This is a genomic window from Paraburkholderia kururiensis JCM 10599 = LMG 19447, assembly GCF_003986935.1.
Lineage (GTDB): Bacteria > Pseudomonadota > Gammaproteobacteria > Burkholderiales > Burkholderiaceae > Paraburkholderia > Paraburkholderia kururiensis.
The window spans coordinates 56,802-137,769 of sequence record NZ_RJZE01000022.1 but is presented as its reverse complement, the minus strand read 5'-3'; the positions used below and the strand labels follow the sequence as shown (position 1 = coordinate 137,769).

General features: G+C 65.8%; 66 protein-coding genes and 1 pseudogene (1 of these 67 running past the window's edge). 41 read left to right on the top strand and 26 right to left on the bottom strand.

Features of this window, described 5'->3' with window-relative positions:
• On the top strand, positions 1-412 hold a 412-nt coding region (locus PKKP23_RS24855; RefSeq protein WP_138721041.1), incomplete at its 5' end, for an integrase core domain-containing protein.
• Positions 413-496: 84 nt separating this feature from the next.
• On the opposite strand, the gene PKKP23_RS24850 is transcribed toward PKKP23_RS24855, so the two are convergent.
• Together PKKP23_RS24850 and PKKP23_RS24845 are read right to left on the bottom strand one after the other, a co-directional pair.
• Positions 497-1,978, bottom strand: a complete 1,482-nt coding sequence (locus PKKP23_RS24850; RefSeq protein ID WP_126878829.1) for a sensor domain-containing diguanylate cyclase — start codon at positions 1,976-1,978, stop codon at positions 497-499.
• A 142-nt stretch (positions 1,979-2,120) separates the two neighbouring features.
• A complete protein-coding gene (locus tag PKKP23_RS24845) occupies positions 2,121-3,047 on the bottom strand; it encodes a LysR family transcriptional regulator (RefSeq protein ID WP_126878828.1) in 927 nt (308 codons plus the stop codon).
• Between the two features lie 145 nt (positions 3,048-3,192).
• Here PKKP23_RS24845 and PKKP23_RS24840 point away from each other — a divergent pair, with 145 nt between their 5' ends.
• The 4 genes and pseudogenes from PKKP23_RS24840 to PKKP23_RS24820 all read left to right on the top strand — a co-directional run.
• The gene (locus PKKP23_RS24840) at positions 3,193-4,398 is read left to right on the top strand and encodes a M20 aminoacylase family protein (protein ID WP_126878827.1); all 1,206 of its coding nucleotides are present in this window, start codon (positions 3,193-3,195) and stop codon (positions 4,396-4,398) included.
• A 495-nt stretch (positions 4,399-4,893) separates the two neighbouring features.
• Entirely contained in the window at positions 4,894-7,083 is a 2,190-nt protein-coding gene (vgrG, locus tag PKKP23_RS34625) for a type VI secretion system tip protein VgrG (RefSeq protein ID WP_240659130.1), read from the top strand.
• The gene (locus PKKP23_RS24825; protein WP_126878826.1) at positions 7,055-7,687 is read left to right on the top strand and encodes a hypothetical protein; all 633 of its coding nucleotides are present in this window, start codon (positions 7,055-7,057) and stop codon (positions 7,685-7,687) included. The genes vgrG and PKKP23_RS24825 overlap by 29 nt, the downstream gene beginning before the upstream one ends.
• A gap of 322 nt (positions 7,688-8,009) precedes the next feature.
• Positions 8,010-8,126, top strand: a pseudogene (locus tag PKKP23_RS24820) (MFS transporter); the annotation flags it as partial.
• Between the two features lie 22 nt (positions 8,127-8,148).
• On the opposite strand, the gene PKKP23_RS24815 reads toward PKKP23_RS24820, so the two are convergent.
• The gene (locus PKKP23_RS24815) at positions 8,149-8,973 is read right to left on the bottom strand and encodes an IclR family transcriptional regulator (protein ID WP_017775384.1); all 825 of its coding nucleotides are present in this window, start codon (positions 8,971-8,973) and stop codon (positions 8,149-8,151) included.
• Positions 8,974-9,335: 362 nt separating this feature from the next.
• Here PKKP23_RS24815 and pcaF point away from each other — a divergent pair, with 362 nt between their 5' ends.
• Complete coding sequence (pcaF, locus tag PKKP23_RS24810) at positions 9,336-10,538, top strand: 3-oxoadipyl-CoA thiolase (RefSeq protein ID WP_126878825.1); 1,203 nt, start codon at positions 9,336-9,338, stop codon at positions 10,536-10,538.
• Positions 10,539-10,581: 43 nt separating this feature from the next.
• Here the strand turns inward: pcaF and PKKP23_RS24805 are convergent, their stop codons facing one another.
• Positions 10,582-11,946, bottom strand: a complete 1,365-nt coding sequence (locus tag PKKP23_RS24805) for an APC family permease (RefSeq protein WP_240659129.1) — start codon at positions 11,944-11,946, stop codon at positions 10,582-10,584.
• A 117-nt stretch (positions 11,947-12,063) separates the two neighbouring features.
• Here PKKP23_RS24805 and PKKP23_RS24800 point away from each other — a divergent pair, with 117 nt between their 5' ends.
• Positions 12,064-13,035 (top strand): helix-turn-helix transcriptional regulator, encoded by a 972-nt coding sequence (locus PKKP23_RS24800; RefSeq protein WP_126878824.1) that lies wholly within the window; start codon positions 12,064-12,066, stop codon positions 13,033-13,035.
• 82 nt (positions 13,036-13,117) lie between these two features.
• Here the strand turns inward: PKKP23_RS24800 and gabD are convergent, their stop codons facing one another.
• Together gabD and gabT are read right to left on the bottom strand one after the other, a co-directional pair.
• Complete coding sequence (gabD, locus tag PKKP23_RS24795) at positions 13,118-14,566, bottom strand: NADP-dependent succinate-semialdehyde dehydrogenase (RefSeq protein ID WP_017775389.1); 1,449 nt, start codon at positions 14,564-14,566, stop codon at positions 13,118-13,120.
• Positions 14,567-14,622: 56 nt separating this feature from the next.
• Positions 14,623-15,846, bottom strand: coding sequence for a 4-aminobutyrate--2-oxoglutarate transaminase (gabT, locus tag PKKP23_RS24790; protein WP_240659132.1), 1,224 nt, complete (start codon positions 15,844-15,846; stop codon positions 14,623-14,625).
• Positions 15,847-16,076: 230 nt separating this feature from the next.
• Here gabT and pdxR point away from each other — a divergent pair, with 230 nt between their 5' ends.
• On the top strand, positions 16,077-17,729 hold the full coding sequence (gene pdxR, locus PKKP23_RS24785) for a MocR-like pyridoxine biosynthesis transcription factor PdxR (protein WP_126878823.1): 1,653 nt from the start codon (positions 16,077-16,079) through the stop codon (positions 17,727-17,729).
• Positions 17,730-17,919: 190 nt separating this feature from the next.
• Here pdxR and PKKP23_RS24780 read toward each other — a convergent pair whose 3' ends face one another.
• The 4 genes from PKKP23_RS24780 to phnC form a co-directional block, all read right to left on the bottom strand.
• Positions 17,920-18,765: a DMT family transporter gene (locus PKKP23_RS24780; RefSeq protein ID WP_126878822.1), complete on the bottom strand. Its 846-nt coding sequence runs from the start codon at positions 18,763-18,765 to the stop codon at positions 17,920-17,922.
• Between the two features lie 151 nt (positions 18,766-18,916).
• Complete coding sequence (phnE, locus tag PKKP23_RS24775; protein WP_240659128.1) at positions 18,917-19,822, bottom strand: phosphonate ABC transporter, permease protein PhnE; 906 nt, start codon at positions 19,820-19,822, stop codon at positions 18,917-18,919.
• Positions 19,819-20,805 carry a phosphonate ABC transporter substrate-binding protein gene (phnD, locus tag PKKP23_RS24770; RefSeq protein WP_126878821.1) on the bottom strand — a complete coding sequence of 329 codons (987 nt, stop codon included), beginning with the start codon at positions 20,803-20,805 and terminating at the stop codon, positions 19,819-19,821. Before phnD ends, phnE begins: the two co-directional genes overlap by 4 nt.
• Before the next feature lie 139 nt (positions 20,806-20,944).
• Positions 20,945-21,847: a phosphonate ABC transporter ATP-binding protein gene (gene phnC / locus PKKP23_RS24765; protein WP_126878820.1), complete on the bottom strand. Its 903-nt coding sequence runs from the start codon at positions 21,845-21,847 to the stop codon at positions 20,945-20,947.
• 323 nt (positions 21,848-22,170) lie between these two features.
• Between phnC and PKKP23_RS24760 the strand changes: the two genes are divergently transcribed.
• The 6 genes from PKKP23_RS24760 to PKKP23_RS24735 all read left to right on the top strand — a co-directional run bounded on the left by PKKP23_RS24760 (position 22,171) and on the right by PKKP23_RS24735 (position 28,217).
• Positions 22,171-23,205, top strand: coding sequence for a M14 family zinc carboxypeptidase (locus PKKP23_RS24760; protein ID WP_017775395.1), 1,035 nt, complete (start codon positions 22,171-22,173; stop codon positions 23,203-23,205).
• Entirely contained in the window at positions 23,202-23,978 is a 777-nt protein-coding gene (locus PKKP23_RS24755) for an alpha/beta fold hydrolase (RefSeq protein ID WP_126878819.1), read from the top strand. The genes PKKP23_RS24760 and PKKP23_RS24755 overlap by 4 nt, the downstream gene beginning before the upstream one ends.
• 689 nt (positions 23,979-24,667) lie before the next feature.
• Complete coding sequence (locus tag PKKP23_RS24750; protein ID WP_126878818.1) at positions 24,668-25,912, top strand: hypothetical protein; 1,245 nt, start codon at positions 24,668-24,670, stop codon at positions 25,910-25,912.
• 216 nt (positions 25,913-26,128) lie between these two features.
• The gene (locus PKKP23_RS24745) at positions 26,129-26,698 is read left to right on the top strand and encodes a hypothetical protein (RefSeq protein ID WP_126878817.1); all 570 of its coding nucleotides are present in this window, start codon (positions 26,129-26,131) and stop codon (positions 26,696-26,698) included.
• Between the two features lie 23 nt (positions 26,699-26,721).
• The gene (locus PKKP23_RS24740; RefSeq protein ID WP_017775399.1) at positions 26,722-27,426 is read left to right on the top strand and encodes a C39 family peptidase; all 705 of its coding nucleotides are present in this window, start codon (positions 26,722-26,724) and stop codon (positions 27,424-27,426) included.
• An 8-nt stretch (positions 27,427-27,434) separates the two neighbouring features.
• Positions 27,435-28,217, top strand: a complete 783-nt coding sequence (locus PKKP23_RS24735) for a hypothetical protein (protein WP_205703015.1) — start codon at positions 27,435-27,437, stop codon at positions 28,215-28,217.
• A gap of 70 nt (positions 28,218-28,287) precedes the next feature.
• On the opposite strand, the gene PKKP23_RS24730 is transcribed toward PKKP23_RS24735, so the two are convergent.
• Positions 28,288-29,742 carry an acetate kinase gene (locus PKKP23_RS24730; protein WP_126878816.1) on the bottom strand — a complete coding sequence of 485 codons (1,455 nt, stop codon included), beginning with the start codon at positions 29,740-29,742 and terminating at the stop codon, positions 28,288-28,290.
• A 523-nt stretch (positions 29,743-30,265) separates the two neighbouring features.
• On the opposite strand from PKKP23_RS24730, the gene PKKP23_RS24725 reads away from it, so the two are divergent.
• From PKKP23_RS24725 to PKKP23_RS24700, 6 genes are all read left to right on the top strand, one after another.
• Positions 30,266-35,140 (top strand): NAD-glutamate dehydrogenase, encoded by a 4,875-nt coding sequence (locus tag PKKP23_RS24725; RefSeq protein ID WP_126878815.1) that lies wholly within the window; start codon positions 30,266-30,268, stop codon positions 35,138-35,140.
• A gap of 145 nt (positions 35,141-35,285) precedes the next feature.
• Positions 35,286-36,377, top strand: a complete 1,092-nt coding sequence (gene selD / locus PKKP23_RS24720; protein ID WP_126878814.1) for a selenide, water dikinase SelD — start codon at positions 35,286-35,288, stop codon at positions 36,375-36,377.
• Positions 36,378-36,918: 541 nt separating this feature from the next.
• The gene (locus tag PKKP23_RS24715) at positions 36,919-38,658 is read left to right on the top strand and encodes a pyrroloquinoline quinone-dependent dehydrogenase (protein WP_126878813.1); all 1,740 of its coding nucleotides are present in this window, start codon (positions 36,919-36,921) and stop codon (positions 38,656-38,658) included.
• Between the two features lie 177 nt (positions 38,659-38,835).
• Positions 38,836-39,396 (top strand): c-type cytochrome, encoded by a 561-nt coding sequence (locus PKKP23_RS24710; protein ID WP_126878840.1) that lies wholly within the window; start codon positions 38,836-38,838, stop codon positions 39,394-39,396.
• Between the two features lie 67 nt (positions 39,397-39,463).
• A complete protein-coding gene (locus tag PKKP23_RS24705; RefSeq protein ID WP_233411697.1) occupies positions 39,464-40,129 on the top strand; it encodes an ankyrin repeat domain-containing protein in 666 nt (221 codons plus the stop codon).
• 270 nt (positions 40,130-40,399) lie between these two features.
• Positions 40,400-41,473 carry a purine-nucleoside phosphorylase gene (locus tag PKKP23_RS24700; RefSeq protein WP_026121579.1) on the top strand — a complete coding sequence of 358 codons (1,074 nt, stop codon included), beginning with the start codon at positions 40,400-40,402 and terminating at the stop codon, positions 41,471-41,473.
• A 62-nt stretch (positions 41,474-41,535) separates the two neighbouring features.
• Here the strand turns inward: PKKP23_RS24700 and PKKP23_RS24695 are convergent, their stop codons facing one another.
• A complete protein-coding gene (locus PKKP23_RS24695) occupies positions 41,536-42,540 on the bottom strand; it encodes a LysR family transcriptional regulator (protein ID WP_017775408.1) in 1,005 nt (334 codons plus the stop codon).
• Positions 42,541-42,713: 173 nt separating this feature from the next.
• On the opposite strand from PKKP23_RS24695, the gene PKKP23_RS24690 reads away from it, so the two are divergent.
• The 4 genes from PKKP23_RS24690 to PKKP23_RS24675 all read left to right on the top strand — a co-directional run bounded on the left by PKKP23_RS24690 (position 42,714) and on the right by PKKP23_RS24675 (position 49,852).
• Positions 42,714-43,610, top strand: a complete 897-nt coding sequence (locus tag PKKP23_RS24690; protein WP_017775409.1) for an alpha/beta hydrolase — start codon at positions 42,714-42,716, stop codon at positions 43,608-43,610.
• A 99-nt stretch (positions 43,611-43,709) separates the two neighbouring features.
• Positions 43,710-45,002, top strand: a complete 1,293-nt coding sequence (locus PKKP23_RS24685; RefSeq protein ID WP_126878812.1) for an efflux RND transporter periplasmic adaptor subunit — start codon at positions 43,710-43,712, stop codon at positions 45,000-45,002.
• A 91-nt stretch (positions 45,003-45,093) separates the two neighbouring features.
• A complete protein-coding gene (locus PKKP23_RS24680) occupies positions 45,094-48,279 on the top strand; it encodes an efflux RND transporter permease subunit (RefSeq protein WP_126878811.1) in 3,186 nt (1,061 codons plus the stop codon).
• A 49-nt stretch (positions 48,280-48,328) separates the two neighbouring features.
• Positions 48,329-49,852, top strand: a complete 1,524-nt coding sequence (locus PKKP23_RS24675; protein WP_126878838.1) for an efflux transporter outer membrane subunit — start codon at positions 48,329-48,331, stop codon at positions 49,850-49,852.
• Between the two features lie 116 nt (positions 49,853-49,968).
• Here the strand turns inward: PKKP23_RS24675 and PKKP23_RS24670 are convergent, their stop codons facing one another.
• From PKKP23_RS24670 to PKKP23_RS24650, 5 genes are all read right to left on the bottom strand, one after another.
• Entirely contained in the window at positions 49,969-50,649 is a 681-nt protein-coding gene (locus PKKP23_RS24670) for a response regulator transcription factor (RefSeq protein WP_126878810.1), read from the bottom strand.
• A gap of 326 nt (positions 50,650-50,975) precedes the next feature.
• Positions 50,976-51,641, bottom strand: a complete 666-nt coding sequence (gene flhC, locus PKKP23_RS24665) for a flagellar transcriptional regulator FlhC (protein WP_017775414.1) — start codon at positions 51,639-51,641, stop codon at positions 50,976-50,978.
• A gap of 11 nt (positions 51,642-51,652) precedes the next feature.
• Positions 51,653-51,973, bottom strand: a complete 321-nt coding sequence (gene flhD, locus PKKP23_RS24660) for a flagellar transcriptional regulator FlhD (RefSeq protein WP_017775415.1) — start codon at positions 51,971-51,973, stop codon at positions 51,653-51,655.
• 539 nt (positions 51,974-52,512) lie between these two features.
• Positions 52,513-53,331, bottom strand: coding sequence for a 2OG-Fe(II) oxygenase (locus PKKP23_RS24655; protein WP_176049066.1), 819 nt, complete (start codon positions 53,329-53,331; stop codon positions 52,513-52,515).
• Positions 53,332-53,473: 142 nt separating this feature from the next.
• The gene (locus PKKP23_RS24650) at positions 53,474-53,662 is read right to left on the bottom strand and encodes a hypothetical protein (RefSeq protein ID WP_126878809.1); all 189 of its coding nucleotides are present in this window, start codon (positions 53,660-53,662) and stop codon (positions 53,474-53,476) included.
• Between the two features lie 191 nt (positions 53,663-53,853).
• Between PKKP23_RS24650 and PKKP23_RS24645 the strand changes: the two genes are divergently transcribed.
• Positions 53,854-54,600: an SDR family NAD(P)-dependent oxidoreductase gene (locus PKKP23_RS24645; protein WP_126878808.1), complete on the top strand. Its 747-nt coding sequence runs from the start codon at positions 53,854-53,856 to the stop codon at positions 54,598-54,600.
• A gap of 182 nt (positions 54,601-54,782) precedes the next feature.
• Here PKKP23_RS24645 and PKKP23_RS24640 read toward each other — a convergent pair whose 3' ends face one another.
• On the bottom strand, positions 54,783-55,946 hold the full coding sequence (locus tag PKKP23_RS24640) for a porin (protein ID WP_176049070.1): 1,164 nt from the start codon (positions 55,944-55,946) through the stop codon (positions 54,783-54,785).
• 220 nt (positions 55,947-56,166) lie between these two features.
• Here PKKP23_RS24640 and deoC point away from each other — a divergent pair, with 220 nt between their 5' ends.
• From deoC to PKKP23_RS24600, 8 genes are all read left to right on the top strand, one after another.
• Positions 56,167-57,177, top strand: a complete 1,011-nt coding sequence (gene deoC, locus PKKP23_RS24635) for a deoxyribose-phosphate aldolase (protein WP_126878807.1) — start codon at positions 56,167-56,169, stop codon at positions 57,175-57,177.
• Between the two features lie 44 nt (positions 57,178-57,221).
• Positions 57,222-59,651, top strand: coding sequence for an aldehyde dehydrogenase family protein (locus PKKP23_RS24630; protein ID WP_126878806.1), 2,430 nt, complete (start codon positions 57,222-57,224; stop codon positions 59,649-59,651).
• 114 nt (positions 59,652-59,765) lie between these two features.
• Positions 59,766-60,251 (top strand): RbsD/FucU family protein, encoded by a 486-nt coding sequence (locus tag PKKP23_RS24625; RefSeq protein ID WP_126878805.1) that lies wholly within the window; start codon positions 59,766-59,768, stop codon positions 60,249-60,251.
• Complete coding sequence (gene rbsK / locus PKKP23_RS24620) at positions 60,248-61,246, top strand: ribokinase (protein WP_126878804.1); 999 nt, start codon at positions 60,248-60,250, stop codon at positions 61,244-61,246. The genes PKKP23_RS24625 and rbsK overlap by 4 nt, the downstream gene beginning before the upstream one ends.
• A gap of 51 nt (positions 61,247-61,297) precedes the next feature.
• The gene (locus tag PKKP23_RS24615) at positions 61,298-62,356 is read left to right on the top strand and encodes an ABC transporter permease (protein WP_126878803.1); all 1,059 of its coding nucleotides are present in this window, start codon (positions 61,298-61,300) and stop codon (positions 62,354-62,356) included.
• Between the two features lie 58 nt (positions 62,357-62,414).
• Positions 62,415-63,416, top strand: coding sequence for an autoinducer 2 ABC transporter substrate-binding protein (locus tag PKKP23_RS24610; protein ID WP_017775425.1), 1,002 nt, complete (start codon positions 62,415-62,417; stop codon positions 63,414-63,416).
• 1 nt (position 63,417) lies between these two features.
• Entirely contained in the window at positions 63,418-64,959 is a 1,542-nt protein-coding gene (locus tag PKKP23_RS24605) for a sugar ABC transporter ATP-binding protein (RefSeq protein WP_126878802.1), read from the top strand.
• A 25-nt stretch (positions 64,960-64,984) separates the two neighbouring features.
• On the top strand, positions 64,985-66,016 hold the full coding sequence (locus PKKP23_RS24600) for an ABC transporter permease (protein ID WP_017775427.1): 1,032 nt from the start codon (positions 64,985-64,987) through the stop codon (positions 66,014-66,016).
• A gap of 107 nt (positions 66,017-66,123) precedes the next feature.
• Here PKKP23_RS24600 and PKKP23_RS24595 read toward each other — a convergent pair whose 3' ends face one another.
• Positions 66,124-66,846, bottom strand: a complete 723-nt coding sequence (locus PKKP23_RS24595; protein WP_017775428.1) for a DeoR/GlpR family DNA-binding transcription regulator — start codon at positions 66,844-66,846, stop codon at positions 66,124-66,126.
• A gap of 306 nt (positions 66,847-67,152) precedes the next feature.
• Between PKKP23_RS24595 and PKKP23_RS24590 the strand changes: the two genes are divergently transcribed.
• Complete coding sequence (locus tag PKKP23_RS24590) at positions 67,153-67,584, top strand: DoxX family protein (protein ID WP_017775429.1); 432 nt, start codon at positions 67,153-67,155, stop codon at positions 67,582-67,584.
• A 28-nt stretch (positions 67,585-67,612) separates the two neighbouring features.
• Complete coding sequence (locus PKKP23_RS24585) at positions 67,613-67,882, top strand: hypothetical protein (protein ID WP_017775430.1); 270 nt, start codon at positions 67,613-67,615, stop codon at positions 67,880-67,882.
• 30 nt (positions 67,883-67,912) lie between these two features.
• On the opposite strand, the gene PKKP23_RS24580 is transcribed toward PKKP23_RS24585, so the two are convergent.
• From PKKP23_RS24580 to PKKP23_RS24570, 3 genes are all read right to left on the bottom strand, one after another.
• Positions 67,913-69,427, bottom strand: coding sequence for an MFS transporter (locus tag PKKP23_RS24580; protein WP_126878801.1), 1,515 nt, complete (start codon positions 69,425-69,427; stop codon positions 67,913-67,915).
• Between the two features lie 115 nt (positions 69,428-69,542).
• Entirely contained in the window at positions 69,543-70,844 is a 1,302-nt protein-coding gene (locus PKKP23_RS24575) for an MFS transporter (protein ID WP_126878800.1), read from the bottom strand.
• A 351-nt stretch (positions 70,845-71,195) separates the two neighbouring features.
• On the bottom strand, positions 71,196-72,101 hold the full coding sequence (locus PKKP23_RS24570; protein ID WP_126878799.1) for a dihydrodipicolinate synthase family protein: 906 nt from the start codon (positions 72,099-72,101) through the stop codon (positions 71,196-71,198).
• A 211-nt stretch (positions 72,102-72,312) separates the two neighbouring features.
• Between PKKP23_RS24570 and PKKP23_RS24565 the strand changes: the two genes are divergently transcribed.
• From PKKP23_RS24565 to PKKP23_RS24540, 6 genes are all read left to right on the top strand, one after another.
• Positions 72,313-73,281: a 4-hydroxyproline epimerase gene (locus PKKP23_RS24565; protein WP_126878798.1), complete on the top strand. Its 969-nt coding sequence runs from the start codon at positions 72,313-72,315 to the stop codon at positions 73,279-73,281.
• A complete protein-coding gene (locus tag PKKP23_RS24560; RefSeq protein ID WP_126878797.1) occupies positions 73,278-74,417 on the top strand; it encodes an NAD(P)/FAD-dependent oxidoreductase in 1,140 nt (379 codons plus the stop codon). The genes PKKP23_RS24565 and PKKP23_RS24560 overlap by 4 nt, the downstream gene beginning before the upstream one ends.
• On the top strand, positions 74,410-74,727 hold the full coding sequence (locus tag PKKP23_RS24555) for a 2Fe-2S iron-sulfur cluster-binding protein (RefSeq protein ID WP_126878796.1): 318 nt from the start codon (positions 74,410-74,412) through the stop codon (positions 74,725-74,727). The genes PKKP23_RS24560 and PKKP23_RS24555 overlap by 8 nt, the downstream gene beginning before the upstream one ends.
• Entirely contained in the window at positions 74,724-76,019 is a 1,296-nt protein-coding gene (locus PKKP23_RS24550; protein WP_126878795.1) for an FAD-dependent oxidoreductase, read from the top strand. Before PKKP23_RS24555 ends, PKKP23_RS24550 begins: the two co-directional genes overlap by 4 nt.
• 141 nt (positions 76,020-76,160) lie before the next feature.
• Complete coding sequence (locus PKKP23_RS24545; RefSeq protein ID WP_240659131.1) at positions 76,161-76,973, top strand: AraC family transcriptional regulator; 813 nt, start codon at positions 76,161-76,163, stop codon at positions 76,971-76,973.
• 71 nt (positions 76,974-77,044) lie between these two features.
• A complete protein-coding gene (locus PKKP23_RS24540; RefSeq protein WP_126878794.1) occupies positions 77,045-77,404 on the top strand; it encodes a hypothetical protein in 360 nt (119 codons plus the stop codon).
• 27 nt (positions 77,405-77,431) lie between these two features.
• On the opposite strand, the gene PKKP23_RS24535 is transcribed toward PKKP23_RS24540, so the two are convergent.
• The 4 genes from PKKP23_RS24535 to PKKP23_RS24520 all read right to left on the bottom strand — a co-directional run.
• Complete coding sequence (locus PKKP23_RS24535) at positions 77,432-77,710, bottom strand: hypothetical protein (protein WP_017775440.1); 279 nt, start codon at positions 77,708-77,710, stop codon at positions 77,432-77,434.
• A 144-nt stretch (positions 77,711-77,854) separates the two neighbouring features.
• Positions 77,855-78,187 (bottom strand): hypothetical protein, encoded by a 333-nt coding sequence (locus tag PKKP23_RS24530; protein WP_017775441.1) that lies wholly within the window; start codon positions 78,185-78,187, stop codon positions 77,855-77,857.
• Between the two features lie 165 nt (positions 78,188-78,352).
• Complete coding sequence (locus PKKP23_RS24525) at positions 78,353-79,549, bottom strand: porin (protein ID WP_168724597.1); 1,197 nt, start codon at positions 79,547-79,549, stop codon at positions 78,353-78,355.
• Positions 79,550-79,745: 196 nt separating this feature from the next.
• A protein-coding gene (locus tag PKKP23_RS24520) for a bifunctional sugar phosphate isomerase/epimerase/4-hydroxyphenylpyruvate dioxygenase family protein (RefSeq protein WP_126878793.1) crosses the window boundary here: on the bottom strand, positions 79,746-80,968 show its 3' portion. 712 nt of this gene lie beyond the right edge of the window; only the last 1,223 of its 1,935 coding nucleotides appear in the window; its start codon lies beyond the right edge, outside the window; its stop codon occupies positions 79,746-79,748.

Here is an 80,968-nt window from a genome sequence, read left to right as displayed (position 1 = left end):
CAGCCGTAAGGTATTGGCACATCGGGTGGCGATCACGCTGGAAGCGATCCATGCGGTCGAGGCGCTGGAAGAGGCCTTCGCGAAATACGGCCAGCCGGAGATCGTCAACACCGATCAGGGCAGCCAGTTCACTGCGACCGCTTTTGCCGACGCGGTTCTGGATCGCGGCATCAAACTGTCCATGGACGGCAAGGGAGCCTGGCGCGACAACGTGTTCGTCGAACGGGTGTGGCGAAGCGTCAAGTATGAGGAGGTGTACCTGAAGGCATACGAGTCGGTCAGCCACGCCCGGCGCTCAATCGGCAATTACATCAATCTGTACAACCAGAAACGACCTCATTCTAGTCTGGAAGACCGCACGCCGGACGAGGCATACTTCGCGACGCTGCCTGCGATTAAATCGGCAGCATGAACGCCCCGGTGGTTCCACTTAAAAATCTCGGGACCCTGTCCGAACAAGCGACGCCACCTCTACCCACCACGCCGTCATGTGCCGTTATCGCCCCAGGTTGTTCACCGCTTCGTAGTGGTTGCGTTTGTTCTCGTACATCGCCTTGTCGGCGGCACGCAGCATGTCTTCGAGTCGCGTGCCCTTCTCGCAGGTCGCACTGCCCATCGAGAAGCTGAGCCGCGGTCCCGTATAGAACTGGTTGTTGAGTTCGACGAGCTTGACGATGCTCTCCATCGCCATTTCGGCGTCGCGCGCGTCGGCGCCGGGCATCAGCACCGCGAACTCGTCGCCGCCGATACGCGCCGTCTGGAACGGCTTCTGCACCGCCTTGCCGAGCACTTCGCCGGCGCGGCGCAGCAGGGCGTCGCCCGCTGCGTGCCCGAGCTGATCGTTCACGGCCTTCAGGTTGTTGAGGTCCACGATGATCGCGCTCACCGGGAACGGCCCCTTGCGTTCCAGCCGGTTCAACTCGTCCACGTAGAACGAGCGGTTCTTGAGCTTGGTCAGCACGTCGTGCTTGCCGAGATATTCGAGGTACATCTCCGCCTTCTTGCGTGCCGTGATGTCCGTGAGCGCGAGCAGCACGAGGTCCCAATGTTCCTCGTGCCCCGGAAACACCGAGAACTGCAGGTGCACGTTGACCTCGTTGCCGTCCAGCGCGTAGTTGACCACTTCGCGCTGCTGGAAGAGCCGCCCCTCCCACAGGTCGATCAGCTGCTCGCGAAAGTGCGGACGCATGTCGTCGCGGAACACGTCAGGCAGGCGCGAGAGCAGCGTCGCCTTGTCCGGCGACTTGAACATGCCGAGCGTGTGCTGGTTGACGTCGAGCACCTGGATTTCGGCCATGCAGCGCTCCACGAACTCGGGGTGTACGTCGGTGAACGTGCGAAAGTCCGTGATGCCTTGCATGCGCACTTCTTCGAGCAGCATCTTGATGGTCGAGAAGTTCTCGATCCAGAGCGAAACCGGCGAGTACTCGAACACGCCGCGCGCGTACTGCTCGCTTGCCGTGGCGCGGCGGCGCGCGTCTTCGAGTTCGGTGATGTCGTCGATGGCCACGAGCACGCGGTCCCATTGCGCCTCGTGCCCCGGCAGGATCACGCCCTTGAGCAGAATGTCGAGGCGCCGGCCGTCGAGCGTGTAGTTGACGCTCTTGCTTTCGAATGCCGTTTTGCCCGACCACATCTGCACGAGTTCGTCGACGTGCGCTTCCAGCATGTCGTCGCGCAGCACGTGATCGAGCCGCGACACCAACTCTTCGAAAGACTGCGCGCGGTAGAGCGCGAGCGTATGCCGGTTCACCTTCAGCACGCGGATGCACGCCGAGCACGCGGCCACCCGCTTCGTGTCTTCTTCCAGAAAGCGGCGCAGGTCCGTTACGCCCTCGGCGCGCCAGGCGTCGAAGAGCGCGCGCAGCTGACTGTAATCTTCGAGCCACAGCGAGGTGGGCGTGAGGTCGAAGAAATCGAACAGGGCGACGCCCATCGTTTCGAAGCTGGCCGGAGGGGTGGGGGAGCCTGGTTGCATGGCGGTCGGTAGGGACGGGTAGGTTCGGATGCTGATGCTACCGGTTCGAAGGGCATCGCGCTCGCATCGTTATCGTTTGGTTAACGGCAGCACGGCGCGCAAGTTGAGTTGCCGCGCGTAGAGGGTTTTACCCAGCGGGGTTTTACCCATCGGCGCCTCGTTCGCCGGGTGTGGCGAAGCATTCGCGCGCGGCGCGCTGCAGGCACGAGACGAATTGCGCGGCGGCGGGCGTGGGCCGCAGATCGCGGCGCGAGATGACGCTCAGATCGTAACTGGGCAGCGTTTCTTCGATGCCGGCCGCGCGGATGCCGAGCGGCGCGACCATCGCGGCGAGCGGCCGGGTGAAGCAGCCGATCACGTCGGTCTGCGAGACGAGCCCGAGCGTCACGGCAAACGACGACGGCGCGCGCAGCAGCCGTTTCGGCACGGGCAGCCCGTGGGCGCTGAACATCGCCATCATCACACTGTGCGGGAAGTGGTCGGCGCCCACGGTCACGATCCATTCGGCGTCCACGAGGTCGGCGAGGCGCCGCGCCTTCGCGAGCGGATGCCCGGCGCGCATGGCGACGACGAACTGCGTCGAGTAGAGCGGTTCCTGCACGAGGTCGCTATCGAGCGCCTGTACGTGGTGGATCGCCGCGATATCGAGGCTGCCGTTGCGCAGCCGCGCGACGGCGTCCGGCACCGTGACTTCCTCCAGATGCAGTTGCACGAGCGGCATGGCCGCGCGAAAGGCGGAGACGGCGTGCGGCAGCGCTGTAAGCGCGATGGAAGGCATGGTGCCCACGCTCACCTTGCCCGCCAGCTCGCCTTTCACCTGTTCCACGGCTTCGACGGTGCGCTGCATGTCGCCCAGCAGTTGCTCGGCGCGCGGCAGCAGCGCGAGCCCGCACGCCGTGAGTTCGATGCCGCGCACGCTTCTCACCATCAACTCGGCATTGAGCGCGTTTTCGAGCTCGCGGATGGTGTGCGTCACGGCCGGCTGCGTAATGCCCAGTTCGCGCGCGGCGGCGCGCAGGCTCTTGTGGTGGGCGGCCGCGACAAAGGCCTGGAGCTGCTGGAGCTTCATGGGTGACGGGGTGAGGGTTAACCCTGTGATAAGCAGGCTTAATCGGGGTGAAAAAAACAGCATCTTATTCGAAGGAAATTGCGCCGATATAGTGCTCGCCCATCAACCAGGGTTCCCTGAAGGAGCCGCCGATGAGGAGTAACCGATGACCCAGGCCACACGTCTCACCGAAGTCGCCGACCTGCAGCCCGCGGCCGAAGCGCTGCGCGAAATCCGTCACCAGATTCACCGCCATCCCGAACTGGCCTACGAGGAAGTCGAAACAGCCGATCTCGTCGCGCAACGGCTCGAAGCGTGGGGCTGGCAGGTGACGCGCGGGGTCGGCAAGACCGGTGTGGTGGGCACGCTCAAGGTAGGCGACGGGGTAGGCAACAGCGCGCGCAGCATCGGCATTCGAGCGGACATGGACGCGCTGCCCATCGTCGAAGAGACCGGCTTGCCGTATGCGAGCGCCACGCACGGCAAGATGCACGCGTGCGGTCACGACGGCCACACCACCATGCTGCTGGGCGCCGCGCAGCATCTGGCGGCCACGCGCCGGTTCTCGGGCACGGTGCATCTGTATTTCCAGCCCGCCGAGGAAAGCGGCGTGGATAGCGGCGCGAAAAAAATGATCGAAGACGGTCTCTTCGAGCGTTTTCCGTGCGACGCCGTGTTCGGCGTGCACAACCATCCGGGCGCGGAGCCGGGCGTGTTCCTGTTTCGCAAGGGCCCGTTCATGTCGGCGGGCGACAAGGCCGTGATCGTGATCGAGGGCGTGGGCGGCCACGCCGCACGCCCGCATCTGACGGTGGACCCCGTGGTGGTGGCGTCGAGCATCGTGATGGCGCTGCAAACCATCGTCGCGCGCAACGTGGACCCGGCGCAGCCCGCGGTGGTCACGGTGGGCTCGATGCATGCGGGCACCGCGAACAACGTGATCGCGAGCACGGCGCGGCTCGAATTGAGCGTGCGCTCGTTCAGCCCCGACGTGCGCGCGCTGCTGAAAAAGCGCATCGCCGAACTCGCGCACGCGCAGGCCGAGAGCTACGGCGCGAAGGCGACGGTGGAGTACATCGAAGGCTATCCAGTGGTGATCAATTCCGAGGCCGAGACCGATTTCGCCGTCGAAGTGGCGCGCGAACTCGTGGGCCACGACAAGGTGGTGGCCCAGGCCGACCTGCTGATGGGCAGCGAAGACTTCGCCTTCATGCTTCAGAAGCGGCCCGGCACGTTCCTGCGCATCGGCAACGGCGTGGGCGAAGACGGCTGCATGGTGCACAACCCGCACTACGACTTCAACGACACCAACCTGCCGGTGGGCGCGGCGTTCTGGGCGCGGCTCGTCGAACGTTACCTGGGGCAGCGATGAGCGTCGCCGCGCAAACCGTTGCTCACGCCATGCGCGCGGGCCGCGGCGCCATTGCGCCCACTTACGCGCAGATCGGCGTCGCGTCGCCGGTCGTCGTCAGTGTTCCGAGTTCAATCGCGCCAAGCGCCCCGCATCGCGCGCGCCGCGCTTCATCCACCTACCGTTCCGACCAACATACCGACGCGCCCTTATTCAGTAGCTGATTCCCCCGTGTTCGGGCGAGTAACGGTCGCGCACGAACGAGTGGTGAGGGGCGAGGCATAAGACGAAAGAAATACGTTGTGCGGACTCAAAATGACGAACCCGTTAATCGGGATTCGTGATTTAAGCCAACATTAGCCCGGCTTTAAAACTTGTCAAATCGAGGCTAAATATCTTTTGTGCAACGTCGCGTGATTTTTCTTGACAATTCCCCGGTTGCGATATTGGGAGAAATGGTGAAGCATCCATAGCCTGGCGACGGATATCCCGCTGCCGTCTCGCAGGAGTGCTCACTTGAATTCACGCGATCCGCTGGCACGTCCCGGCATAAACGTGCACCAGTATTACTCGCTCGACATACCGTCGTCGGGCGGTGCCGCGCTCGCCAATGTCTATGCGTTCGACGGCACGCGGGGCATGGGCGAGCCGACGAAGTACACAATCCAGTTCACGCATCCGCAACGCGACCTGTCGCGCACCGATTTCATCTTGAAACCGGCGTCATTCGTCATCCAGCCGCCGCCCGCGACCCGCTGGCATACGCCGGAAGACGCGCGCCGCGTTCAGGGGGTGATTACCGGATTTTCTCTCGTCGCCAGTAATCACGAACAGACGATGTACGAGGTGACGCTCGAATCACGCCTCGCACTGCTTCGCAATTCGCCGCGTACCCGTTTTTTCTTGAACGAGAGCGAGCCCGAAGTTATCGAAAGGGTGCTCAGGGAGAACGGCTTTGACAAGGTGCTGGCCGACTACGTATTCAGCCTTTACCGCAGCTATCGCAAGCGGCTCATCATCACGCAGTGGCAGGAAGACGACCTCGCGTTCATTACGCGTCTTTGCAGGCGCATCGGCATCTGGTTCGTCTGCGAGACCGGCAAGCACTGTGAAACGGTCCGCTTCGGGGACGACTTCACGCATTACGTCCACGACCGCGAACGCCTCACCGTGCCGTATCAGGAGCCCAATGGCCTGCATACGGTTGGCCGGGAGTCCGTGCAGTCGCTCACGATGAAAACGAAGACGGTCCCCACGAAATTCACGGTGCGCAGCTACAGTCCCGAGCAGCCGAACAACCTGCGCATGGACGGCACGAAGGCGATCCGCGACGACCGGACCACGTATGGTGAAGCGTACACATGGGGCCGCGACCTGGACGACGAGCATGATGCGGCGCGCGAAGCCCTGCTGCGGCAGGAAGCGGCACTGGCCGAACAGATCGTCTACACCGGAGAGTGCGATCTCCTGGACATGGCGCCCTCATGCGTGTTGATGCTGTCGAACCGTGCCCTGCCGGAAGTGAAGCACGGCCTGCTGGTGGTGAGCATGAAGTGCAGTGCCTCGCTCAAGCAGGGCTACAAGGTCGCGTTCACCGCCATCCCGAGCGACCGCATTTACCGCATGCCCCTGAAGGAAGAGACGTGGCCGCGCATTCAGGGTGTTGTGACCGGCAAGGTTGCATCGACCCAAGGCTACGTTGGTCCCTATCTCGATATCGCTGATGAGTTGCCGCTGATTGTTCCGCTCTACTATCCTGGCGTGGGCACACCGCTCGATGCCAGCGATCCAGGCTGGTGGGAAAAGGTCCGCGATAGCGAAATGTTGGGGGGCGGAGCCGGGGCGGGCAGCGATGTGCGCCTGGATAAGGCTGAGAAGGAGTTTTCGGAAAACCTGAAATACAACCACAAAGTCAGCCGCATCGACATCGCTGTATTCGGCTTCTCACGTGGCGCAACCCTGGCGCGCGCATTCGTGAACCGTCTGCTGAAGAAATGCACGATGAAGGACGGCGTACCGCACTGGCCCTGTCCGACAGCAGTGGACGGCGAATCCGCGCCGCTGCATTTCCGCTTCCTTGGCGTGTTCGATACGGTCGAATCGGTTGGCCTGCCCGCCCATAATCTTTCCGACCTGCGCTTGCAGGTGCCCGAGCAGGTCGAGCGGTGCCTGCATTTCGTGTCGGGCCACGAACTGCGTGCGTGCTTTCCGCTGACACCTGTGCGTGGCAGTACCGCGTTCTACGAGGAAATCGCGCTGCCAGGCGTGCATTCCGACATTGGCGGCGGATACCGCCCTGAAGAACAGGCGCGCTCCGACCTGTTGGCGCGTATCGCCCTGAACCGCATGCGCCTTGATGCAGCAATCAGCGGCGTGCCGTTCGTCGCGCCGAAACTCGCCAGCAAGGAAATAAACGCACTGTTCGAGTACGACGAAGACGTAAAGGCGCTGTTCGATGAATACATGCGTACCGTGAACGCGACCGGCACGCTGGAACAGCAGATCTTCGCGCACATGCGCCTCTATTACGGCTGGCTGAAGGTCCGCTTCAACCAGCGACCGGCCGATATCTACAAGAATGTGCGTTCAGCCGCCCCGCAGCAGTCCAGTCCGGTGCAACGCCGACGCGCAATGCCGGCGCAACGGGGTCACCGCAGGTTGCGCTTTCCGGGGCGTGATGGATACGGCAAGCCATCCGTACAGTGAGCAACGGCGCTTCTTTTCGGAACTGCTGGCGTATGTGCCGACGTTTCAGGACAACGCCGGTGACAAGCGCATCGCGACCGAGAGGACCGCAGGCGGGCGCGCGATTCTCTGCTACCGGTCGCCTGTCGATGCGCTGACCGAAGTCCTGCGATTCATCCAGATGGGCCAGCGGTTCGAGATCATGCCCGCGGAACAGGTACGGCAGGACGCTTTCCTGGATGCGGATGGGCATGGGCTGATCACCGACGTGCATCTCGCCTGGCTGGTCATCGACGGCCGGTTGCAGACCCGGCCGGGTGGCGCGCTGGGCGGCTATACCCGTCTGATGCATCACCGGGTGCACGTGCCGCCGAGCTTTGAGTTCGATGAACGGGTGCTGGCGGAGGTCGCACGCCTGCATGAATGGGCTGGACTCTACGCCTGGCGCGAAACGCTTGATTACGTGCACACCTGGCACCCCGCCCGGCTCGCCCGTGTGGCTGCTCGTGCGTGGAACTCAATTGGAACCGAAAGGCGCGATGCGCCGCAATGCCGGCAGGTTGCGCTCTGCGACCCGGAAGCAGAGCGGTGGCATTTTGTGCCATGTGGCACGACGGTGCCCTGACCGACTGAATAACAACAGATAGCAGGAGGAACGCGATGAACATTCGCCACGATAGAAACCATACCGATTGCCGATTTCGCAGCAGCAGGGTTCGTGCACGTTCGACCTGGCATGGCCACACGCTGGCATATGCATGTTTTGCCGCCGTGCTTTACTGAACAGCATCGGAAGCCTGGCGCCAACCGCTTACACTTCTGTTACACGGCGCAAGAGCCAAAGCAGGCTACGGGCGCAAAGCCTTTAACCCATTGATTTTGCGATAGATATAGTCACCGCCGAGTTCCCCGTAGCGGCATGGCGCGTGCCGTTCGTGCTGGGTCTGCTGATCCGCGTGACGGGCAGCAAGCTCGCGCCGGCGGGTTATGTCGCGCTGTGCGTGCTGGCGTCGCTGGTGGCGGTCTCGCTGCTGCGCGAGACCGCGAAGGAAGCGGCGGACTGACGGCGAGGGCTGGCCAGCGCGCTCAGCCGCGCAGGGCCACCATCTGCGAAACGCGTTGCGCCGCCTGCTGAAGCGGCTCCAGAAAAGTCTTCACCATCTGCTTTGCCGAGGTGCGCTGCGCGTTGCCGCTGATGTTCATGGCCGCGATGACGCGCCCCTGGCGGTTGCGGATGGGCGCCGAGAGCGAAATCAGGCCGCCTTCCAGCTCCTGGTCCACAATGGCCCAGCCTTGGCGACGCACCTGCGCGATGATCTTCTTCAACTCGTCCTTGTCCGTGACCGTGCGCGGCGTGTGCGTCTGCAGCGGCGAGGCGTCGAGGGTGGCGTCGAGCGCGGCTTCGTCGAGTGCGGAAAGCAGCACGCGGCCCATCGACGTGCAATACGCGGGCAGGCGGCTGCCGATCGAAAGATTGATCGTCATGATCTTGTGCGTGGGCACGCGCAGCACGTAGACGATTTCGGTCCGGTCGAGCACGGCCGCCGAGCAGCTCTCGTGAACCTCGGCCGACAGTTCCTCCATCACGGGCTCGGCAAGATTCCAGAACGGCATCGAGGTCAGATAGGCGAAGCCGAGGTCGAGAATCTTCGGCGTGAGCCGGAAGAGCCGCCCTTCGGTTTCCACATACCCCAGCGTTTGCAGCGTGAGCAGGATGCGCCGCGCGCCCGCGCGCGTGAGACCCGTGGCGGCGGCGACTTCGGTCAGCGTCTGCTCGGGCCGCTGGGCATTGAAGGCGCGGATCACGGAAAGACCGCGCGCGAACGACTGCACGTACGAATCGCCGGGTTTGTCGGGCGCCTGGGCGGCGGTGTCGGGAACGGGCGTGAGGTCGTCGGGGGCTTGGCTCATAAACGCAAGGGGGGAAGGCGGGGACGGCAAAAGGCGCGCCGTTTCAGGAACCCGTGAAGATAGCGCATGCGTTTTGTTTCGCCAACCGCGCTTCGCGCGGATCTTGCGGCGGATGCGAACCTGCGGTGGGCACAGCGGCGGCCGATTCTGGCATTCCTGAAGCCCGACAGGCGGGCACGCTCGTCATGCGACGCGCAGGCGGCGGTTCGGCTGCTGGAGCGGGCGCGCTGGTAGACCGCAGCGGTCCGGCGCGTGGCTTGACATGCCGGTCCGGGCAGGCCTACCATCGGCCTCAAAGTTCTATATACGATCTAAGGTTCGTATATAGAACTTTGAGCCATGATCTGCCACCGGAGACACAGATGACCGAAGCCTTCCTGTGCGACGCCATTCGCACCCCCATCGGCCGCTACGCGGGCGCCCTCGCGCAGGTGCGCGCCGACGACCTGGGCGCCGTGCCGCTCAAGGCGCTGATGGAGCGCAACAAGGAAGTGGACTGGAACGCGATCGACGACGTGATCTTCGGCTGCGCGAACCAGGCCGGCGAAGACAACCGCAACGCGGCCCGCATGTCGTTGCTGCTCGCGGGCTTGCCGCAGGGCGTGCCGGGCTCGACGGTGAATCGTCTGTGCGGCTCGGGCATGGACGCCGTGGGCATTGCGGCGCGCGCCATCAAATCGGGCGAGGCCGGGCTGATGATCGCGGGTGGCGTGGAAAGCATGAGCCGCGCGCCGTTCGTGATGGGCAAGGCCGCCTCGGCGTTTTCGCGCGAGGCGGCCATCTACGACACCACGATCGGCTGGCGCTTCGTCAACCCGCTCATGAAGCAGCAATACGGCGTGGATTCGATGCCGGAGACCGGCGAAAACGTGGCGCAAGACTACGAGGTGAGTCGCGCGGACCAGGACGCCTTCGCGCTGCGCAGCCAGCAGAAGGCTGCGCGCGCGCAGGCCGACGGCACGCTCGCGCAGGAAATCGTGCCGGTCACGATCCCGCAGAAGAAGGGCGAGCCGGTGGTGGTTGCGAAAGACGAGCATCCGCGCGAAACGAGCCTCGAAGCGCTCTCGAAGCTCAAGGGCGTGGTGCGGCCCGACGGCACGGTGACGGCGGGCAATGCCTCGGGCGTCAACGACGGCGCGGCGGCGCTGCTGCTCGCGAGCGAGGCAAGCGCGAAGCGCTTCGGCCTTGTGCCGCGTGCACGCGTGCTGGGCGTGGCGACGGCGGGCGTCGCGCCGCGCGTAATGGGCATCGGCCCGGCGCCGGCCACGCAGAAGCTGCTCGCGCGGCTTGGCATGACCATCGGTCAGTTCGACGTGATCGAGCTGAACGAGGCGTTCGCCTCGCAAGGGCTCGCCGTGCTGCGCATGCTCGGCGTGGCCGACGACGACCCGCGCGTGAATCCGAACGGCGGCGCCATCGCGCTGGGGCATCCGCTCGGCATGAGCGGCGCGCGCCTCGTGACCACCGCGATGTATCAGCTGCAACGTACCCAGGGCCGCTACGCGCTCTGCACGATGTGCATCGGCGTGGGCCAGGGCATCGCGATTGCGATCGAACGGGTTTGATCGACGCGACCTGCGCCTGAGCTTCAAGGCGCGGGGGCGCGGCCTATGTCAGCGTCCCCGCGCGTCCGCGCCCCCCACGTTCCCGCAACCGCAGATATCCCAGCGCACACGCCGCAATGGCGAGTGGCCAGAGCAGATACCAGCCGGTCAGCGCAAGCAGTCCCACCACGGCCACGAACGCCACCGCCGCGCAGCGGTGGGCGGCGCTGCCGCGCGGCAGCAGCCGCAGCGCCGCGGCCGTTCCCAGCACGTAAATCGCGACCAGGGAGCCCGTCGTCATCAATACGAGCGACTTCGTCCCGATGCCGCTCGCTGCCACCAGAATCAGCATGCCCGCTGCGAGGGCGAACACCACAGCGAGGCTGCGGCGCGGCACATCGCCCGCCAGACTGCCGCGCGCCAGCCATGCCGGCAACGCGCCGTCGCGGCCCAATGCCGCGCCCAGCTTGGCGGCGCCCGCGAAATACGCGTTCATCGTGCCGAGCGTGAGCAGTAGCGCCGCCACGGCCGTCAACGCCTGAGCCTTGCCGCCCACGCCGGTGGCCAGCAGTTGCGCGAGCGGCGCAGTCGATGCGCCCGCTGCCGGCCCGAGCACGAGCGCGCTCGCGGCGGCCACCGCCATGTAAAGCACGCCGACGATCACAACCGCGATGCCCGTGGCGAGCGGCAAGTCGCGCGCGGGATGCCGGAACTCGCCCGCGAGATGCGTGATGGCCTCCCAGCCCGCAAAGCTCCACACGAGCAACGCCGCGGCAGGCCCGACGGCAAGCCAGCCGTGCGGCGCGAACGGATGCAGGTTGGCCGCGCGCGCATGCGGTGCCGACGCCGCCACCGCGACCAGCAGCAATCCCACGAGAAGTGCGGCGAGCACGAGCTGCAAGCGCCCGGACACCGTCAAGCCCCACGCGTTGGCCGCGCTCACGATGAGCACCAGCGCGGCGGCCGTCACGATCGTCGTGTGCTCGCCGCCGCCGAACGCCGCGGCCACATAGGCGCCGGCGAACATGCCGGCGGCTGGCGACCCTGCAGGCACCGTGAAGTAGAAGCACCAGCCCACCACGGCGGCAGCGCGCGGTCCGAACGCATTGCGCACGTAGGTCGAGACGCCGCCCGCATCGGGAAAGCGGATGCCGAGCGCGGCGAACGTCGCGGCCAGCGGCGCCGAGAGCACGACGAGCGCGAGCCACGCGAGCAGCGAGGCCGGTCCCGCCACCTGTGCGGCGAGCGCGGGCAGGGCGATGACGCCCGTGCCGAGCACGGCGCCGATGTAGAGCGCCGTGCCTTGCAGCACGGTGAGCCGGCCGCGTCGGACGGGCGCCGACGAGCCGTTCTCGTGCGCGACGCGGGAGGCTGTGGCATCAGCTTGAGCCCCGGCGCTTGCCGGGACGTGTTTCTGAACGGTGGACATGAACGGTTCCGTAGTGAGGAAGCGCGGGTGCGGTGCACCGTTGCCTCGACTGTTCTTATACTGCCCAATAGCTGACAACCGGTGTCAGGATTTCCAGAGTTGCGAGGAACACGCCGTATGCGTACGAGCCGCCTCATTTCAATGCTGCTGTTGCTGCAAGGCCGCGGACGCGTCACGGCGCAGGCGCTGGCCGACGAGTTCGAGATCTCGATTCGCACCGTCTATCGAGACATCGATCAGCTGAGTGCAGCCGGCGTGCCGGTCTACGCCGACCGCGGGCCCGGAGGCGGCTTCGCGTTGCTCGACGGCTATCGCACGCCGCTTGCCGATCTCACCCGTGCCGACGCCGACACGCTTGCACTCGCCGGCCTGGGCGGTGCGGCCGCGGACCTCGGTCTCGCCGACGAATTGCGCGCCGCGCAACTGAAGCTCATCGCGGCCGCCCCAGGCGACGGCGGCGCAGCGACGTCGCGAATCGGCGCACGGCTGCATATCGATCCGGTGGACTGGTACAAGCGGCCCGCGCCGGTGCCGCTGCTGCCGCAGCTGGCGAGCGCGGTGTGGCAGCAGAAGCGCGTCGCGATGCATTACCGCAGCTGGCAGGGCACCGGCATGCGCAAGCGCGAGCCGCTTGGGCTCGTGCTCAAGGCGGGCGACTGGTATCTGGTGGCGCGCGTGCGCGACAGCCAGCGCGTCTACAAGGTGGCGAACATCACGCGGCTCGACGTGCTGGACAACGAGCGCTTCGAGCGGCCAGGCGATTTCGATCTGCGCTCGCAATGGAGCGCATCCGTCGCGGCCTACGAGAAGAGCCTGCTCAAGGGCACGGCGCGGTTGCGGGTGACGCGCGAAGGCATGGCGCGGCTCGCGAAGCTGGGCGCGGCGTCGGTGGAGCAGGCCGCGATTGCGCCAGCGGACGCTGACGGCTGGCAGGAAGTGACGTTGCCCGTGGAGACTTTCGACTTCGCCGCTGAACAACTGCTGGCGATGGGGCCGAACGTCGAGGTGCTTGCTCCTGCCGAGCTACGGGAGCGGCTGCGTGAACTGGCGGGGCGGGTGGTGGCGCTGAATGGGGGAGACGCGGGGTAGATGCGGGATCGAAAAGACAAAGGCGCCGCATGCCGCGACGCCTTTGTCCGTCAATGCCACATGGAAATGGCTAAACCACGCCCTAAACCCCCATACACAAATACTTGATCACAACATAATCATCGATCCCATAGTGCGACCCTTCGCGCCCGAGGCCCGACTGCTTCACACCGCCGAACGGTGCCACCTCGTTCGAGATGAGGCCGGTGTTGATGCCCACCATGCCGTACTCGAGCGCTTCCGCCACGCGCCACACGCGGCCGATGTCGCGGCTGTAGAAGTATGAGGCGAGGCCGAACTCGGTGTCGTTGGCGAGGCGGATCACTTCTTCGTCGGACGAGAAGCGGAACAGCGGCGCGAGCGGCCCGAACGTTTCTTCGCGCGCCACCTTCATGGCGGGCGTGACGTCGGCGAGCACGGTGGGTTCGAAGAAGCCGTGTCCGAGCGCATGACGCTTGCCGCCCGTCAGCACGCGCGCGCCCTTGGCGAGCGCGTCTTCGATGTGCGACTCCACCTTCAGCACCGCAGCTTCATTGATAAGCGGACCTTGCACCACGCCCGGCTCCGTGCCGCGGCCTACCTTCAACTGCATCACGGCTTCCTGCAGCTTCGCGGCGAACGCGTCGTAGACGCGCTCGTGCACGTAGAAGCGGTTCGTGCAGACGCAGGTCTGGCCGCTGTTGCGGTACTTCGACGCGATGGCGCCGGCTACCGCTGCGTCGAGATCGGCGTCGTCGAACACGATGAACGGCGCGTTGCCGCCCAGCTCCAGCGAGACCTTCTTCACCGTGGGCGCGCACTGCGCCATCAGCAGACGGCCCACCTGCGTCGAGCCCGTGAACGAGAGCTTGCGCACGGTCGCGTTGCCCGTGAGTTCGCCGCCGATCGCTTTCGGGTCGCCCGTCACGACGCTGAACACGCCCTTCGGCACGCCGGCACGCTCGGCGAGCACCGCCAGCGCGAGCGCGGAGAGCGGCGTCGCTTCGGCCGGCTTCACGACGATGGGGCAGCCCGCCGCCATCGCGGGGCCCACCTTGCGCGTGATCATCGCCGCCGGGAAGTTCCAGGGCGTGATGGCCGCGCACACGCCCACCGGTTCCTTCGTGACGACGATGCGCTTGTCGCCGGCCGGCGTCGGAATCGTGTCGCCGTAGACGCGCTTGCCTTCTTCCGCGAACCATTCGATGAACGATGCCGCGTAGAGAATCTCGCCCTTCGCCTCGGCGAGCGGCTTGCCCTGCTCGGTGGTGAGGATCAGCGCGAGGTCGTCGGCGTGCTGCACCATCAGGTCGTACCACTTGCGCAGGACTTGCGAGCGCTCCTTCGCGGTCTTCGCGCGCCATGCGGGCCACGCGGCGTTGGCCGCGGCAATGGCGCGACGCGTTTCCTGCGCGCCCATGCGCGGCACGCTGGCGATGCGCTCGCCGGTGGCGGGGTTCACGACGTCGAAGGTCGAACCGTCGTCGGCGCCTTGCCATTCGCCGGCCAGGTACGCCTTCGTTTGCAGCAGTGAGGGGTCGTTGAGCTTCATGTGCGGTTCCGGTCGGTCAGGTGCGGGTGCGTTCGGTAAGGCGCGTTCGGTCAGATTCACGCGGCCACGGCCACACTTTCCTTGAGCACTTCTTCGAGAATTCCGAGCGCTTCGTCGAACACGGCTTCCTGGATCGTGAGCGGGAACAGGAAGCGGATCACGTTCGAGTAGACGCCGCACACGAGCAGCAGCAGTCCGCGCTCCAGCGCACGCGCCTGCACGCGCTTCGTGAAGTCGACGTCCGGCTGGTCCGTGCCGGCCTTGCAGAACTCGACGGCGATCATCGCGCCGGGGCCGCGCACGTCGGCGATCTGCGGCACCTCGCCCTTGAGCGCGCTGAGCTTGGCCTTGAGACGCTCGCCGAGCGCCGTGGCGCGGTCGCAGAGCCGTTCTTCGTCGATTACGTCGAGCACCGCGTGCGCGGCCGCCACGGCGAGCGGGTTGCCCGCGTAGGTGCCGCCCAGGCCGCCGGGCGCCGCGGCGTCCATCACATCGGCGCGGCCCACCACGCCCGAGATCGGCATGCCGCCACCCAGGCTCTTGGCAATCGTCATGAGGTCGGGCACCACGTCGTGATGCTCCATCGCGAAGAGCTTGCCGGTGCGCGCGAAGCCCGTCTGCACTTCGTCGGCGATGAGCAGGATGCCGTGCTCGTCGCAGATCTTGCGCAGGGCACGCACGAAGTCGGCGGGCGCCGGGTAGAAGCCGCCTTCGCCCTGCACGGGTTCGAAGATGATGGCCGCCACGCGCTTCGGATCGATGTCGGCCTTGAACAGGAATTCGATGGCTTGCAGGGCGTCAGCGGTGCTCACGCCGTGCAGCGGGTTCGGGTACGGCGCATGGAACACGTCGCCCGGGAACGGCCCGAAGCCGATCTTGTACGGCGCGACCTTGCCCGTGAGCGCCATACCCATCATCGTGCGGCCGTGGAAGCCGCCCGTGAAGGCGATCACGCCCGGACGGCCGGTGTGGGCGCGCGCAATCTTGACGGCGTTTTCGACAGCTTCGGCGCCCGTCGTGAAGAACGCGGTCTTCTTCGGGAAGTTGCCGGGCGCACGGCGGTTGATCTTTTCCGCCAGTTCCACGTACGAGGCGTACGGCACGATCTGGTACGCCGTGTGGGTGAAGCGGTCCAGCTGTGCGCGAATGGCCGCGACGATCTTCGGATGCCGGTGGCCCGTGTTGACCACGGCGATGCCCGCGGCGAAGTCGATGAAGCGGCGGCCCTCGACGTCCCAGAGTTCCGCGTTTTCGGCGCGCTCGGCGTAGAAGTTGCACATCACCCCCACGCCGCGAGGCGTTGCGGCGTCTTTGCGGCTATGCAGACCGGCGTTGTCGTTGGCGTTCGTCACAGTGATCTCCTTCCCATATGGTTGGCGGGGGTGGCGTGGGTTGGCGGGGTTGGCAGATTGGCGCGCAGCTCCCACGTCGTGCGCAGTACGTGCAGCGACTATACTCAGGTTTGGCTCTGGATTTCAGAGCCATTCCGGTAAATTCTTAGGAGCCAATCTTGCGCAAGAGCGTGCTCTCCGACTGGCTGGCCCAGCGCATCGACCGCGGCAGCGGCCAGCCCGTCTATCGCCAGCTGCACCGGCTGCTGCAGCAGGCCATTTTGTCCCGCGAATTGCCGGCGGGCACGCGGGTACCGTCGTCGCGGCTGCTCGCGAGCGAACTGGGCATTGCCCGCAATACCGTGACGCAGGTGTACGAGCAGCTAGCGCTGGAAGGCTACGTGACTTCGGCGACGGGGCGCGGCACGTTCGTGGCGGACAGCGCGCCGGATGAGATCGTGGGGGATATGGGCGATGCCGTGAGGAGCAGCGACGGTTCGGCGGCGGCTGGCGCAGTCTTCCAGACGGGCAGGCAAGCGCAGTCGGCTGGCAGCGGCTTCGCAGGGCGGCGCGGGGCGTCGGCGGGCCTGGCCGGTTCCGCGGCCGGATTGCCCTCCACGGCGGATCGCAGCGCGCCAGGCCTCGCCGCCCCGCGCATCGATCCCCCCGAGGTGCTCTCGGCCCGCGGCGCCCGGCTGATCGCGGGCGCCGGCGTCTCGAAGCGTCAGTGGGGCGCGTTCATGCCCGGCGTGCCCGACGTCTCGCGTTTCCCGGCGCGTGTCTGGAGCCGGCTGCACAACAAATACTGGCGACGGCTGCGGCCGGACCTGCTCACCTACGCGCCGGGCGGCGGCCTCGCCTCGCTGCGCCACGCGCTCGCCGACTATCTGCGCACCTCGCGTTCCGTGCGCTGCACGCCCGAGCAGATCGTCATCACCACGGGCATTCATCAGTCCGTGGATCTGGCCGTGCGTCTGCTCTCGGACCCCGGCGACGTGATCTGGACCGAAGACCCGTGCTATTGGGGCGTGCGCAGCGTGCTGCACGTCTCCGGTCTGCAATCGCGGCCCATCGCCGTGGACAGCGAAGGCATCGCCCCGTCGCCCGACGATCTCGCGCAGCCGCCCAAGCTCATGCTCGTCACGCCCTCGCATCAATATCCGCTGGGCATGGTGATGACGCTCGCACGGCGCCGCATGCTGCTGGAGTACGCGCGCCAGCACCGCTGCTGGATCATCGAAGACGACTACGACAGCGAGTTCCGCTACGGCAGCCGGCCGCTCGCCTCGCTTCAGGGTCTCGATACGGCGGGCCAGGTGATCTACGTGGGCAGCTTCGGCAAGACGCTGTTTCCTGGGCTGCGCGTGGGTTATCTGGTGGTGCCCGAAGCGCTCGCCGATACCTTCGCCACGGCCAGCGCTGAGCTGTACCGCGAAGGGCAGCTGTTGCAGCAGGCGGTGCTCGCCGAATTCATCGCCGAGGGGCATTTCACGTCGCACATCCGCAAGATGCGCGCGCTCTACGGGCAGCGCCGGCAGACGCTGCTCGACGCCGTGGCGGCCCGCTATGGCGACGCGCTGCCCGCGGTGGGCGGCGACGCCGGGCTGCACCTCGTCATGCAACTGCCGCCGGGCGCCGACGATCGCGCCGTGGCGGCCGCGGCGCTTGAACGCAACATCGTGGTGCGCCCGCTGTCGGGCTACTACGCGCAACCGGCGAGCGCGCCGCGCGGGCTGCTCGCGGGCTACGCCTGCGTGCCGGACGAGGAGATCGCGCCCGCCTTCGGCCTGCTCGCCGAAGCCATCGACGCCACGCTGCCCGAGTACGCCTGAAACGCCGTCACCCCACGGCTCGCCGTTGATGAAGTTGCCGAGCTGGGCGGCAGCGGCCGTGGGGGTCTTCCTCGCCTGAAGCGCCTGGACCTGAACCGCCACAGCCGGCAGGAGAGCGCGCGGCGATGTTGGGCAGCGCGCGATGCGTTGTCGAAGGATCGAAGCCCCGAAGTATCAAAGCATCGGAGCATCAAAGCCGGATCAGCACCGCCCCGACGGTAACGAGCGCGCAGGCCACGATGCGTCGGCGGCTCAGTGTCTCGTGCATGAAGAGCCAGCCGATCAGCACCGCAAAGATGGAACTCAGTTCGCGCAGCGCGGAGACCATCGCGATGGGCAGATAGCGGAACGCCTCGATCACGAGCGCGTAGGCCACGAGTGCGAGCACGCCCGCGAGCATGCCCTTGAAGACCTGAGGCCGCTGCGCGCGCGACCCGAAGAGCCCGGCCGCGCCGCCGCGCCAATGCCAGACCAGCAGAAATTGCGGCACGTTCCAGAGCAGATAGACCCACATCACGTAGCTGAAGCCGTTGCCGGCAAGACGCGCGCCGATGCCGTCCACCACCGAATACGAGGCGATGAACAAGCCCGTGAGCAGCGCGAACGGCACGCTTTCGCCGGAAAAGCGCATGCCGCGGCGAAACGCGAGCGAGACGATGCCCGCCGAGACCAGCGCGACGCCCGCCGCCGCGAGCGGCTTGAGCGCCTCGTGAGCGAACACGAGCGCGCCGAGAAATACGAGCAGCGGCGAAAGCCCGCGCGCAATCGGATAGATCTGCCCGAAGTCCCCGCTGCGATAGGCGCGAATGAGCGAGAGGCAATACGCGAACTCCAGCACGACAGACGCCGCGATATACGGCCAGCTCGCGGGCGCCGGCAGCGGCAGCACGGCCACGCCGACACTGCTCACGACGAGGTACGGAATCGACATGATGCCGAGCAGCCAGACGCGGTCATCCGAGAGATGCAGGAAGGCGTTCCAGGAGGCGTGCAGCAGGGCGGAGAGCAGAACCAGCAGGACGACGGCGGTTTCCATCGGCGGGGCGGCGGGCGGTGGCGTGAGGTGGCGGGCGGTGGACCCGGGGCGACCGCGCGATTATGGCAGCGGCCTCGCCCCGGCGGCGCATTCCATTCACGTCTCGGCCCTGGGGATTTGCCGGGAGCCGATGCCTGGCCGCCCCACGCCTTCAGGTCACCCGCTCCCGCAGCCAGGCCGACACCACGTCGATGAACGTCACCACCACGATCACCATCACGATGACCGCGGAGGTCTGTGCGTAATTGAACGAACGGATCGCCTCGTAAAGCACCACGCCGATGCCGCCCGCGCCCACCATGCCCACCACCATCGCCGAGCGCACGTTCGACTCGAAGCGGTAGAGCGCATACGAAATCCACAGCGGCAGCACCTGCGGCAGCACGCCGTAGACGATCTCGTCGAGCGGCGACGCGCCCGTGGCCCGCACGCCTTCGGCGGGGCGCGGATCGATGGCTTCCACCGCTTCGGCGAAGAGCTTGGCGAGCACGCCCGTGGTGTGGACCCAGAGCGCGAGCACGCCCGCGAACGGCCCCAGCCCCACCGCGACGATGAACAGCATCGCGAACACCATTTCGTTGATGGCGCGGCAGGCGTCCATGACGCGGCGCACCGGATGCAGCACCCAGCGCGGCGCGAGATTGTGCGCGCAGGCGAGCCCGCACGGCACCGCGCACACGATGGCAAGCGCCGTGCCCCAGATCGCGACCGCGAGCGTCACGAGCATTTCGTGCAGGTACGTGTGCCACTCGGTGAAGTCGGGCGGGAAGAACTCGCGGGCGAACTGGCCCATGTTGCCGGCGTCGGAGAACAGTTCGAGCGGGCGCATGTCCGCGCCGCGCCACGACGCGCCGAGCAGCACGAACGCCACTGCCCAGCCTGCGAGCGATGCCCAGCCGCGTTTGGTGGGCGCTCGCGGGCGCAGGGCGGCGGCGTGGTCGTCGCGGGCGCCTGCTGCTGTGGCTGCCGCATCGCGGTTCGCCGAGGTCCCGACCGAAACCGGCGCCTGCGCCGCCCCACCCGATGCCGCCACGTCCCCCGCTTGCGCCGCGTTCATTGCTTCGGCGCCGTGCCCGAGAGCGCGGAGAGCGCCGTGAGCTTCGCATCGAGCGCGGCGAGCTGCGTCTTGCGGTCGTCGTCGGAAAGCTGGGTGTCGTTAGCGATCTTCTGCTTTTGCTGGAAGAGCGCGATTTCACGCACGGCGCGCAACTGCTCGTTCGACGACGGCGCAAATCCCGCAAAGCCCGTGATCGCCGCCATGACAGCCTTCTCGCGCGGGTCGCGCTCGCCGTAGTGATAGAAGAAGTTGCGCAGCTTTTCCTTGGTGGCGTCGGGCAGGTCCTTGCGCCAGACGAGCGGGTCCGACGGAATGATCGGCGAGGTCCACAGCACGCGCACCTGGGCGTACTTGTCCGGGTGCTGCTTTTGCAGCGTCGCGAGTTCGATGGTGTTGTTGGTCGCCACGTCGATCTTGTTGTTCACGACGGCGAGCAGGTTCGCCTCGTGGCTTGCGGGCAGCACCATCTTGAAGGCCGACGTGTTGACCGGCACGTTGCGCTTCGCGAACAGGTAGTAGCCCGGAACGAGGCTGCCCGAAGTCGAGTTCGGGTCGCCGAAGCCGAGGTTGACGTCCTTCGTGCTGCGGAACACGTCGTCGAGCGTCTTGAAACGGCTCGCCACGTTCGTGATGAGCACCGAGTGATAGCCCGCGTCGCCGTTCGCGTACTTCACCTTGGCGAACACTTCGCCGTTGGCGCGGTCCACGGCTTCCATCGCCGATGCATTGCCGAAGTAGCCGATCTGCACCTTGTTGAAGCGCATGCCTTCGATGATGCCCGCGTAGTCCGTGGCGAAGAAGGCCTTCACGGAAAGACCGGTCTGCTTGTTGAGGTCGTCGATCAGCGGTTGCCAGCGTTGCTTGAGCACCGCCGACGAATCGGTCGAGATGATGCCGAAGCTGAGGTCGTCGGCGTGGGCAGTCACGGCGGCGAACGTGGCGCAGGCCGCGGCGCCGGCAAGCAGGAAGCGAAGCAGTTTCATGAGGACAGGTCCGTTGGGTGGATCGGTGATGAGCGGGGAGGCGGGTTGAGTGCGCGTTGGGGATACGTTGGGAGACGTCGAGCGTGCGTTAGGGGTGCATTAGGCGTGCATTAGGGGTACGCGTTGACTGCGCGTGCAGTCAGGCCGGGTTGGCGATGGGATGCCTTGCCGGCACGATCAGGCCGGCGTCGGCGTCCGGTCGCGCATGCTCGGCAACCGGTGCAGCGGGTGCATTGGGTGCATCGGATGCGTCGCGCCGCGTGGTTGCGCCTTCGTAGAGCGTGCGCGCGTCGTCGCCGTAAAGACGTTGCAGCAGCGCGGGCGTGAGCGCGGCCGAGGGGCCGTCGTAGACCACGCGGCCGCGGCGCAGCGCGATGGTGCGCGGGCAGTACTGCATCGCGATGTCCACTTGATGCAGCGACACGAGCACCGTGAGCCCGTGGCCCGCGTTGAGCGCGCGCAGCATGTCCATGACGCGGCGCGACGATTCGGGGTCGAGCGAGGCGATGGGTTCGTCGGCGAGGATGATCTGCGCGCGCTGCACGAGCGCTCGCGCAAGCGCCGCGCGCTGCTGCTGGCCGCCCGAGAGCGTCGAGGCGCGTTCGTAGGCGTGTTCCGCAATGCCCACTTCGGCCAGCGCGTCGAGCGACGTCTCGCGCGCTTCGCGCGGAAAGTGTCCGATCAGCCGCCGCCACAGCGGCAGCCGCGCGAGCGCGCCGATCAGCACGTTGGTCTCCACCGTGAGCCGCGCGACGAGGTTGAACTGCTGGAACACGAAGCCGATGTCGCGGCGAATGCGGCGCACCTCGCGCACGATCTTGCCGTTCTGCTGGATCGGGCGGCCCATCACGGAGATCTGCGAGGGCTGTGCGTCACCCGCCGTGAAGCCCGCGATGTGGCGCAGCAGCGTCGACTTGCCCGAGCCCGACGCGCCGATGAGCGCGACCATCTCGCCGGGCTCGATGCGCAGATCGATTTCGTCGAGCGCCTTGCGGCCGTTGCTGAAGGTCTTCGACAGGCGTTCGATGCGAATGGCGTCCATCACAGTTCCGTCGTGGTTTCAGGCGCGGGCGCGCTGATGCGCTGGGTCGATGGCGTGCGCCCGTGAATGTCGAGGCATTCTAGGAAGGGTCTATGACGGTTCGGTGAAGCCATCGAGACGTCTAGATGACTATATGTGTAGGCGGAGCGGAAAAGCCGTCGCGAACCGGCGCGTTGCACCCGCAACCGGCCGCCGTGTGACGTTCGTGTGAAAGGTCACACTGTCATGCTTTATTCGTCATGAAGCGGCTATATTTGAAGCATTAGCGCGCGCCGTGAACAGGCTCGGCAAACCCGACAATAGCGAAAGGAACCGGCGTCGTCATGCAGGCCCTCAGTTTCCTTCCCGACAGCTTTGCCGAATACGAAGACCTCAAGTCGATTCTCGACGACGGCCGTGCCTGGTTCGACATCCGCAGCGCCGGCGAAACAAGCGTTCACGGCCGCAGCTTCCGGCTCTACACCGCGTGCATCGGTTCCGATAATCCCGCGGCGCCCGCTATCGGGTTCTTCGGCGGCATTCATGGTCTCGAACGCATCGGCACGCACCTCGTGCTCGACTACATGCGCGCGCTGGTGGGGCGCCTCGAATGGGACGACCTGCTGCTGCGCCAACTCGAATCCATCCGGCTCGTTTTCATGCCCATCGTGAACCCGGGAGGCATGTGGCAGGCCACGCGTGCGAATCCGAACGGCGTGGACCTGATGCGCAACGCCCCGCAGGACGCCGACGCGCGCGTGCCGTTTCTGGCGGGCGGTCAGCGCGTGGGCGCGTGGCTGCCCTGGTATCGCGGCAGACGCGGCGAGCCGATGGAGCCCGAAGCGGCGGCGCTTCTCAAGCTCGTGGAGGAAGAACTGGCAACGCGGCCGCTCAGCATCGCGCTCGATTGCCACTCGGGCTACGGCTGGGCCGACAGCATCTGGTTTCCCTACGCGCGCACGCGCAAGCTCATGCACCACCTGCCGGAGATGTACGCGCTCAAGTCGATGTTCGAGGGCGCGCATCCGCACCACGGCTACAAGTTCGAGCCGCAGAGCCACCAGTACCTGCTGCACGGCGATTTGTGGGACTGCGCCTACGACCGCGCGCCCGTGCAGAACATCTTCCTGCCGCTCACGCTCGAACTGGGCTCGTGGCTGTGGATCAAGAAGAACCCGCGGCAGATCTTTTCGCGCCAGGGCATCTTCAACCCGGTGATGGCGCATCGCACGGCGCGCGTGCTGCGCCGTCACGCGAACCTGTTCGACTTTCTCGCGCGCGCCGCGTTTTCGTCGAAGCGCTGGCTGCCGCAAGGCTATGCGCGCCAGCAGATGCTCCAGCGTGCCATTGCGCACTGGTATCGCAAGCCCGGCGCATGAGCACCTGGATCCTGCTGCGCGGGCTCACGCGCGAAGCGCGCCACTGGGGCGGGCTGCCGGACGTGTTGCGCGACACCCTGGCCGCGCGCGATGTCTACGCGCTCGACCTGCCAGGCAACGGCACGTTCGCGAGGCTGCGTTCGCCGCTCGAAGTCGCCGACATGGTGGGCTTCGTGCGGCTGGCGCTGTTGCAGGCGGGCAAGACGGGGCCGTTCAACGTGCTGGCCATGTCGCTGGGCGGCATGGTGGCGGCGGACTGGGCAACCCGTCATCCCGCCGATATCGCGCGGCTCGTGCTCGTCAACACGAGCATGCGGCCGTTCAATCGCGCTGCGGAACGCCTGCAGCCGGGCGCGTGGCCGGACCTCGCGCACATCGCGCTCGCGTGGGGCGATCCGCAGAACGCGAACGCCATCGAGGCGCGTGTGCACCGCCTCACCTGCAACCGCCGCCAGACCTTCGACGAGGACGTGGCGGCCTGGTCGGCCATCAGGCGCAGCGCGCCGGTCACGCGAGCCAACGCGCTGCGGCAACTGTGGGCCGCGGCGCATTTCTCGGCACGGGCGACCGCGCCTGCCTGTCCGGTGCTCGTGCTCTCGTCGCGTGGAGACGAACTGGTGAACCCCGTGTGCTCGCAGACACTCGCGGCGCGCTGGCAGGCCACGCATCTCCAGCATCCCTGGGCCGGTCACGACCTTCCGCATGACGATCCTCTCTGGACCTGCCAGTCCGTCGACCACTGGATGGCCGAAAGCGCGCATGCCGGCTCGTAGCGGCAATGGTGTGCGGCGATTTTAAAATCGTGGATAAAAAGGCTTTTAAATACCTTCCCATGTCTGAGGAAAGTTATTATTAGACGATAATGTGGTGAGGCGAACGGACGTGCGCATTGGTGCAATGCAATCTCGTATGACAGTTATGTTGCCTTGTCCGAAAAATGTGATGCATAATGAATTCGCAATTGGCGAATTAATTCGCGCTTTGTGGTCTGTCTAACTTAAAAGGATACGTTTTTCCAGCACATATCGCGCATGGGCCGCGCGTCGAGTCCAAACTATGAGCAAGCGCCGCGCCCGCTCTGGGTAAGGCGCAGAGAATGAGCGTTGAATCGTTTGCGGGACGCCTCCTCGTGCTTTCCGGGTCTTACACCATCTTTCCGGATAGCAGCAACGAAACACTTTTTATTTTTACGATTAAACTTCAAATTCCTTCTGTAATTCCATGAATGTTATGGAAATGTGCGAACGCACATTTTAATCGCCCCGATATGCTCCGATTTTCCCGTTGCGCTGCTGAAACATAAAACATAGGGGTAAACCCTTATAAAAATATCGCACGCTCCGGAAAATTTAACTTTCCCTTGTGTTTCAAAGGTTTGCGCGAATGGCATCACCTATGCGTTGACGTGCCGCGGATTGGCGTGGTTGGCCAAGCCGCCCCTTATCACGAACAGGAGGATCCCATGCGCAGAACCTTATTGGCGTCCGCCGCGGCCCTGGCCCTGGGCTTTAGCGGATACGCAATGGCAAATCCATGCAGCGACTCGAGCAAGTCATGCGACCAGAGCTCCACCACCGGCGCAAACACGCTCACCAGCTCAGCAAGCTCCAGCCAGACCAGCACGACGGGCAGCAACGCCAACGAACTCGCTGCAGGCGCCACCGCCTACCAGGATTCATTCAACTCCACCAAGGTTGTCGCGCTCAGCAAGCTCGATGGCACCGTGACGAACCTGAGCGTCTCCGGCATTGGCAACTACGCGGGGAACTGGGGTAACGCAAACGGCGCCCGCGGCGGTAAGGGCGGTGCAGGTTATGGCGGCGACGGCTATGGCGGCAAGGGCGGAGCCGGTGGTGCGGGCGGCGCTGGCGGCAGCGGCGGTAGCGCGCAGAACGGCAGCGCGAGTGCCGGCGATGCCAGCAACGGCAGCGCCACGGCCGGCGACGGCTATGGCGGCAACGGCGGCCGCGGCGGCCAGGCATCAGCAGGCGGCACGCAAGGCGGCGCCGCGGGCGCAGCCGGCGGACGCGGCAGCGGCAGCGGCGGCGGAGCCCTCGCAGCTTCGGTTGGGCTGGGTGGCTCGGCAGCCGGGCTCGGCAAGGGCTTCGGCGGCGGCACCGGCAGCGGGAGCACCGGCGACGCGCGCTCGCGCACGAGCGGCGGTGGCGGCGCGGCGTCGGCCTCGACCGGCGCAGGCACCGGCACGGGCACGGGTACCGGCAGCGGAAGCGGCACGGGCACGGGCGGTGCGGGCACGGCGGGCGCATCCACGGCCTCCGGCGGAGCCGGCACGGGCACGGGCGGCGCAGCAGCGGCGAGCGCGGGTAACGGCGGCGCAGCCACGAGCACGGCAGGCGCAGGCGGTGCGGGCGGCACGGGCACCGGCGGCAGCGCGACGAACGGCGGCGCATCCACCACGGCGAGCAACGGCAGCGCAACGGCCGGCAACGGCGCAGTGGGCGCGATGGGCGGTGCAGGCGGCGCGGGCGGCACCGGCAACGGTGGCGTGGGCAATGGCGCAGCGGGCGGCACGGGCGGCAATGGCGGAACCATTGCTGTGAGCGCTGGCACGTTCGACATGTCCAACGCGATGTCGAGCGTCGGCCAGTCGGCAGCGGGCATCATGATCGCGAACCAGAACAGCGGCGCGGCATCGCTCGTGCAACAGGCTGTGACGGTGCAGGCCAACTTGACGGTCGGACGTTGAGCGCTCAGCAACGTAAGCAGTCAGCGTAAGCAGTCAGTCGTGCGATTTGCCGCAAGGCGCGGTCTGCGCCTTGCGGCGGTCGCTCCGCCGCCCTGTGCTTCGCGTCGGGCCTCGTTGGCTCGTCACGCGCGTGGCGCACGGCAGGCATCGCAGACAACCTGTCCTGCGTGCCTTGCATCCGGCCGCATGCAGGACTGCAGGACGAGGGAGACCACCATGCAAGCGCAAAAACGGTTTGCGCAGCTGGTATTGCCTGTTGTGTTGGCGCTGCCCGGCTTCGCCGTTCACGCCGCCGATGCTCCGGCAACGGGAACGGGCGTAGCCATGGAGGCTGCCCAGGCTGCCCAGGCGAGGGCAGAGCCTGGAAGAAGTGCAGCGAGCAGTGCAGCGTCGCAGCCGGGCGCAGTCGCTGCAGCGCCTGTTGTCACCGCGGCAACCACAACGCCCACGGCGTCCCCAGCACCGCTCGCAGCAGCAACCACAACGCCCGCGGCGTCCCCAGCACCAGCCGCAGCGCTACCCGCAGCACCGCCCGATGCCCAGTTCGGCGTGGCGCTCGACGCAAGCCAGCTCGACACTCAGCGCGGCGGCGACGTGATGGTCGGCCAGAACAATCTGACCGGCACGGTTGCGGACAACACCGCCTACAAGGTCGTGACGGGTTCGAACTCGATCAGCGACGGCTCGTTCTCGAACTCGAGCGGGCTGCCCACGGTGATCCAGAACACCGGCGCCAACGTGCTGATCCAGAACGCCACTGTCTTGAACGTGCGCTTCGGGAATTGAATGCAATCGAGTGCAGGCGAGCCATGAACCGCAACGCAGCGAGGAAGATCGTTTTTGCATGCGCCGCGCTGGCGGCCGGCATGATCGTGCAGGCCGCCTCGGCCGACCCGATCGACATCTCCGACCCGCGCGGCGGCTATTACGGCATGCATGTGACGAGCCTCAAGGAGGCCCGCTTCAAGCGCACCGTGAAGCAGCAATTCGACTTCAGCTGCGGCTCGGCCGCGGTCGCCACGCTGCTGACTTACCAGTACGACTATCCGGTGACGGAGCAGCAGGCGTTCATCGAAATGTACGAGCACGGCAACCAGGAGAAGATCCGCAGGGAGGGTTTTTCTCTGCTCGACATCCGCAATTTCCTGATGGCGCACGGCTTCCAGGCGGACGGCTACGAAGTGCCGCTCTCGAAGCTCGAAGAGACGAAGACGCCCGCCATCGTGCTGATCGTCGAACACGGTTACCACCACTTCGTCGTGGTGAAGGGCATGCGCAATGGCCGCGTGCTGATCGGCGATCCGGCCACCGGCACGCGCGCCATTTCGCAGGAAACCTTCGAAGAGAGATGGCAGGACCACGTGGTGTTCGTCATCCACAACCGGCCTGAGCCGCCCAGGTTCAACGACGCCAGCGACTGGCACGTTGCGCCGCAGGCGCCGCTCTACGTGGGCATACCGCGCGACAGCCTGTTTCAGGTGGTCGTGCCGAAGCTCGGTCCGGGCGAATTCTGAGAACCGCGATGAAACATAGACCTCTGAAACTCGCTTGCATCGTGGCGCTGGCGTACGGCGGACTCGTGCCGCCGGTGGTCGATGCGGTGGACGGCGATGTGCCCTCCGTCGCGACAGGCAGCATCGACGAAGACGGTGTGGCGATGTATTCGTCCGCTACTGGAGCGGGCGCGGACGGCATGCAGACCGCAGCGTCGGGTCAGACCGGCGAGGAAGTGGCCGCGCCCATTCCGACAGAAGCGCCCGTGGTGGTGAGCGAACTGACCGGGGGCGCCATGCAAACGACAGGCGCGCATGAAGCGCAAGGCGCGAGAGACGCGCGCGTAGCAGCCGGCGATCCGCCGCCGTCCACCGCGAGCGATCCCAACTGGCCGGCCACCCAGACCACAGCGCTCAGCGAGCAACGTCTCGACACCCTGCGCGGCGGCTTCGACACGTCGCAAGGTCTCAAGGTGTCGTTCGGCATTTCGCGCGCGGTCTATGTGAACGGCAACCTCGTCACGCAGACGAGCTTCAACATTCCCGACGTAGGCGCGATGACGGCGCAGCAGGCTCAGGCCATGCTGGCATCGGGCGGCGCGAGCACGCTTGTGCAGAACGGGCGCGGCAATGCGGTGCAGCCGGGCGCGCTGCCGCCCGGCGCAATGGCCATTCAGAACACGTTGAACAACCAGCAGATCCAGGCGCTCACGTCGATCAACACGTCGGTGAACTCGCTCGCCTCGTACAAGGTCGCCAATCTCATCTCGTCCATCAATGCGGCGCTCGCCGCCACCGTGCGTCCCCGTTAGGAGCGCGCGGCGGCAGCGCGTGGGTTGAAGCGCCCGCGCAAGGCACGGGCATTCGGAGCGCTCAGCGCGTTCAGAACGACATGGGCACGCGCAGCGTGAGCGTGAGGTCCGGCGTGTCGCGCGTGAGCCCGGCGCCTATCGAGAAGTTGAGCGTCGTTTTCGGCGAGAGCCGGTACGAGTAGCCGATCAACAGGGTGCCCAGCACCACGCGCACCGAGCCCGGCACGGTCTGGCCGTTCTGCGACGTAGGCAGCACGATGCTCTGGTCGTAGCCGATGCTCACCGACGCCTTCTCGTTCAGCGCAAGCCCCATGCCGATATTGAAGCCCCAGATGTCGCCAGGCTGAACCTTGCCGAGGAACTGCGTGGCGCCGTTGCGCAGCGTGAGCGTTTCGTCCTTGCCGAAGCTGTGCAGGTAGCTGAAGTTGCCGAAGAACACTACGGGGTCGGTCGGGAAGAGCCACGTGAGGCCAGGCTGGATCGCATAGAAGCCGGAGCCCGTGGGCTGCTCGAGCGGCAGGCCCGTGCCGGTCGTGTTCGAAATGCAGGTCGTCACGCAGTCGGTCACCACGTCGAACGGGCTCTTGCCGGTGGCCGACTTGAAACGCAGCCAGCCGATGTAATAGAACTTGTCCGGGCCGCCCTGGTTGAGCTGGTAGCGCAACGTCATTTCCACGTCGCCGAGGCCATGACCGTTGCTGCTGATCACGCTGTTCGAAGCGGCGCCCGTGAAGATCTGCCGGCCCACCGTATCGTTGGTCTGATACACGTAGGGCACGCGCACTTCCAGCTCCATCCGGTTCGTGAGGCCATAGCGCACGGCCACGCCGCCTGTGAGCGTGGTCGTTTTCACTTCGCTCACGTTGATGAGCCCGATCAGCAGCGCCGGAATGATCGTGTAGCCCACCAGCGAAAGCTGGTTCTGCGACGAATAGGCGAACTGGAAGTACGGCTCCACGACGAACGAGTGACGCGGCGTGAGCACGCCGGGCTGCTCGAAGATGGGCGCGACGGCGGGCGGCCGCGTATCGGCGACGGGGGCCTGGCCGACAGGCTGGTTCGGCGCGGGTGTGGAGGGCGGCGCGTTGCCGGCGGGGGTGGCCTGGGCGCTCTGCACGGCTGGCCCCGGGGCGGCCGTGGTGCCGCCTGTGGTGCTGCTCGCGGTGTTACCCGCGTTGCCATCCGAGGTGCCATCCGCGTTGCCAAGCGGCTGACCGTTCACGTCGGTGCCGCCCGTGCCGCGCGCTGTCTCCAGCTTGCCGGTGTCGAGCGCACGGCTCAGGCGCGCGAAGTTCGCCTCTTCGTCGGCGAGCTTGTGCTTGAGGGCTTCAAGTTCCTGGATGCGTTTGTCCAGCTCCTGGCGCAGCGCGCTGATACTCGCGCGCTCGTCCGCCTGGGCCGCTTGAGCGGCTTGCGTTTCGAGCGATTGCGAATGCGCGCTCGCCGCAAACAGCAGCAGTGTGGCGCACGCAATGGCGTTCGCGCGCACACCTTGAGGAAATCGACGAAATGGCCTGCTCCTCATGGCTCTGTCTCCATGACTGGGCGTGTTACCCCCGGGACATTTCGCTGGCAGGCCGGCGTCTTTCGACGAAACCGCGCGTCTGAAAGACGTCGGGCATGAACCGGAGTGCACGGTGCACTGCAATGCATGAGCGCAATGCAGCATCGCCGCGCCCGCTTCCGGTCATGCATGCGCAGGCATCGACGTTCATGCCGTGCCGGCGCTATGTGTCTGGTTAGGGTGAAACAGGCAGCGTTCCGTCGAAGCCTTCGAACGACGGCTCGCCGGACCTCCAAAGAGTAATGCACGCGTATGGCGTTGCCACTGCGGCGAACCCTGGAAACCACGCCGATATGCGGGCTGCCGCACGTTCGGCGTGTAACAGATCGTGACCGTGGCGCAGCGTGCAAGCGGAGTGCACGCCCGTGCATCTCCCGTACATGAACACCGCCGCGCCGCCTGCACTGTCCTCGCTTTTTCATGGTCGTGGCGCATAATGCGCTCTGACAATGCAGGCGATGCTCACCCGCTGGCGGAGGACATCATGCAGGCGAAGACCGAAGAAGCCGTGGCGCACCGGCTCAACGATGTCGTCGAATTCGCGCGGGGGCGCCTTCCCGAAGCGGCGTTCAACGTGGTGGAACCGTTCCTGCGGCACTACTACGATTTCGGCGATGCGGACGACCTGCAAAGCCGCAGCATCGCAGACCTCTACGGCGCCGCCATGGCGCACTGGCAGACAGCGCAGCGCTTCGTCTCAGGCGGCGAACGGCTGCGCGTCTACAACCCCATTCTCGAGCAGCACGGCTGGCACTCGGACCACACGGTGGTCGAGATCGTCAACGACGACATGCCGTTTCTCGTGGACTCCGTTTCGATGGCCGTGAACCGGCTGGGTCTTGCACTGCATTCGGTGCTGCATCCGGTGTTTCGCATCTGGCGTGCTGAAGCGGGGGCAAAAGAAGGAGAGGCCGGCGCCATCGTTCGCGTATGCCCCGGCAGCGAGGGCGGCAGCGGGCATTCGCTGCTGGCGTCGTTCATTCATTTCGAGGTGGACCGTTGTGGCGACGCGGCAAAACTCGACGCCTTGCGCCACGACATTACGCGCGTGCTGGGCGACGTGCGGGCCGCGGTGGAAGACTGGCCGCGCATGATCGAAACGGCACGGGCCACCATCAAGGAGATGAAAGCCCACGAGACCACGCCCGAAGGCGTGGAGGCGCGCGCGTTTGTCGAATGGATGGTGGCGGACCACTTCACGTTTCTCGGCCAGCGCGACTACGAACTGGTCGAGCACGACGGCGGCCTTGCGCTGCGCGGCGTGCCGGGCTCGGGGCTCGGCATTCTGCGCGAGGGCTTGCGCCAGCCGGGCGCGTCCGACGTCACGCTGCTGCCGCCCGCGGCTGCGGAGATCGTCAACGGCGCCTGGCCCATCTTTCTCACGAAGGCCAATTCGCGTGCCACGGTGCACCGGCCGGGCTATCTCGATTACGTCGGCGTGAAGCTCGCGGGCGCGGACGGCACGGTGAAGGGCGAGCGCCGCTTCATCGGGCTCTATACGTCCACGGCTTATTTCGGCTCCAGCGCGGACATTCCTATCGTGCGCCGCAAGTGCGCCCATATCGTGCAGCGCGCCGGCTTCCTGCCGAAAGGGCATCTCGCGAAGTCGCTCGTGACCGTGCTCGAAACCTGGCCACGCGACGAGCTGTTCCAGACCGACGAAGACTCGCTCTACGACATGGCGCTCGGCGTGCTGCGTTTGCAGGAACATCAGCGCACGCGGCTCTTCGTGCGGCGCGACCGTTTCGACCGCTTCGTCTCGTGCCTCGTGTTCGTGCCGCGCGACAAGTACAACACCGACTGGCGGCGCCGTGTGGCGAAGCTGCTCATGGGTGCGTTCAACGGCGAGAGCGTCGAGTTCACGCCGCTGCTCTCCGAATCGACGCTCGCGCGCATTCACTTCGTCGTGCATGCCGCGCCCGGCGCCATGCCTGAAGTCGATACGCGCGAGCTGGAAGCGCGCGTCGTGCTCGCCACGCGCCGCTGGCAGGACGACCTCGCCGACGCCTTGCTCGACGCCTTCGGCGAAGAGCAGGGCAACCGCCTGCTACTGCGTTACGGCGATTCGTTTCCGGCAGGCTATCGCGACGACTACGCCGCGCGCACGGCGGTGCGCGACATCGAGTTGATCGAACGCGTGCAGGGCACGGATCGTCTCGCGATGAATCTCTACCGGCCCATTGAATCGGGGCCGCGCGCGTTCCGCTTCAAGGTGTATCGTGCGGGACCGCCTATCGCGCTGTCGCGCAGTCTGCCGATGCTCGAACATCTGGGCGTGCGCGTGGACGAAGAGCGTCCGTATCTGATCGAGGCACAAGGCGTGACGCCCGCGTGGATTCACGACTTCGGGCTTGAGCTGGCCGACGAGATGGAGTTCGACATCGAGCGCGTGAAAGACCTCTTCGAAGAGGCCTTCGAACAGGTATGGACCGCCGTCATCGAAGACGACAACTTCAACCGGCTTGTCTTGCGCGCCCATCTGGCCGCGCGCGAAGTGACGATTTTGCGAGCCTATGCGAAGTATCTGCGGCAGGTGGGCTCCACCTTCAGCGATGCCTACATCGAACGTGCGCTCACGGGTAATCCGCAGATTGCACGCGCGCTGGTCGAACTGTTCTGCGCGCGCTTCGATCCGGCGCTGGGCGAGGCGCACGGCAGCCTGCGCGGCGAGCGCATCGCGTATCTGCAAAAAGCCATTGAAGGCGCGCTCGACAAGGTGCCCAATCTCGACGAAGACCGCATTCTTCGCCAGTTCCTCGGCGTCATCAACGCGACGCAGCGCACCAACTACTATCAACGCGACGCCGAAGGGCGGACCAGGCCCGCGCTCTCGTTCAAGTTCGATCCGCGCGAGGTGCCGGGGCTGCCCGAACCGAAGCCCATGTTCGAGATCTGGGTGTATTCGCCGCGCGTGGAAGGCGTGCATCTGCGCGGCGGACGTGTGGCGCGCGGCGGCTTGCGCTGGTCCGATCGCCGCGAAGATTTCCGCACCGAAGTGCTGGGCCTCATGAAGGCGCAGATGGTGAAGAACGTGGTGATCGTGCCGGTGGGATCGAAGGGCGGCTTCGTCGTGAAGAACCCGCCGCCCGCGAGCGAGCGCGAAGCGTGGCTCAAGGAAGGCGTGGCGTGCTACCAGACCTTCCTGCGCGGCCTGCTCGATCTCACGGACAACCGCGCGGGCGGCGCCATCGTGCCACCGCTCGACGTGGTGCGGCACGACCCCGACGACCCCTACCTCGTGGTAGCCGCCGACAAGGGCACGGCCACGTTTTCCGACTACGCGAACGCCATTTCGCGCGAATACGGCTTCTGGCTCGACGATGCGTTTGCCTCGGGCGGATCGGTGGGCTACGACCACAAGAAGATGGCCATCACGGCGCGCGGCGCCTGGGAGTCGGTGAAGCGCCATTTCCGCGAAATGAGCGTCGATACGCAGACCACGCCGTTCACGGTGGTGGGCATCGGCGACATGTCGGGCGACGTGTTCGGCAACGGCATGCTGCTCTCGCCGTTCATTCGCCTCGTGGCAGCGTTCGATCACCGGCACATCTTTCTCGATCCGAATCCGGACCCTGCCGTGAGCATCGCCGAACGCGGGCGCATCTTCGCGCTCGAACGGTCGAGCTGGGCCGACTACGACCCGGCGCTCATCTCCGCGGGCGGCGGCGTGTTCCCGCGCACAGCCAAGACGATCCCGATCTCGCAGCCCGTGCAGGCAGCGCTCGGCATCAGCGCGACGGCACTCGCGCCCAGCGAGCTGATTCGCGCCATCCTGATGGCGCCGGTCGATCTGCTCTATAACGGCGGCATCGGCACCTATGTGAAGGCCACGCGCGAAACGCATGCCCAGGCCGGCGACCGCACCAACGACGCCGTGCGCGTGAACGGTGCCGACCTGCGCTGCAAGGTGGTGGGCGAGGGCGGCAATCTCGGTTTCACGCAGCTGGGCCGCATCGAGTTCGCGCAGCGCGGCGGCCGCATCAATACCGATGCCATCGACAACTCGGCCGGGGTGGATTGTTCGGATCACGAAGTCAACATCAAGATTCTGCTGGGCCTCGTGGTGGCGGACGGTGAGATGACCGACAAGCAGCGCAACGCGTTGCTCGCGGAAATGACCGACGAGGTTGCGCTGCTCGTGCTGCACGACAACTACTATCAGACCCAGGCGCTTTCCATCGCGGGCCGCTATGGCGTGCCGCTCTTCGATGCCGAGGTGCGTTTCATGCGGGCGCTGGAACGCATCGGGCGGCTCAATCGCGCCATCGAATTTCTGCCGAACGACGAGGAGATTGCCGAGCGCGAAGCGGCGAAGCAGGGCCTCACCACGCCGGAACGTGCAGTGCTGCTCGCCTACAGCAAGATGTGGCTCTACGACGAACTGCTCGAGTCCGACGTGCCCGAAGATCCGCTCGTGGCCGACATGCTCGTCGACTACTTCCCGAAGCCATTGCAACGCCGCTACAGCGCGCTGATGCAGCAGCATCCGCTGCGCCGCGAAATACTTGCGACGCACCTCACCAACGCGCTCGTGAATCGCGTGGGCTGCGAATTCGTGTACCGGCTCGTGGAAGAGACCGATGCGAAGCCCGCCGAGATCGTGCGGGCCTGCGTGATGGCGCGCGACGTGTTCGAACTCGACGAGGTATGGCGCGCCATCGACGCGCTCGACAATCGCGTGCCCGACGATCTGCAGGCGCGCATGTTCGTGGAGGTGGTGCGGCTGCTCGAACGCGCAGCGCTGTGGTTCCTGCGCCAGCTGCAGGCGGGCGCCGCGGGCGAAGGCGGGATGGCGGAGCTGCTCGCGCGCTGCCGCGAGGCCGCGCAGACGCTCGCGCCGCAATGGCCTCGGCTGCTTCCCGCAGCGGACCTCGAAGCATTGTCGGAGCGTCAGCGCGTGTTGGTGGATGCGGGCGTGGACAGCGAACTCGCCGTGCGCGTGGTGAGCGGCGAGATATCGGCCGCGTTGCTCGATATCGCGGAAGTGGCGGCAACGTCGGGACGTCCGCTCGAATGGGTGGCGGGCGTGTACTTCACGCTGGGCACGCTGCTCAACTATGGCTGGATTGGCGAGCGCGCGGCCGCGCTGCCCACGCCGACGCATTGGGACATGCTGGCGCGGGCCGCAGCGCTCGCCGAGTTCGCGCGGCTCAAGCGCGCGCTGACCGCGAGTGCGCTCACCGAAGGCCACGCGCACGACGATACGGCGGCCGATCTCGTGCAAAGCTGGCAGGGCCGCCGCGAGGCGCCGCTCGACCACTACGGCCGGCTGCTTGCCGATTTGCGCGCGACGGGCGGCGCAAGCCTTTCGATGCTGCTCGTGGTGGTGCGGGCGATGGCGACGCTGGAGCGGGCGTGAGGATGCTGGCGACGACGGAGTGACCTGGACCGGGACAGGCCCAGGACGCTCCGCCCGGCGATTGGCGATAATAGCGGCTGCGCCGCGTTCAAACGCGCTTTTCCATGCCACCCGCGATCCAACGCCTTCGCCGGCGATGCCCGTCATGACTGAACTGACCCATCCGACATCCTCCGTTTCGAGCGACACGTCCGCGCCCGCCGTGCCGCGCCTCACCAGCCTCTCGCATGGCGGCGGCTGCGGCTGCAAGATCGCGCCGGGCGTGCTGTCGTCGCTGCTCAAGCGCGTCGCGCCGCTGCCGGCGTTTCCCGATCTGCTCGTCGGCACCGAAACGGCCGACGACGCTGCCGTCTACCGTCTCAACGACGAGCAGGCCATCGTCGCGACCACCGACTTCTTCATGCCCATCGTCGACGACCCTTACGACTTCGGGCGTATCGCGGCGACCAATGCGCTCTCGGACGTCTACGCCATGGGCGGCAAGCCTCTCCTTGCGCTCGCCATCGTCGGCATGCCGATCAACGTGTTGCCGCACGACGTGATTGCGGCCGTGCTGCGCGGTGGCGAGGACGTCTGCACGCAGGCCGGCATTCCCGTGGCGGGCGGTCATTCCATCGATTCGGTCGAGCCCATCTACGGCCTCGTGGCGCTGGGCGTGGTGCATCCGTCGCGCGTGAAGCGCAATGCCGCAGCCCAGGCGGGGGACATGCTCATTCTCGGCAAACCGCTGGGCGTGGGCGTGCTCTCTGCTGCACTGAAAAAGAACCAGCTCGACGCGGCCGGCTACGCCGCCATGATCGCGGCCACCACGAAGCTCAACCGCCCCGGCACTCAACTGGCCGCGTTGCCCGGCGTACATGCGCTCACCGACGTCACCGGCTTCGGCCTGCTCGGTCACACGCTGGAACTGGCGCGCGGCGCGGGGCTTACGGCACGCGTGCGCTATGCGGATCTGCCGTGGCTCGCCGGCGTGGAGGCGTTCGTGCGCGAAGGCGTCTTCACTGGCGCGTCGGGACGCAACTGGGCGTCTTATGGAGAAGAGGTGCACCTTGCCGATAGCCTGCCCGACGTGGCCCGCACGCTGCTTACCGACCCGCAGACGTCGGGCGGGCTGCTCGTCTCCTGCGCGCCGGAAGCGGTGAATGAAGTGCTGGCCATCTTCAACGCGGACGGGTTCGAGCGCGCGGCCGTGATCGGCGAGATGAAAGAAGGTGCGGCCCGGGTAGAAGTAGTTTGATCGAGGGGTACTGAATTGCGCTGTGCCCCGGGCGGCGCAATTCATTCAGTGGTGCATGGCACGTCGATTCTCTTTTTGCGATCTGCCTGATCGTCCCCACGCGGCAGCGCTTTGCTGCAACGCCGAACCTGTCGGCTCGAAACGCTGCAACGGCGTTTCGCGAGGCGCCTCGTCGCCCCCGGTCCATCGAGACCGGAACATTTGAACGGGACATCGCGCAGCGGCATTCCCGCCTTTAGCGCGCCTTAATCTCCCGCCGAAAAACCCGTATTAATACTGCCTGAAAAACCCTGGAAAACCGCAATAGGCTCGCCTACGCTTGAGGGAGCCTTCCCTCTGGCCGGACGTCCGGCCAGCATTCCTGGGATAGCTTAATTCTGCAAGCGCAGTCGCTCCGCCCGCTCGAAAGAACCCATGGTTGGAAACGGATCTTCAGTTTGAGAGGGATGCGCCATTCCGTATCCGGCAATCATTCCATTGCGCGGTGATTGCCGCATTCGCATGACGAATACCTCGATAAGTCATGAGAGAGGAGACCTTCATGCATACGATCCATCACTCGTCATTTGTCTGCGCGTCGCTGGTCGCGCTGACGCTAACGTTCGGGGCCGCGCCCACGTGGGCCGCTCAGGAAGTGGAAAGCGAAGCGACCACCACGGCGTCGCCCATGCCGCCCATGCTGTCGCCCGTCACGCAGCAGCAACTCGATGCCGCAGCGGGCAATGCCGCCGACTGGCTTCACGCAAACGGCTCGTATGCGCAGACGCGCTTCTATCCCGGCACGCAGATCAACCGCACCAACGTCGCGAAGCTGAAGCCCGTGTTCATCTTTCAGACCGCAGTGAACGAGTCGATGGAGACGGCGCCCATCGTTTCGCACGGCATCATGTTCATCACCACGTCGTTCAATCACGTCTATGCGGTGGATGCCGTGAGCGGCAAGGAGTACTGGCATTACAAGCACAAGATGGGACCCGTCACGACGTTCTGCTGCGGACCGAACAACCGCGGCGTGGCCATTGCCGGCGACCGGCTGTTCATGGGCACGCTGGATTCGAAGCTCGTCGCGCTGGATGCGAAAACGGGCAAGCTGCTCTGGGAAAGCCAGATCGCAGACCCTGAACAGGGCTATTCGGAAACCATGGCGCCCACCGTGGTGGAAGACAAGGTGCTGATCGGCACGAACGGCGGCGAGTACGGTATTCGCGGTTTCGTGAAGGCGTTCGATGCCGCGAGCGGCCAGTTGCTCTGGACGTTCTACACGATTCCGGATTCGGGCCAGGAAGGCGTGTGGGCAACGAAGGACGCCACGGGCCGCGACATGAAGCGCGACATCGATGCCGAAAAGAAGCAGCTCGCTGAAAAAGGCGGCGACTTCTACAAGACGCTGGGCGGTGGTGTCTGGATGACGCCCGCCATCGACCGCGCCTCGCGCACGGTGTTCTTCGTGGTGGGCAACCCGTCGCCGGACCTCTACGGTGCGATCCGCCCGGGCGACAACCTCTATACCGATTCGCTCGTGGCGATCGACCTCGATACCGGCAAATACAAGTGGCACTACCAGTACATCGCGCACGACGTCTGGGACCTCGACGCCGTGAGCCCGCCCATTCTCGTCAACGTGCGCGACGAAAACGGCCGCATGATTCCAGGCGTGATTCACGGCGGCAAGACGGGGCACGTCTATGTGCACGATCGCGCTACGGGCCGATTGATCCGCTTCTCCGAGGCGATGATCCCGCAGGAGAACATGTGGACGCTGCCCACGGCCGAAGGCGCGCGCATGTTGCCTGGTGCGAACGGCGGCGTGGAGTGGTCGCCCATGGCGTTCGACCCGAAGACGCGGCTCGCGTATGCGGCGAACCTGCATCAGCCCATGACGTATCAGGTGGAAGACGCCGCCTATCCGGGAGGCAGCAAGCTCTGGCTGGGCGGCGCGTTCAAGACGATTGCGGCCGAACAGCAATGGGGCAAGCTCTCGGCCGTCAACATCGATACGGGCAAGGTGGCGTGGGACTACAAGACCGAGCAGCCGTTGATCGGCGGTGTGCTGGCGACGGCGGGCGGTCTCGTGTTCAACGGCGAGGGGAACGGCCTCTTCCGCGCATTCGATGCATCGACCGGCAAGAAGCTCTGGGAATTCCAGTGCGGCGCGGGTGTGAACGCGCCGGCCGTGTCGTACACGATTCACGGCAAACAGTACGTGGCCGTGGCAGCGGGCGGCAATACGCAGCTCGACTTCAAGCGCGGCAACACCGTGCTTGTGTTTGCGTTGCCCTGACGCGATGCGGCCATGGTTCAGCCGATCTCGTCGAAGGCCGCTTTGGACCGTTGCAGCGCGCGTCGCCACCTGGAGCGGGCGCTGCGTGCCGCCTATGCGGCATGTGCCGCATGCCGCGTCTATCTGCGATACGCATTGCGACGCCGATTATCTGTCCGTAACGCGGCCATAGCGGGTGTGCTGGCGTGTATCAACGCGGCCGTCTTGCCTTGCCTCGCACACGCCGACTCGGCCGCGGGCGAAGCGAAGGCGCAAGTATGCGTGGCTTGTCACGGCCCGCTCGGCAATTCGACGAATCCCGACTATCCGATCCTCGCGGGGCAGACGGCGCGTTATCTCTATCTGCAATTGAAGGACTTCAAGGAGGGACGCCGCAGCGATCCGCGCATGAGCCCGGTGGCCGCCACGCTATCGAAAGAGGACATGCAGGACCTCGCCGCCTACTTCGCTGCGCAAAAGCCGGTGCCGGTGCCCGTGAAGGCCGACGCCGCGAGCATCGATGCGGGCCGCCAGAAAGCGGCGCAGGTGCTGTGCACGATGTGCCACCTCGGCGGCTTTCTCGGCCAGAACGAGATTCCACGTGTGGCGGGCCAGCACACGCAGTACATCGTCAAACAGTTGCAGGACTTCCGGTCGCACACGCGCACCAACGATGCGGGCAACATGGCGAGCGTATCGCGCGGCCTTAGCGACGACGATATCCGCAACCTCGCCGCGTATATCGCCAATCTTCAGTGATGCAGATGATGTTTCATGGAACGTTGTTCGAGAGGGACGCGCCGGCTGGACGAAAGGGGACTCCACGATGAAGCGAACCGCGATATGGATGACGCGCACGTTGCTCGGCAGCGTACTGGGTGCGGCCGCCTACGCGAGCGCTGCCGACGATGCCCTGAACCAGCAACTACTCGCGGCCGCCCGCAGCAGTGACGAGCCCGCCGTTCGCGCGGCGCTGGACGAAGGCGCCGCCGTGGATTCGCGTAACCGTATCGGCGACACGGCGCTCATCACGGCGAGCAAGAAGGGCCTCGCCGGCATGGCGCGTACGCTCGTCGAGCACGGCGCGAACGTGCGGCAGGCCGATGTGCAGGGCGTCACGCCGCTCATGGCGGCGTCGTATGGCGGCTATGAAGAGATCGTTCGACTGCTGCTCGCGCACGGGGCCGACCCGGCCGCCACCGACCGCGTCGGCAAGACGGCGATGGAATACGCTGCAGGGCAGGGACACACGGCTGTCGTGACACTGCTGCTCGATACCGGGATGGACGTGAATCGCCTCTACAAGAACGACCTTACCGCGTTGATGTGGGCCGCGGGCTACGACCGCGCCGATACCGTGAAGCTGCTGCTTGCCCGCGGCGCCGACCGCATGCTGCGCGACAATCGCGGCCTCACCGCAGGGGACATCGCGAAGCAGACCGGGTCGAGCCATGCCGCGGCACTGCTCTCGGGCGCAGCGGCCACGCCCTAGCGGCCGCGAGCCACCAGGGGCGTGCCACGAACCACGATGCATCACGACGGATCACGACGCATCGCGATGCCGCGTCACGCTCCGCGAACACGCGGCTACGCACGCGAAAAAGCACTTCGAAACAGAATTTCGTGCCCCTATACTGGGTGGCGCCTGACGAGCCGCGGCCGCAGTCATTGCGGCTGTCGCCGTTGCGCTCGTGAATCGCACGAGCTGCCACGACGGCATGCCTCCCTCCCGCCGTACGACACCCACAAGGAAGACACGAACATGATGACTCGTACATTGAGCGCCGTTGCCGCGCTCTCGCTGGTTGCCTGTGCCGCCGTTTCCACCGTGCCGGCCAACGCCGAGGATGCAAGCAGCTTCGCGCAGGGGGCCGACGAAGGCCAGGGCCGTCACGTGAAGGTGATGATCGTCTCGATGTTCGGGCCCGAAGGCCAGGTGTGGCTCGATCGCCTGGGGCCGTGGCAGGACATCAAGGTGGCCGGGCTCTCGCCCGACTATCCCGCCGTTCACTGCAACAAACAGGACGTCTGCGTGATGACGACGGGCATGGGCCACGCCAATGCGGCAGCGTCCATCATGGCGCTCGCATTCTCGCCGCGCTTCGATTTGCGACACACGTACTTCATGGTGGCGGGCATTGCGGGCATCGATCCGGCGCAGGGCACGCTCGGTTCGGCAGCGTGGGCGAAGTATCTCGTCGACTTCGGCATTCAGTGGGAAATCGACGGACGCGAAATTCCGTCGGGCTGGAACACCGGTTATCTCGGCATCAACACGAAGAGCCCGAGCGACAAGCCGCCGCTCGACTACCGCACGGAAGTCTTCCAGCTCAATACGAAGCTGACCGATGCGGCGTTCGCGTTGTCACGCAACGTCACGCTCTCCGACAACGCCCAGGCGCAGGCCGCGCGCGCCAAATACGGATACGCCCCCGCGAACCAGCCGCCCACGGTGGTTCAGTGCGATACGTTGGCGGGCGACACGTGGTGGTCGGGCACGCTGCTCGGCGAGCGTGCGCGCGACTGGACGAAGATTCTCACGGACGGCAAGGGCGTCTATTGCACGACGCAGCAGGAAGACAACGCAACGTACGAAGCGCTCACGCGCGCGGCCGCGGTGGGCCGCGTGGACCTCAACCGCGTGGCGGTGCTGCGTGCGGGATCGGACTTCGACCGGCCCTATGCGGGCCAGTCGAGTGCGGACAATCTGTTGAACTACGCGGCGCAGGGCGGTTTTTCGATTGCCATCGAGAATCTCTACCGAGCAGGCAATCCGCTCGTGCAGGACATCGCGACGCACTGGGCGGAATGGCGCGAAGGCGTGCCGGGCCGCTGAGGCGCTCAGCCTTTCAGCACAAGGCCCGGCATGGTGCCGGGCCTGTACCGCTCAGGTCGCGTTCAGGCTACCCACTCCGTCACAACCGGTGTATCGATATCCGGGTTGGACTCGCGCTCTTCGAAGGTGCGCTTCGAGCAGGTCTTGTCGAGCGCCGCGCGGCCCGAGAGCAGCGGGCAACGGTCGAACACTTCGGCAATCCAGTCCACGAACACGCGCACTTTCGGCGAAAGATGCCGCGAGTGCGGGTAGACCACCGAAATAGGCATGGGCAGCGGTTTTTCGTCGGGCAGCACTTCGACGAGTTCGCCTGATTTCAGATACGGCAGCACCTGGTAGCGCGCCGGCTGGATGAGACCGAAGCCTTCGAGTCCGCAGGTCACGTAGGCGTCGGCGTCGTTCACCGAAACCGCGGCCTGCATCTTCACCTCGATTTCCTTGCCCTCCACGAGGAAGGCCCAATCCATCACACGGCCCGTGCGGCTCGAGAAGTAATTGACCGCACGATGCTGCTCGAGGTCTTCGAGCGACTTCGGCATACCGTGACGCTGGATGTACGCGGGCGCCGCACACGTCACGCCTTCGAAGAGGCCAATGCGGCGCGCGACGAGCGACGAGTCCTGCAACGCGCCGACGCGAATCACGCAGTCCACGCCTTCCTGAAGCAGATCGACGGGACGGTCCGTGAGGCCGAGTTGCAGATCGATGTCCGGGTAGCGCGAACGAAATTCGCACAGCGACGGAATGACGAGCAGGCGTCCGATGGAACCCGGCATGTCGATGCGCAGCTTGCCGTGCGGTTTCTTGCTGCCGTTCTGGAACGCCGCTTCGGTTTCCTCCACGTCCGCGAGAATGCGCACGCAGCGCTCGTAGTACGCCGCGCCGTCCGGCGTGAGCGAGAGGCGCCGCGTCGTGCGATGCATGAGACGGGTGCCGAGAAACGCTTCGAGGTTCTGGATGATGGTCGTGACCGAGGCGCGGGGCATGTCCAGCGTTTCTGCTGCGCGCGTGAAGCTGTTCGTGTCGACCACCCGAGTGAATACCTGCATGGCCTGAAGCCGGTCCATTGCGATTCTCCAAAAGGGGGCGGGCGTTCCACTGTTTGGGCAGACACGTGTCTGCAAAACGATTGTTCAGTGCCGCCGAATTGTGTTGCCGGATTATAGGCATTTATTTGCAAGTCTGCCGAACCCACAATTCGCCCCGTTCGATACTAATTTCGCGCATTGCGCGCTTCGCCATGGATGCATTCAAACCGTCGTTCCCGTTTGCCCCGTCGGGCTTTGCGCCCTCGGGGGACCGCACGGCGCACGAGACGGACGCGGACCTGGACGGCGCACCGGCCGGGCCCGCGCTGGCGGTCTCGGACATGACGATCGACGGCTACGCGCAGCCCATCGTATTGCGCCTTTATCGGCCGGTGAAAGCGAACGGATTGCCGGTATTGCTGTATTTCCATGGCGGCGGTTTTGTGCGCGGATCATTGGAAGAAGCGGACCACGCCGCACGTTATTTCGCAGAGCACTTACCGGCACTCGTGGTTTCGGTGGGTTATTCGCTTGCGCCGCAATTCCCTTTTCCGGCCGCACCCGAAGACGCTCACCGTGCCGCGCTCTGGGTGCAGTCGCACGCACGTTCGTTTGGCGGCAACGCCCGGCGGCTTGGCGTGGCGGGGCACGATGCGGGCGGACAGATCGCGAACGTCGTCGCGCTGATCGGCCGCGATCGTGCCGACGTGCGGTTCGACGCACAGGCACTGTTCGCGCCGATGCTGGACCCGAGTCTCACGCGGCTCGGCGACGAGCGGCGCCTGAGTTCTGACATCACGGCGAGCGAATGCGCGGCCTGTTATCGCGCGTATCTGCCGCAGGCTTCGCAGCGCATGCATCCGTATGCGGCGCCGCTGGAATGTACGCGGCTCGCTGGTTTGCCCGCCACGCTCATCGTGACGGCGCAGAACGACGTGCTGCACATCGAGGCCGAGAAGTACGCGAGCCGCCTGATCGACGCGGGCGTGCGCACCCAGGTGGTGCGTTTCCCGAGCGTCTCGCACGCGGCCATTGGCGGTTATCCGGCCGCCTTGCAGGAAGCTGTGCGCTTCTTTCAGTGGCAGTTCGACTCACGCACGCTCGCGTAAGCACCGCACGCGACGACGTAGCAGAACCGCTCGCTGAACGAATGCACGCGAACGACCCACCGAATACGAATTGAAACGACCATCGCATTGGAGCCCACTATGTCTGTCTTTCCGTTGTCTCGCCCCCGAATCATCGTTGCAGTGGTTGCCCTTGTGGTCGTTGCCGGACTCGGCACGGTCGGCGCCATGCGCGTGAATGCCAATGCGCCGGCCCAGTCGCAGGCGGCCATGGCGCCCGAAGTCGACGTAGCCAATGTGCTGGAACGCAGCATCGTCGACTGGCAGTCGTACTCCGGCCGGCTCGAAGCCATCGAGAAGGTGGACATTCGCCCGCAGGTGTCGGGCACCATCGTGTCGGTCAACTTCAAGGACGGCGCGCTCGTCAAAAAAGGCGACACGCTGTTCGTGATCGACCCGCGTCCGTATCAGGCCGAAGTGGATCGCGCCGCCGCGCAGCTCGCCGCGGCGCAGGCGGGAGCCGGCTATGCGCAGAGCGACTGGGAACGCGCACAGCGTCTTATCACGGACAACGCCATCGCGAAGCGCGACTACGACCAGAAGCAGAACGCCGCGCGCGAGGCGAGTGCGAACCTGAAGGCCGCGCAGGCCGCGCTGGAAGCGGCGCAGATCAATCTGGGCTACACGCGCATCGTGGCGCCTGTGTCCGGTCGCGTGTCGCGCGCGGAAATCACGCTGGGCAACGTGGTGTCGGCCGGCGCCAATGCGGCTGCGCTGACCACGCTCGTTTCGGTGTCGCCCATCTACGCGTCGTTCGATGCAGACGAGCAGACGTATCTCGACTACATCAGCCACGTGAAGGACGGCACGAAGGTGCCGGTGGATCTCGGCCTCGCCAACGAATCGGGCTATTCGCGCACGGGCACGATCGAGTCCGTGGATAACCGGCTCGATACGTCGTCGGGCACGATCCGCGTGCGCGCGCGTTTCGACAACGCAGACGGCACGCTGTTGCCCGGCCTCTACGCGCGCATCAAGGTGAGCGGCAGCGCGCCGCACCCGGCGCTGCTTATCGACGACGCCGCGATCGGCACCGACCAGGACAAGAAGTTCGTCTTCGTTGTGGACAGCGCCAATCACGTCGCGTACCGCGAAGTGCAGCTGGGCGGCCAGCAGGGCAACCTGCGCGTCATTACGGGCGGCCTCAAGAAGGGCGAGCGCATCGTGGTGAACGGCACGCAGCGCGTGCGGCCCGGCGAGGAGGTGCGAGCCCACATGGTGCCCATGACGGGCGATGGCGACCCGAACAGCGCACCTCTTGCAGGCACGGCCGGCGCGCAAGGCAAGCCGGTCAAGCAGTCGTCGCAAAGCGAAGCCCAGGCGCAGCCGCGTGCGAACCAGGGCAACTCGACGAAGCAGGCGAAGAACTCATGACGTTCGCGATGCCAACACATAGCAGGCGCGAGCAGGACGTCGCCCGCGCCGCCCGCATCGCACACACGCTCTCCTTTATTCAGAGCCACCCATGAACATATCGAAATTCTTCATCGACCGGCCCATCTTCGCGGGTGTGCTGTCGGTCGTGATTCTGCTGGCCGGCGTGATCGCGCTGTTCCAGCTGCCCATTTCCGAGTATCCCGAGGTCGTGCCGCCGTCGGTCGTGGTGCACGCGCAGTATCCGGGCGCGAACCCGAAGGTGATCGCGGAAACGGTGGCCTCGCCGCTCGAAGAGCAGATCAACGGCGTCGAGAACATGCTGTACATGCAGTCGCAGGCCAACAGCGACGGCAACATGACGCTCACGGTCACGTTCCGTCTGGGCACCGATCCGGACAAGGCCACGCAGCTCGTGCAGAACCGCGTGAACCAGGCGTTGCCGCGGCTGCCCGAAGACGTGCAGCGGCTCGGCATCACGACCATCAAAAGCTCGCCTACGCTCACGATGGTGGTGCACCTGATCTCGCCGAACGATCAGTACGACATGACGTATCTGCGCAATTACGCGCTGCTCAACGTGAAAGACCGGCTCGCGCGCATTCAGGGTGTGGGCGAAGTGCAGCTCTGGGGCGCGGGCGACTACGCGATGCGCGTGTGGCTCGATCCGCAGAAGGTCGCGCAGCGCGGGCTCACGGCGAACGACGTGGTGAACGCCATTCGCGAGCAGAACGTGCAGGTGGCGGCCGGTGTGATCGGTGCGTCTCCCACGCTGCCCGGCACGCCGTTGCAGCTTTCGGTCAACGCGCGAGGTCGCCTGACGACCGTGAAGGAATTCGGCGACATCGTCGTGAAGACCGCGCCGGATGGCGGCGTCACGTATCTGCGCGACATCGCGCGCGTCGAACTGGGTGCGTCCGAATACGGCCTGCGTTCGCTGCTCGACAACAAGTCGGCGGTGGCGCTCGCCATCAACCAGGCACCGGGTGCGAACTCGCTCGCAATCTCGGACCAGGTGCGTGCCGCGATGAAGGAGCTCAAGCAGGACTTCCCGGCCGGCGTGGACTACAAGATCGTCTATGACCCCACGCAGTTCGTGCGCTCGAGTATCGAGGCTGTGGTGCATACGCTGCTTGAAGCCATCGCGCTCGTGGTGATCGTGGTGATCGTGTTCCTGCAGACGTGGCGTGCTTCCATCATTCCGCTCATTGCTGTGCCGGTCTCGATCGTGGGCACGTTCTCGCTGCTGCTGGCGTTCGGCTTCTCGATCAACGCGCTTTCGCTGTTCGGGATGGTGCTCGCCATCGGTATCGTGGTGGACGACGCCATCGTGGTGGTGGAGAACGTGGAGCGCAACATCGAGCGCGGGCTGAGTGCGCGCGACGCCACGTATCGCGCCATGCAGGAAGTGAGCGGGCCAATCATCGCGATTGCGCTCACGCTGGTGGCCGTGTTCGTGCCGCTCGCGTTCATGACGGGTCTCACGGGCCAGTTCTACAAGCAGTTCGCGATGACCATTGCCATTTCCACGGTGATCTCGGCGTTCAACTCGCTCACGCTTTCGCCGGCGCTTTCGGCACTGCTGCTGCGCAGCCACGGCGCGAAGGAAGACTGGCTTACGCGCGTCATGAACCGCTTGCTGGGCGGCTTCTTCCGCGGCTTCAACAAGGTGTTCCATCGCGGCGCGGAGAACTACAGCCGCGGCGTGAACGGCGTGCTCAAACGCAAGGGCGCGATGCTCGCGGTCTATGCGGTGCTGCTTGGCGCGACGGTGTTTGTTACGCATATCGTGCCGGGCGGCTTCGTGCCCGCGCAGGACAAGGAATACCTCGTGGCGTTTGCGCAGTTGCCGAACGGCGCGTCGCTGGATCGCACGGAGAATGTGATTCGCGAGATGAGCGACATTTCGCTGAAGCAGCCTGGCGTGGAAAGTGCCGTGGCGTTCCCCGGTCTTTCGGTGAACGGCTTCACGAACAGTTCGAGCGCGGGCATCGTGTTCGTCACGCTCAAGCCGTTTAGCGAACGCAAGGGCAAGGCGCTCTCGGCGGGGGCTATTGCGGGCGCGCTCAACCAGAAGTTCGCGGGCATCAAGGGGTCGTTCGTGGCCGTGTTCCCGCCGCCGCCGGTGCTGGGTCTCGGTACGCTGGGCGGCTTCAAGATGCAGCTGGAAGACCATGGCGCGGTGGGCTACGAAGAACTCGCGAAGGCGACGCAGGACTTCATCAAGAAGGCGTCGGCTACGCCTGAGCTGGGTCCCACTTTCTCCAGCTATCAGATCAACGTGCCGCAGTTGAACGTGGACCTGGATCGCGTGAAGGCGAAGCAGCTCGGCGTGCCGGTGACGGATGTGTTCGACACCATGCAGATCTATCTGGGCTCGCTGTACGTGAACGACTTCAACGAGTTCGGCCGCGTGTACCAGGTGCGTGTGCAGGCAGATGCGCCGTTCCGTCAGCGTGCAGACGACATCCTGCAACTAAAGACGCGTAACAACGCGGGCGAAATGGTGCCGCTGTCGTCGCTCGTCACCGTGTCGCCCACGTATGGTCCGGAAATGGTGGTGCGCTACAACGGCTACACCGCCGCCGACATCAACGGCGGCCCGGCGCCCGGCTTCTCGTCGGGTCAGGCTCAGGAAGCGGCGGAACGCATTGCTGCCGAAACGCTGCCGCGCGGCGTGAAGTTCGAATGGACGGACCTGACGTATCAGCAGATTCTCGCGGGCAACTCCGGTATCTGGGTGTTCCCGATCAGCGTGCTGCTGGTGTTCCTCGTGCTGGCCGCGCTCTATGAGAGCCTCACGCTGCCGCTCGCGGTAATCCTGATCGTGCCGATGAGCGTGCTGTCCGCGCTCACGGGCGTGTGGCTCACGCAGGGCGACAACAACATCTTCACGCAGATCGGCTTGATGGTGCTGGTGGGACTCGCATCGAAGAACGCCATTCTGATCGTGGAGTTCGCACGCGAGCTGGAGCACGACGGACACTCGCCGCTTTCCGCGGCTATCGAAGCGAGCCGCATGCGGCTGCGCCCGATCCTGATGACGTCCATCGCGTTCATCATGGGTGTGGTGCCGCTCGTGCTTTCTTCGGGCGCGGGTTCGGAAATGCGCCATGCCATGGGTATCGCGGTGTTTTTCGGGATGCTCGGTGTGACGCTGTTCGGCCTGATGCTGACGCCGGTGTTCTACGTGGTGCTGCGCATGCTGGCAGGCGGCACGATCCACGTGGCGCAGAAGGACTCGCCGCGCAGCTCTGCGCTGCCCGCGATGGATTGAGGAGAACCTGATAATGAACAATCGTGGATTCACAGGCGGCGCTGCGCGCATGCAAGGGTTTGGCAGGCTGGGTTGGGTCGCGGTCAGCGGCCTCCTGGTCGCGCTGCTCGCCGCATGTTCGGTAGAGCCGACCTATCACCGCCCGGACGCGGCAGCGCCCGCGGCGTTCAAGGAAGCGCCGATCGCCGCTCAGGATGCCGGCACGTGGAAGGCCGCCCAGCCTTCCGACGCGGCCCACCGCGGCGAGTGGTGGAGCGTGTTTGGCGACGCGACGCTGAACCAGCTGGAAGAGCAGGCTGCGGCCGCGAACCAGGATCTGAAAGCGGCGGCTGCGCGCGTGCAGCAGGCGCGTGCCGTGACGCGGTCCGCGCGCTCGGCGTGGTTCCCGTCGCTCGATGCCGGCTTCGGTCCCACGCGTGAACGGCTCTCGCCCGCTTCACAGTTCCTGCCCGACGACCGGAATGTGCCCACGCAGACGCTGTGGCGCGCGCAGGGCACGGTTTCGTATGAGGCGGATCTGTTCGGTCGCGTGAGCTCCAACGTGAACGCGGCGCGCGCGGATGCGCAGCAGAGCGAAGCGTTGTTCCGCTCCGTGCAGCTCGCGTTGCAGGCCGACGTTGCGCAGAACTACTTCCAGCTGCGCCAGTTCGATTCGCAGGTCGATCTGTTCCGGCGCACGGTGGCGCTGCGTCAGGATGCGCTCAGGCTCGCGGAGCGCCGCTTCAAGGAAGGCGACATCAGCGAACTCGACGTTTCGCAGGCACGCAACGAACTGGCAACGGCCCAGGCCGATGCGGTGGGCGTGGCGCGTCAGCGTGCGGCGTCGGAACATGGCCTCGCGATCTTGCTCGGCAAGGCACCGGCGGACTTTTCGTTCCCCGAAACACCGCTTGCGCCCGTGGCCGTGCGCGTTCCGCCGGGCTTGCCGTCCGCGCTGCTCGAACGCCGGCCCGACATTGCCGCCGCCGAACGCGCAATGGCCGCTGCGAACGCGCGCGTGGGGCTCGCGAAGTCCGCGTTCTTCCCGCAGCTCGACATCACGGGTTCGTTCGGCTACGAGTCCGCGACGCTGGGCGATCTGTTCAAATGGTCCACGCGGACCTTCCTGCTGGGGCCGTTCGCGGGCACGGCGCTCACGCTGCCGATCTTCGACGGCGGGCGCCGTCAGGCCGGTCTCGACCAGGCCCGCGCGAGGTACGACGAACAGGTCGCGCAATACCGCGAGCAGGTGCTCGTAGCGTTCCGCGAGGTGGAGGACAACCTGTCCGACCTGCGCTTGCTGGACGACCAGATGAAGGCGCAAAACGATGCGGTGAATGCGTCGCAGCGGGCCGCGCATCTGTCGCGCACGCAGTACGAGGAAGGGCAGGTCAGCTACCTCAACGTGATCGACAGCGAGCGCTCGGTGCTGGTCTCGCAGTTGCAGGCAAGCCAGCTTCAGGGCGTGCAGGCCGTGGCGACCGTCAACCTGATCCGTGCGCTGGGCGGCGGTTGGGGCGACGACACGAAGACGGGCAGCGCTTCGCCGGAGCAAGGCTCGACACAAGACGCACAGCAGGTGGCAAAGCGCTGAGCCCGCTGAGTCGTGACGAGCGTCGGAAAGGAAGTCAGCAGAGGGCCGTGCACGTCGATAGCCGACGTGCACGGCTTTTGTTTTAAGCGCGCATTGATGGGGCGACATGCGCTCGCCTATCCAGGCTGCGCCTTCTTCTCCTGCAACAGATAGCCGATCCCGCGCAACGTAACGATGGTCGCATCGCAATGCTCGATCCGCTTGCGGATGCGATGCACGTAGATCTCGATGGCATCCTCGCTCGATTCCTCTTCGAGCGCGTAGACACCCGACATCAGCGCCGACTTCGAGAGTGTCTTGCCGCACTTGAGCATCATCATTTCGAGAATCGAATGCTCTTTGGGGCGCAGCGAGAGCGGCTCGCCGCGGATGCGGAACTGGCGGCTGTCGGTGTTGTAGGTGAGGTCGCCGCAGGCGAAATCCGTATGCTTTTCGCCGTTCTGGCGGCGCGCGAGCGCTTTGATGCGAGCGACCAGTTCGCGCGTCTCGAACGGTTTCACGATGTAGTCGTCGGCACCGGCGCCGAGACACTCCACTTTTTCGTCGATCGACCCGCTCGCCGTGACGACCAGCACCGGCACGTTGTTGCGTCGGCCACGCAGACGGCGCAGCACGTCTTTGCCGGTCATCTTCGGCAGTTGCAGGTCGAGCAGCACCACGTCGTACTGTTCGGTGCGCAACAGCTGGTCGGCGGCGTCGCCGTCGGCCGCGCGGTCCACGGCCATGCGCTCTTCCTTCAGCAGCTTGAGCAGCCAGTGGCTCAGCGATTCGTTGTCTTCTGCGAGCAGCACTTTCATCTTGCGTCCCTGCACCGGTTATTTCGTTATCCTTTCGTTCCGCGCGGACGAAGGAATACGAAATATTGTTGAAGTGGAAAAGTAAGGAATCCGGTGTCTTTATTGTTTTGATGTCTTGAGCGGCTTTACGTTTGCGGGATCGTAGCGAAACGAAACCTTCTGCCGGCTATCGACGCGTTGCAAGAAAGGCCAGGGGAAGTACCGATCGGCGGGAGGGAGAGGCTGGGCGGGCGAAGCCGCAAATGAAACGGCCCGCCGTGAGAGGCGGGCCGCGCAATGAACCGATGAAACGCAGAGAAATGGGAGGCTGGGGGCTTCCGGCTTCGCTAGGCCGCTTCGGCGACGGGCGCTCGCGTGACCGGCACATGGGTCTGCGCGGCGACTTCGGCCAGCAGGGCGGCGTCGGCCGCGACCGTGTCTTCGCAGACGGCCTGGCGTGCCACGGCCGCCTTTCTCGTCTTACCCGCGCGCGAGGGCGGCTGGCAGGCGCCGCACACTACGTTGTGCTGCAGGTCATGCTTGTGCGCGACGAATTTGCCGCTGCAGCGGCAGCACGGCGTGAGCTGGAGCATGCCGGCGTCGAAGAAGCGCACGAGCGTCCAGGCGCGCGTGAGATCCAGCACGGCTTCCGTGTCGCTGTGACGGCAGTGTTCCAGATACAGCCGGTAGCCCTTCGTCAAAGCGTCGAGGTGCGAGCAGCGCGCCTCGTTCTTGAGGAACAGGTAGGTGTTGTAGAACAGCGACGCATGAATGTTCGCAAGCCACGTCATGTACCAGTCCGCGGAGAAGGGCAGCATGCCCTTGGGCGGCGACACGCCTTTCACTTCACGGTACAGGCGGATCATGCGGTCGCGCGAAAGCGTGAGTTCGCTTTCCAGCACCTGCATGCGCGCGCCCAGCTCGATCAAGGCGATCGCGCGGAACACTTCCTGTGCGTCTTCAGTGAGGCTGCGCTTCGGCGCAGACTTGAGCATCGTGACTTCAGCTTGCATGGCGGTCCCTGTCAGGCGAACTGCTCCGCGGACTGACCCGCGAGCAGGATGGCGGCATGCGTCGAAGCAACGTCAGCGTGACGCGTCGTCTGCGTGAGGGCCGACAGCATCGTGTGATCGTTGAAGCGGAAGAAACACAAAAGCTGGTCGGAGGAGGCCAGCTTGACGATCTGTGCGAGTGACAGCCCGGCAAGCAGTTCGGCCAGCTCCGACGACAAGCCCAGCCGGAACATGCCGACTGCCTTGTCCTCACGCAACATACGTTGCGCAAGCATGATGTACGACAAATTGATTTCGCGGATTGACTCCAGCGTCTCGCTGCTACGGTCCATTTCTCAGTTTTCCGAAGCCCCGATTGAACTGCCGGCGTTGTTCGCCGTTATGTCTTTTCTGCCCCCGCCTGGTCTTGTAACGACCTTCGGCGATATCTATCTATTTGATACAGCTTGTTACAACTCGTAACAGCTTGGAGCGAATTGTATGAGGGGGAATGTCAAAAAGCAATGGCTCGTCAAAAAAATTGTGGAAAAAAACCGACTGTGGATCAGTAATTTTTTCATAAATCTGCAACGCGCCTTATTGGCGTGCGCCGGGCGGCCCGGCCAGCGCTATTGTGGGCCTCAAACCCTTGCTACGACAGGGTATCTCCTGATTGAAGCAACTTCTCTGCGACGCTCCCGCGCACCCCGGAAATTCTATTCCCCTTTTGATATGAATAAAGGCAAGGGTTTACTTGCGCGGTAAAAAATGCGGCATGTGGACGCGTTACATTTGACCGCTGTTTGTAACAGCTTGGCGACGGCATTTGTAACGGCTCTCGCCCGCGTTTGTAACAACCCAGGGGACATTCCGGATGATTCTTTCGAATGCCTTACGTTGCGTCGTGGAAGATCACCCCCAAGGTGTGTCGTTGGCCCGAGCGCAGGGGGCTCACACCGTGCCGAAGGTTGACGCGATACGCGCCACGCGTGCCCTGCACGGGCCGATGGTGGACGGCGAAGATCGCCGCGTCGCCCTTGCGCAGCGGCACGACCTGGACGCGCGACTGCATGCGCGGCCGCTGCTCGGTCATCACGAACTCGCCGCCTGTGAAGTCGCGGCCCGGCTCGGCTAGCAGAACCGCCACCTGTAACGGAAACACGTGTTCGCCGTAGAGATCCTGGTGCAGGCAGTTGTAGTCGTCTTTTCCGTACTGGAGCAGCAGCGGGGTGGGGCGCAACTGGCCGGCGGCGTGACAACGTTTGATGTATTCCGCGTGCGAGGCTGGATAGCGCACGTCGATGCCGAGCGTCTGGTTCCAGCGGTTGGCCACTGGAACGAGATGCGGGTAGAGGCTCGTGCGCAGTTGCTGCACGGGGCGCGGCAACGGATAGCTGAAATATTGGTACTCGCCGCGGCCGAAGCCGTGCCGGGTCATCACGATGCGACTGCGAAAGCGCTCGTGGTGTCCATAGAGGGCGGCCAGCGCGTCGCAGTCGTCCTCTGTCAGCAATTGGGGAGCGACTGCATAGCCGTATTCGTCGAGCATTTGCGCGATGGCGCCCCAATCCAGTGTTTCGATGCGGCGAGAGAGGGACGGGTCGGAGCCGGCTGGATGGCGGTGCCGCTCGCGATCCTCATGGGGCGCAAGCGATGGTGCGGGATCGTTCTGCGTATCGAGCAATGGAAGTTGCGAGTCGAGGCGGTTCATGTACGTACTCCTGTGAGGCCATGAACCACTCTACGCATGCCGCGTGCGCGAGACGCTCCGCAGCTTGCGGTTTCATTCGGCGGCGACCGGCGTGCCGAACACCGTGGTCGTGCTGACGAACGAGAGCACGCCGAGCTCCGGTCTACTCCGTCCGCCGTCTACTCCGTATACGCAGCGGCACGGCGATCTTATCGAGCATGGCGGTTGCTTCGTCGTTGCGGCCCGCGACCACGGAATGCGATGCCGACATGCGAAGCGAGGCAGAGGCCAGTGTGCTCATGGTCGCGATGATGACCCAAGCCCGCGGCGCGACCATCACTTCGAACGTCATGGTTTGTCTGCGGCATGTGTGAGTCGCGCCGCAGGTCCGCCGCCGATTGTTCGGCGCATCCGGCCAATGTATTCGTGCTGCGCACATTTATCGCCGCTCGACGCCGGGATAGATTCACACCGTCGCACTGCATACACACGGAACGCGTCGCGTTCCCTGTACCCACTTACGCATTTTCGAAGGAAACGATCATGAGCAAGCTGACTGGCAAAGTCGCCGTGGTGACCGGCGCATCGAAGGGCATTGGCGCGGGCATCGCGAAGGCGCTGGCTGCCGAAGGCGCTTCGGTGGTGGTCAATTACGCATCCAGCAAGGCCGGCGCAGACGCCGTCGTGGACGCCATCATCACCGCAGGCGGTAAAGCAGTCGCCGTAGCGGGCGACGTGTCGAAGGCCGCGGACGCCGAGCGTATCGTCAACACCGCAGTCGAAACCTATGGGCGCCTCGACGTTCTCGTGAACAACTCGGGCGTGTATTCGTTTGCGCCGATCGAAGAGATCGACGAAGCGCATTTCCATCGGCAGTTCGATATCAACGTGCTGGGCCTGCTGCTCACCACGAAGGCTGCCGCGAAGCATCTGGGCGAGGGCGCGAGCATCGTGAACGTCAGTTCGGTGGTGACGCGCATCACGCCGGCGTACACGACCGTCTACTCGGCCACGAAGGGCGCGGTGGATGCCGCGACCAGTTCGCTCGCGAAGGAACTCGGCCCGCGCAAGATTCGCGTGAATGCCGTGAATCCGGGGCTCATCGAGACCGAAGGCACGCATGCGGCCTCTGTGATCGGCTCGGACATGGAGAGCAGCGTGCTCGCGCAGACGCCGCTTGGCCGCATCGGCCAGCCCGACGACATCGCGCGCGTGGTGGTGTTCCTCGCCTCCGACGATTCGCGCTGGATCACGGGCGAGCATCTGAACGCGAGCGGCGGCGTGCGCTGATCTTTCACGGCGGGCGTGTGTGCGCGGTCCAACACGGTCTGCTGTTCACACGCTCTGCCGGGCGTTGCACCCACAGTCGTAAAGAAAGAAAAAAGACCCGCAGGGCAGGTGCCCATGCGGGTCGCAAATCCACTACGCGTGGAGGATGAGCTGTTCTTCTGCGCGTGCCAGCAAGCGCGTATTTAGAAGCGCGTACGAATGCCGCCCGTCACCTCGACCTGGTTGTTCGAGCCGAACGTGCTGCCCACCGTATAGCCGCCATGCAGGCGCATGTAGTCGCCGGCCAGGTACACTTCCGTGCGCTTCGAGAAGTGATAGAACACCGAACCGTACAGCGTCTCCTTGAAGCCGTTGTGCAGCCCCGAGGCGGGATCGAACGTGCCGAGGTTCGCGTTCGGAATGTCGCCGTCCGAGTTGTATGCCGCGTTGTGCACGCGCATCTGCTGGTAGCCGAGTTCGTAGTCGAGCGGGCCCTTCGGCGAAAGCTTGAACGACACGGTCCATGCGTTGTCCTGACGCTGGCCGAGCGAGCCTTGATCGCCCCAGTAGCGGAAGTAGCCGGCGTTGGCCCGCAGAATGCCGAACGTGTAGTTGCCGCCCACCGAGAAGCTCTGGTTCGCGAAGCCCTGCTTGTTCACGTGGCTATAGAACGTGGACACGGCAAAAGCATCGCCGTTGTAACCCAGCGCGCCCTGATACACCGAATTGAGACCGAAGCTCGTCTGGTTGCCGAACGCGTAGCCCGCCGACGCGAAGATGCCGTTGTTGAAGAGCTTCTTCCACGCGAGGCCGTTCGAATAACGCGTGCCTGTGGGCCCGGCCGCGTAGAAGATCATCTGCTTGAAGTTGTTCGAGTTGGTCCAGCCGCCTTCTTCCAGTGAAAGTTTCGACGAACCGTACGCGTCGCCATAGATGGCCGATGCGTCGCGCGCAATCGTGTTCTGGAAGCCCGCCGTGATCTTGCCGAACGTATCGTTCTGCAGACCTACCCATGCGTCGCGGTCGAACAGCTGACCCGGGTCTTCCATCTGCCCGTCCGCCACGCGGTATTCCGCTTCAAGCCGGAAGATCACCTGCGTGCCGCCGCCAATGTCTTCCGCGCCGCGCATCCCGAAGCGGCTGCCGCTGAACCACGGCTCGCCGCCAATGCCCATGCCGATGACGTGATTGCCGTTCGCGTCGGCATGCGACTGGTAGGTCGGCACGCTCAAGTCCATGAGCCCATAGAGCTGGACGCTCGATTGCGCGTATGCGCTGCCTGCCGCGAACGCGACCGTCGCCGGTACCGCCAATGCGAGATGCTTCTTCCTCACGATCGTCTCCTCATTCACTGCGTTGAAATGGATGAATGGGGCCGATTCTCGCGGGGGGAAACCTTCACGCCACTTTCACGACGTGCGCGTCCACGCCTGGTGAAAACACCGAGGGCATGCGGGGCGGAAAGTGAGGGAAAGCGGAAAGAAATAATCGTAACGACGACTTGTTACGATCCTATCAGTCGATGTAGGATGCATGCGAGCAAACCGTCAATTTCTGTTTTGCATTGCACAAGATCAGGTCGTGACGATGTCCGAAAGTCCCTCTTTGCCGCTGTCCGTCATCGCGTTGCATCGCGGTTCTGCCGCACATGGCGAATGCAATCCCGGCGTGCCGTTCGACGCCGGCTGGTTCGACAGCCTGCGGGTGAATGCGTCGGCGGTGGAACGCCGTACCTCAACGCTCGCCACGCGCCGCACCGTCAAGAAAGACGCCCAGGCCGCGTGGCTGCTCAAGGCCATCACGTGCATCGACCTCACCACGCTCAACGGCGACGACACCGAAGGCCGCGTGCGCAGGCTTTGCGCGAAGGCGCGCCATCCCGTGCGCGACGACATTCTGGAAGCGCTTGGCATGGCGTCCGCCGGCATCACGACAGGCGCCGTGTGTGTCTATCACCGCTTCGTCGCAGCGGCTGTCGACGCACTCGAGGGCAGCGGCATTCCGGTCGCGGCCGTGTCCACGGGCTTTCCCGCAGGGCTCACGCCGCATGAATTGAAGCTCAAGGAAATCGAAGCGTCCGTGGCGGATGGCGCTGCGGAAATCGACATTGTCGTCACGCGCGAACACGTGCTCACGGGCAACTGGCGCGCGCTCTACGACGAAGTGCGCGACTTTCGCGCCGCCTGCGGCCGCGCGCATCTGAAGGCCATTCTCGCCACCGGCGACATCCGCACGCTGTCCAACGTGGCGCGTGCGTCGATGGTCTGCATGATGGCGGGCGCCGATTTCATCAAGACCTCCACCGGCAAGGAAGGCGTGAATGCCACGCTCGACGTGTCGCTCGTGATGGTGCGCATGATCCGCGAGTATCTGGAGCGCACGGGCTTCGCAATCGGCTTCAAGCCGGCAGGCGGGGTGTCGAGCGCGAAGTCCGTGCTCTCGTATCAGATCCTGATGAAAGAGGAACTGGGCCGCGAATGGCTCGAACCGGCGCTCTTTCGCATTGGCGCATCGAGCCTGCTTGCCGACATCGAACGGCAGCTCGAACACCACGTGAGCGGCCGTTATTCGGCCTTCCATCGTCATCCGCTCGCATGAGCGCCTAACCAACACGACGACCACGCCTGCCTGAATCACCCACCATGACCACGAGCGTAGCGGAGTATTTTTCATCGATGGCCTACGGCCCCGCCCCTGAGGACGACGGTCCTGTGCGCGCCTGGCTCGCGCAGCACGAGGCCGGGTTCGGCCATTTCATCGGCGGCGCGTGGCGCGCGCCGGTCGAAGGCGAGCGCTTCGCCACTCACGCACCCGCCACCGGCGAATTGCTTGCGCACGTCGCGCAGGGCAGCGCGGCCGACATCGACGCCGCCGTGGCCAGCGCACGTGCCGCGCAGCCCGCATGGCAGGCGCTGGGCGGCACGGGCCGCGCGCGACATCTCTACGCACTCGCACGCATGGTGCAGCGGCACAGCCGGCTCTTCGCCGTGCTCGAATCGCTCGACAACGGCAAGCCCATTCGCGAGACGCGCGACATCGACGTGCCGCTCGTCGCGCGTCACTTCCTGCATCACGCGGGTTGGGCGCAGCTTCAGGAAACGGAGTTCGCCGAGTGGGCGCCGCTCGGTGTGATCGGTCAGATCGTGCCGTGGAATTTTCCGCTGCTGATGCTGGCCTGGAAGATTGCGCCGGCGCTTGCCATGGGCAACTGCGTCGTGCTCAAGCCCGCCGAATACACGCCGCTCACGGCGCTGCTGTTCGCGGAACTGGCGCAGCGTGCCGGCTTGCCCGCGGGTGTGCTCAACGTCGTAACAGGCGACGGACGCACGGGCGCGGCGCTCGTCGAACATCGCGGCGTAGACAAGATCGCGTTCACGGGGTCCACCGAAGTGGGCCGGCAGATTCGCGTGGCCACGGCGGGCTCGGGCAAGGCGCTCACGCTGGAGTTGGGCGGCAAGTCGCCGTTCATCGTGTTCGACGACGCGGACCTCGACGGCGCCGTGGAAGGCGTGGTGGACGCCATCTGGTTCAACCAGGGCCAGGTGTGCTGCGCGGGCTCGCGCCTGCTCGTGCAGGAAGGCATCGAAGCGCGTTTCGTCGAGAAGCTCAAGCGCCGCATGGCGACGCTTCGTGTGGGGCCGTCGCTGGAGAAGAGCATCGACATTGGCGCGATCGTGGACGACGTGCAGCTGCAACGCATTCGCGCGCTCGTGGAACGCGGCCGCGCCGAGGGTTGCGATATCTGGCAGCCGCCGCACGTGGAGATGCCGGGCGAAGGCTGCTATTACCCCCCTACGCTCGTCACGGGCGTGGGCAGTGCGTCGGTGCTCGCACAGGAGGAAATCTTCGGCCCGGTGCTGGTGACCATGAGCTTTCGCACGCCCGACGAAGCGGTGGCGCTCGCGAACAACACGCGCTATGGCCTCGCCGCAAGCGTATGGAGCGAGACCATTGGCCGCGCGCTCGACGTCGCGCCGAAGCTTGCTTGCGGTGTGGTCTGGGTGAACGCGACGAACCTCTTCGACGCGGCCGTCGGCTTCGGCGGCTATCGCGAGTCGGGCTTCGGCCGCGAGGGTGGACGCGAGGGCATTTACGAATACCTCCAGCCGCGCGCATGGCTCACGCTTGCGAAACGGCCGGCACAGCAGCAGGCCGTTCTCGCGCATGCCGTGGCGGTAGAAGACGACGCAGACGAAGACAGCGAGCACCCGGCTTCCACGACGACCGCCGTGATCGACCGCACGCCGAAGCTCTTCATCGGCGGCAAGCAGGTGCGGCCCGACAGCGGCTATTCGTTGCCAGTGCATGCGCCGGACGGCCGCGTGGTAGGCGAGGTGGGCGCGGGCAACCGCAAGGACATCCGCAACGCCGTGGCCGCGGCGCGCGCGGCGCAAGGCTGGTCGAACGCGACGGCGCACAACCGCGCCCAGGTGCTCTACTACCTCGCGGAAAACCTGGCCGTACGCGGGGAGGAGTTCGCGCATCAGCTCGTGCAGCGCAACGGTGCGTCAGCCGACGCGGCACAGGCCGAAGTGGACGCGGCAGTCACGCGGCTTTTCACCTATGCTGCGTGGGCCGACAAGTTCGACGGTGCCGTGCACACGCCGCCAATGCGCGGCGTGGCGCTGGCGATGCACGAGCCGCTCGGTGTAATCGGCGTAGCGTGCCCGGACGAAACGCCGCTGCTCGCGCTCGTGTCGCTCGCTGGGCCTGCGCTTGCGATGGGCAATCGCGTCGTGCTGCTGCCGGGCGAAAGGGCGCCGCTCGTCGCGACGGACTTCTATCAGGTGGTGGAAACGTCGGATGTGCCGGCCGGTGTGCTGAATATCGTGACGGGCGAGCGCAGCGCGTTGCTGCCCGCGCTCGTGCGTCACGACGACGTGGACGCGGTTTGGTGCTTCGGCAGTGCGGCGCATGCGGCGCTCGTGGAGCGCGAGTCGGCGGGCAACCTGAAGCGCACGTTCGTGGACCACGGGCGCGTCTTCGACTGGTTCGACCGCGCGAGCGAAGGCCTGCCGTTCCTGCACGAGGCGGTGCAGGTGAAGAACGTCTGGATTCCTTATGGAGACTGAGTGCGGCGCAGGTTTCACGGTTGGGCCTCGCGTGCCCGATGCGCCGTCTGATTGCCAGGCAGACTGAATAAACCGAACAAACCGAAAAACCGAACAAAGAGTAGGAGACAAAACGTGCTGAAGAATCTCGACCCGCTTTTGAGTGCCGACGTGCTGCATGCGCTTGCGTCGATGGGCCACGGTGACGAAGTGGTGATCTGCGATGCGAACTTTCCCGCCGATTCGGTCGCGCGCGCCACGGTACTCGGCAAGCTGCTGCGGCTCGACGGCGTGGACTCGGCGCGCGCCATTCGCGCCGTGCTCTCGGTGCTGCCGCTCGACACGTTCGTCGACGATCCTGCACTGCGCATGGAAGTGGTCGGCGAGCCGAACACCATTCCGGCCGTTCAGCGCGAGGCGCAGGCCGAAGTGAACGCAGCCGAAGGGCGCGACGTGCCGTTCGCTTCCATCGAACGCTTTGCCTTCTACGAGCGCGCCCGCAAGGCCTACTGCGTGATTGCCACGGGCGAGCAGCGCGGCTACGGCTGCTTCGTATTCAAGAAGGGCGTGCTGCTCGCGCCGGATGCCCCGTCGCAGGCCAGCGCGGGGAACCGGTCATGAATGCGCCGGCAACGCAGCCGCGCGGCCCGGGTGGACCAGCCGGACCAGGCGCCGCCCGCGTGGTGATTCTCGGCATCTACGTGACGGACCTCACGTTCCGTGCGAGCCGCATGCCGCTGCTCGGCGAAACCATTGCGGGCACGGCGTTCAAGATGGGGCCGGGCGGCAAGGGTTCGAATCAGGCGGTGGCCGCGGCGCGCGCGGGCGCGGACGTGGTGTTCTGCACGCGCATCGGCAACGACGCCTTCGGTGCCATTGCACGTTCGACGTGGACCGCCGAAGGCATCACGGCGCGCGTGCCCGCGGTGGCGGACGGCGTATCGACGGGTGCAGCCCACATTTTCGTGGACGACGCGACGGGCCAGAACGCGATCATCGTCGCGGCCGGCGCGGCCGATCAGCTCTGCGCCGCGGACGTGGACGCCATCGAAGCCGATATCGCCGCCGCGCGCGTGTTCGTCACGCAACTCGAACAACCGGTGGCGGCTGCGCGTCGCGGGCTCGAACTGGCGCGCCGGCATGGCGTGACGACCGTGTTCAATCCCGCGCCCGCCATGCCGTTCGACGACGACCTCTACGCGCTGTGCGACTACATCACGCCGAACGAGACCGAGGCAGCCACGCTCACGGGCATGGCCGTCGAGAGCGTCGACGATGCGCGGCGTGCCGCCGACGCGCTGCTCGCCAAAGGCGTCGGCACCGCGATCATCACGCTGGGCGAGAAGGGCGCGCTCTTGCACTCGGCCACGCGGTCGGTGCTGCTCCCGGCGTTTCAGTGCGGACGCGTGGTGGAAACGGCCGGTGCCGGCGACGGCTTCACGGGCGGCTTCGCGGCGGCGCTCGCGCGCGGCGAAGATGCGCTGTCGGCGGTGCGTTTTGGCTGCGCGCTTGCGGGCATTTCGGTGACACGTCCGGGCACGGCGCCTTCCATGCCGACGCTCGACGAAGTGAATCGCGTGCTTGCGCAAACGGGCGAGGCTTCGCACGTGCATTGAACCGCGCTGCGCCTCACGCGCGGTGTCATCGTCAAAGGAGTGGTGGTTGCGATGAAGCGTTCGTTTTCGCCGGGAGCGTTGCTCAAAGACCGGCAGCTGAATTTCCTGCTCACCGTGAACGTGCTCGTCGTGCTGGTGGCGACGTTCCTCTCGCACGGGCAGTTCGTGAGCCTCGACAATCTGCAGTCCATGGGCGGCCAGTTGCCCGAACTCGGCCTGCTCGCGCTCGGCATCATGCTTTCCATGATCTCGGGCAACGGCGGCATCGACCTTTCGGGCGTGGGGCTCGCCAACCTCTCGGGCATGATCGCGGCGCTCGTGGTGCCCAGGTTCGTGAGCGGCGACGACCAGCCGGGTCTCTACACGGCGCTCTTCTGCGTCATCGTGATTGCAATGGGGTTCGTGGGCGGCTTGCTGAACGGCATCGTGATTGCGCGGCTGCGGCTCACACCGATTCTCTGCACGCTCGGCACGCAACTCCTGTTCACGGGTATCGCGGTGGTGCTGAGCAACGGCGCCTCGGTGCACGTGGACTATGTCGAACCGCTCTCGGACATCGGCAACGGCACGGTCTGGCAGGTGCCCATTTCGTTCTGCATCTTCATCGCGGCCGTGCTCCTGCTGGGCTGGATCGCGAAGCGCTCGCCGTTCGGACTCAGGCTCTACCTGATGGGCACGAATCCGAAGGCTGCCTTCTATGCGGGCATTCCACGCGACCGCATGCTGATTGCCACCTACACGATGTGCGGTGTGCTCGCATCGCTCGCGGGGCTCATCAGCGTGACGCACACCCTGAGCGCGAAGTGGGACTACGGCAACTCGTATCTGCTCATCGCCATCCTGATTGCGGTGATGGGCGGCGTGAACCCGGCGGGCGGCTATGGACGCATTGTCTGCGTGTTCTTCGCCGCGACGGTGCTGCAATTTCTCGCGAGCCTCTTCAATCTGCTCGGCGTGTCGCAATTCTTCGGCGACTGCGCCTGGGGCTTCCTGCTGCTGCTTTCGCTGGCGTTCGCCGGCGAGGCGCGCGTGCGGTCCATGTTCGGTTTTGTCGCGCCTCGCCGACGCAGCGCCGATAGCGGCAGCAGCGGTGGCGTGAGAACCGACTGACACGCGACTGACACCATCGATCTTCGCAGTCCACAACCAACCATAAAGGAGACATTGCATGAAACCCACTCGACTCGCCGCCGCGCTGACGGCAGCCGCGCTCGCCACGGGCATGATCGCCGCGGCCCACGCCGCGAACGAGACCATCGTCACGGTCGTGAAGGTGACGGGCATCAACTGGTTCAATCGCATGGACGACGGTGTGAAGCAGTTCGCGAAAGAGAACCCCGGCGTCACCGCTTATCAGACTGGCCCCGGCCGCGCCGATGCGGCGCAGCAGCTCAAGATCATCGAAGACCTGATCGCGAAGAAAGTGACCGCGATCGCCGTGGTGCCGTACGACCCGCCTACGCTGGAGCCGGCGCTCAAGAAGGCGATGGACCGCGGCATCAAGGTGGTCACGCATGAGGCCGACAACGAGAAGAACACGATGGTGGACATCGAAGCGTTCGACAACACCGCCTATGGCGCGGCGCTCAACGAGCGGCTCGCGGCGTGCATGCACAACGAAGGCAAGTGGGCCGTGCTGGTGGGGTCGCTCGGCAGCCGCTCGCAGGTGCAGTGGGCCGATGGCGGCATCGGCAATGCGAAAGCGAAGTATCCGAAGATGGATCTCGTGGAGCCGAAGCTCGAAACCAACAACGACGGCGAGCACGCCTATGAGGTCGCGAAGGAAGTGCTGCGCAAGCATCCGGACCTGAAGGGCTTCCAGGGTTCGTCGTCGCTCGACGTGATCGGCATTGGCCGCGCTGTCGAAGAAGCGGGCCTGCAGGGCAAGATCTGCGTCTACGGCACGGGCCTGCCCACGGAGGCCGGCAAGTTCCTCGAAAGCGGCGCCATCAACGGCATCGCGTTCTGGGACCCGAAGCTCGCCGGGCTCGCCATGAACAAGGTCGCGAAGATGCTGATCGACGGCAAGACGGTGGAAAACGGTGCGGACCTCGGCATTCCGGGCTACACGAAGGTGACGGTCTCGAAGGGACCGGGCAAGGGCATCATCGTGCGCGGCCAGGGCTGGGTGAGCGTGGACAAGACGAACTACAAGCAGTACCCGTTCTGACATGAATGCGCCCACGTCTGCTCCGCACTTTCTCGAGGTGACCGGCATCCACAAGCGGTTCACCGGCGTGCATGCGCTGCGCGGTGTGAGCCTCGCCTTTCGGCGCGGCGAGATCTATCACCTGCTCGGCGAGAACGGTTGCGGCAAGAGCACCCTGATCAAGATCATTTCCGGCGCGCAGCCGCCCGACGAGGGCGAACTGATCGTCGAGGGCGTCCGTCACGCGCGGCTTACGGCGTTGCAGGCGCTCGCGGCGGGCATCGAAACGGTCTATCAGGATCTCTCGCTCCTGCCCAACATGAGCGTGGCGGAGAACGTGGCGCTCACGTCCGAGCTGGCCGATCACGACGGCCGGCTCGCCCGCACCTTCGACCGCCGCGCGCTCGCGCGCACGGCGGCGCGTGCGCTCGAAGCGGTGGGGCTGCCCGGCGACGCCGCGTTTCAGGCGACGCTCGTCGAGCAACTGCCGCTCGCCACACGGCAACTCGTGGCGATTGCGCGCGCGATTGCGAGCGAGGCGAAGTTCGTCATCATGGACGAGCCCACCACGTCGCTCACGCAGAAGGAAGTGGACAACCTGATCGGCGTGCTCGGCCAGTTGCGCGCGCACGGCGTGACGGTGCTGTTCGTGAGCCACAAGCTCGACGAATGCTATGCGATTGGCGGCGAAGTGATCGTGCTGCGCGACGGCCAGAAGATGGCGCAAGGGCCGATTACGCAGTACACGAAGGCGCAGTTGAGTGAGCTGATGACGGGCCGCCACCTCACGAGCGAACGCTATCGGGAAAGCGGTGAGGGCGAGGTGGGCAGCGATCAAGTGCTCGACGTGAAAGCGCTCACACGCGCGGGCCAGTTCGCCGACGTCTCGTTCTCGCTGCGCGCGGGCGAGATTCTCGGTGTGACGGGTCTGCTCGACTCGGGCCGTAACGAACTCGCGCGGGCGCTTGCCGGTGTGGCACCGGCGCAGTCGGGGCAGATCGTGCTGGACGGCAAGCGCATTACGGTGCGCACGCCGTCGGACGCGAAGCAGCACCGCATCGGCTACGTGCCCGAAGACCGCCTGAACGAAGGGCTCTTTCTCGACAAGCCGATTCGCGACAACGTGATCACCGCAATGATTTCGAGCCTGCGCGACCGCTTCGGTCAGATTGACCGTGCGCGCGCCGACGCGCTCGCGCGGCAGACCGTGGACGACCTGCAGATCGCGACGCCTGGTATCGACAAGCCCGTGCAGTCGCTTTCGGGCGGCAACCAGCAGCGCGTGCTGATTGGCCGGTGGCTCGCCATCGACCCGCGCGTGCTGATCCTGCACGGCCCCACGGTGGGCGTGGACGTGGGCTCGAAGGACATCATCTACCGCATCATGCAGCGGCTCGCGCAAAGCGGCATCGGCATCATCCTGATCAGCGACGACCTGCCCGAGCTGTTGCAGAACTGCGACCGCATCCTGCTCATGAAGAAGGGGCGCGTCGCGAACGAATACCGTGCCGACCAGCTGACGGAAGCGGATCTGTATCACGCGCTGTTGTCGGAGGCCGCCTGACATGCCACCCAGTGTTCCCTCGCAGATGAACCACACCTTGACCCCACCCGCCGCCGACGACGCTCAGCCTGCCGTGAAGCACGGCTTGCGCGTGGTGCTCGCGCGCCAGCCTGAATGGTTCACGGCGGCGCTGATCGTCGTGACGTGCGGCGTGGTGGGCGCAATCAACCCGCGCTTCTTCCAGTTCGCCACGCTCTTCGACCTGCTGCACTCGGCCACCACGGTCTCGCTCTTCGCGCTCGGCACGCTCGTGGTGCTGGCCTCGGGCGGCATCGACGTGTCGTTCACGGCGATTGCGGCGCTCACCATGTACTCGATCACGAAGGCCGTGTTCGCCTGGTGGCCCGACGCGCCGTTCGTGCTGATTCTCGTGTGCGGCGCGGTGGGCGGCGTGCTGCTCGGGCTCGTGAACGGGCTGCTCGTGCATCGGTTGAAGGCGCCGTCGCTGATCGTCACGATCGGCACGCAGTATTTGTACCGCGGGCTGCTGCTCACCTTCGTGGGCACCACGTTCTTCATGAACATTCCGCACAGCATGGATCACTTCGGACGCATTCCGCTCGTGTTCTATCGCACGGCGGATGGCCTGCGCGCGGTGCTGCCGGTCTCGGTGCTCGCGCTCGTGATGGCGGCCGTGCTCACGTGGTGGCTGCTCAACCGCACGATGATGGGCCGCGCCGTCTATGCGATGGGCGGCAGCCTCGCGATTGCCGAGCGCCTCGGCTACAACCTGCGCGCGGTGCATCTGTTCGTGTTCGGCTACACGGGCATGCTGGCCGGCATTGCGGGCATCCTGCACGTGTCGAACAACCGGCTCGCCAATCCGTTCGATCTGGTGGGTTCGGAACTCGACGTGATCGCGGCCGTGATTCTGGGCGGCGCAAGGATTACGGGTGGCACGGGCAGCGTGATGGGCACGCTGCTGGGCGTGGTGCTGGTGACGCTGATCAACAGCGTGCTGATTCTGGTGGGCGTGCCGAGCACCTGGCAGAAGGTGATTATCGGCGCGTTCATTCTGCTGGCCGGCGTGCTGTTCGCGTGGCGGCGGGGGAGTTGAAGCGAGGGCAACGGATGGACGACTGAAGCAGGGCAACTGAAGCAGAGGACAACTGGCGGCGCGGCGCTTCGAGTCCAGCCGTACCCCGGCTGCGCCGCAACCGCGCATTACCGCTTGATGGCCTGTTGCCCCTTCTCGGTGATCACGGAGTCGAACTCGCCGAGCTGCGAGAAACGCACCGCTTTCACGACGCCGAACTTGCTCGAATCCACCACGAGGTGGCGTTCCACGGCGCTCGCCATGGCGGCCTGCTTGATGGCGACTTCATGGAAGTTCCAGCAGGTCACGCCGCGCGCCTCGTCTACGCCGCCCGCTGAAATGAAGGCCTTGTTGATGCCCATGCGGCGCAGCATCTCGAGGCTTTCGTCGCCCGCGAACGAATCCGACGACGGCACGTACACGCCGCCCAGCAGGATCATGCGCACGTTCGGCTTGCGCCGCAAAATCTCCGCGATGTTGAGCGAGTAGCAGACCACCGTCACCTGGAGGTCCGCGGGAATCAGCCGGGCGAGCGTGGTGAGCGTGGTGCCGCAATCCACGAACAGGGTTTCGTTGCTGGCCATGAGCTTCGCCGCGTGCGCCGAGGCCTCGGCTTTGGCCTGCGAGAAGTGATCTTTCTCGGCGTCGAGCGAGTAGCCGGGCGTGTTCGGCACGTCGGTGGCGCTCACGATGTAGCCGCCCAGATACGTGAAGCGCTCGGGGTTGGCGGCCACGTCGCGCCGCACCGTCATCTCTGAAACCTCGAGCAGCGCAGCCGCGTCGCGCAGCCGCATCACGTTCTGTTTCGCCAGCGCCTGGCTGAGTACGCGCAGGCGTTCGTCCTTGAGCATGGGGATCCTTGCGCACCATGCGCGCCGGCCCGGGAACACGGCCACACGATGCGTTATGTTTCGTTCGAATTCGTGAAAGGATTATAACAAGCGGACGTGCGTGCGATGCCCGTGGGTTTTCCCTGCGTCGTTTCTTGAAGCGCTGTTCTTGCCGCCTACCGGCCAGGGATTGCCCGCCTCGCGCCGCATCTGCCTGGAAATCCTGGAAATGGCTTCCGATCGGACATATGCTGACCCCACACGCTGCTGGAACTGACATGACCCGCAAGAGGTCATCTGCTATTTCCCCTTTTTCAGGAGCCTTCAATGACGCGACCCATCGACTCCCTGGTGATTTTCATCGCCCGCGTGGCGCTCTCCATTCTGTTTTTGTGGAGCGGCGCGATGAAGCTGCTGGGGTACGCGGGTTTCGTCAGCTATCTGCACGCGAAGGGCGTGCCGTTCGTGCAGGTAGGCGCGCCGATTGCTGTGGCGGTAGAGGTGCTCGGTGGACTCGCGCTCGTGCTGGGCGTGAAGATTCGCGCACTGGGCCTCGTGATGGCGGTCTACACGATCGTCACCGCGATATTCGGACATGACTTCTGGAACGTCACCGACGCCGCGCTGCAACGCGACATGGTGATCCACTTCTGGAAGAACGTGGCGATTGCGGGAGGCTTTCTGCTGCTGTTCGTGACAGGCGCGGGGCGCATCAGCGTGGATGGAGCGCGTGCGCCGCGTTCGGGCCTGTCGGGATAAACGAACCGTTTCCCGAAGGAGGGCGCATTTGATACAGAACTTCGACCACACCATGGGCGGCCAGCTCGTGCAGCTCTGCGCGAGCATTGGCCAGGAGCCTGCGAACCGCGTGATCATCAGCCTCGCCGATTCGGCGAAGACGCTTGTTGTGTTCGACGCGTCGGGCGTGATCGGCACGCTGAAGGCGGAACTGGAAGATCCGGAACAGCTCATCGCCGACGCCATCCGCAAGGCGAAGGACGATGGGCTGATCGAGCGCGCCATCGCGACCGGCGCGATTCAGGAGGCGCGGCTTTGAGAAGCCGGCGCAGGTAATGCGGGGCGCAGGTCAGGAGTTGCGCAACTCGCTGCGGCTTGTGGCGCCGCTCGTGGCAAGCGGCGCGGTGTGGCTCGCTTCGGGCCGCGGATGCACGACGCAGGCGAGCGCGGCGCCAATCATCAGCAGCACAACCGAGACGGCTGTCTCCACGTGCAGTCCGCTCACGATGTGCGCTGCCTCCGCGCCGCCCGCGAGCGCGCCGAAGGCTGCTACCCCCGCCGCGCCACCGGCCTGGCGCGCGGTGTTGAGCACCGCCGAGGCGGTGCCGGCGCGTGCGGGCTCCACGGAGGCGAGCACCGCGGTGGTCATGGCCGGCACGGCGAGGCCCATCCCCGACGGAATCAGCAGGAACGGCACGAGCACCGCCGCGAGCGGCGTGGCGCCGTCCACGAAATGCAGCAGACCGTAGCCGAGCGCGGCGATCAGCGCGCCTGCGATCATCGGTACACGCGAGCCGTAGTGCGCCACTACCCAGCCGCTCGCAACGTTCGACATCAGAAACCCCCCCGTGAGCGGCAGGAACGCGAGGCCCGCCTGCAAGGCCGTGTCGCCGCGCACGCGCTGCAGATACAGACCCAGCACGAACACCGTGCCGTAATAGGTGAGGTTGACGCACACGCCGAACAGCACGGCCGCACTGAAGGTGCGGTTGCGGAAGAACCCGAGCGGCAGCATGGGCGTGGCAGCGCGCGCTTCCACGCGGACGAACGCGAGCGCCGCGACCACGGCGAGCACGAAACCGCCCACCACGGCGGGATGCGCGAAGCCCAGCGGCCGCCACTCGATCACGGCGCCCGTGAAGGCGGTCAGTGCTACGACGGCGAGCAGCTGACCGCGCAGATCGAGTCCGCGCGGCGCGATGCCCGCAGGGTTGGCGGCCGATGTCGGCGTTTGCCGGACCATCGGGCGCTCGGGCAGCCACGCGAACGTAGCGACAAGCCCCGCCGCGCAGAGCGGCAGGTTGACGAGGAAGATGCTGCGCCAGTCGAAGGCGGCAATCAGCATGCCGCCCACCACCGGGCCCGCCGCAATCGAGATGGAGCCCGCGGCCGTCCACAGACCCACGGCGCGTGCGCGCAGCGTGCGCTCGTGGCCGCACGCGTGATTGAGGAGCGCCAGCGAATTCGGCAGCATGGCCGCCGCGCCGGCGCCTTGCAGCGCACGCGCGGCAACGAGCGTCGCGGCGTTGGTGGCGAGCCCGCAGGCGAGCGAGGCAAGCGCGAAGATCCCAATGCCAACGGCATACATGCGCCGGGCGCCGAAGCGGTCGCCGAGCACGCCGGCCGAGAGCATGAGTACCGCGAACACAAGCGTGTAGGCGTCGACCACCCATTGCAGGCCCGCCACGTCGGCGTGCAGGTCGGTGCCGAGTCGCGCGAGCGCGATGTTCACGATGGTCACGTCGAGCTGCGTGACGACGAAGCCGACGCTCACGGTCGCGACAATGCGCGCGAGCGTGGGCGTAAATGAGGGCCTGGGGTCAGGGAGGTGGGGGAGGTGGGGGAGATGGGGTGTCGTGTTCATGGCCCCATCGTAGGCGGTACCGCGCGCGCGATGTTTCGCGCTGACCTGAAGTGTGGATGAAGGTCGGGCGCCCGCCATGCGAGCGCCTCGGCCCTGCTACTTCAGCGCTCGAGGATCAACGCGCCACGCGCGCGTCCTTGATGAAGAGCGCGGTGACGGCGCCCACCACGCAGAGCGCCGCCACATAGAACGTCGGCGCCATCGGCTCCGACTTCATCAGCAGCGACACCACGATCGGCGTGAGGCCGCCGAACACCGCATAGGCGACGTTGTACGAAAACGAGATGCCCGAGAAGCGCACCACGGGCGGGAATGCCTTGACCATCACGAACGGCACCGCGCCGATCGTGCCGACGAAGAAGCCCGTCACCGCGTAGAGCGGCACGAGCATCGACAGGTCGGTGCCGATCTGACGGAACATCGCGTAGTAGAGCGCCGCGAGCGCGAGGCAGCCCACGATCAGCGTTGGGCGCGCGCCGATGCGCCCCGCCATCGCGCCGCTCACGATGCAGCCCGCCGTCAGGCACAGCGTGGCGACGCTGTTGGCGAACAGCGAGGTGGCGGCGTCCACGTGAAACTTCTTCTGGAGCAGTGTGGGCGTCATGAGGATCACGACGACGATGGCCGCCGACAGCATCCACGTGAGCAGCATCGAGACGATCACAGCCCGCCCGTGGTCGCGCAGCACGGCCTTCAACGGGATTTCGGCGGCGAGCGTCTGGCGGGCTTTCATCTCCGCGAACACCGGCGTTTCATGCAGCCAGCGGCGCAGCCACACCGAAAGGAGGCCGAACACGCCGCCCAGCAGGAACGGCAGGCGCCACGCGTAGGCCGAGATTTCGGCGGGCGCGAAATGGCGATTCACCGCGGCCGCGACGAGCGAGCCCAGCAGGATGCCCGCCGTCAGGCCCGACGTGAGCGTGCCGCACGCATAGCCGATGTGCCGCGACGGCACGTGCTCGGAGACGAACACCCACGCGCCGGGCACCTCGCCGCCCACGGCCGCGCCTTGCAGCACGCGAAAGAGAAGCAGCAGCACCGGTGCCATCACGCCGATCGTCGCGTAGGTGGGCAGCAGGCCCATCATCAGCGTGGGCAGGGACATCAACAGCACGGAGAGCGTGAACATGCGCTTGCGGCCCAGCAGGTCGCCGAAGTGCGCCATGACGATGCCGCCCAGCGGCCGCGCGAGATAACCGGCCGCGAAGATGCCGAAGGTCTGCAACTGGCGCAGCCAGTCAGGAATGGACGGCGGAAAGAACAGTTGCCCGATGGCAGGGGCGAAGAACACGAAGATGATGAAGTCGTAGAACTCGAGCGCGCCGCCCAGCGCGGCGAGGCCGAGCGTCTTGTAGTCGGCGCCCGTGAGTGCGCGGGCAGGAGCGGGCGTGGCGACGCCCAGGTCGGTTGCTTGCATGGCCGGATAATCGTTGGAATGAAAGGTCACGCATTGCGCGTGGCGTGTAGCGGTGCTCGGGCGGGTTGAAGCCCGAAAAAGGCGCGGGGTCGGCACGAGGCGCACGTTCTGTACGCCCGGGTAGGGCGGCAGAGCGGAGGCCAACCCGCGATTTTACAGGATGTAAGTGGGGGCTTCGGAGTGTGGGTGTGGGTGCAAGGCGGCGGGGCCAAGAACGACGGCCCCAGAACGATGGCCCCGCCGCGGGCCTCGATGACAAGCGTTGTTGCGGGGAGCCGCAGCCTGCCTGAAGGGGGCCGAGGGGAGGAAGCGGCACCTGTGCCGCCGACGCGATGCCCCCGGCCGCTTTCTTCAGATCTGCGGCAACGCCGGACGCGTTTCGATGGCGCGGCGGATCAGCGTCTCCACGGCTTCGCGCTCCGCGCCGGCGAGCGGCAGGCGCGGCGGACGCACGGGCTCGGTGCCCAGACCCACGATGGCTTCCGCGAGCTTGATGTTCTGCACGAGCTTGGCCGACACGTCGAGCGCAAGCAGCGGCGCGAACCAGCGGTACAGCGTGCGCGCTTCTTCGAGGCGCCCCGCGCGGATCAGCCGGTAGATCGCCACGGTCTCGTGCGGAAATGCGCACACCAGACCCGCCACCCAGCCGTGCGCGCCCATCAGTATCGCCTCCATGGCCAGGTTGTCGACGCCGCACAGAATCGCGTAGCGGTCGCCCACCACGTTGATGAGGTCCGTGACGCGCCGCACGTCGCCGCACGATTCCTTGATGGCGACGATCTTCGCTTCGTCCGCGATCTCGGCGAACATTTCCGGCGTCATGTCCACGCCGTAGGCGAGCGGGTTGTTGTAGATCATGAGCGGCAGCGGGCTCGCGTCCGCCACCATGCGGAAGTGGTTGAGCGTTTCGCGGCGGTCCGAGAGGTAGCGCAGGCCCGGCAGCACCATGTAGCCCGCGGCACCGTGTTTTGCGCCTGCTTCGGCCTGGCGGCAGCCGTCCAGCGTGCTGTTTTCCGCGATGGTGAGCAGCACCGGCACGCGGCCACGCGAGGCGTCCACGGCGATGTCGAGCACCTCCAGCTTCTCGTCGAGCGAGAGCGTGGACGCTTCGCCCAGCGACCCGCACACGATGATGCCGTCCACGCCCGCGTCGATTTGCGCCTCGATGTTCTTCTTCGTCCACGCACGGTCTATGCTGAAATCCGCGTTGAACTTGGTAGTGACTGCGGGCATGACGCCTTGCCAGATATGTGCCACGACGGCTCTCCTCATGTGATCGATGGGTTGCAGTGTAAGCAGCAGCGCGATGGGCGTCTTGCGTCATTCGCGCATCGCGCATGACGATTTCCGCACAGGCCGCGGGAGTCGGCCCGGCGCCCTTGCCGGATCGATGCATTGTGCAGAAATCGTCATGCCGGGCGCGCAACGCCACCAAGACGCGCGGCAAGCGGGTTCCTACCATCAGGGCATGAAAACGCTCGACATCATCGACTCCCACACCGGCGGCGAGCCCACGCGGCTCGTCGTGTCCGGCGGTCCCGAGCTGGTTCACTCGGGACAAGGCCCGCTCGCCGAGCGGCTCGACACTTTTCGCACGCAGTTCGACCACTGGCGCGCGGGCATCGTCAACGAGCCGCGCGGCTCGGACGTCGTGGTGGGCGCGCTGCTGTGCGAGCCGCACGACCCGCAATGCTCGGCCGGCGTGATCTTCTTCAACAACGTGGGCTATCTCGGCATGTGTGGACACGGCACGATCGGGCTCGTCGTGTCGCTCGCCCACATGGGCCGCATCGGGCCGGGACAGCATCGCATCGAAACGCCGGTCGGCGTGGTGGATGCAACGTTGAACGAGAACGGCAGCGTGTCGGTGCGCAACGTGCCGGCGTATCGCTACCGGCGCGACGTTGCCGTGGACGTGCCCGGCTACGGCCGGTTCACGGGCGACATCGGCTGGGGCGGCAACTGGTTCTTTCTCGTGGCGGACCACGGGCGCGCGCTCGAAGCGCGGCATATCGCCGAACTCACGGCGTTTTCGTCGGCCATGCGCGACGCGCTCGACGCCCAGCAGATCACCGGCGCGGGCGGCGCGTTCATCGACCACATCGAACTGTTCGGGCCGGGCGCGCGCGCGGGCATCGACAGCCGCAGCTTCGTGCTGTGTCCCGGCAACGCGTACGACCGCTCGCCGTGCGGCACGGGCACGAGCGCGAAGGTGGCGTGCCTTGCCGCGGACGGCAAGCTCGCGCCGGGCGCCGTGTGGCGGCAGGAAAGCATTATCGGCAGCGTGTTCGAAGCGAGCTGGGCGCCGGGCGAGCCGAACGCCGATGGACTGCCCACGGTCGTGCCGACCATTACGGGCGAGGCGTGGGTGACGGCGGAATCGCGCCTGCGCTTCGACGAGCGCGATCCGTTCGTGTGGGGCATTCGCACGGCATGACGGCCAACCGCGTAGCCGATGTGATCGTGATCGGCGCGGGCATTGTCGGCGCTGCGTGCGCCGCGGCGCTTGCGGCGCGCGGCCTGCGCGTCGACGTGCTCGAAGCGAATGGCGTGGGCGGCGGGGCGACTGCGGCGGGCATGGGCCATATCGTGGTGATGAACGATTCGCCCGCGGAGCTGGCGCTGTCCCGTTATTCGCGCGCGTTGTGGCTCGAACTCGCACCGCGGTTGCGTGAGCGCGATGCGTTCTGCCGCTGCGGCACGCTCTGGGTTGCAAGCGACGACGAGGAACTCGAGGCGGCTCGCGCGATGCAGGCGGCGTTCGCGGCACAGAACGTGGCGTCGCAATTGCTGGACGCGAGCGCGCTGTATGCCTGCGAGCCGGCGCTCGCGCCGGGCATGGCGGGCGGGCTGCGTATCGAGCACGACAGCATCGTCTATGCGCCCGCGGCGGCCGAATGGCTGCTGCGGCATTCGCCGGGGGCGGCGAACATCCGCCTGCATACCGGCGCCGAGGTGATCGCGCTGGAGCCGTCGCGCGTGGTGTTGCGCACGGGAGCGGCGTTTGGCGCGACGCACGTGGTCGTCGCGAATGGCCTTGCCGCGCAACGCCTCGTGCCGTGGCTGCCACTGCAACCGAAGAAGGGCCATCTGCTCATCACCGACCGTTACCCCGGCGTGGTCCGGCATCAGTTGCTCGAACTCGGTTACATCAAGAGCGCGCATCACGCGCAGGGGACCTCCGTGGCGTTCAACGTGCAGCCGCGGCCGACAGGCCAACTGCTGATCGGTTCGTCGCGCCAGTTCGACACGACCGATCCCGCCGTCGAGATGCCCGTGCTCGCGCAGATGCTCAAGCGCGCGGCGCGTTATCTGCCGTCGCTGCCGGGCTTGAACGCGATTCGCGCATGGACCGGCTTTCGCGCCGCCTCGCCCGATGGCTTGCCGCTGATCGGCCAGGCGGGCGGCGACCTGCACGGCGTGTGGCTTGCCGTGGGACACGAGGGACTCGGCGTGACCACGTCGCTCGCCACGGCGAACCTGCTTGCCGCGCAGATACTCGACGAGCCGCCGCCCATTCCCGCCGACACGTACGTGCCCGCGCGTTTTGCGCAAGGAGCCGGGCATGCGTGACGTTCAACGAAGCGGCACACGAGCGCAAGAAATTCGCGTGACGGTGGACGGGCATGCCGTCGTGGTGCCGCAGGGTGCCACGGTGGCGGCAGCATTAGCGGTTGCATCAGCGACTGCATCAGCGGATGCGACCCACGTGGGCGCAACACGAGGCGCACGCGTCTCCGTTCGCGGGGAGCCGCGCACGATGTTTTGCGGCATGGGTGTGTGCCAGGAGTGCCGCGTGACCATCGACGGTCGCGCGCATCGGCTTGCCTGCCAGACGCTGTGCCGCGAGGGGCAGCGGATCGAGACGATGAGGACGGAATGAGCGAACGCTACGACGTGGTGATCGTCGGCGCGGGACCCGCGGGCTTGAGCGCGGCGCGCGCGGCGGCGGGGCAAGGCGCGCGCGTGGCGATCATCGACGACAATCCGCGCGCGGGCGGCCAGGTCTGGCGCCAGGGGCCGCAGCATCCGGCGCAGCAGCCTTTGCGCACGTTGATGGACACTCTGGCGCCGGATGGGCACGTTGCGTGGTGGCAGTCGTCGCGCGTTGTCGCGCCGCTTGCGGGCGGCGAACTGCTGATCGAATCGGAACAGCACGGCGGCGTGCGCGTCTCGTACGGCCGCCTGATTCTCGCGACCGGCGCGCGGGAACGTCTGCTGCCGTTTCCAGGCTGGACGCTGCCGGGCGTCACCGGCGCGGGCGGCTTGCAGGCGCTGATCAAGGGCGGCGTGCCGGTGCGCGGCGAGCGCATCGTGATCGCCGGAAGCGGGCCATTGCTGCTCGCCGCACTTGCCACGGCACGTCATGCAGGGGCCGACGTGCTGGCGGTGATCGAGCAGGCGAGCGCGTCGGCGGTCGCGCGTTTTGCGCTTTCGTTGACGCGCACGCCGTCGAAGCTCGTGCAGGCGGCCATGCTCACACGCGGTTTCGCCGGGCTGCAGTATTGGACCGGCAGCGTGGTGCGCGAGGCGAGCGGAGCGGGGCATGTCGAACAGGTCACGATTCGACGCGGCGAGCGCGAGCTCACACTTGCGTGCGATCGCGTCGCGTGTGGCTATGGGCTGGAGCCGAATGGGCTGCTGGGTGAATCGCTGGGGTGCGCGGTGGCGGCCCGCGGCGACGGTCGCGCGCTCGCCGTGGACGATCTGCAGCGAACTTCTGTCGAGCACGTGTTCGCGGCCGGCGAATGCACGGGCGTAGGCGGCAGGGAACTCGCCCGCGTGGAAGGCGAGATCGCGGGGCTGGCAGCCGTCGACGCCGCGCCCGCCGCGCGCGCCCGCTTCGCCGAACGCGCGCGCTGGCGGCGCTTCGCGGCCAACGTGGATGCGGCCTTCGCGCTGGGCGAAGCGGCGCGCGCCGTGCCGCCCGACGACACCTTGCTTTGTCGCTGCGAGGACGTGACGATCGGCGCCGTGCGCGCACACGCGAACTGGCGCGACGCCAAGCTCCAGACGCGCTGCGGCATGGGCGCCTGCCAGGGGCGCATCTGCGCGACGGCGGCCCGCACTTTTTTCGGCTGGGGCACGGGAGCAGGCGTGGCCTCGGCTGTACCGCGTCCGCCGCTGCAACCCGCGCAGATCGGCACCTTGATCGAGGCCGCCGCCGACTCCTGAGCCCGGGCCCCTCCCGATTTTTTTGCGCCGGTGCCGGGCCCTATAATCGAGCGCACGTTCTTACCCGCTCCGGGCGCGCGGAATTCCGACATGACCATGCTGGCCGACATCATCCATCCGGCGCTGCAAGCGGCAGCCGGCATGACGCCAAACGCGGTTCCCGGGGCAGCGGGGGCCGCGGATGCGTCGGCCTCTGCCGACGCCACGCTCGAGGCCATGCTCACGCATTTCACGTTGCTCGAGCCGGTGTTCGACGCCATGCCGGAAGTCGTGTTCTTCGTGAAAGACGTGCAAGCGCGCTACGTGCTGGTGAACCGCACGCTCGCCTCGCGCTGCGGCTACAAGGACAAGGAAGCGCTGCTCGGCAAGACCGCCGAGGACGTGTTTCCGCGCCGCTTCGGCCGCGTCTATACCGCGCAGGACAGGACCATCGTGAGCATCGGCAATACGCTCGTCGACCAGTTGGAACTGCATCTGTATCCGGGCCGGCAGCCAGGCTGGTGCCTCACCTGCAAGACGCCGCTGCGCGATCCGTCGACGGGCACCGTGGTGGGACTGGCCGGCATCTCGCGCGACCTGAGAGCCGACGAGAGCAGCCATCCCGCATACAGCAAGCTCGCCACGGTCGTGCAGTACATCCAGGAAAACTACGTGCAGCCGCTGAACCTGAAGCAACTGGCGGAAATGGCGGATATGTCGGTCGCGCAACTGGAGCGCTACTTCCACAAGGTGTTTCATCTGACGCCGCGCCAGGTTTTGCTGAAGACACGTCTGGATGCGGCCACGGCGCTGCTCGTCTCTCACGACAAGGTCACCGACGTCGCCGCGCTGTGCGGCTACACCGACCACAGCGCGTTCACGCGGCAATTCAAGGCCACGGTGGGCGTGACGCCCACCGAGTACCGTGCGCTCCTGCATGCCACCGCCTCCGCCCCGGCCTCGCCGAAGGTGTGACCGGACGCCGTTGGTGAAGAACGTGCGTGGTTTCGGCCGGCCCCGGTTGCCGATCTGCTGATCGTCCCGCCATGTCCGCAAGCGAAAAGGCGCGCGCCAGACCCCGCCTGAAAGCCCATCGTTACTACGTCTACGTGGTCGAACTCGACGACACCGTCTGGAACGAGGCACGCTTTCGCCGCGCGAATCCCGAGTATCGGTTCGCGAAGCCCTGCGTTTATGTGGGAATGACCGGGCTCGATCCCGATCTGCGTTTTGACCGCCACAAGGCCGGCATTCAGTCGAACCGCTTCGTGCGTGATTACGGCTTGCGGTTGATGCCGGAACTGTATGAAGTGTTCAATCCATTGCCGTACGACGGCGCGCGCGACATGGAAGTGGAGCTGGGAATCGGCCTGCGCGAAGCCGGGTACGCGGTGTGGCAGGCGTGATCGCCCGGTGGGTTGGATCGAGGCTGATTACCGTTGCGGACGGTCAAGGCCCAGGCCGCGCAGAATGGCGTTGCCTTCAGGCGTGAGCCGGATGTGCGGCGTGCCGGCTTCGGACTGCACCTGCTCGACAAGGCCGGCTTCCTGCAACTGGGGAATCTCGGGCTTCGCGGACGCGTCGATAGGCGCGTGCAGCAACAGCAGCAACGTCGCGATTTCGTGGTGACTGAGCAGGCGGCGCAAAATCGTGCGCTTCGCCGGGGCCGCGGGCTGCGGCGCGCTCGTCAAAGTCGTGTCTTGCCTGTCCATCGGTCCACCTTCCTGGGTTGTTCGGTCGAGTTTCAGCGGATCATGCGCAGGAAGTCTTAAACGATTCTTAAAAATCGGACCGCGGGTGCAACAGCCGCTGCCATAGTGGTAACAACACGTTACACCCGCGCGGCGGCGGCTTTTTCAGGGCGCGCAGGTCTTACTCGCGCTCTCGATCCAGAGGTTCTTGATGTGCCGCTTGCCGGCGTAGAACCGGTAAGTCGTGGCGCCGTTGTCGCTGCGTACCTTGACGACGTTCGAGTCGCCGAAGTCGAGCATGGCGCCTTGCGGCAGCGCAGTGGTTTTCACGCTGCTGTCATGCTTCGAGGCTTCCACGGTCATGCATTGCACGACGCTGTCGACGGAACGTTGCGTGGTGCTGTCGATCACCGGCTCGCCCGCATCGGGGTTGCCCTGAAGGGAGGCGCACGCGGCGAGCAGCAGCGGAGCGCAGAGGGTGGCGGCGAATTTCTTCATGTGTCTCCTGATGTTGACGGGCGTGGGTTGTAACCATCCGGCCGATTATATCGGTCGCGATCAAGGTAGCTTTTGCAAGCCGTATGCCCGGCGCTTACAAAACAAAAAGCGCGCAGCCCGAAGGCCGCGCGCTTCTCTGCGCATGTAGAGGCGAAGCCGTAGCGCCTAGAACGCCACCGCGATACCGGCCATGCCGACGAACTGCGAGCGCGTGGACGACGGCGTCGTGTTCTGCGAGTCGCCCACTGCCGGCGCGGCATCCACGATGTTGCCTGCGCCCTTCAGGCCGAGCGTCTGGCCCGTGGCGTGCTGGTACGCCTGCACCGCGTAGAGCGTGGTGCGCTTGGAGAGGTGGTAGGCCTCTTTCAGCGAGTACTGCTGGTAGCGCGCGGCGCTCGAAATGCCGTTTGCCTTCGACGCCATCGTGTACGAGAACGCCGCAGCCATGTCGAACGCCGGCGTGAAGCGGTACGAGGCAATTGCGCCGTAGGAGTTGAAGACGGCCGTATCCGTGAAGAGCGAGCGGCTGCCCGGCAGGTAGCGCACGTTCGAGTAGTTCACGCCGATCATCAGGTTGCCGATCGTGTAGTCGCCGGCGGCGGCGATGTGCTGCACCGAGTGCGCCGTCACGTAACCCTGGTTCACGGCGGAGACCGCGAAGCTCGCCGTGGACGACGAGTCGAACGCCGGGCTCGTGGTGGAGACCGGGTTCACGTAGGCGTTGTCCATGCGCAGGTAGCCGGCCGCAAGGGCGATGGGGCCGTTGGCATAACGCAGCGCACCGCTGATCGTCTGGCCCTTGCCCGTGCTGCCCGCGACGCCGCCGAGCGCGTACATGGCGCTCGCCTGCACGCCGTACCACACCGGCGACGTATAGACGAACGAGTTGTTGACGCGGATGGTGGTGTCGAGCCCGTCGTAGTCGCCGGGGTGCGCGCCCGTTGCGCCCGTGAGCCAGTTGCTCGATGCGAGCGGGCCGACGAACTGGTAGTACGGCGTGTACTGGCGGCCCATCGTGAATGTGCCGTAGTTGTTGTTCTGCAGACCCACGAATGCCTGGCGGTTGAACAGCAGGCCCGACGACGATGCCGCGCCCGTGTTCAGGTCGAAGCCGGCCTGGAGGTCGAAGATCGCGCTGGTGCCGCCGCCCAGGTCTTCTACGCCCTTGAAGCCGAACTTCGATGCGTAGAGGTTGCCCTGGCGCAGGTACCAGTTCGAATGACCTTTCTGGTTGCTGACGTAGGTGATCGCGTCGTCGGCCACGCCGTAGAGCGTGACGCTGCTTTGCGCGAGCGCAGGGCCTGCGGCGAGCGCGAAGCCGGCGCCCAGCAACGCATTACGGAAGGTATCGCGAGAAGTCATCTTTTATCTCCAGCCTTGGCTTTGTTATGCACGCCGGACAGGCGTGCTGTCTCATCGTTTATAGAAGGAAAACGATTACCTGTTGCGACGCAAAAAGCGCCTTAAATACCGCGGCAGCTACGGTATAACGATTTACTTTATCTGTATAGCCGCGTGTGCCCTGATTCCCTGACCGCCACCACGTTGCCGCCACGGCTCAGCGCGCCCCATGACGACGCTGCTGGGCCTGAGCCGCGAGGCGTACCGCGGCGTTCGCCGCACCGTAGCCGTCGTAACCGCCGCGACGCTCCACGATCTCCAGCGAGAAACGCTGGTCCAGCAGCTCGGTATAGGCGTGGAAGAACTCGCCGCCCTGCGCGTCGCGGTCGTACAGGATGTTGTTTTCGTGCAACGCGTCGATGGTCTGATCGGGCAGTGCGTAGCGCGCGGCGAGGTCGTCGTAGTAGTTGCGCGGAATCTTGAGCAGCGGCAGGCCGCGCGCGACGAAGTGCGGGATCGCGCGAAAGATGTCCGCCGTATGGAAGGCCACGTGGTTCAGGCCCGAGCCGCGATAGGTATGCAGCGCCTGGGCCACGGCCGTGTGGCGATCCACGGATGCGTTGAGCGCCACGCGCACCGAGCCGTCGCGGCTGCGCAGCGCCCGGCTGCGCACGAGGCCGTAAGGGTCGGGCACGAGCAGGCCTGGCTCCGGCTCGAAGCCGAACGCCGTGCGCAGAAACAGCACCCATGTGTCGAGCGAAGCCGCGGGCAGCGAAAGGCAGACATGGTCGATGCCCGCGATGGGGCCGCGCACCGCCTCACCGCCCGTGCGCTCGGTGAGCACGAAGTCGGCTTCGAACAGCGTGGGTTCGTCGGGCGTTTCGTCCACGAAGTAGTTGAGGCTGCCGTCGGGCGCCTGCACCGCGGGCAGCACGCGCTCGTTCGGGCCCACTCGCCCCGAGAATGGCGCGTAGCCGAAGCCGGCGGCGCGCTCGAAGGCGAGCTTCGCGTCGTCCACGCGGAACGCCGATGCGCAGAGCGACAGACCATGCTGCTGGAAGAACGCACTTGCGAACGAGTCGGCTTCGGCGTTGAGCACGATCGACGCATCGCCGTGCTGAAACAGCGCCACGTCTTTCGAGCGATGCCGGCCGGTTTGGCGAAAGCCGAGCTTGCCGAGCCAGTCGGCCAGATGCGCGCGGGCCGTGTCGTCCACGGCGAATTCGAGGAACTGGAAACCGACGTGCGCCGGTGCGGTGGGTGGCTCGAAGAGTGCGACGGCCGCATCGCTGCTGCTGCCGGCGTGATGCGCTTCACGGTCGGTGTTGGCGCCTTTCATCGCGCCGCGCGTCTGCTCTTCGAGCAATAGCAGCGACCGATAACCGTCCGCCGCGGTGGTGGCGGTGGGCGCCGCGCGAAAACCGTCGTTGAAGATTTCGA

Coding starts and splice junctions, on each gene's coding strand:
- PKKP23_RS24850 (WP_126878829.1), bottom strand. CDS start 1,978: ATGCAACCAGGCTCCCCCACCCCTCCGGCCAGCTTCGAAACGATGGGC.
- PKKP23_RS24845 (WP_126878828.1), bottom strand. CDS start 3,047: ATGAAGCTCCAGCAGCTCCAGGCCTTTGTCGCGGCCGCCCACCACAAG.
- PKKP23_RS24840 (WP_126878827.1), top strand. CDS start 3,193: ATGACCCAGGCCACACGTCTCACCGAAGTCGCCGACCTGCAGCCCGCG.
- PKKP23_RS24825 (WP_126878826.1), top strand. CDS start 7,055: ATGGATACGGCAAGCCATCCGTACAGTGAGCAACGGCGCTTCTTTTCG.
- PKKP23_RS24815 (WP_017775384.1), bottom strand. CDS start 8,973: ATGAGCCAAGCCCCCGACGACCTCACGCCCGTTCCCGACACCGCCGCC.
- pcaF (WP_126878825.1), top strand. CDS start 9,336: ATGACCGAAGCCTTCCTGTGCGACGCCATTCGCACCCCCATCGGCCGC.
- PKKP23_RS24805 (WP_240659129.1), bottom strand. CDS start 11,946: ATGTCCACCGTTCAGAAACACGTCCCGGCAAGCGCCGGGGCTCAAGCT.
- PKKP23_RS24800 (WP_126878824.1), top strand. CDS start 12,064: ATGCGTACGAGCCGCCTCATTTCAATGCTGCTGTTGCTGCAAGGCCGC.
- gabD (WP_017775389.1), bottom strand. CDS start 14,566: ATGAAGCTCAACGACCCCTCACTGCTGCAAACGAAGGCGTACCTGGCC.
- gabT (WP_240659132.1), bottom strand. CDS start 15,846: ATGTGCAACTTCTACGCCGAGCGCGCCGAAAACGCGGAACTCTGGGAC.
- PKKP23_RS24780 (WP_126878822.1), bottom strand. CDS start 18,765: ATGGAAACCGCCGTCGTCCTGCTGGTTCTGCTCTCCGCCCTGCTGCAC.
- phnE (WP_240659128.1), bottom strand. CDS start 19,822: ATGAACGCGGCGCAAGCGGGGGACGTGGCGGCATCGGGTGGGGCGGCG.
- phnD (WP_126878821.1), bottom strand. CDS start 20,805: ATGAAACTGCTTCGCTTCCTGCTTGCCGGCGCCGCGGCCTGCGCCACG.
- phnC (WP_126878820.1), bottom strand. CDS start 21,847: ATGGACGCCATTCGCATCGAACGCCTGTCGAAGACCTTCAGCAACGGC.
- PKKP23_RS24760 (WP_017775395.1), top strand. CDS start 22,171: ATGCAGGCCCTCAGTTTCCTTCCCGACAGCTTTGCCGAATACGAAGAC.
- PKKP23_RS24755 (WP_126878819.1), top strand. CDS start 23,202: ATGAGCACCTGGATCCTGCTGCGCGGGCTCACGCGCGAAGCGCGCCAC.
- PKKP23_RS24750 (WP_126878818.1), top strand. CDS start 24,668: ATGCGCAGAACCTTATTGGCGTCCGCCGCGGCCCTGGCCCTGGGCTTT.
- PKKP23_RS24745 (WP_126878817.1), top strand. CDS start 26,129: ATGCAAGCGCAAAAACGGTTTGCGCAGCTGGTATTGCCTGTTGTGTTG.
- PKKP23_RS24740 (WP_017775399.1), top strand. CDS start 26,722: ATGAACCGCAACGCAGCGAGGAAGATCGTTTTTGCATGCGCCGCGCTG.
- PKKP23_RS24735 (WP_205703015.1), top strand. CDS start 27,435: ATGAAACATAGACCTCTGAAACTCGCTTGCATCGTGGCGCTGGCGTAC.
- PKKP23_RS24730 (WP_126878816.1), bottom strand. CDS start 29,742: ATGAGGAGCAGGCCATTTCGTCGATTTCCTCAAGGTGTGCGCGCGAAC.
- PKKP23_RS24725 (WP_126878815.1), top strand. CDS start 30,266: ATGCAGGCGAAGACCGAAGAAGCCGTGGCGCACCGGCTCAACGATGTC.
- selD (WP_126878814.1), top strand. CDS start 35,286: ATGACTGAACTGACCCATCCGACATCCTCCGTTTCGAGCGACACGTCC.
- PKKP23_RS24715 (WP_126878813.1), top strand. CDS start 36,919: ATGCATACGATCCATCACTCGTCATTTGTCTGCGCGTCGCTGGTCGCG.
- PKKP23_RS24705 (WP_233411697.1), top strand. CDS start 39,464: ATGAAGCGAACCGCGATATGGATGACGCGCACGTTGCTCGGCAGCGTA.
- PKKP23_RS24700 (WP_026121579.1), top strand. CDS start 40,400: ATGATGACTCGTACATTGAGCGCCGTTGCCGCGCTCTCGCTGGTTGCC.
- PKKP23_RS24695 (WP_017775408.1), bottom strand. CDS start 42,540: ATGGACCGGCTTCAGGCCATGCAGGTATTCACTCGGGTGGTCGACACG.
- PKKP23_RS24690 (WP_017775409.1), top strand. CDS start 42,714: ATGGATGCATTCAAACCGTCGTTCCCGTTTGCCCCGTCGGGCTTTGCG.
- PKKP23_RS24685 (WP_126878812.1), top strand. CDS start 43,710: ATGTCTGTCTTTCCGTTGTCTCGCCCCCGAATCATCGTTGCAGTGGTT.
- PKKP23_RS24680 (WP_126878811.1), top strand. CDS start 45,094: ATGAACATATCGAAATTCTTCATCGACCGGCCCATCTTCGCGGGTGTG.
- PKKP23_RS24675 (WP_126878838.1), top strand. CDS start 48,329: ATGCAAGGGTTTGGCAGGCTGGGTTGGGTCGCGGTCAGCGGCCTCCTG.
- PKKP23_RS24670 (WP_126878810.1), bottom strand. CDS start 50,649: ATGAAAGTGCTGCTCGCAGAAGACAACGAATCGCTGAGCCACTGGCTG.
- flhC (WP_017775414.1), bottom strand. CDS start 51,641: ATGCAAGCTGAAGTCACGATGCTCAAGTCTGCGCCGAAGCGCAGCCTC.
- flhD (WP_017775415.1), bottom strand. CDS start 51,973: ATGGACCGTAGCAGCGAGACGCTGGAGTCAATCCGCGAAATCAATTTG.
- PKKP23_RS24655 (WP_176049066.1), bottom strand. CDS start 53,331: ATGAACCGCCTCGACTCGCAACTTCCATTGCTCGATACGCAGAACGAT.
- PKKP23_RS24650 (WP_126878809.1), bottom strand. CDS start 53,662: ATGACGTTCGAAGTGATGGTCGCGCCGCGGGCTTGGGTCATCATCGCG.
- PKKP23_RS24645 (WP_126878808.1), top strand. CDS start 53,854: ATGAGCAAGCTGACTGGCAAAGTCGCCGTGGTGACCGGCGCATCGAAG.
- deoC (WP_126878807.1), top strand. CDS start 56,167: ATGTCCGAAAGTCCCTCTTTGCCGCTGTCCGTCATCGCGTTGCATCGC.
- PKKP23_RS24630 (WP_126878806.1), top strand. CDS start 57,222: ATGACCACGAGCGTAGCGGAGTATTTTTCATCGATGGCCTACGGCCCC.
- rbsK (WP_126878804.1), top strand. CDS start 60,248: ATGAATGCGCCGGCAACGCAGCCGCGCGGCCCGGGTGGACCAGCCGGA.
- PKKP23_RS24615 (WP_126878803.1), top strand. CDS start 61,298: ATGAAGCGTTCGTTTTCGCCGGGAGCGTTGCTCAAAGACCGGCAGCTG.
- PKKP23_RS24610 (WP_017775425.1), top strand. CDS start 62,415: ATGAAACCCACTCGACTCGCCGCCGCGCTGACGGCAGCCGCGCTCGCC.
- PKKP23_RS24605 (WP_126878802.1), top strand. CDS start 63,418: ATGAATGCGCCCACGTCTGCTCCGCACTTTCTCGAGGTGACCGGCATC.
- PKKP23_RS24600 (WP_017775427.1), top strand. CDS start 64,985: ATGAACCACACCTTGACCCCACCCGCCGCCGACGACGCTCAGCCTGCC.
- PKKP23_RS24595 (WP_017775428.1), bottom strand. CDS start 66,846: ATGCTCAAGGACGAACGCCTGCGCGTACTCAGCCAGGCGCTGGCGAAA.
- PKKP23_RS24590 (WP_017775429.1), top strand. CDS start 67,153: ATGACGCGACCCATCGACTCCCTGGTGATTTTCATCGCCCGCGTGGCG.
- PKKP23_RS24580 (WP_126878801.1), bottom strand. CDS start 69,427: ATGAACACGACACCCCATCTCCCCCACCTCCCCCACCTCCCTGACCCC.
- PKKP23_RS24575 (WP_126878800.1), bottom strand. CDS start 70,844: ATGCAAGCAACCGACCTGGGCGTCGCCACGCCCGCTCCTGCCCGCGCA.
- PKKP23_RS24565 (WP_126878798.1), top strand. CDS start 72,313: ATGAAAACGCTCGACATCATCGACTCCCACACCGGCGGCGAGCCCACG.
- PKKP23_RS24560 (WP_126878797.1), top strand. CDS start 73,278: ATGACGGCCAACCGCGTAGCCGATGTGATCGTGATCGGCGCGGGCATT.
- PKKP23_RS24555 (WP_126878796.1), top strand. CDS start 74,410: ATGCGTGACGTTCAACGAAGCGGCACACGAGCGCAAGAAATTCGCGTG.
- PKKP23_RS24550 (WP_126878795.1), top strand. CDS start 74,724: ATGAGCGAACGCTACGACGTGGTGATCGTCGGCGCGGGACCCGCGGGC.
- PKKP23_RS24545 (WP_240659131.1), top strand. CDS start 76,161: ATGACGCCAAACGCGGTTCCCGGGGCAGCGGGGGCCGCGGATGCGTCG.
- PKKP23_RS24540 (WP_126878794.1), top strand. CDS start 77,045: ATGTCCGCAAGCGAAAAGGCGCGCGCCAGACCCCGCCTGAAAGCCCAT.
- PKKP23_RS24535 (WP_017775440.1), bottom strand. CDS start 77,710: ATGGACAGGCAAGACACGACTTTGACGAGCGCGCCGCAGCCCGCGGCC.
- PKKP23_RS24530 (WP_017775441.1), bottom strand. CDS start 78,187: ATGAAGAAATTCGCCGCCACCCTCTGCGCTCCGCTGCTGCTCGCCGCG.
- PKKP23_RS24525 (WP_168724597.1), bottom strand. CDS start 79,549: ATGACTTCTCGCGATACCTTCCGTAATGCGTTGCTGGGCGCCGGCTTC.